Below are 97,430 nucleotides of genomic sequence, written 5' to 3'. Positions count from 1 at the left end.
CGCAGCAGTTAAAGTTGTTTTACCATGGTCAACGTGACCAATTGTACCCACGTTTACGTGTGGTTTATTACGTTCAAACTTAGCCTTAGCCATTTTGATTTTCCTCGTTTACGTCGACGCCAGTTTAGAGAAAAACAACCCTGAAAAACCTTCTTAATCGACATTCGCCTAAAAAACTAGACACCTAATACTTGAAAAGCAGACTATAATAGCCTGCTTCTTTAAAATGTTGTGGAAATTCCACTAAGCTGTATATCTGGAGCTCTTATCGAGATTTGAACTCGAGACCTCTCCCTTACCAAGGGAGTGCTCTACCACTGAGCTATAAGAGCGACATCTTCGATATGGAGCGGGAGACGAGGATCGAACTCGCGACATGCAGCTTGGAAGGCTGCCACTCTACCAACTGAGTTACTCCCGCATGTTGGTACTGACCACTTCTATCGAAGTTAAATGGTGGTGAGAGAAGGATTCGAACCTTCGAAACTTTCGTAGCAGAGTTACAGTCTGCCCCCTTTGGCCGCTCGGGAATCTCACCACATCACACTTACACAGTGCTGTTCTTCTACTTAATACTACCACACTTTTAAGATGGTGCCGGCACACGGATTCGAACTGTGGACCTACTGATTACAAGTCAGTTGCTCTACCAACTGAGCTATGCCGGCGCTTTCCAAGTGTTTCGTACGTTTCGTATCGGAACGGTGTGCAGTTTAGCAAAACTCTGAATCGATGCAAGTGCTTTTTTTAAAAAAACTGCTAAAAACTCATAAAATCAATCCGTTTGACGATAATTCAACCGCTTTGATCACTGCGCGAGCTTTTATTTGGGTTTCATTCCACTCAGATTCAGGATTTGAGTCCGCAACTAGCCCCGCTCCCGCTTGCACATAGACCTTTTGATCGCGAATAACGCAAGTACGAATCGCAATCGACATGTCCATTTCACCATGCCAGCCTAAATATCCAACAGCGCCACCAAATACACCCCGCTTAACAGGCTCAACCTCATCAATAATTTCCATAGCCCGAATTTTTGGTGCACCTGAAAGCGTTCCCGCAGGGAATGTTGCTTTAAACACATCTAAAGCATCTACATCATCTCGTACTTCACCCTGTACATTCGAAACAATATGCATCACATGGGAATAACGCTCGATCACCATCCGATCAGTCACTTGCACTTTACCGATTTTAGATACACGTCCGACATCGTTACGCCCCAGATCAATCAGCATTAGATGTTCAGCAATCTCTTTTTCATCTGCCAATAAATCTTGCTCCAAGGCAAGATCTTCTTCCTTGGTTTTACCACGTGGCCGCGTTCCTGCCAAAGGACGTACCGTTGCAATGCCATTTTCTAAACGAGATAAAATTTCTGGTGATGAGCCCACAATATGAAAGGGCTTTTGGTCTGTCAGGGTTTGCCCTTGCACCAAGAATAAATAGGGCGATGGATTTAAATGGCGAAGCGCACGATACACTTGCAGCGCTTCACCATCAAAATCAGAGACCATACGTTGTCCAGGCACTACCTGCATCACATCACCCGCACGGATATATTCTTTGACCTTTTCAACCGTCTCAAGAAATTTTGCTTTGCCTGTGATCGATTCAAAATGTGGTGCTGTATGCGGCTTCGCTTGTAAGCTAACAGGTGTCGCCAACAATTGCTCTAACTGATCCAGCTTTTGCTGAGCTTGAGCATAGGCATTCGGCTGATTCGCATCGGCATGATGAATGAGAAATAAGGTATCTTTTAAATTATCAAACACAATCACGGTTTGTGAGAGCATCAACCACAGGTCGGGTAGCGTGACAGGATCTGCAGCAGGCACATTTTTCAGTTTTGGTTCAATATAACGCACGGCGTCATAGCCTAAATAGCCCACCAATCCCCCAGTGAAGCTAGGTAAATCAGGCAATTCGACTTGAGTCGGGACTTTAAACTGACTTTGAAACTCTCGGATATAGTCAAAGGGATCAGCACAATCCTGCTGAATCACGGTACCATCCGCCTGTTGTATGGTGAGTACCCCTGCATTGCAGGAAAAAACGGTGGACTCACCCAAACCAATCATTGAATAGCGTGCCCAGTTCTCGCCACCTTCAACAGACTCAAATAGATAGGCTTGCTTGTATTGTTTAAAACGAGCAAAAACAGAAAGTGGGGTTTCAGTATCGGCCAAACGCTGGCGATAAACAGGAATGGTGTTATAGCCTGCTGCTTTTAATTGCTCAAATTGTACTAAGGTCGTCATGAATCTTCTCTATGGTTTTTAATTTCTGTGCGTTTTTTCTTTAGTGCTGTCTCAAGCCCGCCATCGAAAAACCATAATCATCTTCATGCTTGTCTCCTTACTAAATCTTCTTCTATCAATTCTGCCAAACTATCGACCACTTGCTGTGGCTGACAGTCGTAAATACTTTCTCCATGATTATAGCCATAGCTGACCACAATACAATCAATACCTGCACGTCTAGCTGCTTCAACATCATTACTTGAATCACCAATCATCAAGGTTGCCGCAGTCGTGGTATTCTGCGCCTGCACACAGTGCAGCAACGGCAAAGGATGTGGTTTTCGTTCAGGCAAACGATCACCCCCAATCACCATTTTAAAATATGGACTTAAAGCCAAGAGATCAAGAATACCTTGTGCCAGCTGTTCAGGCTTATTGGTCACACATGCCATGCTAATATTATGGGTTTGACAATAATCTAAAAATGGTAAAACCCCCTCATACACTTGAGTATTTACACAGAGCTCCTGCGCATAAACATCAACAAATGTACTGAGGAGTTGCTCTTGCTGCTGAGCATCTACTTCCCCAAACAAATGTTCTAGCACAGCCTCACACAGTTTGGCTGCACCTTTTCCCACCCAGACCCGAACTTGCGCCTCGGTTACCTTCGCCAAACCCAATTTTTCTAAACTCAGGTTCATCGCTCGATATAAATCAGCAGCGGAATCGACCAGTGTCCCATCCAGATCAAATAAGACTAAACTACGGTTGTGTAACTGAGCAACGGACATATATTTCGACTCAAGAAATGAAAAAGGCATACCCACGTGGGCATGCCTTGATTGTAAAAGCTTCGCCCGATTATTTAAAGAACAGCCAAGCAATCACCGCCAGAATGATCAATACAATAATAGAAATGAGGCCAACCGAAGCATTCTTCTGTTGCTCTTTTTCCGCAGTAACACGCGAAATAGGTTCTTCAATTGCAACAGGTTGCGGCTCTGGTGCTGCCTGTACATTGATTCCTTCAGGAATCGGTGCTGGCTTTGGTATCGCCACTTGCTGTGGCATTCCATCACGTGTGATCGGCGTCTCAACTGCACGTTCAGCAATACTTGGCATACCTTGATCTGTAGAATTTGACGCTACAGGTTCAATCTCGATTTCTGGCAATTCAGCTTCAGATAGCGCTGGCGCAAGCACTGAAAAGACAAAACTGGCAAACTGCAAGATATCGCCATCGTGCAATTCTGTTTCCTGCTCAACACGCGCATCATTAATAAATGTACCGTTCGATGAATTCAGGTCTTGCACCCAAAGCTGCTGATCTTTTAACAATAACGCCGCGTGACGACGTGAAATATCTGCTGACTGCAACAAAATATCGGCATCTTGATGTCTTCCCACCAACATGTCACGTTCGATACTCAGTTCTTGCCCCGTAAATTCACCTGTAATGGCTTGTAATTTCCAAGTCATAGATGCATATCCTTATAGAATTTCTTGCAATCATAGCATTGTGACATAAGCGCTTCTGTGCATCTACTGTGAAGACGCTGGTCGAATCGTGGTGGTGGTTACCGTGTTTTTACTACGCTCTGTTTCTTTCACAGGAAGTTGTACCGTTTTTTGTTGTACTTGAGGCGCTTCAACTGCAACAGGTGTAGTCACCACAACCGTTTTATTCGCTTGGGTTGCTGTGGGTACTTTTTGATACGGTGAATTTGTCGCCACTGCTTGTCGATTATAAATATCCTCAACATTCTCAGGTAGTTTGGCAAAGTTACCATTTTTGTCCATTGAAAGTTGCAAACTATAGAGCTGATTATAACGCTGTTGAGAAATACGGCGTACATCATCAGCATCCCCTACAATTGTGGGATGTATGAAAACTAAAAGATTACGTTTTACATTACTTTTTGTATTTGAACTAAATAGACGACCTAAATAAGGGATATCACCCAACAATGGAAGGCTCTGGCGAGACAGTTCCGTATCATCTGAAATCAAGCCACCTAAAACGACCGTTTGTCCATGATCAGCCAAAACTGAGGTTTTAATCGCACGTTTACTGGTCACCAAATCCGCGGCTTGACCTTTATTGCTTTGGACATTCGAAACTTCTTGTTCAACCTCTAAACGTACAGACCCACCCTCACCAATATGTGGAATTACTTTTAAGGTCACCCCAACATCTTTACGCTCAACCGTAGTATAAGGATTTACCGTACTATTTCCGGTCGTTGCTACTGAACCCGTGACAAAAGGTACGTTTTGGCCAACAACAATATAGGCCTCTTCGTTATCCATGGTTACAATTGACGGAGATGACAATAAATTGGACTTGGTATTGGTTTTTAAAGCTTGAATCAAAGCACCATACGCACGTCGCGGATTACTGAAGTCACCAACAGCAAAACTTGCTCCACTGCCAGTGCCTCCATTTGTACTCCCAAGCACACCCGCCGCGCCTGCTGACCCACCAGTTAAATAACCTGCCGCAATTTTAGACAGACTTGCGCCTACATTACTAAAACTAAGCAAGCCAATGCCACTAGTGAGATCACCTAAAGCCCACTGAACGCCAAGTTGATCGGCATCATCACCTGTCACCTCCATAATCGCAGCTTCGATTAATACCTGCTGACGGCGAGTATCTAATTGCTGAATTGCCGCATCTATTTCTCGCATCAACTGTGGATCAGCTTTTACGACCAAGGCATTTTGCGCAGGATCAGCAATAATACTGACTCCACCTTGATTAAAACTGGTAATACTTGAATTTTGGCTATTGTTGGAATTGCTGTTTAAATTAATCGAAGGAGTAGAAACAGACGACGACGATGATCCTGTTGTCGAGCTTGAGTTTTGATTATTCGAGATCAGATTACTCATCGAATTAGATCGGTTATTACTATTCGATGTTGACGATGACGTAGAGGCCGATTGTCCTGTTACTAAGCCTTGTAAAATCTCAGCTAAGTTTTTTGCGCTCGCATATTTCAAACGATAGACTTTAAGACCACCCAAACGATCTGCTGATGGTACATCCAGCATTTCAATCATTTGACGCAAACGTTTACGTGAATCTGGGTCACCCTTGATTAAAATCCGATTGGTTCGATTATCGGCAATGATACGCACCCGTGAACCGATAAAATCTTTTGAAGCACCAGTTGCACTCATGGTCTCCAACAAACCAATCACTTCTTCAGCCTGGCTCGACTGCAAGCTAATTGCTTCAATGTCATTTTGACCCGTGCCATCTAAATTACGCACGATATTTTCAAGCTGATAAATATTGGTTGCACGATCAGAAACGATTAAAGCATTGGTCCCCGCAACCGCTGCCAAATGCGCAAATTGCGGCATTAACGGACGTAGGGCTGGAATCAAGTCATTCGGATTGGTATTTTGCAGCCAAATCACTCGCGTTACGATTTGATCACCACCCGCACGGCTACGTGCATCGTAAGGAATCCCAGAGTTCTTCGCATTACTGTCAGGGACAAGTTTAACCGTGTTTCCTGAAGGGAGCGCCACCACACCATTGACATTGAGTACGCCTAGAAATAGGTCATACACCTCGTCCTTATTCAGAGGCTTATTGGAAATAACCGTCACATTACCACGCACACGAGGATCAACCGCAAAGTTCTTCCCAGTAATATCTGCAACTTCATTAATAAATGCGGTTAAGTCTGCATCACGTAGATTGATCTTCCATGTTTGTGCTTGCACATGAGTACTCACTGACGCAATCAAAGGTGCGGCGGCAAGTAATGCCCAAAGTGGTCGTTGATGATTTAAAAAAGCCATAACCTGCACTTATTCCTAACTGATGTGTGACGTGTGATCACTAAAAACTTTGTTGTATGGTCATCACTTGATCACCACGTTTTATTTCTATTTTGGCATGCCCTTCACGACGTACTTGCTCTAATAATTGTACTTCGTTGAGCCCCTGCCCGACGGTTTGACCATTGATCGATAGAATACGGTCACCCGAACGTAAACCCAAGGTATTTTTTAAATTCGATGGGGTCTTGTCTGATATTTCATAACCATCCGCACCGCCACCATTGACTCCCATATTTTTTAGATATTGCTCGCGATTATCCTGCATTTGCTGGATCGCTTGACCTAAAGCCGATTGTGGTGAGTTCTGAGTTGGTGCAGCCGCTGCTGGCGGTACATTGTTGCTGTTGTTAAGCACAGGATCAATTGGCTGATATAGACCTTTGTCCAAACCCTTAAATTTAACTTCTCGGGTTGCACCATTGCCCTGTTTTAAAACCACATGATCCCAATAGACTTCAGCCAATTGATATGACGTTGATCCCACAGTTTCACCAACACGATATCGTTCAGCACTATCATTCAACTTAATTACAGCCGATGATAAATAATTGGGCTGTCCCAACAACACACCTTGCAACTCCAGATTGACATTATCATCAGCCGAAGTTGCTGCTGGTTCGTTGAATAATGCAAAAGAACTGATATTGGGAACTTGGGCTTGCTGCGAGCCCAACTCCACTCGGTCAAACTGCATCGGTTGTGGTGGCGCAACCACCCACCAGAACAGTGAAGCCAATTTCCAACATAACCACAAAATCAGGAGTACTAAAACCAGACCACTGAGCTTATCCAGTTTTTGCCAACGCAATTGTTGCATTTTTTCAGTGATTGCTTTCATTAGAAACCACCTTGCAACAAGGGTTGCCGCGAACTGATCACATAGGTGTCTAAGCCAGCTTTACCTTCATAAGAGGGAATGTTTAACAACATCCGCTGGGTGAGTTGTACATCCAGCATCAGACTTGCATCTAAGCTCAGATTCGCCATTTTCTGGCTACGTTGATCACGGACATCTATTTGTAATTGCCCGTTTTCATCTTTAAGTCCAGCCACTAAAGACGGCATATTCATACGATCTTGTCGCTGACCAAAAGTATAGGCCAACGCACCACCACCCCAATTCAATTGTCCTTCTACCGCGCTAAAGCCTTTTTCTTTTTGGTAATTCAATTGTACGTCTTTCAGTTGGATTGAGTTTTCAGGCCACTGCCAGTTGGCAAAATATTTTAATGTTTCAGGCGAGATTTTCCCTTGCAGGTCTTTAATCATGATTTTCTTACTTAGACCGTAAGCAAAAACCCCATTGAACTGGGTATTACCACTATGAATATCCAGATCTGCACCAACGCGCAGTAATAGCAAATCCAGAGGGCGAGTTTTCCAATGCACTGAACCGCGCAATTGACCACGTTGCCAGTCTGCTTGCCCCTGCCAAATGTTACCGCTGACATTATGTAATATTTGATTATCTTTTGAAAATTTCGCAATTAACCATGTTGCTGGAATTTGTAAAATAATAAAAATTAAAAATGCAAAAATGGCGAATACCCACCATCTCCATTGCTTGGTTTTTTTCTTCATTCCACCCTTACCAACATGCAAATATCATCCTTTTTGAGACAATCGCCCCCTGAATGACATTATGCATACTTTTTCAACATCGCCAATTCTCTGATATAAAAAAACCAAGCTTTTTAAGCCTGGCTTTTAATAAAGGATAAAGTCATCGTATGACAAAACGATGACTTTAAAACTTGCTTAGATTAAGAAATCTTCAAGTTTTGCACCTTTTTCTAACTGAGCAACTAACCAACGTGGTTGCTTACCACGACCAGTCCAAGTTTCTTCAGCATTGCTCTTGTTACGGTAGCGTGGCTCTACTGCTTTACGCGTAGTTTTCTTACGCTTTTGCTCACCCACTTCCAATAACTCTTCAACGCTATAACCAATCGCATCTGCAATCGCGATAATTTGATTATACGCATCTTCAACTGCTTGATCTTTTTTACTTGCAATCAAAGCTTCTGCTTCTGCTTGTAAACGCTTTAAATCTTCTACAGATAAATCACTAATATCTGGTTTCATTAGAACCACTCCAACTTATATAGGGGAAATATATCACTCAAAAATAAAATGAATTTTTAATTCGATTCAATATTAATTTATAAATGATTAATTAATCAATATAAGAATAACGCACTTAATCGTATATTTACCCCCAAATGGCAATTTATTTACAATAAAGCAAAAAAAGTAGACCTGTTATATAAAAACATATTCTATAAAAGCGAGACCACGGATCCGAAGCAATCCGATTTATATTAAATTACTCTTAATTTTATCTAAAAAATTTTAATTTTCTTTTCAGGGTTTAGGTTCAAATACCTTATCTCTTACAAATGAAAGCTTTGAACCTTATTATATGAAATGATGATATAATCAAACAAAAATAGACATAATCGTCTTTATAATCATTCACATTATATTAAAGCATGACCTACGCTATGTTCTAACTGAATTATGTGCTGTCTAATCTCATCAGGAATATTTAATTTCTTTGATGTGTTCTTATCCACACAAACCATGACCGCCTCAGCTGTTGCCACGATTTGCTGTTGTGTTTCACTCCACAATACATAATGCATACGAAAAGCACTATTTCTTAACTCCTCAATCCGCGCACCAATATGCAGCACATCGGGATAGAATACAGGACTCAAGTATTTACACTGGCTTGATGCAACGACCGTCAATATCTCCTGATCAAAGATATTCAGCGTCATTAAATAAGCGATGCGTGCACTCTCGATATAACGATAATACTGAACATTATTTACATGACCAAACGCATCCATATCCCCCCAAGCAACGGTTTGCTGAAGCACAACAGGATAGACAGACAATTCTTTCATGTTTTCACTCATATCTTAAAATTAAGAAAATTTACATCATTTTCAAATATTAAATTTAACTGCCTGATTAAATCTGGATTATCACCCAAAGTTGATTTAATCCTTAAATAACTCATTAAAATATTATCTGGATATAAAGTTAATAATTGCTCTGCTTCTGCTTGTCGCTGTGTTGCCACATAAATATGCCATTTTGCAAAGCTTAACATCGGCACACTGGTGTAACGCTGTTCAAGCTGCATAATGCGCTGCTCAACATAGGCATAATCTGGAATCTGCTTCAATAATTGTTGTTGGAACCAAAGATAAAACACTTCTGGATCAAATTGATCTTGTAATAAATGTAAGGCTAGATCTTCATGCTGTACACTCATTTCTGGCATACGTGCCAATAGTTTCAACCAGAGCACTTTACTACTGTACGGACGAGTTTGAATTTCATCCAGTAAAAACAGATAGCGTTGCTGTAGTGCCGCCAGATCATCGACAGATGCCTGATCAAATCGAATCAATAATTGTTGCAACCATAGATCACGGTGTTCAGCATCAAGCAAACCATATTGGGTTGTTTGCAAAAACAACCATGGCTCCTGCAAGGCAAGTTTACCCCAAAGCGCAGTAATCCGTTGCTGATAAGCCGTCTCAATTTCAATCAACCAAGGTGAAAGCTGATGTTGGGCCAAAAACTCTAAATGGGTGAGTGCTTTTTGTGTTTCCTGCTGCTCAAGATAAATATCAATGCGTTGCAATTCAGCCAGTTCAAATGCCATCGGTGCAGATTTCTCTAAACTCTGCAATGCAGTCTCATAATCACCATTTTTATAATCAAATTGCGCATCAATAATATGATTGAGCAACCCTGACTGGGTATAAACACGCTCAATAAACACTTGTTGATCTTTTGCAGCTTCCAATAACCAAACAATCCCGAGTTGCTCATAAGGATGTAGATCTTTAAAATGCAGAATCGTTTCTTTTTTGCGTTGCTCTCGGGCGAAATAACGCTTACCAAATAGCCAAGCAAATTGTGCCAGCAAACTGATGACGATAAACAGCGCAATCAGCCCCCAAACTCCACTCTGAAACTGCCAATCACGCCAATAAATATACACATAACCATTCCCATAGCCATAACTCAAGATGGCAAACAGGGCGAACAACACCAAACTTGCAAGCAGATAAATCCACAATAAATGTTTCATAATGCCTTATCCCAACAAACCCAGTGTGGTTAATTTCGGAGTGGGTACCGCAGGTAGGTTTAAAATTTTCTCTAAACGTTGCTTCATTTGCTGGCTATTCTGATCAGGTAATTCAGCCAATAACTGCATCACTTCCAAGCTTGATTTTCGATATTCAGCCAACTGTCCTTGTTGCAAGGCTTGCGAAGCCAGTAATAAACGTAATTGAGCTTCTTTCAAAGTAATATTACGACTCATCAAATCGGGCGAATTACGCTGTACCTTTTCCAACTTAAACCAATGCCACCAAGCGCCACTGTCACTTTTTGTCATGCTTATTTTGGGATTTTTGATTTCTTGCTGAATCTTCTGATCCAGCTGCTGCAACAAATTGTCGAGTTGCTGCTGTTGCTGCGTTTGACTGAGGACGTATTGTTGAATGCTTTGTTTGTCCTGTTCAATGGCTTTCATCAGACTATGCTGCAACGCTGGTGAAACCGCATACTGAGCAATATGTTGCTGAGCTTGATTTAGTTGATCTAATGCATAAATAAACTGCTGTTGATCCAAAGCAAACTGAACCAATTGCATTTGTTGTTTAACCAAAATAACCGGGGCGATCCCTGTCATCGTGGTCGGTATTGCAACATTATCTGTAGGCTCGATCACACTGCTATTTTGCAACTGGCGTTGCACTGCAACAAATTGATCATTCAATAGAGCATAGCGTTGCTCGGTTTGATCGAGCTGCTGTTGTAACTGGGGTAGCGTTTGAGAATATTGCGCAACATCGTAACTGAGTTTAGCCAACCACAATAAACTCAATCCTAATATTAGATAACCAATTTTTCTCATACATGTCCTTTCCAGTCACTCATGCGATGAATGATCTCTGATGCGGATAAATTTTCAAGCTGAATAATGTTAAATCCTTTCGCCGTTTGCGATTGGGCCGTTTCTACAAGCTGAACCAAACGTGAGCCCAAAACCAGATAAACCCACGCAGCTGTACACGGAGATTGTTTGCAGAATTGCTGCCAATAATTCCAACTCGCTTCACTACTGATCAACACTGCAACAGGCTGATTTAAACTTATTTTTTTTACAATTTCAGGAAATGCAATCACACTCTGCTTAGGGCATTGACGATGATAGAGCACAAAATTCAGGATCTCGACACCGTGTTGCTGCAATTGCTGCATCATAAACTGTCGACCCCCTAAGCCTCGCCAAAATGCGATTTTCTTTAGATCTTTGTGTTGTTTTAAAATCGGTAATTGCAGCATTCCTTCCGAAGTTTCCACCTCAGGCACCCAACTGTCTATGCTGTATTTTGCTAAAGCGTGTGCTGTAGTCTGTCCCACAGCAATCCATTGAATATGCTGCAGCTGATCAAGTTGCAAACCTGCTTGCTGTAAATAACGCATCCCAACATCAACAGCGGTTGGACTCACCACCACAATTGCTTGAACCTGTTTCAATTCTAAATAAAGTTGTTGCAGAACATAAGAAAAAGGTTCTGCAACCAACTCAAGCAAAGGTAGTGCTTCGACCTGATAACCCACTTCATTTAATGCTTGCGTTAAAGCAGCGGCGCGGTCATCAGGTCGTGTATTGATAAACAGCATTAATACAACGCTTTGAGCAATTCACCCGCACCTTGCGCTAGCAAGCGCTGAGCAAGCTGTTCTCCCAATTGCTCAGCATCGACTGTTGCACCGACTAATTGCTCTTGCAACAAAGTCTTGCCATCTACACTGCCAACACGGCCTTCAATCTGGACTTGACCATCCTTTAAAGTCGCATAACCTGCAATCGGCACTTGGCAGCCCCCTTCCAGATAAGCATTGAACGCACGTTCTGCACGGACACAAATCGAAGTTTCTTCGTGTTGCAGTGGCCGAATCAATTTTAATAATTCGACATCATCGCTACGGCACTCTAGACCAAGTGCACCTTGACCCACCGCAGGCAAGCTCAATACGGGCGCCAAACAATGGCGAATACGATCAGCCAAACCTAAACGTTTTAGGCCTGCGCTGGCTAAAATAATGGCATCATACAAACCATCATCCAACTTGGATAAACGCGTCCCGACATTACCGCGTAAATCAATAATCTCTAAATCTGGACGTTGCTGTAAAATCTGGCATTTACGGCGCAAGCTCGATGTACCCACTTTGGCACCTTGCGGTAACTCGTCAAAATGGGAGTAGTGATTTGAAACAAAAGCATCCAAAGGATCTTCACGCTCGCAAATGACTGCCAAACTCAAACCTTCAGGCAAATGCATGGGTACATCTTTCATCGAGTGTACCGCCAAATCAGCACGCCCATCCAACAGTGCTGCTTCCAACTCTTTTACAAATAAACCTTTACCACCAATTTTTGCCAGAGGGGTATCCAGAATCTTGTCGCCTTGCGTTACGAACTTAAGTAATTCAACCGTTAAATCTGGATAAAGCGCATTTAAACGAGAACGAATATGTTCCGCCTGCCAGAGTGCAAGCGGGCTTTGTCGAGTCGCAATTTTTAAGGTTTTCATAAATTCAAGTGAGGTATTGATCAAAGCAATTGTTCCAAACTTAACTTGCTCACCTGAAATTGCAAGTAAAAAATCACAAAGTGATCAATCATTCAGCCGAAAAGTTTGGTTTTATAATTGATGCATACATTCTCTTAAACTCGGCAAGTGTCGGCGACTGACCGACAAACGCTCATCCAACTCACGTAACCGCACCTGATATTGTCCCGCAGTCACCAACTCTAAGCCTTCAAGATAGTCGAGCGAGACCAGTGCATTACGATGAATGCGGATAAAGCGATCGGCAAATTCCAGTTCCAGATCTTTAAGTGTTTCATCAATCAGTACACTGCCATTTTTATGGCGAACAGTGACATATTTCTGATCTGCTAAAAAATAATAAACATTTTCCAAGGGAATCAGTTCCACTCCGCGATAAGTTTTCGCAGCAATTTGATGGCGTTGTGCTTTGGTATCGTACATATCGTCTTGTTGTTGTAAACCCGTCATTTGTGCTTGTGTGAGTTGAGTTAAATGGTTAAATACCTGCTGTAAATCTTGTTGTGCAACAGGTTTAAGTAAATATCCTTGTGCTTGAAATTTAAATGCTTCCAATGCATGTTGATCATATGCCGTGCAAAAAATAATCGCAGGACGTGGATTAAGCTGGCTGAGTTGTTCAGCACATTCCAAACCATTCATCCCTGGCATTTGAATATCTAATAAAACGACATCGGGTGAGTCGTTTTCTATATGATTTAACACATCCTGACCATGATGCGCTGTCGCAATGACTTCGTGTCCCATCTGGGTCACTAAACGTGCCAAACGCTCTACTGCGAGAGGCTCATCATCAGCAATCAGAACTCTCATCCTCTCCTCCTTGTCACCGTTAACTTCATCCATATTTTTTATGGTTAACTTGACTTATTATTTTACTCGATAGTGGTAGCTCACCACGGTCGTATATAACGACGTTCCCCCATAAATCTGAAACTTAACCGTTTGCCCATAATAAGCTTTCAAGCGCTGCTTCACATTGTCTATCGCAATACCATTTCCCTGTCTCGATTTTATTGTATCGTGAGAATAAGGGTTAGTAATGACTATACTGACTTGATTTTGCAATATTTCAACCAATACACTAATGGTTGAAGGTTGTAAAATTTTTTCCACCCCATGAAAAATACTATTCTCCAGCAAAGGTTGCAACGTCAATAACGGAATCGTCACTCGTTTTAATTCAATCGGTGTTGCCTGTATATTCCATTCTACATTCAAACGCGCGCCTAAACGCATCTTTTCAATACTTAAATAATGCTGACATAATTCAATTTCTTCGGCCAGACTCACCAGTTTCAGCTCTTGAAAGCTGGCTCTGAATAAGCGTGACAGATTAATCAACATATTTTCAGCTTTTTCAGGGTCAATCGCAATTAAACTCACCACGCTATTCATACTATTAAATAAAAAATGTGGGTGAATCCGTGCCTGCATCGCCTGAATCCGCGCATTGAGTTCACTATACTGCTGGTTCATCCATTGCTCACGCATATATAAATAACGTAAGCAGAACGCCCCCAGCAAAACGCCGTAGCCTAAATGCAAACTAGTCCCATGAAATAAAATCTCATCCGAAAATGAACCCGAACGTGCAGCCCAGAATTGAAGCAGATTGATCACACAAGTCGTCAACAGCACAATCAGCTGTAACAACACAAAGCCCATTATCAAGGCAATTTTCTGACTAAACTTAGCAAAAAAATCCTTAAAATAATCAACAACTGTCGCGAACGATAAAATTACCCAATTAATAAAAACCATATATTGCAGTACACGAAAGCTCTCCAAGGCTTGCCATGACCGTGCTTCAGCCAATGCCAGCACCATCGCTAAGACATTACTTGCAACAATTAATTCCAATAAGTATTGCCATTGACCAATTTTCGTAAAAAAATAGGAGCCTGATGGATTCCCCTGACGAGTTTGCGATAACTTCTTACGTCGAGTTTCGGCAACTGCGTTTGGATTTGCTATACTCTTTTTTATTTTGCTGAGCCGCCATGACCACATCTTCTCAATCCTCTTCTTCAGCCAACCCGAATCAAACCTCTGGAATGTGGGGCGGTCGCTTCTCTGAAGCAACTGATGCTTTTGTTGCAGAATTTACCGCATCTGTGCAATTTGACCAACGTTTTTATAAACAAGATATTGCAGGTTCAATTGCACATGCCACTATGCTTGCCAAAGTAGGAGTCTTAACTGAAGCTGAACGCGATGACATTATCCAAGGCTTGAGCACCATTAAAGCTGAAATTGAGGCAGGCAACTTTGAATGGCGCATTGATTTAGAAGACGTACATATGAACATTGAGTCTCGTTTGACTCAACGAATCGGCATTACCGGAAAAAAATTACATACGGGCCGTAGCCGTAATGACCAAGTTGCAACCGATATCCGCTTATATTTACGTGATGAGATTGATGACATCTTAGGCCTATTACTGCGTTTACAGAAAGGCTTACTGGGTTTGGCAAGCAACAATACCAACACCATTATGCCAGGTTTCACCCATCTACAAACCGCTCAGCCTGTGACCTTTGGTCATCATTTATTAGCTTGGTTTGAAATGTTAGTGCGTGATACTGAACGTTTACAAGACTGCCGTAAACGTGTCAATCGTATGCCGCTCGGCTCAGCAGCTTTGGCAGGTACAACCTACCCGATTGATCGTGCTTATACTGCAGAACTTCTCGGTTTCGAAGCCGTTTCAGAAAACTCGTTAGATGCGGTATCTGACCGTGACTTTGCCATTGAATTTAATGCAGCCGCATCTTTGATCATGATGCATTTATCACGCATGTCTGAAGAACTCATTTTATGGACCTCAGCGCAGTTTAAGTTTGTGAATATTCCAGACCGCTTCTGTACAGGTTCTTCAATCATGCCACAGAAGAAAAATCCAGATGTACCAGAACTGGTGCGTGGTAAATCAGGTCGTGTCTTTGGCGACTTAATTAGCTTATTGACCTTAATGAAAGGTCAGCCATTGGCCTACAATAAAGACAACCAAGAAGACAAAGAACCTTTGTTTGATGCGATTGATACCGTTCGTGGTTCACTCATGGCTTTCGCAGACATGGTTCCAGCCCTTGTACCCAATATTGAGATTATGCGTGAAGCCGCTTTACGTGGTTTCTCCACTGCAACCGATCTTGCCGACTACCTGGTCAAAAAAGGCGTTGCTTTCCGCGATGCCCATGAAATTGTTGGTAAAGCCGTGGCTTTAGGTGTTGCAGAAGAAAAAGATTTATCTGAACTGACACTAGAACAGCTGCAACAGTTCTCTGATTTGATCGAAGCCGATGTATTTGACAAGGCCCTCACTTTAGAAGCGTCTGTCAATGCACGTGATCATATTGGTGGCACCTCACCAAAACAGGTCGAAGCTGCGATTGCACGTGCACACACTCGCCTAGAACAGTTATACGCTTAAGGATTGATGATGACTAGACAAGTACTTTGCCGTAAATACAAACAAGAGCTTGAAGGTTTGGACTTTGCGCCATTCCCTGGTCCGAAAGGCCAAGAGTTCTTTGAAACAATTTCAAAACAGGCATGGCAGGAATGGTTAAAACACCAAACCACGCTGATTAACGAAAAACGCTTGAATGTATTTGAGCCTGAGGCGAAAAAGTTTCTTGAAGAACAACGTGAGAAGTTCTTCAATAACGATGAAAGCGTAGAAAAAGCAGAAGGTTGGACTGAACAAAAATAAGTCGCTTGGTCAAACCCTACCGTAAAAAGAGAGCTGAAAAACAGCTCTCTTTTTACGTGATATTTACATAAGTAATAAAGCCTTACAGAGTATACACAGTTGTCTACATGACACCTTTCACCCTACCCCGTATAGTTAAATCCAGAAGGACAAAGAGATACGTTGATATCTCACGTAACGCATGAAATTTCTCTCCCAGACTTTTCCCCCGAAGTCTGGGATTTTTTTATGCCAAGATTTTACACATAAAAAAACCGCCTATTCAAAGCGGCTTTTAGTTATGTGATTTTTACATGATTATTTTTGATGCACTTGTTGTTCAATTTCTTCAATACTGGTATGACGTACATCCGTCCCTTTCGCCATATAAATCACTTGTTCTGAGATATTACGTGCATGGTCACCAATACGCTCCAATGAACGCAATACCCACATCACATTAATCACGCGTGAGATATGACGCGGATCTTCAATCATATAGGTCATTAAGGTACGTGTAGCCGACTGATATTCACGGTCAATATCCACATCTGCCATCACGACTTTAAGCGCTTGCTCGATATCTAAACGGGCAAATGCATCTAAAGCATCATGAATCATGACACGCACTTGGTTACCAATATGACGGGTTTCCATATAACCGCGTGGCGACTCACCCTCTTCACATAAGGTTTGTGCAATACGAGCAATTTTTGCAGCCTCATCACCAATACGCTCTAAGTCAGTATTGGCCTTACTCATTGCAATCACCATACGCAAATCAATCGCAGCAGGATGACGACGCGCGAGAATCAAGGTTAAACCTTCATCGATATCGCGTTCAAATTGGTTGACCGCATTGTCTTTAAACTGCACATCAATCGCTAAGTTAGCATCTGTGTCTAATAAAGCATGAATTGCGTTGGCAACTTGTTGCTCCACTAATCCACCCATGGTCATAAACTTGGTATGCACATCTTGCAAGTCTTCATTAAATTGTGAAGAAATATGATGACTTAACACAGGATTGCTTGGGCTCACAGTATGCCTCCACTAGACACATGGAAAAATGATTGGTGATTAAAACATAGAAATGATGAAAGTTTTATGACAGCCTATCCGTTGATTTCATCTTTATAGCATGCGCTTTATAATCCTACCGCCACAACAATCACCAACAAAGAATTTTATTATGCGTTTTTTTACTCTTTGCCTGATGAGCAGTGTCTTATTACTCGGCTGCCAAAAACCGCCACAACCGACCAATACAGATAAACAGACCCAGCAACAAACGAATAAAACAACCACCACTCAACAGAATTGCACCAACTTAAATCAGGCAATGCAAAATATTGATGAGCGCAGCAGTATTGAAGCATTAAACCAAGTCAATGCTCAACTCAAACAGTGCATTTCTCAGGTCAAAAATACTCAACAATTACAATGGCTGCAAAACTCAAGCAATATGTATTTGCGTTTTATGCAAGGACATCAAAGCAAGAAAGGCTATGATCAATTTCTGAATCTTGAAGAATATCTATATCGCTTAATGGATCAAGATCCCTCATGGCAATCGATCCAACAAATCAAAAATTTTCAGGCCAAACCTGAACTATTTAAGAAGCTTTCACCTCGAGATCAGTATTTATTGCAACATCAAGGACAAGCGTATATCGAGCTACAAGACCAAGGTGAAGGTATCATTGACTACCGTCGCCAACCTCAATATATTTTGGACGTTTTTGCACCATCATTACCTATTGATCAAAAAATCTTTGTACAACGAATGGCAAAAGATAATCAGGACTTATTCTACATTGATGCGGCAATTAACGCTTCATGGGCAGAGTTGATTGAACGGGCTTTATTTTGGGAAAAATATCTACAGCAATATCCTCAAAGCTATTTTGCTAAAGACGCTCAACGCCTATTGGATGAATACTCATTTCTAATTTTCTTTGGTTCAGACAACACACCAGCACCAGTCCCTTATACCGGACTGGCATCAGATCAAGAGACAGACAAAGAAGCCTTACAACAGATCCAACACTTAGCCAAACAAAAGCATAGTCATTTGGCCGAAGTGGCACAAAAATACTTAGCCTTCACAACCACGCCTTTAGAGCAGCGCCAGCAAAAGTTTGCTCTCACTACTGCAAATACGGTCACAGACAACCCTGAAAGTAATTCGAGTGAACAATTGCACGAGTTATTACCACTAAAATCACCGTTTGAAAATACCGATTATCGAGACTGCCATCAGGATGCAATTTGTATTCAATACAACATCAATTAAACAAGCATTTTTTTTAAAATCTGTTAGTCTAAACGCCTAGCTTGACGGAGCGCAGTTAACAAACTGCTGAGATTGTCTTAATCATTCAATTTAAAGACAAGTACCGTTGAACCTGATCAGGTTAAAACCTGCGTAGGAATCAAGCCCAGCAAAAACTTAGCCTTTATTTATCATAGAGATAAATCCGCCATTGTTTTTGGTCGTGCTTGATTCGTTAATGCCATACATAAGGATCATGCCATGAACCAATTAACGAATCTTTCCCCTGCCGATATTTCTGCTCAACATGAGCAAGACGCTAAAGATTTAACCCGTATTTTACCTGCTTCACGCAAGGTTTATGTTGAAGGTTCTCGCCCCGATATCCAAGTGCCTTTCCGTGAAATCAGCTTGACTGAAACCCCAACAGGCTTAGGTGGCGAACACAACCCACCCGTCATGGTCTATGACACTTCAGGCGTATATACCGATCCGAATATACAGATTGATTTAAACAAGGGGTTACCTTCCGTGCGTCAAGCATGGATTGAAGAGCGCCAAGATACCGATGTGCTGTCAGGTCTCAGTTCTGAGTTCGGACAAGCCCGTTTAAAAGATATTCGTACTGCTGAAATCCGCTTTGCGCATATTCAAAACCCTCGCCGTGCGCAAGCAGATAAAAATGTTACGCAAATGCATTATGCCAAACAGGGCATCATTACCCCTGAAATGGAATATATTGCCATCCGCGAAAATCAACGTCAGCTTGAACATGTTGATATGCGCCAGCATCCAGGTCAAAACTTTGGTGCACAAAATCTAAGAGAAATTACGCCTGAGTTTGTACGTCAAGAAGTTGCCGCAGGCCGTGCCATTATTCCTGCCAACATTAACCATCCTGAATGTGAGCCGATGATCATTGGGCGCAATTTCTTGGTCAAGATTAATGCCAATATTGGGAACTCAGCACTCGGTTCATCGATTGATGAAGAAGTCGCCAAAATGACTTGGGCCACCCGTTGGGGAGCGGACACCATCATGGACTTATCCACGGGTAAAAATATCCATGAAACCCGTGAATGGATCATCCGCAACTCACCTGTGCCGATCGGAACAGTTCCGATCTATCAAGCACTGGAAAAAGTCGATGGTGTGGCAGAAGACCTCACTTGGGAAATTTTTAAAGACACCTTGATTGAACAAGCCGAACAAGGTGTTGACTACTTTACTATTCATGCAGGCGTATTACTGCGTTATGTACCAATGACGGCAAACCGCTTAACGGGCATCGTCTCTCGCGGTGGTTCGATCATGGCACAATGGTGTTTAGCTCATCATGAGGAAAACTTCCTATATACGCATTTTGATGAAATCTGCGAAATCATGAAAGCCTATGACGTATCCTTCAGTTTGGGCGATGGCTTACGTCCAGGTTGTGTGCAAGATGCCAACGATGAAGCACAGTTTAGTGAACTAAAAACCCTAGGCGAGCTCACCCATCGTGCGTGGGAACATGATGTACAGGTGATGATTGAAGGTCCTGGTCATGTGCCAATGCATATGATTAAAGAAAATATGGATCTACAACTTGAAGTCTGTAAAGAAGCGCCATTCTACACCCTTGGGCCACTGACCACCGATATCGCTCCAGGTTATGATCATATTACTTCTGCAATTGGTGCAGCGATGATTGGTTGGTATGGGACGGCTATGCTGTGTTATGTCACGCCAAAAGAGCATCTAGGCTTACCCAATAAGAAAGATGTAAAAGACGGAATCATCACCTACAAAATTGCAGCGCATGCAGCAGACTTGGCCAAAGGCCACCCAGGTGCACAAGTGCGTGACAATGCTTTATCTAAAGCACGTTTTGAATTCCGTTGGGATGATCAATTCAATTTAAGCTTAGACCCTGATACAGCACGCAGTATGCATGATGAAACCCTTCCAAAAGAAGCGCATAAATCAGCACACTTCTGTTCAATGTGTGGACCTAAGTTCTGTTCCATGAAAATCACTCAGAATGTGCGATATTATGCGCAAAATCAACACAATGCCAAGCAGTCAAATGATACCGAAACAGAAGTTGAAGCAGGTCTCAATGCAATGAAAACCGCTTATCAGGAACATGGTCAAAAATTGTACCACAAGGTGTGAATCGACTAAAAAAAGATTTTCCTGCGAATCATTCTCGGTTAGGATGAGATATGTACAATCTCATCCTGATTGAAGATGACTATTCTTGACCACGCCAGCTACTCAGCAACCGACGTTACGATAGAATCTCGAGAGCCTTTATTTCGGGGGTTCATTCAAGTTGAGAAAGTGAGCTTAAAACATCGATTATTTGATCGAGAAGATTACTCACCCTTAATTCAGCGTGAATTGGTTCATCGTCCAGAAGCCGCTGGCGTTCTACTTTATAATGACCAACAACAACGCTTTGCACTGATTGAACAATTTCGTATCGGTGCATTAAGTGATCCAGTTTCACCATGGCAACTCGAAGTGATTGCTGGTGTACTTGATGGAGATGAATCTCCTGAAAGCTGTATCCGCCGTGAGAGTCTCGAAGAATCAGGCTGTGAGATCACGGAATTAAAACATTTATTTAGCTTCTACCCTTCTGCTGGCGCATGTTCTGAATTTTTTCATTTATATGTTGCAGAAGTTGATTTGCCAAAGGATGGGGGTATTTTTGGAATGCCAGATGAAGGTGAAAATATTCAGCTTCATCTATTTGATTATTCCGCATTAGAAGCATTATTAAATAACGGGCGGTTGAGAAACGCACCTGTAATCATGGCATTACAGTGGCTGTCTCAACATATACAACAAAGATAAAAATCTGAAGGGGCTAAAGACGGTGACTTTCCAAGTCTCATCATTATCGCAACAAGATTTTGTGATGATACAGATTACCGATACACATTTGCTCGAGTATCCACATTTAGAATTTGTCGGGATGCAACCTGAGCAAAGTTTTCATGCTGTAATCGACTTGATGCGCCAGCAACATCCTCATATTGACCTTATTGTACACACGGGTGATTTAGCACAATCGCCAACACCTTTGACGTATCAACGCTATGTACAATATATGCAAACTTTGGGAATCCCCTTTTTTCATACCCCAGGCAATCATGACGATGTTACGCATTTTCCATTCCACGAGGCAGATCAAACCCAACCCACTGTAATTGAGTTGGGGCAATGGAGTATTATCCTGCTGAATAGCGCGCAGCCAAAGCGGATTGATGGCAATATTGCTGAAGTGCAATTGCAACAACTCACCCAGTTGCTGACACAACACCACGATCGCCATGTGATTATTGCCTGCCATCATCACCCTTTTGCCATGCAATCGGCTTGGATTGATCAGCACAAGCTGAAGAATTCATCTGATTTGCTCGAAACGATTCAACCCTTCTCCAATGTCAAAGCGATCGTCTGTGGTCATGTACATCAGGATTCGATCAATACATGGCAAGGCGTTGAGTTCTTATCAACCCCCTCAACCTGTATTCAATTCAAGCCGAGAAGTGATAAGTTTGCATTGGATGAAGAGCATCCAGGCTACCGTTTGATTCGTCTCAAAGCCAATGGAGAAATAGAAACACAGGTCTATCGTTTGTCCACTTCACAACGAATGAATAGTTCAGAAGTATTGGGCTATGATTAGGGACTGCTGACATTTCACAGATGCTTGTGGCAGAGGATATTTTTTTAGGCGGTACAAGGCAGGTTTTGTGAAACTTAGTCATTCTCAGTAAACAAAACCTAACATCGTAGCGGCAAAAAATCTCTCTGCCCCGCAGGGTTATGGCTAAAACATCCCTAAACTGCGTTATGAAACTTGACAAAGGAATCGCCATTGTCTGTATTTCATGCCTTGTTTATGTTGTTTTAGCCTATAACACAATGCATGGCTGAAATAGCAGCAGTTCCTAAAACTTTTGATTACAAATTACATTGGGGATTTCTCACAAAATCTGGACGGGAATGACTACCATCTTGCTCAAAAACTCTATATGATGTCGACCCTTGATGGGAAAAACCATCTCAGGTTTCTATAAAAACACTTGCATATCACCATATTTTTTGCGTATAGATAGTACGTGTAAGATGAGGAATGCCCTATATGGCGAATGACAACCAAAATCAAGTCTTGGATGAACCGACAGAAGTGATTGATGATCTGAAATCGGCGAAACGTGTACGTAAAACCAAACCGAAGGCTTCAGAAGGTGGTACAACTGCTAGTCTGTTTGGAATTGCGCCTTATCAGCCGAAGAAAAATGAAGAATACATGTCAGAAGGACAACTTGAGCATTTCCGCCAAATTTTAAATGCATGGAAAGCGGAGTTAATGTCTGAAGTTGATCGTACCCTAAATACGATGCAAGACGAATCAAGTGCACTTCCTGACGTCAATGACCGCGCGACGCAAGAAGAAGAGTTTGCTATTGAGCTACGCACACGTGACCGTGAACGCAAGCTCATTCGTAAAATCGAACAGTCGATTGAAGCCATTCAAAACGAAGACTATGGTTTCTGTGAAACTTGTGGTATCGAGATTGGCTTACGTCGTTTAGAAGCTCGCCCAACTGCGACTTTATGTATCGATTGCAAAACTTTGGCTGAAATCAAAGAAAAGCAAAACAACGGTTAATTTTTGACAACCGTGTTGAGCCATGAAGCGAAGCAAGGCGATGCTTTGCTTAATCGCTGCTCATATGTGGGTCGGTTTGCGCCATCGCCAACCGGCCCCTTGCATTTTGGGTCTCTGCTCACCGCAGTGGCCAGTTATTGCGATGCCAAGGCCAATCAAGGCCAATGGTTGGTTCGGATTGAAGATACCGATATCCCGCGTATTTTCCCCAATAGCGAAGTACATATTCTCTCTTGCATTGATGCCTTTCAATTTGAACCCGATGCAGAGATTATTTTTCAAAAAGATCGTTTCGATATCTATGAACAGGTGCTTGAGCAACTCAGGCAATGCAATGCAATTTATGCCTGCCAATGTACCCGTAAAATGTTGGGTTCCAATCATATCTATGTAGGAACCTGCCGTGATTTAAATCTGGATTTTGCCGATCAAGCGATACGCCTAAAAGTCGCAGATCAACAGATTTGTTTCAAAGATCGCTTGCAAGGTTTGCAATGTTCTAATTTACAGCAAGATCTGGGTGATTTCGTCTTGAAACGTCGTGATGGCATTATTAGCTATCAATTGGCCGTGGTCGTAGATGATTATCTGCAAGGGATCAGCCATGTGGTTCGCGGTGCAGACTTACTCGATAATACTGCTCGACAAATCTGGTTAGGTTCTTTGCTGGATTATCCCAGCTTAAGCTATATGCACCTTCCGCTTGCCATGAACGATCAAGGGCAAAAACTGTCTAAACAGAATCTGGCACACGCATTGGATATCACTCAAGCCTCCAAACTGTTACAGCAAGCCATCTTGGCTTTAGGTCAAGCGACGGTTGAACTGGATCAACCTCGTATTATGCTGCAACAAGCGGTACAACAATGGGATGTCAACTTAATCCCAACGGGGCTTCATCTCAGTGGGACTTATTTATAAGCAATAAAAAGCCCTGTACATCGTCAGGGCTTATTTCGTCTCAATTCAGTTAGAAATTAGACTCTTCTTTCACTGGATTCAACTCTTGGGTTGACGCATCAATTTTTAGAATCAAGCTAATCATCGCCGCACACATCATCAGTGATGTACCGCCATAACTAATAAACGGTAAGGTCAAACCTTTGGTTGGCATTAATCCCATATTCATGCCTGCATTGACCAGAATCTGCATCAAGAAGATGATACTAATCCCGTAGGCCAAATAACCTGCACGTAAGTAATTATGTTGCAAGGCACGATGACCAATACGGATACAACATGCCAGCATGGTAAACGACAGCATCATCACAATCGACACGCCGAAGAAACCAAATTCTTCACCTAGTACAGCCAGCATAAAGTCAGTATGTGCTTCTGGCAGATAAGAAAGCTTCTGTACGCTGTGACCTAAGCCCGTACCAAACCACTCACCACGACCAAAGGCCATCAAAGCGTTGGAAAGCTGATAACCAACCCCCAATGGATCTGCCCAAGGATTGGTAAACGAGATCAAACGCTGAAAACGGAATGGCTCGAAGATGATCAGCGCACTGACACCCGCAAAGATCGCACCGAGCATGATTAAGAACTGCGTTGCAGGTGCGCCAGCTAAAAAGAATACTCCAACCATCATTAAGACAATAACGACAGTTGCCCCCAAGTCAGGCTCGGCAACAATAAAACCGACAGTTAAGGCCATCACACCACTTAAACGCAATAAACCTTTCCAGTGTGTTCGGACTTCTTTAGCACGGCGTACCACATAGTCAGCGGTGAAAATCGCCATGACAATCTTAGCAATCTCGGTTGGCTGCAAGGTAAAGCCACCGACCTTAATCCAGCGATGGGCACCATTCACTTCGGAACCGACCACCAACACGGCTAACAACAGCACGATGGTAATCAACCATAAAGGAAAGGCATTTTTAAACCATAAGTTTAATGACACCCGATAAGTCAGAAACGCCACCACCGCAGCCACAACAATCGAAATACCATGACGAATCAAGAAATAAAATGGACTTTCGTGAATATATTCCGCATAGGGCATCGAGGCTGATGCCACCATCACCGAACCGAAACACAGTAATGCAATCACACAAAAGATTAGAATATTTCGTGCCGTCATTTCTGCAGGCAACTTTGGCAAACGATTGAGCAATTGCGAAATCTTTTGCACCGTATTTTGGGCTAAATCCGCCATAGTTCTATTCCTAGTTGTTCTCGTCATTCAAGGCATTTACACATGCCACGAATTGCTGTCCACGATCATTGTAGCTTTTAAACATATCAAAGCTTGCACAGGCGGGTGAAAGTAAGACCACATCTTCAGCTTGCGTGTTTTTCTGTGCCAATCGCACGGCTGCTTGTAAACTCTGTGCATGTTGGATCACACTGCTGCCCTGAATTGCTTGTTCGATGACTGCTGCATCTTCACCAATCAAAATCACCGATTTCACATATTTTTGAATTGCATCACGGAGGGGTTTGAAATCTTGCCCTTTGCCTTGACCACCTAGGATCAAAGCCAGCTTACCGTTGTTGACTTCAATAGCAGCCCCCAAGCCATCAATCGCGGCAAGGGTTGCACCGACATTGGTGCCTTTAGAATCATTGTAATAGCGCACACCGTCAATTGTGTCGACATACTCGCAACGATGCTCCAAGCCTTTAAAATGCTTTAAGGTTTCTAGCATAGATGCCATTGGTAAACCAATCGCCTCACCCAATGCCAAACACGCCAAAGCATTGGCAACGTTATGCATCCCTTGAATATACATCTCAGTGGTTTTAAGCAGACGCTCACGGCCACGTGCTAACCACATGCTGCCATCAGCATCACGCAGCACACCAAATTGATTTAAATCTGGTGCATTCAAACCAAAGCTTTGTATCGGTGTGACATCAGGAACCAAAGGACGGCTCAGATTGTCATCACGGTTATACACCACTTTTTTCACGCCTTGGAAAATACGGTGTTTGGCTTTGTGATAGCCCAGCATATCGCCATGGCGATCAAGGTGATCTTCACTCATATTGAGTACCACGGCCACTTCTGCATTCAGATGTGACGTAGTTTCAAGTTGAAAGCTGGATAACTCTAAAATAATCAGTTCTGGTTTATCTTTAAGTAAATCCAGCGCAGGACGCCCAAGATTGCCTCCAACAGCAACCTTCTTGCCCGCATCTTGTGCCATTAGGCCAATCAAAGTCGTGACTGTACTTTTTGCATTGGAGCCTGTAATCGCAACAATAGGAGCTTCTGTAGCACGGCGCAGTAATTGGATATCACCAACGACAGGAATGCCTTTTTCAATCGCTTGCTGAATTTCTGGAAGTTGCGGTGCAAGCCCTGGACTGAGAATAATTTCTTCTGCCTGTAATAACAGTTCCGTATCCAACATGCCAAAACTGGTCCGCACGGCTGAAGGGATTTGATCATGGCCCGGTGGGGTGAGTCGTGAGTCTGTAACTGCAACTTGGTAGCCCTGTTCATGTAGAAAGTTGACTGCTGATACCCCCGAAATACCCAAGCCAGCCACAACTTTCAATCCACCGCGCTGTATTAACATTTTTGCCCCATTTTTTGCAGATTACAGAATGGCAAAAATGTTAGCACTTTACTGTTTTAAATGCTTTTTCAGTTTTGGTTTTATTCAATCTTTTTTGTGTCAGTGCGTAAAAGCTTCAACAGGCATAGCACAACTGATCAGCAACAAAATCAAGCTCACAACCAAGCTACAGATTTAAATACATAGTGCTTGATTTTAAGTTCAATCAATTCGGGGCTCAACCACAGATAAATCAAGATTAAACATGAGATAAGCCAAGAGAGGGTTTGTTTATAAATATTCAGACCTTTAAACAAAGCAGAGAGATAAAGCAGTGTCATTACCAGCATAAAACCCAATAAAATCAATTTATGTTTTAAGCTGAATGATCTCTTCTAGTTCATCTTAATTTGATTCATTTTTTCTTTTCAAAAAAATTGCCCATTCTAAGATGGGCAATTTTAAGATTGCGACTAACGCCATTTCACTGTTTGAATGGGGTCTGCTTTTTTGTTCTCCTTTTCATCAGTCGAACAACCACAGCCACCGCCACAACCCACAGCCATTTTAGGTTTTAACCATGTCGCCAAACGCTGCCAGCCTAAACGCTGACAAGAGTTCGACAAACTCAGAAATGCTGAATTTGCTGTTTGAGGGAACACCTTTTTGAATACGACAACAGCACTCCACAGTACCAATACAGCAACAATCAAGTACTCAAACATAACCGTCTCTCCAATGATTGCCTCCCTTTTCAAAGGGAGACTAGGTGGAATTTCTTAACCCCAAATGCTTGATGCAATTTGATAAGTCAAGAAAGACATTAAATACGCCAAACCGAATAAATATGCCGTCATCACCGCCACATGTTTCCATGAGCCTGTTTCGCGACGTACGGTTGCTAAGGTTGCCAAACAATGCGGCGCGTAGATAAACCATACCAATAATGATAAACCTGTTGCCAATGACCAACCCGTCCCATCAGCACTAATCAAATGCGACAAGCCTTGTGCAATCGCATCATCATCTGCACCCGATAAGGCATAGACCGTACCCAATGCAGCAACCACAACTTCACGCGCCGCCATTGCAGGAATAAGTGCAACCACGATCTGCCAGTTAAAACCAACAGGTGCAAAAATCGGTTGCAGCAAATGCCCTAACATTCCAGCAAAACTGTAGTCGATGTCTGGTAAAGTCGCCCCTTCTGGTGCTTGCGGGAAGGTACACAAGAACCAAAGTAAAATCGACAGGGCGAAGATAATCCCACCGACTCGTTTTAAGAAGATTTTGCCGCGATCGAGTAAGCCTATGCCAACACTTCTTAAATCAGGAATACGGTAACTTGGCAGCTCCAGTAATAATGCATGTTGTGATTTATCTTTTTGCAGAAACTTCATCACAATCGAAACACAGAGTGCGCTGACAATGCCTGACATGTACAAACCAAATAGCACTAAACCTTGTAAGTTGAAAATACCCCATACCGTTTGACTTGGAATAAAGGCCGCAATCAATAAAGCATAGACGGGTAAACGCGCAGAACAGGTCATCAATGGCGCAACCATAATCGTGGTAAAACGATCACGTGGGTCACTGATACTACGCGTCGCCATGATTCCAGGCACTGCACATGCAAAGCTCGACAGCAAAGGAATAAAGGCACGTCCACTCAGACCTGCTTTAAACATGAGCTTATCCAGCAAGAAAGCTGCACGCGGTAAATAACCTGATTCTTCTAAGACCAGAATAAAGAAGAATAAAATCAAAATTTGCGGCAAGAACACCACCACACTACCTGCACCCGCGATGATGCCATCTACGACCAAGCTATGCAGCAAAGGCTGCGAGATATACTCACCGAGCTTCTCACCAAACCATGCAAAGAAGGTTTCAATCCCATCCATAAATGGCGCAGCCCAAGCAAATACTGCTTGGAAGACAATAAACATCATGATTGCAAGGCTTAGCAAACCAAGCACTGGATGTAAGAAAATCTTATCCAGAAAATCAGTACGTTTATCTTCCTGATCAACAAAGTTCACTACATCTTTAAAAATCACTTCAATTTTCTGGTGATGATCCCCTTTCAAGCCACTCAGTTCCGTTTGTGGAATTGAGTACTTGTCTTGATCAAGTGCATGCAGTAGGTTTTCGATACCTGAATTCCGTACCGCAACCGTTTCAACCACAGGGACACCCAAACGCTCAGAAAGCTTTTGCGTGTTGATCTGAATACCACGACGACGTGCCTCATCCATCATGTTCAACACGACAAGGATTGGACGACCCAACTCAATAATTTCCAACACCAAACCAAGATGTAGCTTTAAGTTAGTTGCATCGACCACACACAAGAAGGCATCTTGTTGCCCTTCTTCCGCAATTTTACCTTGGCAAACATCACGAGTAATTTCTTCGTCTGGGCTGGTTGCCTGTAGACTATAGGTTCCTGGCAAGTCCAAGACACGAACCGCTTTTCCAGAAGGAAGCTGAAAATGCCCAACTTTACGTTCAACCGTCACACCCGCATAGTTGGCAACTTTTTGACGTGTACCTGTTAAATGGTTAAATAAAGATGTCTTACCGCAGTTTGGATTTCCCACAAGGGCAACACGTAACGCATCACTCATGCAGGTGCTCCTTCAAGTTGAATTTCAATTTTATCCGCTTCCGCTTTTCGTAACGCAAAACGCGTAAAACCGAGCTGGATTAGAATCGGATCTCCACCAAAGATGCCTTTGGTAATCACCTGTACTTGTGTCCCTGGCACAAAGCCTAAACTTTCTAAACGAACTGCAACTAAATCTGGCTGTTCTGTCTCATCGACCACGCGATTTACTTTCGTAATCATCGCTGTTTGCTTGACTTTTAATGCTGACAATCGCACCGCTTCTAACCCTTAACCCTTTTTTACTAGTATACAAGCAAATGAGAATAATTACCAAAACCAATCTCAGTGGCATTTGCTTCTGTGACAGATCGACAACAATTCATTTTTCTTTTACAGTGCAATTCAACCAAAAATAAATCAGGGCAGCGTTTTCCCTAAAATACCCGCCCCTCTTTCACTGAGAAATATCTTCAACGCCTTATGCTAAATAAAAAGCCTCGTATTCCCGCTGCGGTTAACATTCCCGAACATTTGAGTTTTTTACAGGGTTTTCGGGATTATCTGGTGGCTCAAACCGTAAGCCCACACACTCGCAACGCCTATTTATCTGACCTGATTCAATGTGCTGAATTACATCAGACAGCAGCCTTACCACACTGGTCCAGTGACGATATTGCGGATGTCTTGATTGCACTGACTAAAGCCGGGAAAAGCCCGCGTTCGATTGCCCGTTGCCTGTCTGCATTAAGACAATTTTATAAGTTTTTAAGAGAACAAAAGTTACGGGACGATAATCCTGTTGCCACTCACCATTCCCCCAAAATTGGACGAGCCTTACCCAAAGACTTATCTGAACAAGATGTAGAGGCCTTAATCAATGCGCCTGACATCAATACAGCATTAGGTCTCCGTGATCGTGCCATGTTCGAGGTGCTGTATGCCTGTGGCCTGCGTGTTTCAGAGTTACTGAATTTACGTTTAGAACTGATCAATTTAAAACAGGGCTTTGTGCGAATCACAGGTAAAGGCAATAAAGAGCGTCTGGTACCCCTAGGGCAATTTGCCTGTGACTGGATTGAAAAATATTTAATTGAATCACGCCCACAACTGTATAAAAGCAGCACGGATTATCTGTTTCTGACTCAACATGGTGGCATCATGAGTCGACAGAATTTTTGGTATGCGATTAAACGCTATGCATTGCAAGCCAATATTCAAGCTGAACTCTCCCCCCATACCTTACGTCATGCTTTTGCGACCCATCTACTCAATCACGGCGCAGACTTACGCGTGGTACAGATGCTGCTTGGACACAGTGACCTTTCCACCACGCAAATTTACACCCATGTCGCGCAACATCGTATGCAGGAATTGCATGGCAAATACCATCCACGCGGCTAAATCCACCTTTTATCTAGGATTCAACCAAAACTTGATGCTGTTCACAGAGCCTATGCAAGATTTAACGAAGTGATTCATTTTTTTTGTTATGCTAGGCCCCTTATACAAATGAATTCGTACAAAAAAGGTTCTATATGTTGTTTACTCGGTCTCAGCTTGTAATTGCTTGTACATTAGCATCAACATTATTAGTCAGTGCTTGCTCAAAAGAAAACTCTGCACAAAAACAAGATGCGCTCACAGCAAGTGCACCTGCGACAGGTGAAGCATCAACTTTAAATGAACGCAATGCGCAACAGCGTTTAGTCTCGACCTTAGAGAAAAATTTCAAAACAGCCAATATCAACGCCAAAATTCTTGCGGTGAAGAAAACCGAAGTGCCTAATCTCTATTGGGTAAGTCTGGAAGGCATGGGATCTGTCTATGCCACCGCTGATGGCCAATACATTATTCAAGGCGATGTGGTGCGTTTAGGCGACAAGCAATTACATAATGTCAGTGATGCCTTACAAGCCACTGAAAATAAAAAACATTTAGCGGCACTAAAAACCGAAGATTTGATTGTTTATCCTGCTCAAGGCGGCAAAGCCAAGCATGTAATCTATGTATTCACCGATTCAAGCTGCCCCTATTGCCATAAACTGCATGAACATCTTGCTGAAATTAATGCCAAAGGCATTGAAGTCCGTTATATCGCATGGCCACGTGGCGAACAATTCATGCCAACCATGCAAGCGATTTGGTGTAGTGAAGACCGTAAAGCTGCCTTCGACCAAGCTGCCAAAGGCTTACCCGTTTCGGCTGCTGAATGTAAGAACCCTGTTCGTGACCAGTATCAACTCGGTTTAAATATGGGCGTGAATGGTACACCAGCGATTTATAACGTCGATGGCGAATATTTAGGTGGCTATATGACGCCTGAAGAAATCGTACAACGCTTAAACAAATAAGTTCAAACTACAATACAAATCAGCAAAGACTCGGGCGACAGATTAAAGATGATCTTAGCCCTAGTGTCTGCGCATTTTTTTAGCTATGATCAAGCTTCATTAAAATGATTGAATATAATGGAGTGTAACGTGAAACCAGTTCGTCTGGCGATACTCGGTCTTGGTACTGTAGGTGGTGGAGCCCTTAAATTACTACAAGAAAATGCTGCGGAAATTAAACGCCGTACCGGTCGAGAAATTCAAATTACACACGTAGGCACACGCCGTCCACGTCCAGATTTACAACTCGAAGGCATTAAACAAAGCGATGACTTGATGGAAATCGTACGTCAACCTGATGTTGATGTTGTGGTGGAAGTCATGGGCGGTATTCACCCAGCCTATGAAGTCATCATGGAAGCCATTAAGCATGGCAAACAGGTTGTGACTGCAAACAAAGCTTTACTGGCTGAACATGGCAATGAACTGTTTAAAGCAGCAGAAGACAATGCTGTTCAGATTGCCTATGAAGCAGCTGTTGCGGGTGGTATCCCAATCATTAAAGTGATCCGTGAGGGTCTCGCAGCGAACCATATCGAATGGCTTGCAGGCATCATTAATGGTACAGGCAACTTCATTCTGACTGAAATGCGTGAAAAAGGCCGTGCCTTTGAAGACGTTTTAAAAGAAGCGCAAGAACTTGGTTACGCTGAAGCTGATCCAACTTTTGATGTTGAAGGCATTGATGCTGCACATAAGTTGACGATTTTGGCCTCATGTGCTTTTGGTATTCCATTGCAATTTAATAAGGTCTATACCGAAGGCATCAGCAAAATCACCGCCCAAGATGTGAAATATGCAGAAGAACTTGGTTTCCGTATCAAGCACTTAGGTATCGCACGTCGCGCAGATAAAGGCATTGAATTACGTGTACATCCAACTTTAATTCCTGCTGAAGAATTGATTGCTAACGTGAATGGCGTGAAGAATGCAGTCTTGGTACAGGCCAATGCAGTTGGTCCTACTTTGTATTACGGTGCTGGCGCAGGTGCAGGCCCAACCGCTTCTGCCGTGGTTGCTGACGTAATTGATATCGTGCGTGATATTTCGTATACCGAAGATGGCGCAGGAACAATTCCTCAGCTTGCCTTTGAAGCGTTGACCAATGTGCCAATCTTAAGCCGTGAAGAAATGACCACAGGTTATTACATCCGCTTAAATGCTGAAGACCAGACTGGCGTATTGGCTGATGTCACTACGATTCTTAGCCGTGCAGGCATTAGTATTGATGCCATCATGCAGCAATCACGCTTAAAAGACTTGATTCCTATCGTGATTTTAACGGATCCGATCGTTGAATCAAAAATGGATGAAGCGCTTGCGCAAATTCAAGCATTACCTGCAATTCGTGGCGAAATCGTAAGAATTCGTTTAGAATCGCTCGATAGTTAATCAGGTTGAGGGAAAATGACTTCCCTCACCCCGCTCTACCTCATATTGGAACACCATCATGTCGAATGCCAATCGTTATACTGGTCTTGTAGATCGTTATCGTGACCGTTTACCTGTGTCTGCAACTACACGTGCAATTTCTTTAGGTGAAGGTAATACTCCACTGATTAAACTTGAGAACATTCCACGTCTTATTGGCAAAAACGTCGAAATCTATGTGAAATACGAAGGTCTGAACCCAACAGGTTCATTTAAAGACCGTGGTATGACCATGGCGGTGACCAAAGCTGTTGAAGAAGGCTCTAAAGCAATTATCTGTGCCTCTACAGGGAATACTTCGGCAGCCGCAGCGGCTTATGCAGCACGTGCAGGCATTAAAGCATTCGTCTTGATCCCAGAAGGCAAAATTGCCATGGGTAAAATGGCGCAAGCGATGATGTATGGTGCGATTACCATGCAAATCCGCGGTAACTTCGATGATGGTATGCGTTTAGTCAAAGAAGTTGCAGATCAAGCACCAGTAACGATTGTAAACTCAATCAACCCTTACCGTTTGCAAGGTCAAAAAACCATTGCTTATGAAATCGTAGAAGCATTGGGTCGTGCTCCTGATTATCACTGCTTACCTGTCGGTAATGCCGGTAACATCACCGCACACTGGATGGGTTATACCGAAGCAGTTGCCAACCAACCTGCAGATCAGTTTGAGCAAGTGATTTATGATGCTGCAACAGATCAATTCACAGGCCCTAAACCTGAAGGTCTACCAACTATGGTGGGTTATCAAGCATCTGGTGCTGCGCCATTCTTACGTGGTGCGCCAGTAGAGAACCCAGAAACAGTTGCAACAGCGATTCGTATCGGTAATCCACAAAGTTGGAACCATGCTAAAGCAGTGGTACGTGATTCTAAAGGTTGGTTCGATGAACTGACTGATGCTGAGATTTTAGAAGCGCAACGTTTGCTTTCAATGTATGAAGGTGTGTTTGTTGAGCCTGCTTCAGCAGCATCTATTGGTGGTGCGATCCGTGACCTGAAAGCCGGTAAAATTGCTGAAGGCTCTGTGATTGTATGTACGGTTACAGGCAATGGCTTAAAAGATCCTGACACTGCAATCAAACAATGTGCTGATGCCGTAATGTTGTCAATTGATGCGACTATGGATCAAGTGAAAGATTCGATTCTTTCAAATATGTAAGCAGAGATACTGAAATAAAAAACCAGTTGCCTGCAACTGGTTTTTTATTGTGTTAAAGAAAAGAGACTTTCTTTTTGTAGATATAAAAAAACTCTTCATAAAGAAGAGCATTTTTATATTTCGAATGATTAAACGCGTTTTGGCAAAGTGCTTAACCAGCTTAATAAATTGGTGGCATCGCTATTACGTGCTTGCGAACTTGGTGCGCCTAATAGCACGACAACCGCTGGGCGTGAATTCACAGTCGTATGCATCACCACACAACGGCCTGCTTCATTGATATAACCTGTTTTCGACAAGTTAATATTCCAGCCGCCATTACGCACCAGTGCGTTGGTATTGTTCGATTTAAGAACACGGTAACCTAAATTGAAATCATAGGTTGGCGTCGTTGAAAATTGACGAATCAACCCATATTGCGACGCCGTACTGACCAGAATACCCAAATCACGTGCTGATGAGACATTATGCGGATCTAAACCAGTAGATTCAGCATAACGTGTAGATGTCATACCCAATTGCCTCGCTTTGGCATTCATCGCAGCAATAAAGGCAGATCGGCCACCTGGGTAAGTGCGCGCTAAAGCTGCGGCAGCAGGATTCTCAGATTTCATCAAAGCAAACAAAAGTGCTTCTGCACGATTCATTCGATCGCCAGCACGTAAGGTTGAACTTGAGTTCTTGCCGCCTGCACCTGCGAAATCAATCGATTCCAGCGTAATTTCTTCTGACATGTTTAAACGTGCATCAGCAGTCACTACAGCAGTCATCAATTTGGTAATCGAAGCAATCGGGACAGACATATTACTGTTTTTACTGTACAGCACCTCGCCTGTCTGTGCATCCATCACCAAAGCAGCGCGTGCATTGACTGAAGGCTGACTGCTATACCCGAAGGTATCGCGAATCTGTGTCGACGATTGTGGCGCCGTTGAAGATGTAATTGGTGCTGAACTGCCATTACGCAATGTTGTGGTAACAGAAGTTGAACCTTGTGGACTAATTTCTAGCGGATCATCATCTTCCATGAACTGACTTGCATCACTTGCAGACCAATTCATTGAAGCTGAACCGCTCACACGCGAAGAAGCTGGATTGTTATTCACAACCAGTTCAGCAAAACTTGTTGAGCTCCACGCCAACAAGATAGACATGCTTAAAACATGCATGATAGATTTTTTAGAATTTTTCACGACACAATACTCAACTCAGGACGCTGCACATTTGCGCTTAATACCATTATGCCTTACATTTGAACAAATCAGGTAAAGCTTTTATAGACACAATTGTGTACAACTATTCGCTAAAAACGAAGAATAGGATTGCTAATTTTGTCGTTTCATTGCAAGCTAATTTTGCTTTATGTAACAAAAAACCAGTTTTTTTGAAAAAAGGAGGTCTTCTTGATCACTGTTCTCGTTGTTGATGATCATGAACTCGTGCGCACAGGGATTTGTCGTATGTTGGAAGACCACCCCGATGTAGAAGTCATTGGACAAGCTGAATCGGGTGAAGAAGCGATTGCTTTGGTCCGACAAAAACACCCACAAGTGGTGTTATTAGATGTGAATATGCCAGGCATTGGCGGCGTAGAAACCACTCGCCGCTTATTACAAAGTGTGCCTGAGACTAAGGTGATTGCAGTGAGCGGCCTTGCTGAAGAACCTTATCCATCACTGTTATTAAAAGCAGGCGCCAAAGGTTATATTACTAAAGGTGCACCGATTGCAGAAATGGTTCGTGCCATTAACAAAGTCATGCAAGGCGGAAAATACTTTAGCGCAGATATTGCCGAGCAACTGGCCAGCTCCTATCTTTCAGATACGCAGCAATCGCCGTTTGATGCCTTGTCAGAGCGAGAGATGCAAGTGGCCATGATGGTGGTCAACTGTATTAGCGCCCAAGAAATCGCAGACAAATTGTTTGTTAGCGTGAAGACGGTCAACACCTATCGTTATCGTATTTTTGAAAAGCTGGCAATTGATAGTGATGTCAAATTGACCCATCTTGCGATTCGCTATGGACTCATTAAACCTTAAAATAACAGTAAGCGCCTATGTTAGGGAAAATTGCGTCGTCTGTTTCACAGACGGTCTATCGGCTTGGGGTGTGGTATAGCGGCTATCGACTGATCATCTCGATTAGTCTGCTATTAATTTATTTACTGACTGCTGAGCAACTTTCAAGTAACTATATTTACCCCTTTCTGTATTTTTATACACTGGTGTGCTATATCACCTTTAATATTTTCCAGCTTGCTTTGCTGCAGCTTGTTCCAATACAAATCTCCAAGCAGCTGATTTTTATCTTTATTATTGATGTTATTTGTCTCAGTTTAATCACCTTCGCAGCAGGTGGTCCAAATCTGCAACTCAGCTTACTGTATGTCATTATTATTTTCTCCTCAGCGATTTTATTAAATGCACATCTTTCGCTGATCATTACTTTATTTGCAGTCATCATGGTGGTTTACCAACGCTTTTTAGGTGACTTCTTTGATGCCAATAATTTAACCCATCTTGGCAATAGCATTTTTCTGGCCTTTCTGTTTTTCGTGGTGCATGCGATTGGTCGTATTGCGGTGCAGCGTTTTAAGATTCTAGAAACCTTAACCTTTCATCAATCCATTGAAATTCATCAACTACAAAATATTAACCGTTATATTCTCGAACAAATTGAGGATGGCTATTTGGTGCTAGATGAAAGCAATCATATTGTTTTAACCAATCCAGCTGCCAATACTTTGTTAGGCATTCATTTGGCTGTTTCTTTGGAAAAAACGCCACTGATTAAGTTACAGCCAGATCTATTTGAACTGATTCAATTCAGTAATCTTGAAGATGGCGAAGAATTCAGTTTTGAATCTCAACAAAGCCCTTACACGATCAATGTTCGGGTCAAACATTTGATTGTACCAGAACAAGCGTTGGTCTTATTGATTTTAAAAGATGCCCAGAAGCTAACCCAACAAGTTCAGCAACTGAAGCTCGCAGCGTTGGGACAACTTTCAGCCAGCATTGCCCATGAAATTCGCAACCCCTTAGCTGCGATTGTACAAGCCAATGAGTTAATAAAAGACAGCGATGCACATCAATTGAATATGTTGTCACGCATGATCAACAAGCAGGCCAAACGCATTGACAGCATCGTTGAAGATACTTTAGCTATGGCAAGAAATAAGCCAACAGACCCACAAATCATTGAACTAAATCCTTTCTTTGAAAGCCTTCTGAATGAAGACCTTTCCGATGCGAAACAACGTATTCAGCTGAATCAGACCGAACAGCTCAATATCCTGTTTGATGAAAAACAACTCCGCCAAGTGCTGATTAACTTAATTAGAAATGCACTGCGACATAATGCGACCGATGCGCCCTTTATTGAAGTGAATATACAGCTCAAAGATGGACGAACCTGCATTGATGTTATCGATTTTGGGACGGGTGTCTCAAAACGAGATATTTCTCAGCTGTTCAAACCATTTTTTAGTACCGAAATTAAAGGAACTGGTTTAGGATTGTATCTGTCTCATACCTTTTGTGAGGCAAATCATGCAAAGCTCACCTATATAGAGCGACAACAAGGAGCATGCTTCAGGATTGAATGCTCAAAAATTCATTGATTAGATTAGGTTTCTCGGGGAAATGGCAACAAAACAACCACTCGTCTTATTGGTAGACGACGAAGAAGATTTATGTCTTTTAATGCAGATGACGCTGGCGCGTATGGGCATCAAGACACATCTCGCCTATCGGGTCGAACAGGCAAAAAAGTTCTTTACTGAGTTCCAGTACGATGCTTGCTTAACGGATTTAAATCTTCCAGATGGTAATGGTTTGGATCTGGTTAAACATGTAACACAGAACTATCCCAATACACCGATTGCGGTACTGACCGCCTATGGCAATATGGATATTGCCATAGCAGCCTTAAAGGCAGGCGCATTTGACTTTGTCAGTAAGCCTGTCAACCAGATGCATCTGGATCAATTGATTCAGAAAGCATTGAACCGTCCACAGCCTGAACAAGAGGCTGCCGAAACAGCATTAGAGAATAAGCTGTTAATTGGACGTTCTGCACCGATCCAACAGCTCCGCATCGCGTTAAAGAAAATTGCACGTTCCCAAGCTCCCGTCTTTATTACGGGTGAATCAGGAACAGGTAAAGAAGTCGTTGCGAATCTGGTACATCGCTTGAGTAACCGTAGCGAAGGCCCATTTATTGCCATCAACTGTGGTGCGATTCCAACTGAATTGATGGAAAGTGAGTTGTTCGGACACAAAAAAGGCAGCTTTACCGGCGCAACTCAGGACAAGCAAGGCTTAATTCTGTCTGCACACGGCGGCAGTTTGTTTTTGGATGAAATTGCCGAACTGCCTTTAAATATGCAGGTCAAATTGCTACGGGCAGTACAGGAAAAGAAAATTCGTCCAGTGGGTTCAGATCAAGAAATTGATGTGGATTTCCGTGTGATTAGTGCCAGTCACCAAGACTTGGAACTATTGGTCCAGCAGGGACGATTCCGTCAAGATTTGTTCTTCCGCATTCACGTGATGGATATCGTACTACCACCTTTACGTGAGCGTGGTCAGGATATTTTGTTATTGGCCAATCACTTTATTCAAAAGATTAGCCAAGAGTGGGATCTACCAGCGAAATCCCTATCTTCACGTGCAGAGCAATTCTTATTGCAGCAATATTTCCCAGGTAATGTGCGGGAATTACGCAATATTATTGAGCGGGCAATTACCCTAAGTGATGATAACAATATCGATTTAGCACATTTGCAGACCGCTCCGTTGCGTAGTTCTCTGGCAAATCCAACGCCTTCTTTTTCAAATACTACATCAGAAGAAGTCGAACCCGTACAACACTCGGCAAGTCCAAGCATGAGTTCAAAGAAACTTCCACCTGAAGGTTTAGAGCGTTATTTAGAGAATATCGAAAAAGAGATTCTTCTGAATGCGCTGAATCTCACCCATTGGAATCGAACTTTAGCCGCGAAGAAATTAGGCATGACCTTCCGCTCTTTGCGCTATCGTTTGAAGAAATTTGGTTTAGATACCGAAGACGATGAATAATGCTTAAAAATAAAGCCCCTCAATCGAGGGGTTTTATTTTTTAATAACGACTTTTTAACACCAGATCGGTGACGTGCTCCAAGTAAGTGTCTTCTTTCATCTCTGCCGTTAAAGGTGAAATTTGATTGGGTTGAATCCCCTGACCTTCAATCATATTGCCATTGGGGGTGTAGTAATGCGAAACTGTCATTTGTAGTGCGGCACCACTCGGTAAAGGGAACAACTTCTGTACCACACCTTTACCATAACTGGTTTCGCCCACCACCCAAGCACGTTTGTGCTCTTTCATTGCTGCGGTAAAAACCTCAGCTGCAGAAGCAGAACGTCGATTGATCAAAATCCCTAATTTCATATTTTGAAATTCATTCGACGGCAGCGCCTGAAATTGTTGATCGCCTTCTGAACGACTTTTGGTGGTGACAATAATGCCTTGATTTAAAAATAAATCAGCTGCTTCAACCGAAGCCGAGAGTAAGCCACCTGGGTTATTGCGCAGATCAAACACCACCGCTTTCAGCTTAGTAGAACTATATTCTTCAATTAAACGTTTAATTTCATTGGCGGTATCTTGTTGAAAAACACGTATTTTCAGCACCAGCACCTGATTATGTAACAGAACAGGTTCAATATCGGTTTCGACTTTTTTATTTCGAACCAGAATCACGGTACTGCTATTATTTTCTGGCTGGATCTGTACCGTACTGCCAATTGAACCGTAGAGTAAGCCTTGCACTTGATCTTGGTTCAGACTTTTCAGTTCCTGATTATCAACTTTGAGAATCACCTGACCATTGCGCAGGCCCAACTTACTTGAGTCCGAACCTGCCTTTAAATCTTGAATCTGCCAAGACTTGGCATGCGCATCATAATTTAAATTGAAATCGACAGAAGCAAGATCTCCTTCTGTATATTGAATCAGCTGGCGATATTCTTCTGCCGATAAATAACGGGAATAACGGTCTAAGCCACTGACCAAGCCTTTAATCGATTGTTGAAACAGCGCATCATCCGATTTTTTATCGACATAGTTATCTTTGACAATGCCATAGATCTGTACAAATTGCTGAATCGATTCGATTGGGACTTCTGCACTCTGACTTGGTGCATCCTCAGTCCATCCTGAATTATGCGTCACAGGCGCAGCAGAGAGATTCATTCCCCAACACATCAACAAACTTGCACAGATCGCTCGGTAAATGTTGTTGTGTTGGGTCATTGCTTCACCTTATTTTAAAGTAATTAGATTCTTGCCTTGCATGTCAGCAGGTACGGGAAGGTTCATTAAATGCAGGAGTGTTGGTGCAACATCTGCCAATACCCCACCGTCAGCAATTGTGGCTTGTGTTGGGCCAACATAAATAAATGGCACCAATTCAGTGGTATGTTGGGTATGTACCTGACCGCTGTCATAGTCTTGCATTTGCTCTACATTACCATGATCCGCTGTAATTAACATATGACCTTTGTTTGCCATGACCGCATCATAGACACGACCCAGACAAATATCGACCGTTTCAACGGCTTTTACCGCAGCATCAAACACACCCGTATGGCCGACCATGTCACCATTGGCATAGTTCACCACCAACAAGTCAAACTCACCTGAATTGATGGCATTCACCAACTCATCCGTGACTTCATAGGCACTCATTTCTGGTTTTAAATCATAGGTAGCAACATTCGGCGATGGGATCAGAATACGTTTTTCGCCTTCATATTCATCTTCACGACCACCACTAAAGAAGAACGTCACGTGCGCATACTTCTCAGTTTCGGCAATACGCAATTGGGTCTTACCCAAACTTGACAGATATTCACCAATCGAGTTTTTCAATCCTTCTGGCATATAGGCAACAGGCGCATCAATACTGGCTTGATAACGGGTCAACATGACAAACTTAGATAAGTTTGGAACGACTTTGCGCGTGAATCCAGTAAAATCTTTTTCAACAAAGGCACGGGTAATTTCACGCGCACGATCGGCACGGAAGTTCATGAAGACAATACTGTCGCCATCTTGTACTTTGGCAATTTCACCAATACGCGTTGCTTTGACAAACTCATCATTTTCTCCTGCAGCATAGGCAAGTTCTAAACCTTCAACGGCTGAGTTCGCAACACGTAGCGCTTCCCCTTCGGTCATAAGGCGATAGGCTTGCTCAACGCGATCCCAACGATTGTCACGATCCATGGCAAAGTAACGCCCAATCATCGACACAATACGACCTTGATTTGGATATTGTGCGAATAAGGCATCCAGTTTTTCTAAAGAAGGTTGAGCACTGCGTGGTGGGGTATCACGACCATCGAGGAAGGCATGTAAATACACGGTTGCACCACGTTTTAGCGCTAGCTCACACATCGCCACAATATGGTCTTCATGCGAGTGCACGCCACCTTCTGACAATAAGCCCATCACATGCACAGCGCCGTTTACTGCTTTGGCTTTTTCCACCGCATCGACTAGCACTTCATGCTCAAAAAAAGCACCCGTACGGATATCTTTGGTAATACGGGTAAAATCCTGATACAGCACGCGACCCGCACCAAGATTCATATGACCCACTTCAGAGTTGCCCATTTGACCATCAGGTAGGCCCACATCTTCGCCTGAACCAGAGATTAAACTATTTGGATGCTTGGCCTTCATCGCAGTGAGGTTTGGCGTTTTTGCCGCTAAAAAAGCATTGTCTTCAACTGCTTCACGATGCCCCACTCCATCCATAATTACCAGAACGTGAGGAATTTTGCCAACGTTTGCATCCGTCATAATGGACTCTCTGTTTGTCATTTGATCGGTCTATTTTACCGAAATTTAATCGAATTCTCTATGACCTAGCTGATGGCTTTCATCAATCCTGAGCATAGAGCCGCTCCATCAAGATTAGCGTGCTCGATAGAGCAGATAGCTACCAATCATAAAGATCAGCACCACAGGTAATAGTACAAACCATGCAGGTGAAGGTGCATACACTAAGCTTGCATAGCCCAAGAAGTCTTGCAAATAGAAGAAACCTAAGCCTGTAAACAATGCGATGACCAAACGGAAGCCCATCGACTGTTGGCGGAGCGGACCAAAAATAAAGGAACAGGCAATCAACACCAACGTAATTAAAGAAAATGGTGCTGTGACTTTTTGCCAGAAGGCTAACTCATAAGTCTTTGGTACCTGACTATATTCTTCCATATAACGCATAAAGCTAATCAATTGACTCGGTGATAGATCCTCAGGATCCAGCGTCACCATATGCACATATTTTGGCTGTAAGGCGAGGCCCAACGATTGCTGTGCATGATCGGTCTTAATGGCATTGCCTTGTGCCAGTAAATCGACTTGATGCGATTGTGAGAGTTGCCACTCACCATCTTTGACGAATTGCCCTTTTTCAGCCGTCACAAAGGACTGCAAGCGATAGTCTTGATCAAAATCAATGGTTTGGATATTGCGTAACTGCCCTTGTGAATTGGCGTAGTCAATGTAGATAAAGCGCTGCCCTTCACGCGACCAATAGCCTTTGACTTCACCTAAAGATGCGACACTGCGTTGCTTTTTGATACTTTGCGCTTGCTCATTGGTATATGGAATCACCCATTCACTCAATACAAAAGACAACACAATCAGCAATAATGCTGAACGCATCACCCAACCGACAATCCGCCACAGACTGATGCCAACCGAACGCATGACAATCAGCTCACTATTTGAAGCCAATGCACCCAATCCGAGTACTGAACCAATCAAAGCAGCGACAGGTAAAATTTCATATAAATAACGCGGTGCGCCCCACATCACAAAAAGAAACGCTTGCCACGCATTATAGTTTGGCTTGAGTGAACCCAACTCACCCAAATAGGTAAATAGAACTTGCAGGAAAGATAACACCAGCGTTGTTCCGAGCATGGCTAGAACCGTGGTTTTTGTCACATGTTTGGCGACTATTCGACGTGCTAACATCACAACCCCACTCGCTGAATACTTTTCTTAATTTTTGGTGCCAATTTTTGTTTACGTGCAAAAATTGCAGCAGCAATGGCATAGACCAACAACACGGCGGGATAAGCCCAAAGATCCAATTCGTCTTTACTGATTCGGGTTTTAATGGCAATCATTAATACAATTAAGCTGGCAAAGATAAAAATCGCAGGAATCAGGCGGTAATAACGCCCCTGACGGGGACTCACCTCTGACAGCGCGACTGCAAGCATCAAACCGACAATAATAATAAAGGGACCAAAGATCCGCCATCCCAACTCACTACGAACCACGGAATCATCGCGTTTCTGCCATAGTTTGGACATCGACAAGGCCGCCACATCATCACTTTCAAATTTCACATCTTTATCATTTTCCAAGCGCAATCGATAAGATTGAAATTCCGCTTGGGTATAGCGCGGCTGATTCGGATAAATCTCGTAACGGCGTCCAAGTACCAAGTCCACCACATTGGCCGTATCATTGGCAACTTCAACGCGGGTGGCTTCTTTGGCCAGAATCATGACATCAGGTTTATCATCCTCAGTCGCTTTTTGATAGAAGAAAATATCTTTTAAATTCTTTCGGTCTTCGGACAGCGAACCCGCATAAATGGTATACGGCCCCGAAGAAATAAACTCCTTCGGACGAACCAAATCAAAGCCAGTACGAACTGCTTGCGTGCTGGTCAGCTTTTCAAACTCACGTAAGCCCCACGGCCCCATCCACACCATTAAACCAGTTTGAACCACCAAATAGATCACCGTCATCGGTAACAACAGACGTGCCAATTGGTTACGACTTACACCACTGCCATTTAACACCGCCATTTCATGGTCAACATAGAGACGGCCAAACACCAGCATCAAGGCAATAAAAAAACCCAATGGAAGGATCAAGGTTAAAAATTCAGGCAAGCGATAACCGATGATGCTAAACAAAATCCCAGCATCTAAGCGACCTTGAGCTGCAACGCCAAAATACTTGATTAGACGACCACCCATCATAATCAAGGTCAATAAACCAATGACCACGAGAGATGTCGAAACCACTTGTTTGACGAGATAACGCCGAATAATCAAAGTAATACTTCCAAAAAGACCAATTGAAGGTAACGCTAGTTTACCCGAATGTTAAAAATATAAAACCTATCGCTTGTTGCGGATTGCAACCTCATATCCGAAAGTGTTTAATGGACTTATCTTTCTTTTTCGCTCACTAGGTTCTATACAAACAATGAAATTTACACTTCAAAACGCATTCCCCGCTCAGGCGTCTAGCGAATCTTTGTGGATTTTGGTTGATTCAGAACAATTACAACAGAACTTAAATACTTATCAAATCAATCATCTAGAAGAAACACTCAAGGCAACCCAATTCAAAGCTGGGTTTAACGAAAATTTAGCCCTGATTGCAAATATTGCCGTTCAAGCCAATGCCCAACTACTCGGACTTGGAAAAAGTGCCGAGTTGAAAGCGACAAAATTAGCAAAACTCGCACAAAGCATTATCAAATCATCACAAAATAAATTTAAACAAATTAGTGTCGATCTTTCGGCACTCCCGACAGATTTACACTCCTTATTCGTACTCAGTCTGACCCAAGCGGCTTATGGCTATGACGAGTTTAAATCGAAAAAGAATGAATTTTCGCTGGACACCATTCACCTGATTGCCAATCAAACAAACTTGGATGATGCGCAATTAAATCTGCTACAAGCCGTACAATCAGGTCAAAACTATGCCCGTGATTTGGGTAACCGTCCAGGCAATATCTGTTTCCCTGAATATTTGGCTGATCAAGCACTTGCCCTCGCTGCACAATATCCAGACTTATTAAAAGTGACCGTTCTTGATGAACAGCAAATGGCAGATTTGGGCATGTATGCTTTCCTTGCCGTCAGCAAGGGCTCAGAGCGTCCAGGTCGTATTGTCACACTGGAATACAATGCCCAAATTGAGCAAGCTCCTGTGGTACTTGTTGGTAAAGGCGTGACCTTTGATACTGGCGGTATTTCATTAAAACCAGGCTTAGGCATGGATGAAATGAAATTTGATATGTGTGGTGCAGCCTCAGTATTGGGCACTATGCAAGCGCTTTGTGAAGCTCGTCTTCCAATTCATGTGGTGGGAGCGATTGCAGCAGCTGAAAATATGCCTTCAGGACATGCCACTCGCCCAGGTGATATTGTTACCAGCATGAGCGGCCAAACCATTGAGATTTTGAATACCGATGCCGAAGGTCGTTTGGTACTGTGTGACACCCTGACCTACATTAAACGCTTTAACCCTGCATTGGTAATTGATATTGCAACTTTAACTGGGGCCTGTGTGGTTGCCTTAGGCAAAGTGGTGAGCGGTTTATTCACACCCGACGATGAACTGGCGCAAGAATTGCAACACGCAGGCGAACAGTCACTTGATCGTGTATGGCGTATGCCTGTAATGGAAGAGTATCAAGAATTACTCGACTCGCCTTTTGCTGATATTGCCAATATTGGCGGTCCATACGGTGGTGCGATTACAGCCGCGTGTTTCCTAGAACGTTTTACCCGTGATTATCGTTGGGCACACCTTGATGTTGCAGGAACAGCGTGGTTATCTGGCACAGCCAAAGGTGCAACGGGTCGTCCAGTGCCCTTATTAATGCAATTTTTAGCCAATCGTGTTGCAACGAAAAACTAAAACATGGCGCAAATCAGCTTTTATTTATTTGAAAACAGTACTGAACGGCAAGTCGAAAGTGCTTGCCGTTTATGTCGGAAAATTCTGAATCAACATCCTCATATCTGGTGGTATTGTGCAGATTCAGACTTGCAAACTGAACTGGACGAGATGCTTTGGAAATTTGATCCAGTCAGTTTTATCCCACATGGAATCGATCAAGTGACGAGTCCAGTCTGTATTTCGGCAGAACTCCCCCCATCCAATGATTGGATCGTGTTTAATTTTAACAATCATGCACTTGAACAGACTCAAGATTTTCGCCACATTATCGAGATTATTGAAAATAATGAAGCTGCGAAACAAATCGGGCGGGAAAAATTTAAAATGTATCGTCGTTTAGGCATTGAACCTCGAACATTTAAATTATAAATCAGCAACCAAGAACATCATTTGAGGAGTGTCTTGTGGCATTAAATGTAGGTCAGGACTTTAAAAAACGTTGGTTAAATGCACCTGAGGCTGTCCGTCAGACCTATCAGGACGATTTAGCACGTATCTGCGATCTGCTGTTACCACAAACCCCAATTCAAACATGGACCCAACATGAAGAGAATGCCCAGCAGCGTTCTCAACAACGGATAGATCAAGCTTATGCAGACCTCAAAGCAGAGCTGATTGAACAAGCGCGGATTCGTAAACAACTGGCTTTGGAAAAGGCCTTAGAGGAGAAGCGTGCAGCAGAAGCCGCCTATGCAGCGCAACTGCAAGCCGATGAAGCCCGTCAATTCCAACAACAGACCGAAAATCTACTGGCACTACGGGGTCATATTGATCAGGAGATTGCTCAACAGACTGAGCGTTATCAAACCAATCCAGAACAGCCAAGTGTGGATTATGCACGAGGCCAAACTGTGGTGATTGATGATCAGCAGATTCTATCGGAGCTGGAAAGTGTGCGTGTCCGATTGGAACTCGAAGCTGAAGGTTTAATTGAGCAAGCGGTAACCGTGTTTAGAGCCAAATTGCACGCCCTCGCGCAAGATGAAATTGACTATATCTTGAAAAACAGTGAATTTTCAGACGAGAAATAATAAAAAAGCCCAGTTTTAACTGGGCTTTTTTATGCTTGCTGTTTTATTTTAAAAAACCATTTTCAGCTAAAAAAGCCATACTGATATTGGATTCGTTTTTTTGCTCTGCGGCCTTATCACCTAACAGTAAACGCTCGATATAACGCGCCAGTACATCTACTTCCAAATTGACTTTGCTGCCGACTTGCCACGTGCCGATATTGGTACGTTCTGCAGTATGCGGAATTAAATTCAAGCTTAAAATATTGCCACGCAAATGGTTAATGGTCAGACTAATTCCATCGACCGTGACTGAGCCTTTTTCAGCTAAATATTTGGCTAACTCAACAGGAGCTGTCACTTCAAAGTAGAGTGAACGGGCATCATGACGCACTAAGCTAATTTCACCTAAGCCATCGACATGGCCACTGACAATATGTCCACCAAAACGTGTGGTGGGTAGCATCGCTTTTTCGACATTGACCGCTTGGCCGACTTTCCACTGACCCAGTGTCGTTCGGTTTAAACTCTCCCGCGAAACATCAGCCGCATACCAGTTCTCGCCCCATTCAATCACAGTCAGGCAGATCCCATTGGTGGCAATCGAATCACCCAAATGCACATCAGACATATCCAAATCAGTTTGAATACGCAAACGAACGTCGCCACCTACACTTTGTAGGCTCTCAACCTTACCTAAACTTTCAATAATGCCTGTAAACATGGGAGTTTCAACCTATCTTTATGCCGTATAGCGCACTGTAAAGAAGATACCTTAAAGCAAAGAACTGGAGATAACAAGGCATGTACAGTGCAAACGCAGGCAAATAAAAAGGGCCATCTACCGATCGCCCTTTTTAAGATTCATCTGGTCTTTATTGCATTTCAGACACTTGTTTTTCAGCCGTCGCTTTGACTTCGACTTTTTGATTCAGCAAGAAATGGCTAAAGAACAGTTTATAGCCAAGTACGCCCAAGCAAGCGCCAACGATCGGTGCAATAATCGGAACAATGAAATACGGGATATCACGACCACCTGTAAATGCAACAGGCCCCCAACCCGAGAAATAAGCCACAATCTTTGGACCAAAATCACGTGCAGGGTTCATGGCAAAGCCCGTTAATGGGCCAAAAGAAGCACCAATCACGGCCACTAACAAGCCCACCAAGATCGGTGCCAAAGCGCCACGGGGCAAGCCATTGCTATCATCACCAATCGCCATAATCAACCAGAGTAGCAACATGGTGATAAACATTTCCACCATAAAAGCCTGCCCAATCGAGAGCAAATGATGTGGATAGGTCGAGAAAATTCCTGCCAGTTCCAGACTTTCGACACTACCACGTACCATGTGATGAGTCTGTTCATAATCCACAAATAAATTGCTATATAACCCGTATACCAGCAATGCACCTGTTGCTGCGCCAGCCACTTGAGCAATGATATAGAACGGGACTTTACGCTTATCAAAGCCAGCAAAAAGTGCCAATGCGATAGTCACCGCAGGATTAAGATGTGCCCCTGAAATACCTGCTGATAAATAGACCGCCAATGCAACAGCCAAACCCCAGACAATGCTGATTTCCCACAAGCCTAAACTCGCCCCTGCAAGTTTAAGTGCAGCCACCACACCAATACCAAATGATAAAAAAATTGCGGTAGCAAAAAATTCAGCTACGCATTGCCCCAATAAGGTGGGTTCCGAGCGACTCATAACAACCTCTCTTGGTCATCGCTGCAAATAGGCAAGACCCTAAATTAAGCTCGGCAAACTATAGTTATTTTTAAAACCGGTCAATATTTTTTGGTAATTTTTTGAACGATTGATAAAAATAATATCAACTTAAAATAAGAGGATTAAGACAGTAAAAAACCTTAACAAAAACAATATAAGATATTGTTAAAAATAATGATTTAAAAATTATCACACAAAAATTTATCAAGCAAATGAGATGCTACAGCATAGCTAAAAGTGTCAAAATTTGCTGTATTTTTATTATAAAAACAAATAGTTATCCTAAAAACCGATTCCCACCATCTATTTATCCGATACAAGGCGAAAACTGGATACAAAAACGCCACCTTGTTCTGCAAAGTGGCGTTTGATTTAGCTTACCAGAGGGCCAGTTGGGTACTGTTGCCGGTAGTATCGACGCCGCCCAATTCGGCAAAGTGATATAACTGCCCAAGTAACTGTCGTAATGGCGGACCAGACTTGGCATGAGTATCGGTAATCACGATGAACTCAAGCACTCGTGCGCGATCTGATTGACGCTGTTTACTCACCCGATAACGCGGAACATCTTGAGTCAATAAAGTCACTTTGCCACGCTTTAAATTGGCGGTCAGCAAGTCTTTCGGCTCAATATTTCCATCGGTTGAATAACTGGTCAAAATATAGCGCGCATTAATGGTTTCTAATAACTTCTCATAGGCTTCTTTGGCATATTTTGACGAGTTATAAGGACTTGGTCGCTCTTTACGCCATGCCCGATCAATCCCGCTCTTAAAGCCTTTGGTATCAGGTGAAGGTAAATCCACCTGATCCCATAGGGTCAGTGCATTGAGTACATGATAATTACTGCTATACGCATGTTGGTTATACGGCGGGTCTAGGTAGGCCACATCGACCTCAAAACCGCTCATTTGATTGGCGAGATGCTGTGCATCCACACACCACATTTCAGCAGCAGGACGTTTAGGATCACCAATCTCACAGAAGCGACTCGGTGTCAGCCACAATAACGACTCAATCCGCTCTAAAGCCGTTTGGGTACGCCCACCCCATCCTTGATGAAAGCTTTTAAATACGCCACTGGTATTGCTGACAAAGCTTGCGGAATACAGCAGTGGCGCCAATAACGCACTCATTTCCACATCATTGATGGCGCCTTGTGCTTGCCATGTTGCTATCTGCTGACGGATTGCATCAATACGCATGCCGTTGCGGCGTTTGAAGAATAAACGGTCACGGGCAGGATCATAAACATCATCATTACGCGGACATAGGTTGTGCGTAACCCAGCCTTTCACTTCAGGCAAACGGTTCAGGTAATCAATGGCCTTTTGATAGCCACCCAATTCTTTAAAAGCAGGTGCATCGACACAAGCCAAAATGGCGTGGTTGAGTGCATGGCTATACGGTTCCCAGTCATTGGCAATCACACGATAACCATTCTGACGTGCCAAACGCGAGACGACACCACTCCCAGCAAAGAAATCCGCGAAAATCGGTGGATTCTTTTTTTTGCTGTTCAGTGTGCCTGTAATCTCAAGTGCTTCTAAAATCAGATGAAGCAGTCGACGCTTATTGCCCAGATAAGGCACTAACTGATGAAAAAGATATTCATCAGTCGTACGTGCGGCATGACGACGTTTGTGATAAACCGATGGTTCTGGATTCATATCATCTCTTGGATAGGGAGCAATCTTAGGCGAATGTCTTGCCCAAGTTGGGTTACATCGACCAACTCGAAACGCAGTTGCTCTGCCATTTGGCTAAATTCAGCATTGAACATCGCACGGGCAGATTGGCCGAGTACAGTAGGTGCAACATAACTAATCATTTCATCAACCAAACCTTGTTGTAAAAAGGCGGTCGATAAGGTTGCACCAGCCTCAACCAATACATCATAAATTTGGTACTGTTGAGTTAGGGTCTGCAATAATTGATTTAAAGCTTGCGGTGGCAATTGTATCACGCCTATATCTGCAAGTTCTTGACGAAATGGTGTCATCACCATGACAGTTTCGGGATTTTGTAAAATCTTGGCGCTCAACGGCAGTCGTCCTTGGCGGTCCAGCACAATACGCTTAGGTTGAACCACCGTGCTCAGTTCAATTCCATCTAATGCACGTACGTTCAATTCACAATCATCGGCTAAAACCGTTTGAATTCCCGTAATGACTGCGCCTGAGATGGCACGCCAGTGCTGCACATCTTGGCGTGCTGCTGTGCCGGTAATCCATTTTGACTCACCTGATGCCATCGCGGTACGGCCATCCAAGCTAGAGGCAATTTTTAAACGCACATAAGGCAGGCCCGTTGACATGGCTTTTAAAAAGCCCATGTTGAGCGTTTTTGCTGTTTCAGCACAAACACCCGTTTCAACCTCTATACCTGCAGCTTGTAAAATCTGGACGCCTTTACCTGCCACCAAAGGATTTGGATCTGAACAAGCCACCACCACTTTCTTCACTTGAGCTTTGACCAATGCCTCGGCACAAGGGGGTGTTCGACCATAATGCGCACATGGTTCCAAGGTTACATACGCAGTTGCACCCTGAGCATTGTCTCCCGCTTGACGTAAAGCAAAGACTTCGGCATGCGGTTGGCCTGCTTTAGGGTGGTAGCCCTCGCCAATCAATTGTCCATCTTTGACGAGGACACAACCGACATTCGGATTCGGCTTGGTCGAATACTGCCCTCGTCGAGCCAAGGCTATCGCCTGTTGCATCCAGTACTGTTGTTCAGATAAGTGATCTTGGGTAAGTTCAGACATGGTTTCTCTAATTTAAGCTTCGTTTTCACGTTGTTGCATTTGTTCAATCTGGTGACGAAATGCTTCTACGTCTTGGAAATCTTGATAGACCGAGGCAAACCGAACATAGGCAACATGATCCAAGGCAAATAAAGCCTGCATCACGATTTCACCAATGGTTCTGGACTTGACATCACGTTCGCCCAATCGGCGAATCTGCGATTGAATATCACTGAGTACAGTTTCAATTTGTTCTTGCGTAACTGGGCGTTTTTGCAAGGCATGCATCAGAGAACGGCGCAATTTTGCCTCATCAAACGGCTCATTTTTACCGTCAGATTTAATCACTCGTGGCATCACCACATCATAACTTTCAAAGGTGGTAAAACGCTCTCCACAAATGACACACTCACGACGACGACGAATCTGACAGCCTTCGGCAGCCAAACGCGAGTCTATGACTTTACTATCAGCGGCGTTACAAAATGGACAATGCATAGTGGCGTGATTATTTACTCTCTTTGCTTAAGTGTAGCAAAGTTTCTGCAATTGCAGAACCAGTCGTCTAAAGCCATAAAAAAACAGCCCGATGGGGCTGTTTTCTAAATCGCATGTTGTGCCAATTATTCGATACGTTCGCCATGTTGGCTTAGGTCAAGACCCATACGCTCATCATCAGCGCTAACACGGATACCAATTACCAAATCAATTACTTTCAGGATAATGAAGGTCACAATTGCGCTATACGCGATTGTCGCTAACACACCTTCAATTTGTACCCACAATTGTCCAGCAAAAGTCGGATCTAACGTAACATTCGCTGCTTTGATGATTTCATCGCTATAGAAGATCCCTGTTAGAATCGCACCAACAATACCACCGACTGCGTGTAAACCAAATGCATCCAAGGCATCATCCGCTTTAAGCAGGCGTTTCAGTGCAGTAATCCCCCAGAAACAGACCACACCACCGATCAGGCCCATGATTAAGGCACCGCCAACACCAACGAAACCAGCTGCAGGTGTGATTACAACCAAACCAGCGACTGCACCTGAAGCACCACCAAGTACCGATGCCTTACCACGAATTAGACGTTCTACAATCAACCAAGAGAATGCAGCAGCGGCAGCAGCAACTTGAGTCACTAAGATGGCCATACTTGCACGTGCACCCGCACCTAAAGCACTACCACCGTTAAAGCCGAACCAACCCACCCAAATCAAGCTCGCACCGATCACAGTTAAAGTCAGGTTATGCGGTGCCATCGATTCACGACCAAGACCAGTACGTTTGCCTAACATATAAGCGGCAACCAAACCTGCAACACCTGCGTTGATATGCACAACGGTACCACCAGCAAAGTCTAATGCGCCCTTTTTGAATAACCAACCATCAGCCGCCCAAACCCAGTGAGTAATTGGTGCATACACCAAGATCACCCAAACTGCGATAAATGCCATGAACGCTGAATATTTCATACGATCAGCAATCGAACCACTAATGATCGCAACAGTAATGATGGCAAAGGTCATTTGGAAAACAACAAATAAACTTTCAGGAATTGTGCCGCTCAAGGCATCAAATGCAACCCCATTCAGCAGCGCTTTGCTCAAGTCGCCGACATAAGCGCCTGTACCAGAGAAAGCCAATGAGTAACCGACAATCACCCAAATTAAACTAACCAAGATGGCCGCAGAAAGGCTGAACATCATGGTGCTGAGGACGTTTTTCTTACGAACCATACCCCCATAGAACAGCGCTAAACCAGGAATAGTCATCAACAGAACCAGTGCTGTTGAAACAAGAACCCAAGCTGTATCGCCGGTATCGACTGTCGCAGTAGCGGCTGGAGCAGCCTCTTCAGCAGCAGGTGCTTCAACGGCAACAACTTCCGTTGTCGCAGCACCTGTATCTGCAACTACAGCTACAGTTTGTTCAGTTGCCGGGGTTGATGCAGCATCTTCTGCCCAAACCACCGCTGAACCACCTAAGAGTGCGCCAGATAGACTGAGCGCCATAAGCATTTTTTTCATTCGTGTCCCCCAACCTTATTTTGTGAGCTATATCTCTTATTTCTAACTCAGCAAAGTTTGTGCCAATTTAGACAGCATCTGGCCCAGTTTCACCCGTACGAATACGGATCACTTGCTCTAAATTCGTGACAAAGATTTTTCCATCACCAATTTTGCCTGTGCTTGCGACACGAGTAATCGATTCAATGACGGCATCAACCATTTCATCACTAATTGCAATCTCAATCTTCACTTTCGGTAAGAAATCAACCACATACTCTGCACCACGATACAGTTCTGTATGCCCTTTTTGACGTCCGAAACCTTTGACTTCGGTTACGGTAATCCCTTGAACACCAATTTCAGAGAGTGCTTCACGCACATCATCCAATTTGAATGGTTTTACAATTGCAGTTACAAGCTTCATGTTTGTTTTCCTTCGGCTTATTTTCACCAGTAAGGTTTTATGTTCAATTTTCATGCCAATATTTAAAGGTTGGGGGTTTTTAAATATTGAGCACAAGCTTTCTTTATAACCTATTTAGCCTGCAAGATGTAGATAGTGCATCGAAAATAAGTTTCATTTCGCGATATTGAATGAAATCAGAGAGTCACTCATCCTTCTGTCCCGAACTGTGCTAGAGGATTGCTTGCAGCAGTGATACACTGGGCAGCAAATATACATAACCTATTGAGCACTTTATGATTGAGACTCTTTTACAGGCAATTTTGCAGCAAGTTGATCAACCTAAAAAAGATTTAGAAAAAAACTTACGTGCCTTATTGAATGAAAGTATCGAAAAACTAGACCTTGTCTCTAAACAAGAACTCGACCGTCAAAGAATTGCACTGAATACAGCCAATCAGCGCCTCTCTGAACTGCAACAGCAAATGAAAATTTTAGAAGAAATCGTTCAGAACAAAAAATAAGCACCAATTCGGTGCAATCAGCACCGAAAAATGATTAAAAATAAAGCACCACAATGGAACAATAATAAGATGTCTTTTGCCAAGATTTATACACGAGGCTTATTGGGGCTACATGCCCCGCAAATCGAAGTTGAAGTCCACATCAGTTCAGGTTTGCCTTCACTCACAATTGTCGGTTTACCCGAAGCGGCAGTCCGCGAAAGTAAAGATCGTGTCCGTTCAGCCATCATTAATAGCGGTTTTCAGTTTCCAACCAAGCGCTTAACCATTAATTTAGCGCCTGCGGATTTACCTAAAGATGGTTCCAGACTCGACTTACCGATTGCACTCGGTATTCTGATTGCATCAGGTCAATTAGCCGAAAATAGCACCGAAGGTTTTGAATTTATTGGTGAACTGGCACTGGATGGACACTTGCGTCCCATTTCAGGAGCCTTAACCATTGCGATGGCCTGCCAACAGGCACAACATCACTTATTACTGCCAACTGCAAATTTGGATGAAGCCAATCAACTGCCAGAATTTGAAGTCTATGCTGCCGATCATCTACAAGCAGTTTGTGCACATTTTTCGGGCAATTCCCAGATTCAAGCTGCACCACAAAGAACAACTGCAGCCGCCTCCTCTTATCAATTTGATCTTGCCGATGTAAAAGGACAGCTCCGCCCGCGGCGTGCTTTGGAAATTGCTGCCGCAGGCGGACACTCTTTATTATTTAAAGGGCCACCGGGGACTGGAAAGACCCTGTTAGCTTCACGACTGCCCTCTATTTTGCCTCCGCTCAATGCACGTGAGAATCTTGAAGTCGCCAGTATCTACTCAGTTGCCAACGCACCGCATACTTTTGGACAGCGACCTTTCCGCGCCCCGCACCATACTGCCTCCGCAATCGCTTTGGTGGGTGGTGGTTCTCAACCCAAACCTGGCGAAATCACCTTAGCGCATTTAGGGGTGCTATTTTTGGATGAATTACCCGAATTTGATCGCAAGGTGCTTGAGGTACTGCGCCAACCACTGGAATCCAAAGAAATCGTGATTTCACGTGCGGCACGACAGATGACTTTTCCTGCAAATTTTCAATTTATTGCAGCGATGAATCCCTGCCCATGTGGTTATGCCTTTAATCAGGATAGCCGTTGCCAATGTTCGCCAGACAGCATTCAACGTTATCAAAACCGAATTTCAGGACCTTTATTAGACCGTATTGATTTGCACATTGATGTACCACCCTTACAGGCACAAGAATTACAGGATCGAAGCCCAACCGAAAACTCCGACACAGTTCGACAACGTGTCATCCATGCATATGAAAAACAGATCCAAAGACAAGATTGTTTAAATCAGGCGCTCTCTCCCAAATTATTGGAACAGCATGCCTTATTAGATGACAGCTCGACCAAAATTATTGAAATGGCACAACAGCGGCTCAACCTTTCTGCTCGTGCCTATCATCGGGTATTAAGAGTGGCTCGAACCATTGCAGATTTAGCTGAAAGTGAACTCATCAGTAGCAGTCATATCACTGAAGCCTTGTCCTATCGCAGTCAGCAAAGCTAAAAAGCGACCTTGAGGTCGCTTTTTTATGGCTCAGGCCCAGTTAGAAAGCATAACCTAAAGCTAACACCACTTTATTCTTTTGTTTGGTTTCATCACGAGTATAGCCGCCAAAAATATAATCCAGACTCCACGTTGCGCCAGTATTGCCCAATGGGTGCGATAAACCTAGCGTTGCATGACGGAAGGCAAAATCGGTTTTGGTCACATCGCCAGCTTTGGCTTGGTAAGCCAGATATTCATCGTCGTCGCCATAATAATAGGCTGCAACTTGCGCTTTAGCAGTAAAGCCCCCTGCCAGTTTTGGCGCATAGGTCGCCAAGAAATAGGTATCGCCCTTATTTCCGAAGGTGACGTTATTTAATAAAGTCTGTGCGGTAATACTAAAATCTTTATAGCTCAAACCCAAGATAGTTTCATAACCTGTCGATTCCCAACCTGGATAATAGTAATAAATCGTTCCCCCAATTTGATAGCCAAGATCTTCGGTAATTTTGCCTTTATAGCCCGCGTAAAAATCGTTTTCGAAGGATTTTTTCTCTTCCTTCACATCAGTGGGCGAAGTATTAAAATCAGCATAGGCGGCGGTTAAAGTTGAAAACCAATAACCCAAATAAAATCCACTGTCATGACTATAATCCAGTCCACCTTGAACTGCGGGTGTATCACTTTCTGGTGAGTTGGTCATCCCACGTAAATTGTAGCTTGATACCACATTGACATTCCCCGTCACAGTGCCTGGAAAAGGGAGTTTGCTCTCCTCAGCCAAACTTAATGTTGATGCTGTGGTCAGCATTCCCAGTACCGCAGCCTTACATGCAAATTTCATCATATTGGTCTCCCCCTATATTTTAGATACTCAATTGATTTCTAAGCTTTAAATTGCATCACCAGCTATTTAGCAAATGCTGTGCCAAGCTCAAACAATAAATAAATAGCAATAAAATCAATGAATAAGAAAATACAAAGTGAAGCTTTGAGTTTATAACGACATTTGAACTGTAAATCTTGCAACCAAAATGGGCTATTGATGCTCGACATAGCGCACAAAAAGCACTGTTTTAGCCGAGCAAAGAACTTTCATGCATTCAAACCTTTATTATCAATCTGCATAAAAAAACAACAAAACTAAGCAAGCGATGTTTTAATCATTCGGTTAGATTCTGATTTAAAACACTGAATAAAGTACATACAACAACATCATTTTTTTCCTCAGACTGGCTGATTTTTATGATTGATCAAACCGCCCTATTTATTTTAGGACTCTTTGCCTTCTGTGGAGGTCTGATCGATGCCGCAGTAGGTGGTGGCGGTTTAGTCCAAATTCCGGCGCTGTTACATGCCTTGCCTCAACACAATATCGCAACCGTTTTTGGCACCAATAAATTAGCAGTTTGGGCTGGAACCACCGCCTCATTTTTTAGATATGTACATAAAATTAATTTTGTCTGGAAGCTGCTGATTCCCACCATGCTTGCAGCATTTATATGTGCATTTGCGGGTGCAATGACAACGGCCCATGTTCCAAAGCAGCTCATGAGCTATGTGGTTTTCTGTTTACTCATTCTGATGGCCATTTATACTTTTTTAAAGAAAGACTTAGGAGCGCGCAGTAGCTATGTGAAATGCGGGCATAAAGAAATCTCTCTGGGCATCTTTTTTGGCGGGTTGATTGGATTCTATGATGGTGTTTTTGGGCCAGGTAGCGGTAGCTTCCTGCTTTTTCTGTTTGTAAAGGTTTTCGGCTTTGATTTTCTCAATGCCTCGGCATCGGCCAAAATCGTGAATATTGGCACCTTTAGTTCAGCACTCTTATTTTTTATTCCCACAGGTCATGTGCTCTGGCAAATCGGTTTAATCGTTGCCTTGTGCAATGTGCTGGGTTCCTTCGCGGGTGTTTTTCTGGCATTGCGTTATGGTAGCCAATTTATCCGATGGTTTTTTCTGATCCTGCTCGTTTTTCTCATTTTAAGAATGGGATTCTCTCTCTTTTAAATCGGTCATAAAGTACAGAACCAGAACGAGTCAATCACCAAACGTATAAAATAAAAAAGCCAGCATGGTGGCTGGCCTTTTATGACGCTTTAACAAACCGAAACTTAGAAAGCTTTGGTTAAGGTAAATACTGCGCCAGTCTCTGTACCACGTTTATACGGTTGGAAATCTGCATCAATATTAGTGCCGACCGCAGCAAGCTCAGCGGTTAAACCCGATACTGATTTGACGCTATAAGTCACACCAACTTTCCAATCAACATAGTTGTCATCTTCACCATCTGTATCGCTAAAGTCGTAGTTATCCACTTTGGTATAACCTACACTCGCAACACCACCAAATCCTGTATCTGCAAAAGGAATATTATAAGTCGCGTTGACATACCAACCATTCTCATCCAAACCAGCAAAATCATTGGTATAGTTCAAACTCCCCAATAGACTATCACCAGATGCCAAGACATTTTTAAAGCCTAATTTTGCATAGAGCTCTAACCAGTTAGAATCTGATGAACTTGGATAACCGTAGTACCATAAACCTACATCTAAAGTTGGTTTACTGGCAAAAGGAAGTTCAGTTGCATAACCGACATAAGGGTCAAGCTCTAAATGAGTTGGGTTATCCGCACTGAAATGTACATTTGAAGCCCATACGCCCGCATATAAACCAGATGAATGTGTCAATGCAAAACCACCTTGCACTGCAGGATCACCCTCAGTTTGAGTAATACCACGATAACGATAATCTGTCGTTAACGCAGCGGTTCCAGAAAAGCTAAGGCCGTATTGAGATAATGTATTTGTTTCTTCCGCCATAGCAAAAGTCGAAGTCACTGCACAAATACTCAACGCGATCGCTTTACATGCAAATTTCATCATATTGATCTCCCCCATGATGGATATTCGACTGATTTATGTTTTAAATTGCATCGCAAAGTAATTAGCAATTGCTGTGCCAACTTTAGAAAAAGTACGTCAAATCTCGATTCCGTTCCATAAAAGTGCCGATACAACAATATCAATGCCTCCGAATTGCGCTTTGTCAGGAAATCTTTTTATTTTTTGAGCGATTTCAAGGCAACAGAAATTTTAAGCATATTTTTTGCACAAAAAAGAGGCATGTTCATAAAAACAAAATCATTCGAAATGCTTAAAAGATCGGCGTTATGCCGTAAAAAGCAGCAATGTTCTATAAAGGTGCATGAACAAAAAACTTAAATCAGCCTGAAGCGCTGTAACTATTGGATTGGTCAGTCACTGTCATTCGTCGGGATGTCATTTTTTGCAAATCGACTCGATTGTTTTTTAAACAAAGGAAAAATAACTCTTTCAATAAAAAGAAAAAATACAGCAATAAATCACATATTTTCATAAAAATAAATCAAAAAATAAACAGTTTAGTTTGCAACCAAAATAAAACAAATTAATCATTAAAAACATATATTTAAATTTATTTTGGTGACTTTTTAAACGAGAAACAAATCATAAAATTATATAAGTATTTTATTTAATAATAATTAAATTATTTTAATAAAAATCTATCTTTTTTACGCATAACTTATACAATTGGTCAAAATTTCGGTCTTATCCCAAATTTAATTTTTTTAATGAGGCGAGCTATGCCAAAGGCAAATAAACTTACTTTAGCGGTTTTGATTAATGCCGCGTTAATTACCTCAACATATGCAAGCGAACAAAGCGAAGCAAAAGGACTTGTTGAAGATGCCAAAGGGGATATTTTATTCCGTACTGGTTATTTAAATCGTGACAAAAAGAATGGTGTCGAAGACACAAGCTCATATGCTCAGACGGCAATGGTGAAACTGGAAACTGGTTTTACTCAAGGTTTAGTTGGCTTTGGTGCAGGTGTTATCGGTGATGGCTCTTTTAAATTAGGCTCAAACAACAACTCTGGCAACGGTATGATTCCGAAGCATCCAGACGGCTCAGCTTATGATCACTGGGCACGTGGTGGCGGTTTTGTAAAAGCACGTATTTCTAATACAACCGTGACCTACGGTACTCAAGTTTTAGACATCCCTGTCTTAGCCAGCAATACCACACGTTTGGTTCCTGAATACTTTGAAGGTGTTTTGGCAACTAGCCGTGAAATTGATGGTTTAGAGTTAACTGCGGGTAAATTCACCAAAGACCAATACTCAGATCAGATCAATACCGATGGCCGTCGTCTAGATCGTGCTGTGGTTTGGGGCGCAAAATACAAATTTGATGACAACTTAAATGCCGCTTACTTTGGCTTAGACAGCAAAGATAAGTTGGATCGTCATTATATCAATGTGAACTATAAGCAGCCATTAGATAAAAACAGTGGTTTGACTTATGACTTAAGCGCATATCACACCAAGTGGGATGAAAAAGGCAGTACGTATTCAAGTACAACTGATGATTTGTCTAATCGTAAAAATACCATTTGGGCGCTTTCTACAACGTATAACACAGGTCCGCACAGCGTGATGTTGGCTTACCAACAAAACAATGGCAATACCGGTTATGACTATGGTGAGAATGCTGATGGTGCACAAAGTATCTATTTGCCAAACTCTTACCTGTCTGACTTCATTGGTAACAGTGAAAAATCTGCACAGCTTCAATATAACGTCGATTTTGGTAGCTATGGCGTTCCAGGTTTAAGCTGGACCACTGCGTATGTTTACGGTTGGGACATCAAAGTTAAGAACTTGACTGACAATGCCAAAGAACGTGAATTCTTTAACCAAGTGAAATACACCGTTCAATCTGGTTTTGCTAAAGACGCAAGCTTACGTTTACGTCATTCTTACTACCGTGCAAGCGATGAATATCAAACAAATGCCTACATTGGTGACACCAACGAATGGCGTATCTGGCTTGATATTCCTGTGAAATTATTCTAATTCACAGTTGATCAAGCAATAAAAAAACTCCATTCGAATGAATGGAGTTTTTTTATGATCAGCTACTAAATGAATAGGAACTGATCACACCGACTAAAATTACTTTTTAGCCGCTTCAATCGCTTTAAGTACTTCTGCTTTCGCAACATCCGCACCTTCCCAGCCACTGATTTTTACCCATTTACCAGGCTCTAAATCTTTGTAGTGAGCAAAGAAATGCTCAACTTGGCTGATCAATAACGGTGGAAGATCCGTATATTCTTGAACATCTTTATACAGTGGAGATAATTTTTCGTGTGGAACAGCGATAAGTTTCGCATCAATACCACCATCATCTTCCATTTTCAATTTACCGACTGGGCGGCAACGAATCACAGAACCAGCAGCAACAGGGTGTGGAGTTACAACAAGTACGTCTAATGGGTCACCATCTTCAGACAATGTATTTGGTACATAACCGTAGTTTGCTGGGTAGAACATTGCTGTACCCATGAAACGGTCTACAAATAACGCATCTGAATCTTTATCGATTTCATATTTGATTGGTGCTGCATTTGCAGGAATTTCAATGATGACATAGATGTCGTTTGGTGCGTCTTTACCCGCAGGAATATTGCTATAGCTCATATCAACACTCGTTTAATATTGTGAAGTCAGATGTAAATCGGACAGATTATAACGTGAATACAATGAAAATGATGCTAGATATATATACAGCTGGAGAATTTTATAGCCAGTAGTATTAGGTCATTTTGATGGTAATCACGAACAGTAAAATTGGACAAAGCAGAGAGAAAAACCAGATGATGGAACGTAATGTCGCAAGATTGGCTAAATAACAGAGCCCATAAATCACACGAAATACAATATAGGCCCAGCCGAGGGTCAGAATAAAGCGTTCTGGTACCACCATATATTCAGCCATCAGGATTGCAGCGATAAACAAAGGCAGGCTTTCAAAACTGTTTTGCTGTACTGCATTGGCACGTGCCGACAAGCCCGTGGTTTTGGCTAAAAACTCACGCGGATTTTGATTATCTTTTGCTTGAAAACCACCTTTTGATTTCGCAATCAAGGTAAACACATACGGCAACAAACATGCGACTATAATCATCAATATAATGCCGCTAATACCTTGCATGCTGAGATCCATCATTTGAAGTTCTTCTGATCATGCTATCATAATCTATAATTTATTGAACTTTCATTTATGCTTGTTCTACAAGCGTTTCTTTTACACCGCGTTTTTGTGTAAAAGTTGTGTTTTTTCATACAGTTTTAAGGTCAAACTATGCAACAGCAAGATCAAAAAGAAATGTTTGATGTTTTGGCACAGCAACGACAACATCAGCTTTTGGTTGATCGTGTCTTGAAAGTCGTGCTCCCAATCATGGCATTTTTACTCAGTGTGATTTGTGCCAATCTGAATTGGCAGTCAACTCTGGGGACATTTGTGATTCTAACAGTGGCCTTTTATGCTGTTGGTATTTATCGCTTAACACTCTGGCACTGGCTCGCAGTGATTGTGCTATATGCTGTTGCCGATAATTATTTTAGCTTTAATGGCATTGACCCAACCCGTTTACGCTTTCAATTGGCAACTATGGTGGTATTTGTCGGCATTGTTGGAATCGGACGTCCTTATATCGACCGTTGGTTAATGAAATCAAATAATAGTACTAAATAAATCCAAATAAAAAAGCGCCGCAATTGCGGCGCTTTTCCAGTACCTCCCTTTTTTAAAGGGAGGCTAGGTGGGATTCTTAAGCGGGTTTACGTAAATCTTTACGTAAGATTTTACCTACGTTAGATTTCGGTAATTCTTCCATAAACTCAACATAACGTGGGCACTTGTAGCCTGTTAGGTTTTGTTTTGCATAAGCAATAATTTCTTCAGTGGTTAAAGATGGATCTTTTTTCACAATGAATAATTTTGGCACTTCACCTGATTTTTCATCTGGAACGCCAATTGCAGCCACTTCCAATACTTTTGGATGTTTCGCAATCACTTCTTCAATTTCACTTGGGTAAACGTTAAAACCAGACACCAAGATCATGTCTTTCTTACGGTCAACAATCTTCACATAACCACGTGAATCCATCACACCGATATCACCCGTACGGAAGTAATTGTCAGCCGTCATCACTTTCGCAGTTTCATCTGGACGATTCCAATAACCCTTCATCACTTGTGGGCCACGGATCGAGATTTCACCTTGTTCACCCAGTGCAACTTCGTTACCGTCATCATCCAAAATCGCAACTTCAGTTAATGGCAATGGGATACCAATCGTGCCACTGAATTCAGTTGTTGCAGGTGGATTCGCTGTTGCAACAGGCGAAGTCTCAGATAAACCATAACCTTCGATAATGGTTGTACCTGTGATCTTTTTCCATGCTGCTGCAGTCGATGGCAATACTGCCATACCACCGCCCATTGCCATCTTCAGATTGCTATGGTCAAGCTGTTTGAATTCTTCGTTATTCACCAAAGCATTAAACAAGGTGTTTACCGCTGGGAAGAAAGAAGGTTGATATTTACGTAACTCGCCAACCACTGCTGGTAAATCGCGTGGATTCGGGATCAAGATATTGGCTTGACCTTTGTACATACCGTAAAGCGCACACACCATGAATGCAAAGATGTGATACAGCGGTAATGCACAAACGATGCGATCACCTTTAGCACTATCAGAAGCACCAAACTTACTTGAGAAAATCGCTTCACACTGCAGTAAGTTCGCGACAAGGTTACGATGCGTCAGTTCAGCACCTTTAGAAACACCTGTGGTACCACCCGTATATTGGAGTACTGCAGTATCACTTAAAGTTAAGCTTGGACGTTTATAATTGCTTGGATTGGCTTTATTTAATGCAGCATTAAATTTGGTATGGCCTGGGATATTCCATGCAGGAATTTGCTTACGTACTTTACGTAAAACGAAGTTGACCAGTGTCCCTTTTAAGGTACCCAACATATCACCCACAGAAGCCACCACAACATGCTTCACAGGTGTTTTACCAATAATGCTTTGATAAACGCTGGCAAAGTTTTCAATGATCACCAACGCTTCAGCACCAGAGTCATTCAATTGATGCTCAAGCTCACGCGCTGTATACAGTGGGTTCACGTTTACAAGTACCAAACCTGCACGGAACACACCTAAAGCCACCACTGGATATTGGAAAACGTTCGGCATCATCACCGCAACACGCGTTCCTTTTGCTAAACCTAAGCTTTGTAAATAAGCAGCGAATTTACGGCTAGCGACTTCTAATTCATTAAATGTTAAAACTTTATCCATGAAGATAAAGGCATCGCGTGAACCAAATTTTTGGAAATTGCGTTCAAAAATATCAACAAGTGAGGTGTTTTCAGCAGGCAGTTCAACTGTTTCTGGAATTCCTGTCTTTTGGTATTCAGCAAACCAAATCTTTTCCATAATGCCATTATCTCCGAGTGGTAATCCTTAAAAATGTAACAACGTTACGTCCATGACAAAACATTTTTTTTAACTTTTTGAATTGCCCTGTCAATCTATTCAAACAATATGAATACATTGCCATATATAACGTATTTGTATCACAGAATACTAGCCTTATCTCTGAATGAAGAGTCTATTTGCTTTTTGATATCCACGTGGTAAAAGTTGCCCCTTTGTTGCTCTTTTTCCTAGATATTTTTGAAGATCGTCCCCTTTCAGTTTTAGATGCTGTTGTCCTGCAGCGACTTGGATTATTTCATCTAAACTCAGGGTTGTCATGGATAAAATTTGCTCTTTTTCATCAAGTTGTATCAACTTGTTACCTTTACCTTTATTCAGAACAGGAAGTTCTGCTAAATCAATAATCAGTAAACGCCCTGATGAACTGAGGATCGCAACATGGCTTGCTTGCTGGATCGGAAGCAGTGGTAAAGCTGTTCCCTTATCTGCAACCGTCAAGAATGCCTTACCGGCTTTGGCATTGGTATCCAATTGTGCAGCTTGGGTTTTAAAGCCATAACCTTTAGAACTGACCGCAAGTAATTCATTATTATCGTCATCAATAAAGACTTGGATAAATGAAACCCCACTGGCTGGAGACAGTTTAGAACTAAGCGGCTCACCTAAACCACGCGCTGACGGTAAGCTGCTAATTGGCAAGGCATAACTACGCCCAGTTTCATCCAAGAAGTACACGCGTTGATTGGTTTTACCGACTGCATGACTTAAATACTGGTCGCCAGCTCGGAAGTTAAGATTAGCAGCATCCACTTCCGCACCTTTAGCTGCACGGACCCAACCTGCTTCCGACAACACCACGGTCACCGCTTCGGCTGGCATTAAATCTTGTTCTTTAATCTGTACCGCATCTGCACGGACCACGATTGGTGAACGGCGATCATCACCAAATTTTTTCGCATCTTCTTTTAATTCACCGATAATCAAATTTTTCAATGATTCTGGATTTGCCAATTGCTCACGAATAATGGCAGCTTTGGCTTCCAGTTCTTCTTGCTCACGGCGAATTTCCATTTCTTCAAGTTTGGCTAAATGGCGAAGCTTGAGTTCTAAAATGGCTTCAGCTTGAATTTCATCAATACCAAAATGCTGCATCAATACAGGTTTTGGCTGGTCTTCTTCACGAATAATACGAATCACAGTATCAATATCTAGGTAGGCAATTAAAAGACCTGCCAAGATATGTAAACGCTTTTCAATTTTGGTTAAATGGTATTGCAAACGACGCGTTACCGTTTGCTTACGAATCTCAATCCACTCTAACAAGATGCGGCGAATCGATTTCACCTGTGGACGACCATCCGCCCCAATCATGTTCAGGTTGACTCGATAACTGGATTCTAAATCCGTGGTTGCAAATAAGTGACTCATCACCGTTTCTGCATCGACACGGTTAGAACGCAGTACAATCACCAAACGGGTTGGGTTGCGATGATCAGATTCATCTCGAATATCTGCCACCAGTGGCAACTTCTTGGCAATCATTTGATCGGCAATTTGAGTCACAACTTTAGAACCTGAAACCTGATACGGCAATTCGCTAATCACGATTTCATTTTTCTCGACCGTATACACTGCTCGAACACGATAACTACCACGACCTGTGGTTTGAATTTTCAGTAATTCTTCAGGCGGCGTAATAATCTCGGCTTTGGTCGGTAAATCTGGTGCAGGAATATATTCTGCTAATTTTTCATCTGTGGTTTCAGGATTGCGAATCAGTGCAATCGTACCCTTCACCACTTCACGCAAGTTATGTGGCGGGATATCGGTTGCCATCCCCACCGCAATCCCCGTGGTACCATTCAATAAAATATTGGGAATACGTGCAGGTAAGGTGATTGGCTCTTTCATCGAACCATCAAAGTTATCCTGCCATTCGCTGGTACCCTGTCCGAGTTCGCTCAGTAATAACTCACTATAAGCCGAAAGTTTAGCTTCGGTATAACGCATGGCCGCAAATGATTTTGGGTCATCAGGTGAACCCCAGTTGCCCTGACCTTCCACCAATGGGTAACGATAGCTAAATGGCTGTGCCATCAATACCATCGCTTCATAACAGGCTGAGTCACCATGTGGATGGTATTTACCGAGTACGTCACCAACGGTACGTGCCGACTTTTTCGGTTTACCGGTCGACTTTAAACCCAGCTCGCTCATCGCATAGACAATACGGCGCTGTACAGGTTTTAAGCCATCACTGATATGGGGCAATGCACGATCCATAATCACGTACATGGCATAGTTCAAGTAAGCCTGCTCAGTGAATTCGGCTACGGAACGGTTTTCTGTTGCATGATGTGCAAGGCTGGTCATTTCAGCGAGTCATCCAAAATCATTTATTATCGTCAATGTTTTGTATGCTATGTGGATGCAGGCGTTGTGACAAGCCCTTGTTGTTGTTTAAACGTCAAATGGTGTCTTGTTAAGCTTAATGCAGCATATTTAATAGAATTTCTGATGCTGGAAACCAGCCATTTTTCTCCGCCTTTTTTAACCACTCTCGAGCGACTTCTTCATCTTTCTCAACATAAAGCCCCTTTAAATAAAAAAGACCCAAGCTAAACTGAGATGCTGCAATTTCGTGATTGGCTGCGGCAGAATAAAACTCAAAGGCTATTTTTAAATTTTTTGCAACGCCAGTACCATTTTCATATTTATCAGCAAGATTATTAATCGCAGGCGGAAACTGCTGCTGTACGGCTTTCTCATAATATTTTAATGCAAGATCAATATCCAAATGTTCATCTTCATTCGAACCCGAATAGTAAACACCTAACAGATATAACGCCGCAGAATTACCTTGCTCAGCAAGTACCTCAAGCTCTTCAGTATAAATCATGTCATTTTCATTATAGATGGGTTGTGCCATCCAAGTTGAAGCCCAATTATATTCAGCAACAAGTGATTGATTATAGGTAGCAGCAATCCATAACCAATTTCTACCCAACAAGAGATTTTGAACGGCTCCATTGCGCCCTAGACAATAATTAAGTCCTGTTTTTATTTGCTCACTTACATCTAACTCCATTACTTCGGGAGCCATTTCTTGCACAGATAAAAGATTCATTTTTAATTTAATAATCGTATAAAAGTGATCATATTTAAGCTCAATAATTCTAAGTAGGCATTAAAGCTGCAAAAAACTAAATTGCAGGCATGCTTTCCAATCAATGCTCATCGGTGGAGGAAGCAGATTCTGCATCATCTTCTTTATAGATAAATTTCGGCATTTCCAGACCAAAATAAATCGCAATCAAACGAAGCGTAAAGCCAAAGACCAAGGTGAAAATCACAGTAAGATCGTGTGGCAAGCCAACTTCCAAACAGACCCAATAACAAATCACGGCGACAAAGGAAATACTGGCATACAACTCACGGCGGAACACCAACGGTACGTCATTACACAAGATATCACGCAGAATACCGCCCGACACCCCAGTGAGCACCCCTGCTACCGCAGACACCACAAAACCATGTCCCATCGACAAAGCAATCTGACAACCAATAATGGTAAAGCCGATTAAGCCCAAGGCATCTAGAACCAAGAAGATATTGCGCAGATGGCGCATCCATTTAGCAATAATAATGGTGACGAAGGCTGCAATACAGGTCAGCACCAAATATTCAGGATGTTTGACCCAGGTTAAAGGATAATGTCCGAGTAGCACATCACGTACCGAGCCACCGCCCAATGCCGTGACACAGGCAATCAGTACCACACCAAACCAGTCCATACTGCGTCGACCTGCGGACAATGCGCCCGTCATCGCTTCCGCAGTAATGGCAATAATATAAATCACGGTGAGTAACATCTGCCTACATCCCTAAATCAGGCGTAAAAGTGTGCGCTATTCTAAGACAAACTTAGATGAATTGTGCACAACATTGCTTAAATTTTTTCCCCGAGCCACAAATGCAGGGTTGTTTCATGGTGATTTGCATGCCCAGAGTCGGGTCAAGGAAATACCACTGCTGTTGATGTAATACAAAATGTGAAATTTCATGATGAATATGGGCTTGCGTACCATCATGATAATGTGCCTTGAACTCAACCAGCGCATGGGTTTTGTCTAGCTTGGGCTGATGCTGCACCACGTCCAGTTTGAGCCATTGATTCGATTGGCTCCAGTCGGCAATCGCAGCTCGATCTAAAGCGCTTTGTTGCCCTAAAGCTGTCGTTTGCAAAATATAGTCGATCTGCTGCAAGGCAAAGGCACTATAACGTGAACGCATTAATTGCTCGGCAGTTTGAGCAAACTGCTGTTTTAAATGTAAAGGCTGACAGCACGCAGCATATTGCCCCTGTCCGCAAGGACAGTATTGTGACAATGTCATTTGCAACTCTCAAATAAAATAGCCCCGAACCAAACCAGTGTTAAACAAAGGTCAAACTCAGGGCTGTTCGGGAACGACTAAATTATTTCTCTACCGTTTTTTCTTTCGCAAGAATGCGCACTTTTTCAATTTTGTGCCCATCCATGGTGACCACTTCAAAGCGATAGCCATCGACTTCAATCATGTCACCATTTTCAGGTAAGCGACCTAAATGGAATAAGATATAACCTGATAACGTTGAGTACTCTTCGCTTTCATCGACCAAATCTTTGCCCAATAACAAAGACACATGACGAATATCGGTTGAACCTTCCAGCAACATCGAACCATCATCTAGACTCTCCGCAGTTGCTTCCAATTCGTCTTCATCTGGGAATTCACCTGCAATCGCTTCTAGCATATCAATCGGCGTGGCAATCCCCTCAATCGAACCATATTCGTTCAATACGATTGCCATTTGCAACGGTGCTTGGCGTAATTGTTCCATCACCATCAACACTTGCGCATTTTCATGCACAATCACGGGTTCACGTAGGTGCTTGGTAAAATCAATCGCACCTGTTTCGATGTATTCATTCAACACTTTATGGGTTAACACAATCCCTTCGATATTGTCCAACTCACCACGGGCAATGATCAAACGTGAATGGGTCATCGCCATTAAACGTTCTTTTAACTCGGCAGGATCATCATCCAAGTCTAACCACTCTAACTCTGGGCGTGGTGTCATCACCGACTTGACTGGACGCTCAGATAGGCCCAATACCCCTTGAACCAAGACACTGTGGTAAACCCCATTGTCTTCATCAAAAACTTCTTTGGCATAGGCCTGTGTTGCTAACACATCTTCAGCTTCCTTGTTCTGACTTTCATTACCATTGCTCTTATTACCAAGCATACGCAATACAGCGGAAGCGGTGCGATAACGCAGATCAGTCGTAGTGACCAATTTCTCTTGGTTACGGCGCATGGTTTGGTTAACCATTTCCACCAACACCGAGAAACCAATCGCAGCGTATAAATAACCTTTTGGAATATGGAAACCAAAGCCTTCGACCACCAATGAGAAACCAATCATCATCAGGAAGCCAAGACACAGAATCACCACGGTTGGATGCTTATTGACGAAATCCATCAATGGACGTGAAGCTAGCAACATGATACCAATCGCAATCGTAACCGCGATCATCATCACCGAAAGCTCTTTTACCATTCCCACTGCAGTGATCACACTGTCGAGCGAGAATACCGCATCAAGAACCACGATCTGTACCACCACCATCCAGAACACGGCATGCACTGGATTTTCTTCTTTATGTGCTTGCTTTCCTTCGATGCGTTCATGCAGTTCCATGGTGCCTTTAAATAATAAGAACACACCACCAAACAGTAGAATCAAGTCACGTCCAGAAAATGGATGATCAAAAATATGGAACAGCGGTGTGGTTAATGTCACCACCCATGCGATCGAAGCAAGTAAGATCAAACGCATTAACAGGGCGAGAATCAGACCAATTTTACGCGCAGCATTACGTTGTTCTGGTGGTAATTTCTCTGCCAAAATTGCAATAAAAACAAGGTTATCAATACCTAGTACAATTTCAAGCACCACCAATGTGGCTAAACCAACCCATGCAGCTGGATCTGACATCCATTCCAGAATCATTGAGGTGACTCCTCTGCAAAATCAGCAATATTGTTATGAAGTTGAGATTTTAAAAGGTCGGCACAAACAGCCAAAACATTTTTTTTAGGAAATAAGAACAATACGGAGCGACAACAACCACTACTCATAGAGGGACAAAGATTAATAAAAGGATTTTCAGTATAGGCAAGATTTCAGTGAAATTCATCTTTTTTTATGTTGAGGATGTTTTCAAATTCTTTCCAGGCATGCTAAAAGCCCATTGTATGTAAAATGTGCATAAAACTGTCACAAACCTGATTTAGCCTAGACAAGCACAGTGAAAATGATAAGGTGAAAATAAACGAATGAATAGTGTATTAAGAATGACAGAGAAAAAAAGCATTAACCCGACTCCCATCACCACTCAATCTCTGATTGCCCTCTATTGCGGTTCACGTACAGGTAACAAGCCAATTTACCGAGATAAAGCCATTGAACTTGCCCAGCATATTGCCAACCAAGGTTTTGGTATTGTCTATGGCGGCGCGAGTATTGGTCTGATGGGACAAGTGGCAGATACCGTACTGGAACATAGTGGTGAGGTGGTGGGTGTTATTCCAGAATTTATGCTGGACTATGAAATTGCCCACCATAAACTGACCGAACTCCATATCGTCAACAGCATGCATGAACGTAAGGCACTGATGGCTGAACGTGCCAGTGCCTTTATTGCCTTACCAGGTGGCTTAGGAACTTTTGAAGAGATTCTGGAAATTGCCACATGGGGCCAGCTCAATCAGCACCAGAAACCGATGATCATCTATAACGTCAATCGTTTTTATGATGCCTTGATTGCACAGCTTGATCATGCGGTAGAAGAAGGCTTTTTACCGCCACAGCATCGCGCCAAAGTGATTATTTGCGAAACACTGGAACAGATTTCAAGTGTGATTAAAAACTTAAACACACCCAGCCATATCGAAGTCTAAAACATCCCCATAAAAAAGCGGATCAAGGAGATCCGCTTTTTTATATTGAGAACTTATTTTACATTCACCTGATACACCGCAGTTGAACCACTGACTTCATTCCCTACCACCAATAAAGGCTTGCCATTCGGTGAGTCTTTTGCAGCAATAAAGATCAAGCCTTCAGGTCCTAAATCACCCTGTTTTGCCGCATCGGTTTCAACAAAATTACGCGTGCTAAAATATTCAATAAACTTCGGTTTATTCGGTGCGCTAATGTCATACACCATCACTCCACTCATTCGTTCCAAACCGATAAAAGCAAAGGTTTTCTTACCAATCGTACCGATAGCAATACCCTCAGGCTCAGGGCCTTTATTATCACTACGGTCATCAAAGGCCACAGCTTCGTGGTCACTATTAAAATAGTTCGGGAACAGTTCAGCCGTTTTCTTTTCAAACTCGCTGCCAGAGTCCCAAACTAACTGACCTTGCGTATTCCAGATACTAAATGAACGCGCGCCATAAGCATAAAGCTTGTCATAAGTCAGCAAGCCATTGGCATCCAGTTTGGCTGAACCATCGGCATTGGTTTGATAACCCATGTTCCACGCAATATTGAGACGACCCAGCGCAGCATCATCACGACATGCACCCGCAGCTGTCGCAGTGGCACCACAATACGCAAATGTTACTGGATTGAGTTTTGCCCCTTTCACCCCTGCTGCTAATTGTTGTAAATGCGCTGGATAATCACCATCTTTATTAAAGCCTTTGCTGTTAAACAAATGCTTCATGCGAATATTTTCAACAAAGCCTTTACTGGTATCGCCCGCATAATAGGCTTTGGAATCCTTCAACCATTCACGGCTATCGCCTTCATTGGCAGTGACCAGATAGGTTTGACCATTGGCTTGATAATTGGCAATCGAATCAGGTTGATACATACCCGCTAAGCCAGCCCAAGTCTTGATATCAATCTTTTTGTCTTTATCACTAACATCCAGTTCATTGCCAATTTGCCCATGGTCTTTATAGCCCAATGGGTAAATATCCGTCACTTTCTGCTGTGCGATATCAATCCGAGCAATCGCATTATTTTCTTGAAGCGTCACCCAAGCCGTTTTGCTGTCTGCAGAAATGGTTATATATTCAGGCTCTAAATCCTGAGCCACACTCGCTTTTGGCCCAAAAATACGTACCCCTTTGGCGATTAAATCTGCCTTTTGCGTATTCCATGCCTTAAAGTCCGCTACGCTGGCTTTCGGTTGTTGAATATTGCTGATATCAATAATGCTGACTGAACCTTCAGGATCAACCGAGTAGTCATCATTTGGCTCGCCTTCATTGGCCACTAAAACGGTTTTGCCATCGGGACTAAAACTCAACATATCAGGTAGTGAACCCACCGCAACCTTGCTAATAAAACTTAAATCTTTGGCATTAAAAAATACCACGATGCCCGCATCAGTTTTGTTTTCGGCTTGAACGGCGATTGCAACAATGCCATTTTTCACTGCAACACTGTTCACTTCCGAATTGGCTAAATAAGTACGGGCAGACAGTTCTGCAACATGGACAGGTTTTTCAGGTTTAGAGGCATCTAAAACATCAACCAAACCTTTCTGGGCATTGACCACAAAGAGACGTTTGCTTGCAGCATCATAAGCGGGAATTTCAGCAGCACTTTTGGCAAAGACATTGGTTTCATAACGTCCTAATAAACTTAACTTAATCGTTTCAGGCGTTGTTTCAACTACTTCTGCTGGCGTGTTTGCGTTGTTATTGTCGTTGTCATCATTACACGCCACTAACCCCACCGACAGTAACGCTGTCAATAATACTGAAATCTTAAATTTCATGATCAAATTCCATACAATTTATTCTGTATGGCTAATCTAGTCGTTGGTGATGCAAATTCGATGACACTTTAATGTCAGTTTCATGACCACTCTTTGACAATTTTAGGCTTTATTTCACGCACAGTTGCATTAAACTAAAACTGCCTTTTTATCCATCATGGCTCATGACAACGACAACACATCAAGCGGTACAGCCTGAATTCCGAATGTTGGTACTCTTGGTCTCGATTGGCTTTTTTATGCAAGCCTTGGACACCACCATCGTCAACACGGCAATTCCTGCCATGGCAGTACAACTCAATGAAAATCCCCTGCAAATGCATGGCGTCATTGTGGCCTACGTGCTATCAGTTGCGGCCTGTATTCCGCTCAGTGGCTGGTTAGCCGATCGTTTTGGCATCCGTAATATTTATCTGAGTTCTATGGTGATTTTCAGCTTGGCCTCGCTGGGCTGTGGCTTGTCACAAAACCTAGAACAATTATTATTTTTCCGCGTCATTCAAGGTGTTGGTGGTGCCTTGCTAATGCCCGTGGGGCGCTTGGCACTGTTAAAACTGATTCCACGCTCCCAATTCCTGTCTGCGATGAGCCTGATGAGTCTTGCAGGCTTGATTGGCCCGTTAATGGGGCCGACTTTAGGGGGGTGGCTGGTCGAAGTGACCACTTGGCACTGGATCTTTTTAATTAATATTCCGATGGGAATCTTGGGAATGATCATGACCTTCAAAGTCATGCCCAACCAGAAAGAACCAAGTGTCAAATCCTTCGATTTAAGTGGCTTTATCCTGTTAATGGTCGCCATGGTAGGCTTGTCTCTCGGGATTGAAAATATAGCCGCATCGCAATATTCCCGCTGGATCAGCGTGGTTTTATTGATTTCGGGACTGTTGGCAGCTGGCGCTTATGCCTACCATGCGCATACGCATCAAAACGCCCTGTTTCATGGTCGCTTATTTCGCTACAAAATCTTTTCCATCGGCGTACTGGGCAATTTCTTTGCCCGCCTCGGTAGTAATGCCATTCCCTTCATTCTACCGCTGATGCTACAAGTCGCCTTTGGCTTTGAACCTTTCTATACCGGTTTAATGATGATTCCAATGGTACTGGGTTCATTATTTTCCAAGCCCATCGTCCGTCCACTGATCCAACGAGTCGGTTATCGTCGTTTTCTACTCACCAATACGGTTTTGGTTGGTTTATGCATCGCCAGTTTTTCACTGATGACCGTCGCTACACCTTTATGGTTGAAAGTTCTGCATCTGTTTATCTTTGGTACGCTCAATTCACTGCAATTCGTGGGCATGAATACCCTGACCCTGAAAGACTTAGCACAACAGGATGCCAGTAGTGGCAATAGCTTCTTGTCGATGATTATGATGCTTTCAATGAGTATCGGGGTCGCTTTGGCAGGAACGTTAATTAATCTATTTGGGCAACAGTTTTCCAGTGCCTCGATTAGCACCGCCTTCCACGCCACTTTGATTACGCTTGGCTGTATTAATGTCATTACCGCCTTGGTGTTCTGGCAAATCCCCAAAGAAACCACAGATTAAATTTACGGACCTAAAGTTCGTCGTCCAATAAACAGAATAAGGAAAAATAAAATGATCGTTCCACAGCATTGGGCAGAAGCTAAAACAAAAACCAAGATTGCAGGGCGACAATACACCATTAAACGCTTTGGTTGGTCAGATCAAAGCCTTGAAGCAGCGCAATCGCATGCCGAGCAACGTGTTGCCGAGGCAATTGAAAGGATCAAGGCTGGTGAAAATATTCGAAGAATCGACCATAAAGTTCCCTACAATGGTGCCGAAGGCGTACCAATCAGAGAACAGATTATTGCTCAGCATGACGATGTCATTATCACGCGAAATTCCTACGGCGCATTATGCTTAAATACCCCAGATGTGTTATTTGCAGATATCGATTTCGAATACGCACCTCGATTTAGACTGTATCTATTGGCTTTTTTATTGTTAATACTGGTCACGAGTATTGGGGCTGCTTACTTAGGTTCATGGATGATCTTGGGAGTCGGAGTGATTGTTTCCCTCATCTTGACAGGGCTGGTTGGCAAAGGCCTGTTTTATGTACAAAGCAAGTTATTTGGAACACCAGAACAGCGTGCATTTGCATCAATTCAAAATTTCTCTCAACAGCACCCCGCATGGCATTTACGCGTTTATCTCACGCCAAAAGGTTATCGTGTTTTGGCAATGCATCAAACCTTTGAACCTAAAAGTGATGAAGCTCAATTATTATTCAATGCCATTCATGCGGATCCTAACTACATCCGAATGTGTAAGAATCAAAATTGTTTCCGAGCCAGAATTAGCCCAAAACCTTGGCGAATTGGTGTGAATCGCTTAACACTCGGCGTCTGGCCAGTGAGTGAAGCACGTTTAGCGATCCGTGAAAACTGGATTCGAGACTATCAGAAACAAGCCGAGAACTATGCATCATGCAAATTTGTGGCACAATTAGGCAGTCAGGTCACCCACATGAAGGCGAAGCGAGTACAATCTCTACATGACCAATACTGTAAATCTGACACTCGCTTAGACATCGCATAATACAAATGATATGGCAAAAAAATCTGCAAAATTTCCGTCGACACAACATTATCCGACTTATGCCAGTATCGGTTTAGCGGTCATGCTGGGTGTGGTCAGCTACTTTGGCTTGTTCTATCAGCAGAAAGCCTCGGCACATGATTATTCCATTCGCGGCTTTGATGTGTCCCATCATCAAGGCGAGATTAACTGGAAAAAAATCTCGCCAATGCAATATCAATTCGTTTATTTAAAAGCCACGGAAGGGGGCGATTTTAAAGATCGTAACTTTCAGCAAAACTGGCTCAAAGCACGTGAACGTGGCCTACATGTCGGTGCTTATCATTTTTATCGGCTGTGTCGTGATGGGGCAATCCAAGCCGAAAATTTTATTGCCACTGTTCCAAAAAAAGCCGATGCCCTGCCCCCTGTGATTGATTTGGAATATGACAGTAACTGCATCAACACCTATACCAAAGAGCAGCTCATCAAAGAAATTCAGGTCATGCATGACCAACTGCAACAGCATTATGGCAAACAACCGATTTTTTATATTTCCAAAAGCTTTTACCATATTGTGCTAATGGGGAACTTTAACAACACTCCGTTATGGGTCAGAGACTATGAGGGCAAGCCTGAACTCAAAGATGGTCGACAATGGCTGTTTTGGCAGCATAGCAGCCAAGGAAAAATCGACGGCGTTCCCAAAGCCGTGGATTTAAATGTCTATGCCGAATCCCCAAAACAATGGCGGATGTTTCTGAAAGCACAAGGCATTGAAGATGCCAAATGATCTACGCAAAATCATCCATATCGACATGGATGCCTTTTATGCCTCAGTCGAGCTCAAAGATCGCCCAGAGCTAAAAGATTTACCTGTGGTAATTTCCTCTCATCATCCAAGAGCGGTCATTGCTGCAGCGTCTTACCCTGCCCGCGTCTTTGGACTCCGTTCTGCCATGTCGATGGGACAAGCCAAAAAACTCTGTCCACAGGTCATCGTGATCGAACCTAATTTTGAAAAATACCGCGAAGTTTCAGCGCAAATTCATCAGATTTTTCAGCAATATACCCCCTTGATTGAACCGCTGTCTTTAGATGAAGCCTATCTGGACGTGACTGAGAACTTAAAGCATATCGCCAGTGCCACCGAAGTCGCAGCACAGATCCGTGCTGATATTTTTGCAGTCACTGGACTGACTGCCTCAGCGGGCGTGGCACCAAATAAATTCTTGGCAAAAATTGCCTCGGATTGGAACAAGCCCAATGGTTTATTTGTGATTAAACCGAATCAGGTGCTGCGTTTTATCCAAGATTTGGCTCTGAATAAAATTCCTGGGGTGGGCAAAGTCACTCAAGAACGCTTGCAGCAACTGAATTTACATACCTTGGGTGATCTGCAAAAAATCGACGAAAATGTGCTGATTCATCATTTTGGCAAGTACGGTAAACAGCTGTATTTATATGCGCAAGGCATTGATCATCGACCAGTCCAAGCAGAACGGGAACGCCAACAGATTTCCAAGGAAATTACCTTTGATGAGGATTACACTCTTGTCCAATGCAGCCATGCATGGCAACCCTTGACCGAGCAAGTCTGGCGCAGCCTAAATAAAAAACAACTGACCGCTCGCGGTGTGACCGTCAAACTCAAACTTAAAAACTTCCAAGTACTACAACACAGTAAAAGTTTTAAACAAGCACTGCAATCACAACAAGACTTGGGGCAAGTGGTACTGCAACTGCTGGATGAAATGTATATTGACCCAGAATTCCAATTTCGCCTGGTTGGTGTCGGGGTATATCAGTTACAAGCTTTGGAAGAAGAATCACAACTATCTTTGTGGTAACGCTGTTTTTTTACACAAAAGCACAATCCTGACTGAAATTTATGTTTGCTTTTTATTCAGTTTTCAGTACTCTAAGCAACGCAGTAACATTATCCTTGTTATTTGCTTTGCTAAAGAAAACCTCACTTTTAGCATCTGCTCCTGTGGTTGGCGTGACGATCAAATCCGAAGATTACAGGGCACTTCAGGTCTTCTTTCGCTATCCTCTTGTTCCTATAAAAAATTCTATATCCCCACTACACATCATCATAACTTCAGTTAAACTCAGCAGATAAAACTAGAAAATTCTGTATGTACATGCCTTATGAAGCAAAAACAAATACTTTGTGTTGAAGATGAAGCCGCCATCGTCCTGCCCCTGCGTTACGCACTTGAGCGTGAAGGCTGGTCCGTCAGTTGGGCCAATACAGGGACACAAGCATTACAATTACTGACGCAACAATCCTTTGATTTTATTATTTTAGATGTCGGACTTCCTGACCTAAATGGCTTTGAAGTTTGCAAACAGCTGCGTCAAAAAGATCAAACACCTTTACTGTTTTTAACAGCCCGTGATGATGAAATTGATCGAGTGGTGGGTCTCGAAATTGGTGCAGATGATTATTGCAGTAAACCCTTTAGCGCACGTGAAATTGTGGCCAGAATCAAAGCCATTTGGCGCAGAATGGAGGTTCAGGCACAGCCAGCTACGGTGCCAACTGCCGTGCCTGCAATGGAGATTATATTGCAATCAGCTACATGGTCATGTAACCCTCAATCCTTGCAGATTCATTATCATGGACAACCACTACAACTGACTCGTTATGAATACCGCCTCTTATTTTTACTGATTCAGCACCCAGAACAAGTCTTTAGTCGCCAGCAACTGATGGATCATATTTGGGAACATCCAGAGCATAGTTTGGAACGTACTGTCGATACCCATATCAAAAGTTTAAGACAGAAACTCAAACAGGTTACCCCAAATGATGACCCGATTCGCACCCATCGTGGATTTGGCTATAGTCTGGGGCAAAGTTAATTACACACTGCAATCCTGCTTATTCATTTTGATTTGAGTTGCTTCAGTATTGTCTGAATAATAGTACTGCAGCTTGACTTGAGCTCCTTTTTCTAAAAGCTCTTTCATCTTAGAATCGGCGCAAACACCCTTTATAATATTTGGTACTGCATTGGTTTCGATCCAATTTGAGGATAGATCGTCTGCTGTAAAATGAATTAATCGATAAACAAAAGTCAGCTCTTTATCTTTCGCGATTACATTTTCTAGACTTGTTTCTCTATCTAATTTAATTGGTAGTTTCTTATTCATTATGTTTGCCCCTAAAGTTAGTTGCAAAGCTAAATCATCTTTAATCCCTTTTTCACAGAAATTCTTGGGTGCTTCAATAAAGTATTCCTCAGTAATATAAAGCTTATTATCAGGTTTTCTAGTGACGACCATATAATAATCTTTATCTGAGTAGCAATCTTTATTATTATATTTTGTCGCTGATATTTTTGCAGAGTTGGCATTTCTAATAATTTTCACATTACTAAAATTGGTTTGGTATGCTATATTTTTTAAAACATCGATATTTTCATTTACCAATTCCTTTAATTTCTTGCCAGACATACTTGTCGTTCGCTCAATTCCATCAGATGAGATCTGTTTAGAATGAATTTTTGCATCATCTGCATACATATCTAAACCTTCAGGATCAACAGCATTGGATAATTGTTCATATTTTTTCAAGAACATCATATATTCTTGATCAGGATTTATAGCATAACTCTTAGACACCACAAATAGACTTAAAATAATCATTATTCTTTTCAAAATAGTTCCCTTAATATTATGATTAATAAATTGATAATCATAATATTCAAATTCTATTTTTTCAATTTCTACTTACTATTTTTTTGTATTGTGATTAAACTAAATCAGAACAATTAAAATTCCATTTCTGATTATGTCGATCTTTGTCCGTATCTGGTTTTTCTTTAGCTTGGTGGTGGTTCTCAGTCTAGGCTTTATCGCCTATACCCTGACTCAGCAAGTCAAGCCCAATGTCCGACAAGTGGTTGAAGATACCCTCGCTGAAAATGCCAATATCATTGCCCAATTGATTGCAGAAGATGTCTATGAACATCAGGTTGATACGCCAGAATTTGATCAAAAAATTCAGGCAGCTTTATCTCGTCAACTGAATGCCACCATTTGGCAGCATCGCAAAGAACAGATTAACCAGCAACTGTACATTACCGATCCCAAGGGCATCGTGATTTATGATTCTGAAGGGCAAGCTGTTGGGCAAGACTATTCCAGATGGAATGATGTCTACTTAACACTGCGTGGTAAATACGGCGCACGCTCAACTGCAACCAATCCCTATGATCGCAACAGCAGCATCATGCATATTGCAGCGCCGATTATTTACCAACAGCAATTGCTCGGTGTGGTCAGTATTGGTAAACCCAATCAGTCGGTACAACCCTATATCGAACGTGCTGAGCAGCAACTGATTTATCAAGCCCTCTGGATTGCAGCACTCAGCCTGCTCTTGGCCAGTATGGTGGCCTATTGGCTCAGACATAGTATTGATCGGGTTCGACGCTATGCACAGGCGTTGGCACCAGTGAATCAAGCACCGTTCTTTTACTCCGCCAAAGAACTCAACCAAGTGACTCAGGCACTGAGTGAAATGCGGGAAAAATTGGAAGACCGTGGCTATGTGGAGAACTATGTCAATACATTGACCCATGAACTCAAAAGCCCGCTCACCGCCATTCAAGCCAGTGCTGAACTATTACAAGATGATATCCCTCTAGCTGATCAGCAACAGTTTGCCCATCATATCATCCAGCAAAGCCAGCGTTTGCAATCCTTGATTGAACGAATGTTGTTATTAACACGGCTCGAAAAAAATCAACATGTTTTAGAGTTTCAAAACTTAGACCTAAACGAGCTCATTCAACAATGTTTTCAGCAACAACATAGTGCTTTGCAGCTGAAACAGATCCAAACACGGCTTGATCTCCCCCAACACTGTGCAATCCACGCCGATCCATTTTGGCTGAAACAAGCGCTGAATAATCTCTTAGATAACGCCAGAGATTTCTGCCCACCACTGGGAAAAATCGCAGTTCAAGTTCAGCAAGACCCAACCCATCAAAGCATCACTTTGTTGTTTTTTAATGAGGGTGAAGCCATTCCTGAGTATGCCTTAAACCGTGTATTTGAGACTTATTTTTCTCTACCGCGTCCGCATAATCAGCAACGCAGTACCGGCATTGGGCTTAGTATCGTCAAACAGATTATTCAGCAGCACCACGGTCGGATTAGTATCCAGAATATTCAGGCAAATCGCCTCGACTTCTTAGCAACACATCAATCTGGTGTGCTCTTGACCCTCACACTTCACACAAACTTCACTTGAGCTTCAAAGCAAACGCATCTGAAGCGCATATGCCTTGTAGATACTGGTCAGATCATAATGACCATGGAATTTCACATGCGCCGCAATTTTATCAGTCTTAAAATCGGAGCCATTCTGTTCCTGATTCTAATCTTTTATATCGGTTTATTTTTTATTTCGGGCTTGGTCTCTGAACGTCAAAGCTACCAACAGCAAGTCCTTCATGACATCGCCAATGAACAAATTCGCCCACAACAAATCATCGCACCTTATTTAAAACTGCCCTACCAAGTGCAAACCACCTGCACCGATGAACAGAAAAAAAGTTATCCCTGTACACAAATCCTATTTGTCGCTATCGGGGCTGAAACGACCGACTGGAATGCACAATTTAAGGTTTCGGACAGCACTTATAAGCGCAATATCTATAAAGCCATTAGCTATCAAAATTCGATGTCTGGCAAAGGCCTATTTAAAGCGGTGAATAATGAAGAAAAACGTGATTATTTGTGGGAACAGGCTGAAATTATTTTTCCGATCCAAGATGCGCGTGGGCTGAATGCCAAACCAATCTTCAATATTGATGGTAAGCCCTATAAATTCGACTTTTCAGAACAAAGCCAAGGACAACGCGGTTTTGACCTGATGCATCTGACAGCGAAGCAGTACCCTGAACTGGTACAAAAATTCCAACAGGGTTTTAAGTTTGGCCTGCAGTTCGAGCTTGAAGGACTCAGTGAGTTCAGTTTTATTCCCACCAGTTATGAAATGACCTATCAAGCCACGGGCAACTGGGGCGATGTTAAATATGATGGGCAAAGCCTACCCTTTAAAAAAGCCAGTGAAAAACGCCAATTTCAGGCAAACTGGAAAAATATCGCACTGGGTAAACGTAATTTAGAAAATGTGTCGCTGTGCGAAAATAGCCAGTGCTTCTATCAGGTCTTAAATGCAGAAAATGCACCCGCAGAAGCCGCTTACGATAGCCGCACCCCATCCAATATTTCAGGCATTTCGACGCAATTCCTAGAGCCTGTCAATATCTATACCCAAACTGATCGTGCCATAAAATATGGCATCATGGTCATCATCATTACCTTTGGTTGCTTCTTCCTATTTGAAGTTTTAAAACAACTTAAAATCCATCCTGTGCAATATGCCTTGGTGGCGATGGCACAAGGCGTGTTCTTCGTGCTACTGCTTTCAATCAGTGAATATTATGCCTTTGCATTGGCTTATTTGGTTGCGGCCTGCGCCTGCGTCGGTCTGATTACGTGGTACTTATACTTCGTCGTGAAAGGGATTAAGCCTGCGCTGTTATTCGGGATTCTACTTGGTGTGCTCTACAGCATGATGTATCTATTACTACAATCCAGTGGCAAGACCTTCTTATTCGGTTCGATCCTGTCCTTTATTCTAATTGCCTGTGTCATGTTCATCACCCGTCATGTCAATTGGTACCAATCCGAACAACACAGCCAATAAAAAAATATAAGGGTGAAGTGTAATGTCTTCGCCCCTTTTCACTACATTGATCAGGAATAAAACCATGTACCAAACGACTTATTTAGCCTTAAAGCAACTTAAACAGCTATGCCCTTTACATAGCTCGATTGCAAGCTGTCTGAATCAATTGCGACAAGCCAAAATCCAGTTTTTAAATCTGGGAAATGTGATTATCTGCCCACAACAAGGCTGTATTTTATTTTTCCAGCAGCGCAACTTAATGGAAATAGAAAGTTTTTTAGCCTAATTTATAGAAAATTACATTGCTGTCGAATTGCATCAAGTACAATCGCTACTCTACTTTTTCGATTAGGGAATCACTATGTCTGTGCAACGCCTTCATGTCACATCACGTTATTGCGAAGTTGCCATTGCGGGAAATCTTGTTCATTTAGCAGGCCAGTTAGCGGACGATACCAGCGTTGATGTAACGGCACAGACACAGCAGACTCTAGACAATATTGACCGTTTATTGGCAGAAGCAGGCACCGATAAAACCCATATTTTATCGGTCATTATCTTTTTAAAAGACATTGAAAAAGATTATGCCGCCATGAATGCAGTCTGGGATGCATGGATTGCAGCAGGTCATCCACCAGCACGAACCTGTGTCGAATCTAAACTCTATACACCGGATGTACTGGTTGAAATGACTGTCACTGCAGTTCTGCCTTAATAGGATTTCACCGCGAAATCATTATATTTCATCATGCGATCCACTTTCGGCATCGACATTGAGCTTGTAGTAGAAGCCGTTGAAACAGTCGCTGGTTCAAACAGATCTGGCACTAAATCTTCTCTGAGTTCTTGTTCAGTTGGAATGCTGCTATAACGCAGGACACGGTAGCCTGCCAATTCAAGCAGGCTGTCTTGATAGTGCTTTTGATGCAAACGATTGACATAAGATTCATCTGCAATCTCAATGACTGCAAGCACTTGATGTTGTTGATCTAAAACCACAAAATCAGCGACCAAACCTTGATACTTACGACGCGTATGGGCAAATTTGGTGGTGAGTAAGGCATCAAAAGATACATGCGCCAAAACAGTATGGCGTGGTAATACAGCTTGTAAACGCATGAGCGTAATTTGTTCTGCGATATTGAGAATACCACGACGTTTGAGTGGACTATCCTGACGCCTATTTTGTTGTAGGCGACGCAGCGCAAGCGCTGTGATCAACAGCAGCCCAACTATTGTTATAAAATAATACATTTCTAACCAATCCCTTTAGATTTTTTATAATCATTTTGGCTTTAAGCCAATTTTTTTAATCAAGAACAGCGATAGCAAAATCATTTTGCAGTGCAAACTTAAGTTTTTTAATCGTGTTTTCCTAGACGACCTAAGTCGTAAAAGCCCTCTGCTCTTTATTTATAATCATTCGCTATTCAATATTCAAGTCGTTATTGTCAGTTTATGTTTCTACACCCCATAGTTTTGCGGTGAATTTGCGACCATTCGTCATTTACATAAAAACAAGGCATGGGAGATCCCATGCCTTGTGACGGATCTCGAATTAACGATGTCCTTTGGCTTTCGGTTTTGCTTTGCCTGAAAACGGTCTTTTCTCACCCGTTTCGCGAGGCGGTAAACCATTGTGTTGGGTCAATAGCTGTCCTTTTTGTGGACGCTGTTGACCTGACGATGAACGAGATTGCCCTTGACCACGTTTGGCAGAATCCCCTGCGACAGACGAGTTCTTTTTACGTGCCGATTTATATTCACCCTCAGCGGTACCCTGCGGCTGATAAGTCGGAATCAAATGCTGTTTTGAATTTCCGATTAAATCTACACGCCCCATCTCTTTCAAGGCTTCACGCAACAAAGGCCAGTTATTTGGATCATGGTAACGCAAGAATGCCTTGTGCAGACGGCGACGTTTTTCACCTTTCACAATATCGACATTTTCAGTATAGCGCGCCACTTTAGACAGTGGATTCTTACCTGAATAATACATGGTGGTCGCAGTGGCCATTGGCGATGGATAGAAGGTCTGTACCTGATCGGCACGGAAACCATTTTTCTTTAACCAGATCGCCAAGTTCATCATGTCATAATCAGTCGTGCCCGGATGCGCAGCAATAAAGTAAGGAATTAAATATTGTTCCTTCCCTGCTTCCTTACTGAAACGCTCAAACATTTGTTTAAAGCGATCATAAGTCCCGATCCCTGGTTTCATCATCTTCGATAATGGACCATTTTCGGTATGCTCAGGCGCAATTTTCAGGTAGCCACCCACATGGTGTTGTACCAATTCTTTGACATATTCAGGGTTCAATACTGCCAAGTCATAACGCAAACCCGAACCAATCAGAATCTTCTTCACCCCTTTGATTTCACGGGCTTTCCGATAAAGCTGAACCAAAGGTGCGTGGTCGGTATGTAAATTCTGACAAACACCTGGGTACACACACGATGGTTTACGACAGTTCTTTTCAATTTCAGGATCGTTACAGTGCAAACGATACATGTTGGCGGTAGGACCACCTAAGTCTGAAATAATTCCGGTGAAATTCGGTGCCGTGTCACGGATCTTTTCAATTTCACGTAAAATTGAATCTTCAGAACGGTTTTGAATAATACGGCCTTCATGTTCAGTGATCGAACAGAAAGTACAACCACCGAAACAGCCACGCATGATATTGACCGAGAATTTGATCATATCAAAGGCAGGGAAACGCGCATTCTCATAGGTCGGATGGGGCAAACGTGCATAAGGTAGATCAAACACATAATCCATTTCCTCCGTAGTCAAAGGAATTGGCGGTGGGTTGATCCATACATCACGTTCGCCATGACGCTGCACCAAGGCACGCGCATTACCTGGATTGGTTTCCAGATGCAAAATACGGTTAGCGTGCGCATATAACACATGATCATCAGCCACCTCTTCAAAAGAAGGCAAACGAATCACGGCCAATTCACGTGGCGGCAATTTATGTTTAATCGCTTTTGATGGCGCAGGCTTTAACTGCACAATTTGGGTATCAGGATCGAGCTGATCACCTTCACGAACGATTGGATTAGCAACCACTTCTTTTTGGAAATTTTGATACTGCGCTAATGAGTTGCCTTTTTCTTTTTCAACTTCACAGCCATCAATATCTTCAGTCATGACATAGGGGTTGATAATCGGATCAACACGTCCAATGGTATCAATGTCATTACTGGCAATTTCAACGAATTTCGCTTTCGATGCTTTATTGTGTTTATTAATAATAAATGCGGTACCACGAACATCCGTAATCTCGTGGATTTTCTCACCCTTGGCTAAACGATGCATCACGTCGATAATCGCACGCTCACCATTGCCATACATCAATAAATCAGCTTTTGAGTCCATCAAAATAGAACGGCGGACTTTGTCTGACCAATAGTCATAATGTGCAATACGACGCAAGCTGCCTTCAATCCCACCAAGCAAGACTGGCACATCTGGGAAAGCCTCACGACAACGTTGACAGTAAACCGTTGCTGCACGGTCTGGGCGTTTATTCGGTTCATTGTTTGGCGAATAGGCATCATCCGAACGAATTTTACGATCCGCCGTATAACGGTTGATCATTGAATCCATATTGCCTGCTGTCACACCCCATGCAATGGTTGGCTTACCCAGAACACGGAAGCTCTCGACATTGGTCCAGTCGGGCTGTGCAATAATCCCAACACGAAAACCTTGCGCCTCAAGTACACGTCCAATCACACCCGAGACAAAAGATGGATGGTCGATATAGGCATCACCACACACCAAAATAAAGTCACATGCATCCCAGCCGAGCAGATCCATTTCTTCTCGTGACATCGGCAAAAATGGTGCGGGTTCAAAACACGACGCCCAATATTTGTCGTAATCAAACAGCGCTTTTGGCGCGGTCTGCATGGTGTAGGCAGTAGACATGGCTTGCGAATCTCGGCTAGCAAATGGAGGAGAGACATCTATAGGGGTTGGCGGTATTTTAACCCCTAAAATGAAAGCCGATCATTTTAACATGAATTTCATTCATTTTTATAGATCAAAAAACAAACAGTGATATTTCCCCAAAAAGTATTTGTAACTGATTGAGGAAATAATGTCATAACATATTGATAATTATTATTCTTCGTTCAAAAAGCCTTCTTTGATTTCAGTAGGCAAATCTTGATGCCACCAAGTATAAATAGAAGCTTTAATTTCTTCATCTTCATCAGGATCGTTATATGGTTCGTCATCCTCACGAATGAGTTCATCACCATGAAATTTAAACCAAAACTCCCATGGATCATCATCACCACAACCCCACGCTTGCGCATGAATATCTGGCAATAAATATTTTAAAAACAATAGAATATTTTCAATATTTTCATCACCATTTGAGCCATGGGTAAAATCTAGTACAGCAAACCCATCAACATAGTGCAGTGTCTCTGGCCTAAGATCATGTTCAATCGAATCGATCAAATCAACCAGCTCTTGAGTAATCTCATCTGCTTGCGGATTAATGAGTAAAGCTGTCTGAATGAACTTTTCTTCATCTCCATGATGTGTTGTAAATAAAACTTCTAATTGCCTCATGATTGTTGAATCAGGATGTTTATAATAAACGCGACTATGTAATTCCATATTATTTTCCCCAATTTTAATATTATCTCGACACCCAAATAGGTGCTTATTTAAGTTACTAAATCTTCACAACTTTTATCAAGTTTAGGCGACTTTATTTGTCGTTTTATTTTAGTTTTTCGGCTTCATCGACAAAGATTTCAAGCGCAATGCTAAGAAAAGCCCAAGAGCTAAAACCACCGCCACCATAAGATTTATCCCCGTCCAGCCATAGTTCTCCCAGACCAATCCTCCACTACTGCCCAATAAGCTCGAGCCCATGTAATAGCAGAATAAATACAGAGAGGAAGCCACTGCACGATACTGCACTGCTTGGACCGAGACCCAACTACTTGCAGTCGAATGTGCTGCAAAAAATGAAAAAGTAAAAATGATGAGGCCCAGTAGGATGGTCCAAAGCGATGGAATCAAGGTAATCAATAAACCGATCATCATCATCACCAGTAACACAGGCAGTACTTTATCGCGCCCATACTTAAAGCCCCATTGTGCGGCTTTGGGTGAACTATAAATTCCCGCCAAATAGGCAATTGAAATCAAACCAATCCATGTTTGCGATAAATGAAATGGGGCTTCTAATAAGTGGTAACTGATATAGTTGAACACCGTCACCAGACAACCCATCAAAATAAAGCCTTGGGCAAATAAAATGCGTAGTTTCGGGTCTTTTAGATTTTGCTCAAATGCAGCTTTAAAACGTGAAAATCGGAACGGAAACGGTTTGAAATGCTGCGATTTAGGCAATAGTACATAGAATAAACAGGCAATCACCAAATTCAGAAAGCCAATAATATAGGTTGCCGATTGCCACGAAATAAAATCAACCAACACACCTGCAATCAGACGTCCCCCCATACCACCAATGGCTGTACCTGAGATATATAGCCCCATCGCAAAACCGATATCCTTCTGTGCAATCTCCTCTCCGATATAGGTCATTGCCACAGCGGCAACCCCACTGACCGCTAAGCCAATCAAAACACGGGTACCCAGAAAGATTTCCCAGATGGGAAAAGAAGCACTGATCAGTAATAAAATCGAGACCAGCAATAAGGCACATACCATAATGGGTTTACGCCCAAAACGATCTGAAATAAAACCCGTGAACAGCAAGCCAATCGCCAGTGCGATGGTGGAAAAGGATAAGGGGAAACTACTGTGGGTCGGGCTGACATGAAAGAAATGTGCAAAAATCGGCATCATTGGCTGTACACAGTACAGCGATGAAAACGACGCAAAACCTGCAAAGAACAATGACCATAAAATCGCAGTAAACGATTTTGAACCATACTCGATATGGGTTGGGCGCAGCACTGATTCAGACATGAGGACTCCTTATGCCCGACCAGTATACGCCCTCAGCCAAAATGCGGAATGATCATTTCGGCCATTTTTATCAAATGTTTAAAATAATGCTTTAGGCAAACGGATCTGAATGATCTCATTATCATCGGCGAGTTTGGCATTGCGTCCTGATGAACCAGGGAAATTATTATCATTCAATACCGTCAAAGTCGTGCCATTTTCGATAATCACATCTTCAATGGTTTCAAATGGGAAAGCAAACACCTTGTCTGTCCCTATATCCCCTTCCCGTGCTGTACCGTATAACTCATGAGGATTGGCAATCTTGATTAAATCGACCAAGTCTTCGCGTGCCACCACCTGCTTCGGTTCATTGAATTTGACCCGAATCAGTTTCTTATGCCCGCCAAGATTATTTTGGCTGACATCGCGCTCAATAATGATGCCTTCTTTATCATTAAACAGCTGGAAATCGCCAATATTGGTGGCTTTACTGTCCAGTACAAACCAATAATAAATTCCCGTATAAGCTTTTTTCTGCAGATCAAACTGAGAAATTAACAGCCTTCCTGTCGCATCATTGACGAGTGGCTTTTCCAGTAATGGATACAGGTATTTGCCATCAGGTGAAATCGCCATGCCTTCAAAACCACTACTGCGCCCAACTAAAGGTTCAACATAATTGATATTGGCTTTGTTTAACTGATTTTGTGGTGAACGTAATTCTTGAGCTGGATTAAATGGATTGGGCAAAGCAATCGGTGCATCGAGCAACACGCCCTCTGCAGAAAAATGCAATAAAAATGGGCCAAATTCATCACCAATCCAATAGGTACCATCTGGCGCACGCTGCATCGATTCAGGATCAAAGTCAGCCCCTGTCAATAAACGTTCTGGCGTATTGCCATTCACTATCTCAAAAGGAATTCGTTTATTCGGATCTCGTAATTGGATGAAGCTTTGTACTTGTACCTGTCCTGTGCCTTTGCTCTTGGTTTTAAAATCAGCTTTGATTTTATAAATGCGTAATAAGAAATCAGCTGAATTATCTTGTGTGCCAAAACCATTATCGGCCATGGCCATATAACTGCCATCCTGATTTTTTAAGGCAGCAGAAAAACCCTGTACAGGTTGTCCTTTAAAAGGTGGATAGATGCCATTGGCACCACTCACCGCTTTGCCTGAATCTGGCCCAGCGGCATAGGTTGCGACAGGAAGCTTGGCGAATGAAATCAGTGTTGGTTCGGTGACTTTTTCAAGCGTTGTATTGTGGTCTTGATTATTGTCATCATCATTACAGGCAGTTAAACCCAAAGCGCTACAACAGAAAAGCGCCAATACAGTTTTCTTGTTCATGGTTTTATACATTTGGTAAAAAATTAGGCAAATTAAAACAAGTTTTTATGACGCTTTTACTGCAATAACATGAAGTCTTTATGGCGAAAAGATGACAATGTAACGCAATGCATTTTTATCTATCACTGCACTGCCATCGCTTCGATCTTAATCAAGTTTGGTCGGCTGATATTCGCCCGTAATCGCTGCTTTTAAAAACTTTTGAAAGGTTGGACACTGCATATGATTCTCTGCTGGACACACGGCAGCATGTCTCAGTCCCTCGCTAATAAAGTGCAAACGTCGGGTCATCTGCTCTAGTTGCTCTGCTTTCTGATTGAGCATGGCTCGATCCAATTCAGGCTGACCATTTTCTCCAAACATATGTGCAATTTCAGTTAAGGAAAAACCTGCCGCCCGCCCCAAAGCAATTAATGCTAGTTGATCTAACACTTGTTTACCGTATTGTCGGCGTAAGCCATGACGACCAATCGATTTAATTAAGCCTTTTTCTTCGTAAAAGCGTAAGGTTGAGGTGCTCACATTGGCCCGTTTAGCCACTTCTCCAATATCCATAAATCCCCCTTGACTTCAAGTTGACTTGAACTTGCACACTCTCTTTATCGCGTTTTATACAAAAAAGATCAAGGTGAAAAAATGGGAACTGCGGAACTGTTATTTCAAATCCTGTGCTTAGGTATCGGTGCCACACTGATGATGGATATTTGGCTTTTTATCTTAAAAAAATTCAATCAGCCCATCTTAAATTTTACTCTGCTGGGGCGCTGGATGGGCTGGATGTTTCGGGGCAAGTTCATCCATGCATCGATTGCGCAAAGTCCTACTATTCGACATGAATATGCCTTGGGTTGGCTGGCACATTACAGTGTCGGTATCCTCTTTGCCTTCAGCTTTGTTCTGATGATAGGAGAAACATGGTTATTGCAACCACAGTTCACCTCTGCCTTTATTTTCGGGGTGATCACAGTGCTCATTCCATTTTTCATCATGCAACCGGCTATGGGGACAGGCATTGCCTCCGCTAAAACGGCACAACCTTTACGCAACTGTCTACGAAGTCTGATTAACCACGCTATTTTCGGCTGCGGTTTATATCTCAGCGCCCAATTGCTTGCATTGTTCCAATAAGGAGCCAAACCATGAAATCCATTGCCATTATTTATCATAGCCGTCAGGGCCATACCCAGTTTATTGCCCAACAAATTCAACTCGGTGCAGCTCAAGTTGAGCAGATTAAAATTGATTTATTCACCGCTGAGCAGTTAATGTCTCAACCCGAGCAACTCTGTCTCTATGATGGACTGATTTGGGGTTCACCAACCTATCTCGGTGGGGTTTCTGGCACATTCAAACAACTAATGGATAACACCGGACCTTTATGGAAGAAGCAGGCATTTAAAGGAAAATTAGCCGCAGGATTTACGGTTTCCTCACTGCCCGAAGGGGATAAACAATCCACTCTGATTTCACTTTTCACCTTTTCGATGCAACACGGTATGATATGGATCGGCAATCCTATTTTACCTGAGCAGCATCAAGGTGTTCCGTATACACAAGCCGCCAATCGTCTCGGGTCTTGGTCTGGACTAATGGCACACGCCGAACATGCCAGTGCTGCCGATGCTTTTGATGTTGGCGATATTAAAACCGCTCAGTTATTTGGACAAAATTTTGCATTCAGCTTAAATGCATATCAAGGAACATGATCAAGTGAAAGCAGCAAGTTTATTATTTCCACTCATTCTCTCCTGCATGATGTCTTTTTTAATCTCAGGCATCACCACATTGAAGGCAGTTGGCTTCATCGATCACTTCTTTTCGATGTGGATGTCAGCATGGATTGTGGCGTGGATGTTTGCCTTTCCTAGCGTATTGGTCTGTGCGCCAATTGCACAGAGGTTGGTCGGCTGGATTCTCAAGAAACGTTAATTTTCACTTTGTAAGTAAAAGCCTACAGTGACTGTGGTGATTGGCGAATATACCTGATGAGATCAATTTACTAACATATTAATCATAGAGAGACAGGATGTCTCATTCAGAACAACAAGACACACAGGACGTGGTCGTTGACAGGAGTTAACGGCAACAAACCAAATATGAAAAAGCCTCGACAGGATGTCGGGGCTTTTTTATGCAACAAAATATCTAAAACTAAACGATTTTCCCCTACAGATTGCATTGACTGCCACCGACTTGCTCCCTACCATCCGCATGTTTTATAAATGACGGTCGAATTGTTTCACGATGATAATTTACAAGAAATTTTCTTTTTCCCGCTTTCAAATCTCTTTTGCCAAATTAGGTGTCATTCTTTTCAGTACTCACCTCACCGTAGCTTGTACCAGTACCAAAGGACCGAGTATTAACCACTCGCAAAAACTTGCTTCAGGCATTCAAAGCGCTTTTTCAGTTTCTCCAACAACTGCAAATCGTGTTGCTCCCATCATTCTACAAACTGCTGAGCGCCATAATATCTCACCACATTTATTGGTTGCGCTGATCCGTCAAGAATCGAGCTATAGAACTCGTGCTCGGTCTTCAGCAGATGCGGTCGGTTTAACCCAAGTACGCCCAAAATTCTGGCAACCGTTCTGCCCTGGTGATTTATATGATGAACACGTCAACATCAATTGTGGTGCCTACATTTTAGCGAACTACTATCAATCCACAGGTGATTGGTCAAAAGCCCTCGGTTATTACAATGTTGGACCCACAGGTTATCGAAGAAGTCCTTATATGCGTCAGCAAGCTGAACGCTATGCCAACTCAGTTAAACGCCATGAACAAAGCTTAAAAGAAGCACTATAAACACTTGTTGTCAGTCAAAACCTACAGAAATTGTGGTGATTGGCGAATATCGAAGATGATATAACTCCCCTAATCTATAAATCATAAAGAGACAGGATGTTTCATTCAGAATAATAAGACACACAGGATGTGGTCGTTGACAGGAGTTGACGGCAATAAACCAAATATGAGAAAGCCTTGACAGGATGTCGGGGCTTTTTTATGACTCACTCAAGTCCCATTACCGTAAAATAACTCCTATTGACTCACCTAAACTGAGTGCATACCATCCTTATACTTCTGTTTGGTATCGGGTTCTGATTTTGCACATCACATCAACTTCTTCTGATCAACATACGACCTTCAAACCGTTTGCCTCAACCATTATAAAGATCAGTCTTGTTGTGCTTGCAATCAGTCTATCTGCCTGTAGCAGTTTAAGCGGATCCTTTGCCAATCGCTCAAATCAACTTTCCTCAGGCTTGCAAAACGCCTATTCGGTTTCCCCAACTACAGCCAATCGCTTATCGCCAATGATCATTCAAAGTGCCGAGCGTTATGATGTCTCTCCAACTTTACTTGCCGCCCTGATCCGCCAAGAATCGAATTACAACAGCTCCGCACGTTCACCAACAGGTGCAATCGGTTTAACCCAGATTATTTCCAGCCATTGGCGTCAGTCTTGCCCTGGTAATCTTTATGATGAGAGTGTCAATATTAACTGTGGTGCACATGTGCTCTCGACCTACTATCGATCTGCTGGCAGTTGGTCTAAAGCGGTGGCTTATTACAATGTCGGACCAACAGGCTACGAACGCAGTTTCTGGACACGTCATAAAGCCAAAAAATATGCACGTTCAGTCAAACGTCATGAAAAGACCTTAAAGAAAGCGCTTTAAAATCAATAAAAAACCATGCCTCAAGCATGGTTTTTTATTGGCTGAATAACGAAATTAAACTTCGTCAAACAAACCTTCAAATAAGACTGAAGATAAATAACGCTCACCACTATCTGGCAAGATCACCACAACAGTTTTGCCTGCATTTTCAGGACGTTCTGCAATTTGTGCTGCTGCTGCCAATGCCGCACCACTCGAAATACCGACCAAGATCCCTTCCTGAGTTGCACACTTTCTTGCCCACTCAATGGCATCTGTGCTATTCACGGGTAAAACTTCATCAACGAGATCTAGGTCCAAGTTTTTAGGAATAAAATTCGCACCAATTCCCTGAATTTTGTGTGGTGCAGGTGTAATGCTTTCACCGCGTTTAGCTTGCGTGATGATTGGTGATTCTGCAGGTTCAACCGCAACTGAATAAAGTGCCTTATTCTGAACTTGTTCAAAATAACGTGAAATCCCAGTAATCGTTCCACCCGTTCCCACGCCAGCAACCAAAATATCCACTTGACCATTGGTGGCCTGCCAAATTTCAGGGCCAGTGGTGTCTGTATGAATTTGTGGATTGGCAGGATTCTCAAACTGTTGAGGTAAGAAGTATTGTTCTGGATTTTCAGTGGCCAAACGAACAGCCTCATCAACTGCACCTTTCATACCTTTAGCAGGATCGGTCAGCACAAGATCTGCACCTAAAGCTTTTAGTACTTTTCGACGCTCTAAGCTCATACTGGCTGGCATGGTTAAGGTAATCGGATAACCTTTTGCTGCTGCAACGAATGCCAAAGCAATGCCTGTATTACCACTGGTTGGCTCAACAATCTGCATGCCTGCTTTCAGTACACCACGTTTTTCCGCATCTGCAATCAACGCTGCGCCAATACGACATTTCACGGAGAATGCTGGATTACGGCTTTCTACTTTTGCCAGTACCGTTGCACCTGTTTTGATGAGGCGATTGATCCGAACTAAAGGCGTGTTACCAATCGCTTCGGCATTATTTGAATACACTGCGATACCGAGGTTCGCAGGCGCTGGAAATTGTTGATCGGTTGCCATAGACATTTCCTTCAATCATTATTTATGATTAGTTTTTAAAAATATACCGACAATAACCTTACAGCGGAAACAGAAAAAAGTAAAATCATACAAGTTTTTCTCTTTGAGATCATTTATATCCATTACTCATCTCAAAAATCAACAATGTCCACATATATACCATCTTCATTAATATACTTTTCAAATATGGGTGAATATTTTTTTATTGCATTCCTATTTTCCTGAATAAAATAAAATTTAGACTCATTATTATTTTTAAATTTCACTATAATCTCATTATTACTACCATTGGAGAGCATATTATCCATAGAATACAACAATGGTTTTCCTCTATAGTCATGGCTATAAATAAGCAAACTCTTTATTTCACTACAGTCATAAACATTTTCATCAATCTTGATTTTACAAGTAGAAAAAACGATTGATCCACTACACCTCCCATGTAAATTCTGTATTTTTCCCTTTCGTCTAATTCCTCTGACCACATACCCAACAATAGCCAAAAGCACCAAAAAATTAAAAACATGAAGTAAATTGGAAGCATAGACTGACTTTATAGAAAACAAGATCCCTATAATTGTTAAACAACAAAAACCGAAAATCAGCAATACTTTATCTAATGTCATATTTTTTTCTTTATGTGGATAAAACACCTTTAAGTCAAAACACATAATTCACCTAAAATTTAGATCTCTGCGCTTAATTCTCATACCAAAAAATTAAAAACAACAATCCAACAACCAAAATAGCCATTGCTAGCCAAAAGATATTATTCACCCTCTTTTCTCTATTTAATCGATCCACATCCAGCATTAATGTCTCAGGATCAATACATAAAAGAAAGCTAAACAAAGAATCTATATGTGCCGAGGGATTCTTTTCCCTTAACTGCTGTAAAAAAACACTGAGCATGAATTCTTTATTTTTCAATGGATAGATTCTTAACATTGTGAAATCAGGTTCAAATAAATTGTATATTTTGACGTGATTACCCGTATTATTACAATTATAAAGAACAGAGAATATATAATTACCAGCCCTTGCGGGAATAATAGTTACATTGGTAACTTGATCAAATTCCAAGTATTCTTTGCTATTATCTAATAAGATAAATTCAATATAATCATCGTTTATTATGTAGTTTTTAACAGCCTTTTTTTGAGCTGCTCTGGGCTTAGAATAGAAAAATAGAATCAATAAAGGCGTGATAAAAGCGACTAAAAGCAACTTAATCCATTGATCTGCAATAAACTGATCCATATCCAGATGGCCTAGATCAATAATTTCATCTAAGAATACAAGTGCTAGAGATATGAAAATAAATAAGAGAAATAGCGCAAAAACCAACGTTAGATATTGAAAAATAGTCCTCCAAAAAGGAGCTACCTGACCATGAACAGGCAAATCATATTTAGAGCCATCTTTATTCGGAACGGTATCAATCATCTCAAACTGATTAAATTTATTGCTATTATTTGGATCGGTAGGTTTAACCTGATACTTTTTCCGCTTTTTAACTAATTTACGCATCTATACACAAATAAACTCTATTCTAAATATGCAAATGTTGCTTCATCATCATTACATATACAGCTCAAACTGCAAATATTTTTATCATTTTTAGTATTAATTCATGAACTCCATCGCCAGAAATCACTTACTCTCACTGAAGCGAAGAGTTTAGCCTATTTTTCCCTCTCATTTCTTTTTACACCACACAAAAAATCCCCCTTAACCATCAGGTGAAGGAATTTTGGTATTTTAATCCTAACGATGGCTTACACTCATATGGCAAGTATCACATTACCATCAGCGCTAAGAGGTTTCACTTCTGAGTTCGGGAAGGAATTAGGTGGTTTGCCCTTGTCCCCAGCAAATTATTATAGATACCTGCTTTGATCTTACCTCAGAGCAGTGCTCTTCATACCAAAGCCTTTTCCAGATGATGATTTATTTTTAAATAAACAAACTTTCATCAATGCTCATAAATCTTCCCAAGTAGCAATTAAGTCTTTTGCTGTAATAGACCAGACATTTTTCCCTACCCATTCAATATTATGGGTGAACATTTTCTCATTATGTCCATAACCACGCCATGGATCAAAAAATAAAAACTCATCGTAGCGCCACATAAAAGGATTTACTGAGATCTCTTTTTGATAAGGAATATTGAGTTCTAGCAAACCTTGATAAATCAATCTAAGTCGAAAAGGCTGTTCTTTATAATCTCTATGATCTTTTTTTATTAACGTGAGGATAAGACGAGCTGTTGCTTTTCCAAAATCAATGATCTCAATATCCTGTAACTCACAATAGTACGGAGCCGTTGAACCACTCCCACCCTGCCACTGCCCAGAAGCGATCAAGTCTAAGATGCTCGTTGGGAATTTATTTCGATTTTCCCTTAAATATTCGTTATAAGCTTCAAAAATATATTGAGAATTACCAATGTGATCTAACTGATCACTTAATTTATAAACCATATTTGCTCTTTTAGTGCTATTTGTTTTATATATGAGTGAAATATACCACCACTGTGCACAACATTTTTCCTATTTTCTTTTCTGCCCGCCATAAAAAACACCCCCTCAGCGTAAGCGGAGGGGGTGTTTAGTATTTAAAAGCTGG

Annotated in this window: 93 protein-coding genes, 4 tRNA genes, 1 pseudogene and 1 riboswitch; of the genes and pseudogenes, 38 read left to right on the top strand and 60 right to left on the bottom strand. The window is 42.4% G+C overall.

Annotation, left to right across the window (positions count from 1 at the left end):
* The 19 genes from NG55_RS20755 to NG55_RS19890 all read right to left on the bottom strand — a co-directional run.
* Positions 1-93, bottom strand: a 93-nt coding sequence (locus tag NG55_RS20755; RefSeq protein WP_017397055.1) for a GTP-binding protein, incomplete at its 3' end; no start/stop codon positions are given.
* A gap of 164 nt (positions 94-257) precedes the next feature.
* A tRNA-Thr gene (locus NG55_RS19975) sits at positions 258-332 on the bottom strand.
* A gap of 13 nt (positions 333-345) precedes the next feature.
* Positions 346-421 (bottom strand) — tRNA-Gly (locus tag NG55_RS19970).
* Between the two features lie 33 nt (positions 422-454).
* Positions 455-538, bottom strand: a tRNA-Tyr gene (locus tag NG55_RS19965).
* A 54-nt stretch (positions 539-592) separates the two neighbouring features.
* Positions 593-668 (bottom strand) — tRNA-Thr (locus NG55_RS19960).
* 99 nt (positions 669-767) lie between these two features.
* Positions 768-2,261 carry an anthranilate synthase component I gene (gene trpE, locus NG55_RS19955; RefSeq protein WP_065344220.1) on the bottom strand — a complete coding sequence of 498 codons (1,494 nt, stop codon included), beginning with the start codon at positions 2,259-2,261 and terminating at the stop codon, positions 768-770.
* 83 nt (positions 2,262-2,344) lie between these two features.
* Positions 2,345-3,037 carry a phosphoglycolate phosphatase gene (locus tag NG55_RS19950; protein ID WP_032860606.1) on the bottom strand — a complete coding sequence of 231 codons (693 nt, stop codon included), beginning with the start codon at positions 3,035-3,037 and terminating at the stop codon, positions 2,345-2,347.
* A gap of 70 nt (positions 3,038-3,107) precedes the next feature.
* Complete coding sequence (locus NG55_RS19945) at positions 3,108-3,725, bottom strand: FHA domain-containing protein (RefSeq protein WP_065344219.1); 618 nt, start codon at positions 3,723-3,725, stop codon at positions 3,108-3,110.
* Between the two features lie 63 nt (positions 3,726-3,788).
* Positions 3,789-6,065, bottom strand: coding sequence for a type II secretion system secretin GspD (gspD, locus tag NG55_RS19940; RefSeq protein ID WP_065344218.1), 2,277 nt, complete (start codon positions 6,063-6,065; stop codon positions 3,789-3,791).
* A 40-nt stretch (positions 6,066-6,105) separates the two neighbouring features.
* A complete protein-coding gene (locus NG55_RS19935) occupies positions 6,106-6,945 on the bottom strand; it encodes a type II secretion system protein N (protein WP_016540834.1) in 840 nt (279 codons plus the stop codon).
* Positions 6,945-7,688 (bottom strand): type II secretion system protein N, encoded by a 744-nt coding sequence (gene gspN / locus NG55_RS19930; protein ID WP_065344217.1) that lies wholly within the window; start codon positions 7,686-7,688, stop codon positions 6,945-6,947. The genes NG55_RS19935 and gspN overlap by 1 nt, the downstream gene beginning before the upstream one ends.
* Positions 7,689-7,865: 177 nt before the next feature.
* Positions 7,866-8,192 carry an H-NS histone family protein gene (locus NG55_RS19925; protein WP_016540832.1) on the bottom strand — a complete coding sequence of 109 codons (327 nt, stop codon included), beginning with the start codon at positions 8,190-8,192 and terminating at the stop codon, positions 7,866-7,868.
* A 395-nt stretch (positions 8,193-8,587) separates the two neighbouring features.
* Positions 8,588-9,019: an acyl-CoA thioesterase gene (locus tag NG55_RS19920; RefSeq protein WP_016540831.1), complete on the bottom strand. Its 432-nt coding sequence runs from the start codon at positions 9,017-9,019 to the stop codon at positions 8,588-8,590.
* Positions 9,020-9,027: 8 nt separating this feature from the next.
* A complete protein-coding gene (locus NG55_RS19915; protein ID WP_065344216.1) occupies positions 9,028-10,221 on the bottom strand; it encodes a hypothetical protein in 1,194 nt (397 codons plus the stop codon).
* Between the two features lie 6 nt (positions 10,222-10,227).
* Positions 10,228-11,055 (bottom strand): hypothetical protein, encoded by an 828-nt coding sequence (locus NG55_RS19910; protein WP_065344215.1) that lies wholly within the window; start codon positions 11,053-11,055, stop codon positions 10,228-10,230.
* Positions 11,052-11,828 carry a uroporphyrinogen-III synthase gene (locus tag NG55_RS19905; RefSeq protein WP_065344214.1) on the bottom strand — a complete coding sequence of 259 codons (777 nt, stop codon included), beginning with the start codon at positions 11,826-11,828 and terminating at the stop codon, positions 11,052-11,054. The genes NG55_RS19910 and NG55_RS19905 overlap by 4 nt, the downstream gene beginning before the upstream one ends.
* Positions 11,828-12,745 (bottom strand): hydroxymethylbilane synthase, encoded by a 918-nt coding sequence (hemC, locus tag NG55_RS19900; protein ID WP_065344213.1) that lies wholly within the window; start codon positions 12,743-12,745, stop codon positions 11,828-11,830. The genes NG55_RS19905 and hemC overlap by 1 nt, the downstream gene beginning before the upstream one ends.
* A gap of 111 nt (positions 12,746-12,856) precedes the next feature.
* Positions 12,857-13,597, bottom strand: coding sequence for a LytR/AlgR family response regulator transcription factor (locus NG55_RS19895; RefSeq protein ID WP_016540826.1), 741 nt, complete (start codon positions 13,595-13,597; stop codon positions 12,857-12,859).
* A gap of 57 nt (positions 13,598-13,654) precedes the next feature.
* On the bottom strand, positions 13,655-14,797 hold the full coding sequence (locus NG55_RS19890; protein ID WP_016540825.1) for a sensor histidine kinase: 1,143 nt from the start codon (positions 14,795-14,797) through the stop codon (positions 13,655-13,657).
* Here NG55_RS19890 and argH point away from each other — a divergent pair.
* Together argH and NG55_RS19880 are read left to right on the top strand one after the other, a co-directional pair.
* Complete coding sequence (argH, locus tag NG55_RS19885) at positions 14,788-16,221, top strand: argininosuccinate lyase (RefSeq protein WP_065344212.1); 1,434 nt, start codon at positions 14,788-14,790, stop codon at positions 16,219-16,221. The genes NG55_RS19890 and argH overlap by 10 nt on opposite strands.
* A 9-nt stretch (positions 16,222-16,230) precedes the next feature.
* Positions 16,231-16,503 (top strand): oxidative damage protection protein, encoded by a 273-nt coding sequence (locus NG55_RS19880; RefSeq protein ID WP_065344211.1) that lies wholly within the window; start codon positions 16,231-16,233, stop codon positions 16,501-16,503.
* 297 nt (positions 16,504-16,800) lie between these two features.
* Here the strand turns inward: NG55_RS19880 and phoU are convergent, their stop codons facing one another.
* Positions 16,801-17,523, bottom strand: a complete 723-nt coding sequence (gene phoU, locus NG55_RS19875) for a phosphate signaling complex protein PhoU (RefSeq protein ID WP_016540822.1) — start codon at positions 17,521-17,523, stop codon at positions 16,801-16,803.
* Between the two features lie 151 nt (positions 17,524-17,674).
* Here phoU and NG55_RS19870 point away from each other — a divergent pair, with 151 nt between their 5' ends.
* The 6 genes from NG55_RS19870 (at position 17,675) to gluQRS (ending at position 24,350) form a co-directional block, all read left to right on the top strand.
* A complete protein-coding gene (locus NG55_RS19870; protein ID WP_065344210.1) occupies positions 17,675-18,778 on the top strand; it encodes a hypothetical protein in 1,104 nt (367 codons plus the stop codon).
* A gap of 35 nt (positions 18,779-18,813) precedes the next feature.
* Positions 18,814-18,934, top strand: a riboswitch (TPP riboswitch).
* Between the two features lie 84 nt (positions 18,935-19,018).
* Positions 19,019-20,914 carry a phosphomethylpyrimidine synthase ThiC gene (gene thiC, locus NG55_RS19865; RefSeq protein ID WP_065344209.1) on the top strand — a complete coding sequence of 632 codons (1,896 nt, stop codon included), beginning with the start codon at positions 19,019-19,021 and terminating at the stop codon, positions 20,912-20,914.
* 75 nt (positions 20,915-20,989) lie between these two features.
* Positions 20,990-21,601, top strand: a complete 612-nt coding sequence (locus NG55_RS19860; RefSeq protein WP_016660503.1) for an NUDIX domain-containing protein — start codon at positions 20,990-20,992, stop codon at positions 21,599-21,601.
* Between the two features lie 22 nt (positions 21,602-21,623).
* Positions 21,624-22,439, top strand: coding sequence for a 3',5'-cyclic-AMP phosphodiesterase (cpdA, locus tag NG55_RS19855; protein WP_016540818.1), 816 nt, complete (start codon positions 21,624-21,626; stop codon positions 22,437-22,439).
* 459 nt (positions 22,440-22,898) lie between these two features.
* On the top strand, positions 22,899-23,429 hold the full coding sequence (gene dksA, locus NG55_RS19850; RefSeq protein WP_004656335.1) for an RNA polymerase-binding protein DksA: 531 nt from the start codon (positions 22,899-22,901) through the stop codon (positions 23,427-23,429).
* 12 nt (positions 23,430-23,441) lie between these two features.
* Complete coding sequence (gene gluQRS / locus NG55_RS19845) at positions 23,442-24,350, top strand: tRNA glutamyl-Q(34) synthetase GluQRS (RefSeq protein WP_065344208.1); 909 nt, start codon at positions 23,442-23,444, stop codon at positions 24,348-24,350.
* 49 nt (positions 24,351-24,399) lie between these two features.
* Here gluQRS and ftsW read toward each other — a convergent pair whose 3' ends face one another.
* The 6 genes and pseudogenes from ftsW to NG55_RS19815 all read right to left on the bottom strand — a co-directional run bounded on the left by ftsW (position 24,400) and on the right by NG55_RS19815 (position 29,831).
* A complete protein-coding gene (ftsW, locus tag NG55_RS19840; protein WP_004656339.1) occupies positions 24,400-25,593 on the bottom strand; it encodes a putative lipid II flippase FtsW in 1,194 nt (397 codons plus the stop codon).
* A gap of 10 nt (positions 25,594-25,603) precedes the next feature.
* Entirely contained in the window at positions 25,604-26,962 is a 1,359-nt protein-coding gene (gene murD / locus NG55_RS19835) for a UDP-N-acetylmuramoyl-L-alanine--D-glutamate ligase (protein WP_065344207.1), read from the bottom strand.
* 99 nt (positions 26,963-27,061) lie between these two features.
* A pseudogene (locus NG55_RS21340) lies at positions 27,062-27,309 on the bottom strand (hypothetical protein).
* Positions 27,310-27,414: 105 nt separating this feature from the next.
* Entirely contained in the window at positions 27,415-27,666 is a 252-nt protein-coding gene (locus NG55_RS19825) for a DUF6587 family protein (RefSeq protein WP_065344206.1), read from the bottom strand.
* 54 nt (positions 27,667-27,720) lie between these two features.
* On the bottom strand, positions 27,721-29,574 hold the full coding sequence (gene feoB / locus NG55_RS19820) for a ferrous iron transporter B (RefSeq protein WP_004656345.1): 1,854 nt from the start codon (positions 29,572-29,574) through the stop codon (positions 27,721-27,723).
* Positions 29,571-29,831, bottom strand: coding sequence for a FeoA family protein (locus NG55_RS19815; protein WP_004656347.1), 261 nt, complete (start codon positions 29,829-29,831; stop codon positions 29,571-29,573). The genes feoB and NG55_RS19815 overlap by 4 nt, the downstream gene beginning before the upstream one ends.
* A gap of 204 nt (positions 29,832-30,035) precedes the next feature.
* Between NG55_RS19815 and xerD the strand changes: the two genes are divergently transcribed.
* The 4 genes from xerD (at position 30,036) to thrC (ending at position 34,535) form a co-directional block, all read left to right on the top strand.
* A complete protein-coding gene (gene xerD, locus NG55_RS19810) occupies positions 30,036-30,956 on the top strand; it encodes a site-specific tyrosine recombinase XerD (RefSeq protein WP_016540810.1) in 921 nt (306 codons plus the stop codon).
* Positions 30,957-31,090: 134 nt separating this feature from the next.
* On the top strand, positions 31,091-31,906 hold the full coding sequence (locus NG55_RS19805) for a DsbC family protein (protein ID WP_016540809.1): 816 nt from the start codon (positions 31,091-31,093) through the stop codon (positions 31,904-31,906).
* Between the two features lie 129 nt (positions 31,907-32,035).
* Positions 32,036-33,337 carry a homoserine dehydrogenase gene (locus NG55_RS19800; RefSeq protein WP_004773963.1) on the top strand — a complete coding sequence of 434 codons (1,302 nt, stop codon included), beginning with the start codon at positions 32,036-32,038 and terminating at the stop codon, positions 33,335-33,337.
* Positions 33,338-33,395: 58 nt separating this feature from the next.
* Positions 33,396-34,535 (top strand): threonine synthase, encoded by a 1,140-nt coding sequence (gene thrC, locus NG55_RS19795; RefSeq protein ID WP_016540808.1) that lies wholly within the window; start codon positions 33,396-33,398, stop codon positions 34,533-34,535.
* A gap of 128 nt (positions 34,536-34,663) precedes the next feature.
* Here the strand turns inward: thrC and pbpG are convergent, their stop codons facing one another.
* Complete coding sequence (pbpG, locus tag NG55_RS19790) at positions 34,664-35,728, bottom strand: D-alanyl-D-alanine endopeptidase PBP7/8 (RefSeq protein WP_141669913.1); 1,065 nt, start codon at positions 35,726-35,728, stop codon at positions 34,664-34,666.
* A gap of 210 nt (positions 35,729-35,938) precedes the next feature.
* Between pbpG and gacA the strand changes: the two genes are divergently transcribed.
* Genes gacA through NG55_RS19775 form a run of 3 tightly spaced genes read left to right on the top strand, consistent with a single transcriptional unit; the run spans position 35,939 to position 39,616 of the window.
* Positions 35,939-36,574, top strand: coding sequence for a response regulator transcription factor GacA (gene gacA, locus NG55_RS19785; protein ID WP_004656359.1), 636 nt, complete (start codon positions 35,939-35,941; stop codon positions 36,572-36,574).
* A 17-nt stretch (positions 36,575-36,591) separates the two neighbouring features.
* Positions 36,592-38,157 carry a sensor histidine kinase gene (locus tag NG55_RS19780; RefSeq protein WP_016540806.1) on the top strand — a complete coding sequence of 522 codons (1,566 nt, stop codon included), beginning with the start codon at positions 36,592-36,594 and terminating at the stop codon, positions 38,155-38,157.
* A 22-nt stretch (positions 38,158-38,179) separates the two neighbouring features.
* The gene (locus NG55_RS19775; protein ID WP_065344205.1) at positions 38,180-39,616 is read left to right on the top strand and encodes a sigma-54-dependent transcriptional regulator; all 1,437 of its coding nucleotides are present in this window, start codon (positions 38,180-38,182) and stop codon (positions 39,614-39,616) included.
* Positions 39,617-39,656: 40 nt separating this feature from the next.
* Here the strand turns inward: NG55_RS19775 and NG55_RS19770 are convergent, their stop codons facing one another.
* The 4 genes from NG55_RS19770 to lptF all read right to left on the bottom strand — a co-directional run bounded on the left by NG55_RS19770 (position 39,657) and on the right by lptF (position 44,671).
* Positions 39,657-40,832, bottom strand: coding sequence for a S41 family peptidase (locus tag NG55_RS19770; protein ID WP_065344204.1), 1,176 nt, complete (start codon positions 40,830-40,832; stop codon positions 39,657-39,659).
* A 9-nt stretch (positions 40,833-40,841) separates the two neighbouring features.
* Positions 40,842-42,386 carry a 2,3-bisphosphoglycerate-independent phosphoglycerate mutase gene (gene gpmI, locus NG55_RS19765; protein WP_016660505.1) on the bottom strand — a complete coding sequence of 515 codons (1,545 nt, stop codon included), beginning with the start codon at positions 42,384-42,386 and terminating at the stop codon, positions 40,842-40,844.
* A 114-nt stretch (positions 42,387-42,500) separates the two neighbouring features.
* Positions 42,501-43,571 (bottom strand): LPS export ABC transporter permease LptG, encoded by a 1,071-nt coding sequence (gene lptG, locus NG55_RS19760; RefSeq protein WP_016540802.1) that lies wholly within the window; start codon positions 43,569-43,571, stop codon positions 42,501-42,503.
* A complete protein-coding gene (gene lptF, locus NG55_RS19755; protein WP_016540801.1) occupies positions 43,571-44,671 on the bottom strand; it encodes an LPS export ABC transporter permease LptF in 1,101 nt (366 codons plus the stop codon). Before lptF ends, lptG begins: the two co-directional genes overlap by 1 nt.
* A gap of 154 nt (positions 44,672-44,825) precedes the next feature.
* On the opposite strand from lptF, the gene NG55_RS19750 reads away from it, so the two are divergent.
* From NG55_RS19750 to blhA, 3 genes are read left to right on the top strand one after another with little or no spacing between them, the layout of a single operon-like run.
* A complete protein-coding gene (locus NG55_RS19750) occupies positions 44,826-46,274 on the top strand; it encodes a leucyl aminopeptidase (RefSeq protein ID WP_065344203.1) in 1,449 nt (482 codons plus the stop codon).
* A 3-nt stretch (positions 46,275-46,277) separates the two neighbouring features.
* Positions 46,278-46,685 carry a DNA polymerase III subunit chi gene (locus NG55_RS19745; protein ID WP_023270943.1) on the top strand — a complete coding sequence of 136 codons (408 nt, stop codon included), beginning with the start codon at positions 46,278-46,280 and terminating at the stop codon, positions 46,683-46,685.
* A gap of 35 nt (positions 46,686-46,720) precedes the next feature.
* Positions 46,721-47,347, top strand: a complete 627-nt coding sequence (gene blhA, locus NG55_RS19740; protein WP_065344202.1) for a cell division protein BlhA — start codon at positions 46,721-46,723, stop codon at positions 47,345-47,347.
* Between the two features lie 43 nt (positions 47,348-47,390).
* On the opposite strand, the gene NG55_RS19735 is transcribed toward blhA, so the two are convergent.
* From NG55_RS19735 to glnK, 7 genes are all read right to left on the bottom strand, one after another.
* Positions 47,391-48,050 carry a riboflavin synthase gene (locus NG55_RS19735; protein ID WP_023270944.1) on the bottom strand — a complete coding sequence of 220 codons (660 nt, stop codon included), beginning with the start codon at positions 48,048-48,050 and terminating at the stop codon, positions 47,391-47,393.
* Between the two features lie 151 nt (positions 48,051-48,201).
* The gene (locus tag NG55_RS19730) at positions 48,202-49,041 is read right to left on the bottom strand and encodes an MIP/aquaporin family protein (RefSeq protein WP_016540797.1); all 840 of its coding nucleotides are present in this window, start codon (positions 49,039-49,041) and stop codon (positions 48,202-48,204) included.
* Positions 49,042-49,439: 398 nt separating this feature from the next.
* On the bottom strand, positions 49,440-50,732 hold the full coding sequence (locus tag NG55_RS19725; protein WP_004656375.1) for a DNA adenine methylase: 1,293 nt from the start codon (positions 50,730-50,732) through the stop codon (positions 49,440-49,442).
* A complete protein-coding gene (gene ribD / locus NG55_RS19720; RefSeq protein WP_065344201.1) occupies positions 50,729-51,829 on the bottom strand; it encodes a bifunctional diaminohydroxyphosphoribosylaminopyrimidine deaminase/5-amino-6-(5-phosphoribosylamino)uracil reductase RibD in 1,101 nt (366 codons plus the stop codon). Before ribD ends, NG55_RS19725 begins: the two co-directional genes overlap by 4 nt.
* Before the next feature lie 12 nt (positions 51,830-51,841).
* The gene (nrdR, locus tag NG55_RS19715; protein ID WP_004656377.1) at positions 51,842-52,306 is read right to left on the bottom strand and encodes a transcriptional regulator NrdR; all 465 of its coding nucleotides are present in this window, start codon (positions 52,304-52,306) and stop codon (positions 51,842-51,844) included.
* A 125-nt stretch (positions 52,307-52,431) separates the two neighbouring features.
* Entirely contained in the window at positions 52,432-53,841 is a 1,410-nt protein-coding gene (locus NG55_RS19710; protein ID WP_065344200.1) for an ammonium transporter, read from the bottom strand.
* A gap of 67 nt (positions 53,842-53,908) precedes the next feature.
* Complete coding sequence (gene glnK / locus NG55_RS19705; protein ID WP_004656379.1) at positions 53,909-54,247, bottom strand: P-II family nitrogen regulator; 339 nt, start codon at positions 54,245-54,247, stop codon at positions 53,909-53,911.
* A gap of 275 nt (positions 54,248-54,522) precedes the next feature.
* On the opposite strand from glnK, the gene NG55_RS19700 reads away from it, so the two are divergent.
* Together NG55_RS19700 and NG55_RS19695 are read left to right on the top strand one after the other, a co-directional pair.
* Positions 54,523-54,750 carry an accessory factor UbiK family protein gene (locus tag NG55_RS19700; RefSeq protein WP_065344199.1) on the top strand — a complete coding sequence of 76 codons (228 nt, stop codon included), beginning with the start codon at positions 54,523-54,525 and terminating at the stop codon, positions 54,748-54,750.
* 69 nt (positions 54,751-54,819) lie between these two features.
* Positions 54,820-56,307, top strand: coding sequence for a YifB family Mg chelatase-like AAA ATPase (locus NG55_RS19695; protein ID WP_065344222.1), 1,488 nt, complete (start codon positions 54,820-54,822; stop codon positions 56,305-56,307).
* A gap of 40 nt (positions 56,308-56,347) precedes the next feature.
* Here the strand turns inward: NG55_RS19695 and NG55_RS19690 are convergent, their stop codons facing one another.
* Positions 56,348-57,136 (bottom strand): TorF family putative porin, encoded by a 789-nt coding sequence (locus NG55_RS19690; protein ID WP_016540792.1) that lies wholly within the window; start codon positions 57,134-57,136, stop codon positions 56,348-56,350.
* A gap of 398 nt (positions 57,137-57,534) precedes the next feature.
* Here NG55_RS19690 and NG55_RS19685 point away from each other — a divergent pair, with 398 nt between their 5' ends.
* Positions 57,535-58,299 (top strand): sulfite exporter TauE/SafE family protein, encoded by a 765-nt coding sequence (locus tag NG55_RS19685; protein ID WP_016540790.1) that lies wholly within the window; start codon positions 57,535-57,537, stop codon positions 58,297-58,299.
* Between the two features lie 104 nt (positions 58,300-58,403).
* On the opposite strand, the gene NG55_RS19680 is transcribed toward NG55_RS19685, so the two are convergent.
* The gene (locus NG55_RS19680; RefSeq protein WP_016540789.1) at positions 58,404-59,177 is read right to left on the bottom strand and encodes a TorF family putative porin; all 774 of its coding nucleotides are present in this window, start codon (positions 59,175-59,177) and stop codon (positions 58,404-58,406) included.
* A gap of 740 nt (positions 59,178-59,917) precedes the next feature.
* Here NG55_RS19680 and NG55_RS19675 point away from each other — a divergent pair.
* Entirely contained in the window at positions 59,918-61,192 is a 1,275-nt protein-coding gene (locus tag NG55_RS19675; protein ID WP_065344198.1) for an OprD family outer membrane porin, read from the top strand.
* 99 nt (positions 61,193-61,291) lie between these two features.
* Here NG55_RS19675 and ppa read toward each other — a convergent pair whose 3' ends face one another.
* Together ppa and NG55_RS19665 are read right to left on the bottom strand one after the other, a co-directional pair.
* Positions 61,292-61,819: an inorganic diphosphatase gene (gene ppa / locus NG55_RS19670; protein WP_004656389.1), complete on the bottom strand. Its 528-nt coding sequence runs from the start codon at positions 61,817-61,819 to the stop codon at positions 61,292-61,294.
* A 115-nt stretch (positions 61,820-61,934) separates the two neighbouring features.
* Positions 61,935-62,333: an MAPEG family protein gene (locus NG55_RS19665; protein WP_065344197.1), complete on the bottom strand. Its 399-nt coding sequence runs from the start codon at positions 62,331-62,333 to the stop codon at positions 61,935-61,937.
* Positions 62,334-62,483: 150 nt separating this feature from the next.
* Here NG55_RS19665 and NG55_RS19660 point away from each other — a divergent pair, with 150 nt between their 5' ends.
* Positions 62,484-62,879: a hypothetical protein gene (locus NG55_RS19660; protein ID WP_016540787.1), complete on the top strand. Its 396-nt coding sequence runs from the start codon at positions 62,484-62,486 to the stop codon at positions 62,877-62,879.
* Positions 62,880-62,955: 76 nt separating this feature from the next.
* Here the strand turns inward: NG55_RS19660 and NG55_RS19655 are convergent, their stop codons facing one another.
* The 6 genes from NG55_RS19655 to NG55_RS19630 form a co-directional block, all read right to left on the bottom strand.
* A complete protein-coding gene (locus tag NG55_RS19655; protein ID WP_016540786.1) occupies positions 62,956-64,635 on the bottom strand; it encodes a long-chain-fatty-acid--CoA ligase in 1,680 nt (559 codons plus the stop codon).
* Positions 64,636-64,791: 156 nt separating this feature from the next.
* On the bottom strand, positions 64,792-67,011 hold the full coding sequence (gene parC, locus NG55_RS19650) for a DNA topoisomerase IV subunit A (protein ID WP_016540785.1): 2,220 nt from the start codon (positions 67,009-67,011) through the stop codon (positions 64,792-64,794).
* 115 nt (positions 67,012-67,126) lie between these two features.
* Entirely contained in the window at positions 67,127-67,765 is a 639-nt protein-coding gene (locus NG55_RS19645; RefSeq protein ID WP_065344196.1) for a tetratricopeptide repeat protein, read from the bottom strand.
* A gap of 100 nt (positions 67,766-67,865) precedes the next feature.
* On the bottom strand, positions 67,866-68,510 hold the full coding sequence (locus tag NG55_RS19640; RefSeq protein WP_004802075.1) for a trimeric intracellular cation channel family protein: 645 nt from the start codon (positions 68,508-68,510) through the stop codon (positions 67,866-67,868).
* 52 nt (positions 68,511-68,562) lie between these two features.
* Positions 68,563-69,033, bottom strand: coding sequence for a YchJ family protein (locus NG55_RS19635; protein WP_065344195.1), 471 nt, complete (start codon positions 69,031-69,033; stop codon positions 68,563-68,565).
* Between the two features lie 82 nt (positions 69,034-69,115).
* The gene (locus tag NG55_RS19630) at positions 69,116-70,699 is read right to left on the bottom strand and encodes a TerC family protein (protein ID WP_065344194.1); all 1,584 of its coding nucleotides are present in this window, start codon (positions 70,697-70,699) and stop codon (positions 69,116-69,118) included.
* A 326-nt stretch (positions 70,700-71,025) separates the two neighbouring features.
* Between NG55_RS19630 and NG55_RS19625 the strand changes: the two genes are divergently transcribed.
* Entirely contained in the window at positions 71,026-71,649 is a 624-nt protein-coding gene (locus tag NG55_RS19625) for an LOG family protein (RefSeq protein ID WP_004656405.1), read from the top strand.
* Between the two features lie 53 nt (positions 71,650-71,702).
* Here NG55_RS19625 and NG55_RS19620 read toward each other — a convergent pair whose 3' ends face one another.
* The gene (locus tag NG55_RS19620; protein ID WP_065344193.1) at positions 71,703-73,490 is read right to left on the bottom strand and encodes a choice-of-anchor I family protein; all 1,788 of its coding nucleotides are present in this window, start codon (positions 73,488-73,490) and stop codon (positions 71,703-71,705) included.
* Between the two features lie 164 nt (positions 73,491-73,654).
* Here NG55_RS19620 and mdtD point away from each other — a divergent pair, with 164 nt between their 5' ends.
* From mdtD to creB, 5 genes are all read left to right on the top strand, one after another.
* A complete protein-coding gene (gene mdtD / locus NG55_RS19615) occupies positions 73,655-75,043 on the top strand; it encodes a multidrug transporter subunit MdtD (RefSeq protein WP_065344192.1) in 1,389 nt (462 codons plus the stop codon).
* Positions 75,044-75,094: 51 nt separating this feature from the next.
* Positions 75,095-76,063: a hypothetical protein gene (locus tag NG55_RS19610; protein WP_065344191.1), complete on the top strand. Its 969-nt coding sequence runs from the start codon at positions 75,095-75,097 to the stop codon at positions 76,061-76,063.
* A 10-nt stretch (positions 76,064-76,073) separates the two neighbouring features.
* Positions 76,074-76,835, top strand: coding sequence for a glycoside hydrolase family 25 protein (locus NG55_RS19605; protein ID WP_065344190.1), 762 nt, complete (start codon positions 76,074-76,076; stop codon positions 76,833-76,835).
* On the top strand, positions 76,825-77,892 hold the full coding sequence (dinB, locus tag NG55_RS19600; RefSeq protein WP_065344189.1) for a DNA polymerase IV: 1,068 nt from the start codon (positions 76,825-76,827) through the stop codon (positions 77,890-77,892). The genes NG55_RS19605 and dinB overlap by 11 nt, the downstream gene beginning before the upstream one ends.
* 304 nt (positions 77,893-78,196) lie before the next feature.
* Complete coding sequence (creB, locus tag NG55_RS19595) at positions 78,197-78,913, top strand: two-component system response regulator CreB (protein ID WP_065344188.1); 717 nt, start codon at positions 78,197-78,199, stop codon at positions 78,911-78,913.
* Here the strand turns inward: creB and NG55_RS19590 are convergent, their stop codons facing one another.
* On the bottom strand, positions 78,914-79,699 hold the full coding sequence (locus tag NG55_RS19590) for a hypothetical protein (protein WP_081409020.1): 786 nt from the start codon (positions 79,697-79,699) through the stop codon (positions 78,914-78,916).
* A gap of 145 nt (positions 79,700-79,844) precedes the next feature.
* On the opposite strand from NG55_RS19590, the gene creC reads away from it, so the two are divergent.
* The 4 genes from creC (at position 79,845) to NG55_RS19570 (ending at position 83,472) form a co-directional block, all read left to right on the top strand.
* Positions 79,845-81,311, top strand: a complete 1,467-nt coding sequence (creC, locus tag NG55_RS19585) for a two-component system sensor histidine kinase CreC (RefSeq protein WP_065344186.1) — start codon at positions 79,845-79,847, stop codon at positions 81,309-81,311.
* A 75-nt stretch (positions 81,312-81,386) separates the two neighbouring features.
* On the top strand, positions 81,387-82,775 hold the full coding sequence (gene creD / locus NG55_RS19580) for a cell envelope integrity protein CreD (RefSeq protein ID WP_065344185.1): 1,389 nt from the start codon (positions 81,387-81,389) through the stop codon (positions 82,773-82,775).
* Positions 82,776-82,839: 64 nt separating this feature from the next.
* On the top strand, positions 82,840-83,043 hold the full coding sequence (locus tag NG55_RS19575; RefSeq protein WP_016540771.1) for a hypothetical protein: 204 nt from the start codon (positions 82,840-82,842) through the stop codon (positions 83,041-83,043).
* A 75-nt stretch (positions 83,044-83,118) separates the two neighbouring features.
* Complete coding sequence (locus tag NG55_RS19570) at positions 83,119-83,472, top strand: RidA family protein (RefSeq protein WP_016540770.1); 354 nt, start codon at positions 83,119-83,121, stop codon at positions 83,470-83,472.
* On the opposite strand, the gene NG55_RS19565 is transcribed toward NG55_RS19570, so the two are convergent.
* The 6 genes from NG55_RS19565 to NG55_RS19540 form a co-directional block, all read right to left on the bottom strand.
* The gene (locus NG55_RS19565; protein WP_016540769.1) at positions 83,469-84,011 is read right to left on the bottom strand and encodes a DUF2726 domain-containing protein; all 543 of its coding nucleotides are present in this window, start codon (positions 84,009-84,011) and stop codon (positions 83,469-83,471) included. The two genes, NG55_RS19570 and NG55_RS19565, sit on opposite strands and share 4 nt — an antisense overlap.
* 304 nt (positions 84,012-84,315) lie before the next feature.
* Positions 84,316-86,697, bottom strand: a complete 2,382-nt coding sequence (locus NG55_RS19560) for a YgiQ family radical SAM protein (protein ID WP_016540768.1) — start codon at positions 86,695-86,697, stop codon at positions 84,316-84,318.
* A gap of 195 nt (positions 86,698-86,892) precedes the next feature.
* Positions 86,893-87,399, bottom strand: coding sequence for a hypothetical protein (locus tag NG55_RS19555; RefSeq protein WP_065344184.1), 507 nt, complete (start codon positions 87,397-87,399; stop codon positions 86,893-86,895).
* 111 nt (positions 87,400-87,510) lie between these two features.
* The gene (locus NG55_RS19550; protein ID WP_065344183.1) at positions 87,511-88,725 is read right to left on the bottom strand and encodes an MFS transporter; all 1,215 of its coding nucleotides are present in this window, start codon (positions 88,723-88,725) and stop codon (positions 87,511-87,513) included.
* A gap of 78 nt (positions 88,726-88,803) precedes the next feature.
* Positions 88,804-90,060, bottom strand: coding sequence for an esterase-like activity of phytase family protein (locus NG55_RS19545; RefSeq protein ID WP_171258013.1), 1,257 nt, complete (start codon positions 90,058-90,060; stop codon positions 88,804-88,806).
* Between the two features lie 147 nt (positions 90,061-90,207).
* Positions 90,208-90,615, bottom strand: coding sequence for a helix-turn-helix domain-containing protein (locus NG55_RS19540; RefSeq protein WP_065344181.1), 408 nt, complete (start codon positions 90,613-90,615; stop codon positions 90,208-90,210).
* 81 nt (positions 90,616-90,696) lie between these two features.
* Between NG55_RS19540 and NG55_RS19535 the strand changes: the two genes are divergently transcribed.
* The 5 genes from NG55_RS19535 (at position 90,697) to NG55_RS19515 (ending at position 93,746) form a co-directional block, all read left to right on the top strand.
* Positions 90,697-91,188 carry a DUF2938 domain-containing protein gene (locus NG55_RS19535; protein ID WP_065344180.1) on the top strand — a complete coding sequence of 164 codons (492 nt, stop codon included), beginning with the start codon at positions 90,697-90,699 and terminating at the stop codon, positions 91,186-91,188.
* Positions 91,189-91,199: 11 nt separating this feature from the next.
* Positions 91,200-91,766 carry a flavodoxin family protein gene (locus NG55_RS19530; RefSeq protein ID WP_065344179.1) on the top strand — a complete coding sequence of 189 codons (567 nt, stop codon included), beginning with the start codon at positions 91,200-91,202 and terminating at the stop codon, positions 91,764-91,766.
* Positions 91,767-91,770: 4 nt separating this feature from the next.
* On the top strand, positions 91,771-91,989 hold the full coding sequence (locus NG55_RS19525; RefSeq protein ID WP_016540761.1) for a DUF2798 domain-containing protein: 219 nt from the start codon (positions 91,771-91,773) through the stop codon (positions 91,987-91,989).
* 315 nt (positions 91,990-92,304) lie between these two features.
* Complete coding sequence (locus NG55_RS19520) at positions 92,305-92,868, top strand: lytic transglycosylase domain-containing protein (RefSeq protein WP_065344178.1); 564 nt, start codon at positions 92,305-92,307, stop codon at positions 92,866-92,868.
* Positions 92,869-93,230: 362 nt separating this feature from the next.
* Complete coding sequence (locus NG55_RS19515; RefSeq protein ID WP_141669914.1) at positions 93,231-93,746, top strand: lytic transglycosylase domain-containing protein; 516 nt, start codon at positions 93,231-93,233, stop codon at positions 93,744-93,746.
* A gap of 54 nt (positions 93,747-93,800) precedes the next feature.
* Here the strand turns inward: NG55_RS19515 and cysK are convergent, their stop codons facing one another.
* The 4 genes from cysK to NG55_RS19495 form a co-directional block, all read right to left on the bottom strand.
* Complete coding sequence (gene cysK, locus NG55_RS19510) at positions 93,801-94,802, bottom strand: cysteine synthase A (RefSeq protein ID WP_065344177.1); 1,002 nt, start codon at positions 94,800-94,802, stop codon at positions 93,801-93,803.
* 131 nt (positions 94,803-94,933) lie between these two features.
* Positions 94,934-95,428, bottom strand: a complete 495-nt coding sequence (locus NG55_RS19505; RefSeq protein WP_141669912.1) for a hypothetical protein — start codon at positions 95,426-95,428, stop codon at positions 94,934-94,936.
* A 73-nt stretch (positions 95,429-95,501) separates the two neighbouring features.
* Positions 95,502-96,332: a hypothetical protein gene (locus NG55_RS19500; RefSeq protein WP_065344175.1), complete on the bottom strand. Its 831-nt coding sequence runs from the start codon at positions 96,330-96,332 to the stop codon at positions 95,502-95,504.
* A 452-nt stretch (positions 96,333-96,784) separates the two neighbouring features.
* Positions 96,785-97,285, bottom strand: coding sequence for a hypothetical protein (locus NG55_RS19495; RefSeq protein ID WP_065344174.1), 501 nt, complete (start codon positions 97,283-97,285; stop codon positions 96,785-96,787).
* Between the last annotated feature and the right edge of the window lie 145 nt (positions 97,286-97,430).

Source organism: Acinetobacter gyllenbergii (genome assembly GCF_001682515.1).
GTDB classification, from domain to species: Bacteria; Pseudomonadota; Gammaproteobacteria; order Pseudomonadales; family Moraxellaceae; genus Acinetobacter; species Acinetobacter gyllenbergii.
The sequence above is the reverse complement of the archived record's forward strand: the minus strand, read 5'-3'. Positions and strand labels throughout refer to the sequence as shown.

Bases quoted from the DNA above. Each gene is read 5' to 3' on its own strand.
- creB (WP_065344188.1), top strand. From the start codon at position 78,197: ATGAAGCAAAAACAAATACTTTGTGTTGAAGATGAAGCCGCCATCGTC.
- creD (WP_065344185.1), top strand. From the start codon at position 81,387: ATGCGCCGCAATTTTATCAGTCTTAAAATCGGAGCCATTCTGTTCCTG.
- gspN (WP_065344217.1), bottom strand. From the start codon at position 7,688: ATGAAGAAAAAAACCAAGCAATGGAGATGGTGGGTATTCGCCATTTTT.
- murD (WP_065344207.1), bottom strand. From the start codon at position 26,962: ATGTTAATACAGCGCGGTGGATTGAAAGTTGTGGCTGGCTTGGGTATT.
- NG55_RS19520 (WP_065344178.1), top strand. From the start codon at position 92,305: ATGATAATTTACAAGAAATTTTCTTTTTCCCGCTTTCAAATCTCTTTT.
- NG55_RS19505 (WP_141669912.1), bottom strand. From the start codon at position 95,428: ATGACATTAGATAAAGTATTGCTGATTTTCGGTTTTTGTTGTTTAACA.
- mdtD (WP_065344192.1), top strand. From the start codon at position 73,655: ATGACAACGACAACACATCAAGCGGTACAGCCTGAATTCCGAATGTTG.
- NG55_RS19700 (WP_065344199.1), top strand. From the start codon at position 54,523: ATGATTGAGACTCTTTTACAGGCAATTTTGCAGCAAGTTGATCAACCT.
- dksA (WP_004656335.1), top strand. From the start codon at position 22,899: ATGGCGAATGACAACCAAAATCAAGTCTTGGATGAACCGACAGAAGTG.
- NG55_RS19685 (WP_016540790.1), top strand. From the start codon at position 57,535: ATGATTGATCAAACCGCCCTATTTATTTTAGGACTCTTTGCCTTCTGT.
- NG55_RS19540 (WP_065344181.1), bottom strand. From the start codon at position 90,615: ATGGATATTGGAGAAGTGGCTAAACGGGCCAATGTGAGCACCTCAACC.
- thiC (WP_065344209.1), top strand. From the start codon at position 19,019: ATGAACCAATTAACGAATCTTTCCCCTGCCGATATTTCTGCTCAACAT.
- NG55_RS19625 (WP_004656405.1), top strand. From the start codon at position 71,026: ATGAATAGTGTATTAAGAATGACAGAGAAAAAAAGCATTAACCCGACT.
- lptG (WP_016540802.1), bottom strand. From the start codon at position 43,571: ATGTTAGCACGTCGAATAGTCGCCAAACATGTGACAAAAACCACGGTT.
- NG55_RS19910 (WP_065344215.1), bottom strand. From the start codon at position 11,055: ATGAGAAAAATTGGTTATCTAATATTAGGATTGAGTTTATTGTGGTTG.
- gspD (WP_065344218.1), bottom strand. From the start codon at position 6,065: ATGGCTTTTTTAAATCATCAACGACCACTTTGGGCATTACTTGCCGCC.
- creC (WP_065344186.1), top strand. From the start codon at position 79,845: ATGTCGATCTTTGTCCGTATCTGGTTTTTCTTTAGCTTGGTGGTGGTT.
- NG55_RS19920 (WP_016540831.1), bottom strand. From the start codon at position 9,019: ATGAAAGAATTGTCTGTCTATCCTGTTGTGCTTCAGCAAACCGTTGCT.
- nrdR (WP_004656377.1), bottom strand. From the start codon at position 52,306: ATGCATTGTCCATTTTGTAACGCCGCTGATAGTAAAGTCATAGACTCG.
- dinB (WP_065344189.1), top strand. From the start codon at position 76,825: ATGCCAAATGATCTACGCAAAATCATCCATATCGACATGGATGCCTTT.
- NG55_RS19895 (WP_016540826.1), bottom strand. From the start codon at position 13,597: ATGAGAGTTCTGATTGCTGATGATGAGCCTCTCGCAGTAGAGCGTTTG.
- NG55_RS19690 (WP_016540792.1), bottom strand. From the start codon at position 57,136: ATGATGAAATTTGCATGTAAGGCTGCGGTACTGGGAATGCTGACCACA.
- NG55_RS19915 (WP_065344216.1), bottom strand. From the start codon at position 10,221: ATGAAACATTTATTGTGGATTTATCTGCTTGCAAGTTTGGTGTTGTTC.
- NG55_RS19500 (WP_065344175.1), bottom strand. From the start codon at position 96,332: ATGCGTAAATTAGTTAAAAAGCGGAAAAAGTATCAGGTTAAACCTACC.
- gpmI (WP_016660505.1), bottom strand. From the start codon at position 42,386: ATGACGGATGCAAACGTTGGCAAAATTCCTCACGTTCTGGTAATTATG.
- NG55_RS19890 (WP_016540825.1), bottom strand. From the start codon at position 14,797: ATGTGGTCATGGCGGCTCAGCAAAATAAAAAAGAGTATAGCAAATCCA.
- parC (WP_016540785.1), bottom strand. From the start codon at position 67,011: ATGACCAGCCTTGCACATCATGCAACAGAAAACCGTTCCGTAGCCGAA.
- NG55_RS19780 (WP_016540806.1), top strand. From the start codon at position 36,592: ATGTTAGGGAAAATTGCGTCGTCTGTTTCACAGACGGTCTATCGGCTT.
- NG55_RS19860 (WP_016660503.1), top strand. From the start codon at position 20,990: ATGACTATTCTTGACCACGCCAGCTACTCAGCAACCGACGTTACGATA.
- NG55_RS19655 (WP_016540786.1), bottom strand. From the start codon at position 64,635: ATGGAAAAGATTTGGTTTGCTGAATACCAAAAGACAGGAATTCCAGAA.
- NG55_RS19665 (WP_065344197.1), bottom strand. From the start codon at position 62,333: ATGCAAGGTATTAGCGGCATTATATTGATGATTATAGTCGCATGTTTG.
- feoB (WP_004656345.1), bottom strand. From the start codon at position 29,574: ATGAGTGATGCGTTACGTGTTGCCCTTGTGGGAAATCCAAACTGCGGT.
- trpE (WP_065344220.1), bottom strand. From the start codon at position 2,261: ATGACGACCTTAGTACAATTTGAGCAATTAAAAGCAGCAGGCTATAAC.
- argH (WP_065344212.1), top strand. From the start codon at position 14,788: ATGACCACATCTTCTCAATCCTCTTCTTCAGCCAACCCGAATCAAACC.
- NG55_RS19905 (WP_065344214.1), bottom strand. From the start codon at position 11,828: ATGCTGTTTATCAATACACGACCTGATGACCGCGCCGCTGCTTTAACG.
- NG55_RS19550 (WP_065344183.1), bottom strand. From the start codon at position 88,725: ATGTCTGAATCAGTGCTGCGCCCAACCCATATCGAGTATGGTTCAAAA.
- NG55_RS19880 (WP_065344211.1), top strand. From the start codon at position 16,231: ATGACTAGACAAGTACTTTGCCGTAAATACAAACAAGAGCTTGAAGGT.
- xerD (WP_016540810.1), top strand. From the start codon at position 30,036: ATGCTAAATAAAAAGCCTCGTATTCCCGCTGCGGTTAACATTCCCGAA.
- NG55_RS19950 (WP_032860606.1), bottom strand. From the start codon at position 3,037: ATGTCCGTTGCTCAGTTACACAACCGTAGTTTAGTCTTATTTGATCTG.
- NG55_RS19775 (WP_065344205.1), top strand. From the start codon at position 38,180: ATGGCAACAAAACAACCACTCGTCTTATTGGTAGACGACGAAGAAGAT.
- NG55_RS19575 (WP_016540771.1), top strand. From the start codon at position 82,840: ATGTACCAAACGACTTATTTAGCCTTAAAGCAACTTAAACAGCTATGC.
- NG55_RS19805 (WP_016540809.1), top strand. From the start codon at position 31,091: ATGTTGTTTACTCGGTCTCAGCTTGTAATTGCTTGTACATTAGCATCA.
- NG55_RS19935 (WP_016540834.1), bottom strand. From the start codon at position 6,945: ATGAAAGCAATCACTGAAAAAATGCAACAATTGCGTTGGCAAAAACTG.
- NG55_RS19560 (WP_016540768.1), bottom strand. From the start codon at position 86,697: ATGTCTACTGCCTACACCATGCAGACCGCGCCAAAAGCGCTGTTTGAT.
- NG55_RS19635 (WP_065344195.1), bottom strand. From the start codon at position 69,033: ATGACATTGTCACAATACTGTCCTTGCGGACAGGGGCAATATGCTGCG.
- NG55_RS19680 (WP_016540789.1), bottom strand. From the start codon at position 59,177: ATGATGAAATTTGCATGTAAAGCGATCGCGTTGAGTATTTGTGCAGTG.
- NG55_RS19745 (WP_023270943.1), top strand. From the start codon at position 46,278: ATGGCGCAAATCAGCTTTTATTTATTTGAAAACAGTACTGAACGGCAA.
- NG55_RS19925 (WP_016540832.1), bottom strand. From the start codon at position 8,192: ATGAAACCAGATATTAGTGATTTATCTGTAGAAGATTTAAAGCGTTTA.
- NG55_RS19610 (WP_065344191.1), top strand. From the start codon at position 75,095: ATGATCGTTCCACAGCATTGGGCAGAAGCTAAAACAAAAACCAAGATT.
- ribD (WP_065344201.1), bottom strand. From the start codon at position 51,829: ATGTCTGAACTTACCCAAGATCACTTATCTGAACAACAGTACTGGATG.
- ppa (WP_004656389.1), bottom strand. From the start codon at position 61,819: ATGAGCTATAGCAATATTCCTGCGGGTAAAGACGCACCAAACGACATC.
- NG55_RS19605 (WP_065344190.1), top strand. From the start codon at position 76,074: ATGGCAAAAAAATCTGCAAAATTTCCGTCGACACAACATTATCCGACT.
- thrC (WP_016540808.1), top strand. From the start codon at position 33,396: ATGTCGAATGCCAATCGTTATACTGGTCTTGTAGATCGTTATCGTGAC.
- NG55_RS19675 (WP_065344198.1), top strand. From the start codon at position 59,918: ATGCCAAAGGCAAATAAACTTACTTTAGCGGTTTTGATTAATGCCGCG.
- cysK (WP_065344177.1), bottom strand. From the start codon at position 94,802: ATGGCAACCGATCAACAATTTCCAGCGCCTGCGAACCTCGGTATCGCA.
- NG55_RS19710 (WP_065344200.1), bottom strand. From the start codon at position 53,841: ATGAAAAAAATGCTTATGGCGCTCAGTCTATCTGGCGCACTCTTAGGT.
- NG55_RS19555 (WP_065344184.1), bottom strand. From the start codon at position 87,399: ATGGAATTACATAGTCGCGTTTATTATAAACATCCTGATTCAACAATC.
- glnK (WP_004656379.1), bottom strand. From the start codon at position 54,247: ATGAAGCTTGTAACTGCAATTGTAAAACCATTCAAATTGGATGATGTG.
- NG55_RS19645 (WP_065344196.1), bottom strand. From the start codon at position 67,765: ATGAATCTTTTATCTGTGCAAGAAATGGCTCCCGAAGTAATGGAGTTA.
- NG55_RS19545 (WP_171258013.1), bottom strand. From the start codon at position 90,060: ATGAACAAGAAAACTGTATTGGCGCTTTTCTGTTGTAGCGCTTTGGGT.
- NG55_RS19495 (WP_065344174.1), bottom strand. From the start codon at position 97,285: ATGGTTTATAAATTAAGTGATCAGTTAGATCACATTGGTAATTCTCAA.
- NG55_RS19640 (WP_004802075.1), bottom strand. From the start codon at position 68,510: ATGTTACTCACCGTGATTTATATTATTGCCATTACTGCGGAAGCGATG.
- NG55_RS19730 (WP_016540797.1), bottom strand. From the start codon at position 49,041: ATGAGTCGCTCGGAACCCACCTTATTGGGGCAATGCGTAGCTGAATTT.
- NG55_RS19660 (WP_016540787.1), top strand. From the start codon at position 62,484: ATGCAACAGCAAGATCAAAAAGAAATGTTTGATGTTTTGGCACAGCAA.
- ftsW (WP_004656339.1), bottom strand. From the start codon at position 25,593: ATGGCGGATTTAGCCCAAAATACGGTGCAAAAGATTTCGCAATTGCTC.
- NG55_RS19565 (WP_016540769.1), bottom strand. From the start codon at position 84,011: ATGTATTATTTTATAACAATAGTTGGGCTGCTGTTGATCACAGCGCTT.
- NG55_RS19570 (WP_016540770.1), top strand. From the start codon at position 83,119: ATGTCTGTGCAACGCCTTCATGTCACATCACGTTATTGCGAAGTTGCC.
- NG55_RS19945 (WP_065344219.1), bottom strand. From the start codon at position 3,725: ATGACTTGGAAATTACAAGCCATTACAGGTGAATTTACGGGGCAAGAA.
- NG55_RS19725 (WP_004656375.1), bottom strand. From the start codon at position 50,732: ATGAATCCAGAACCATCGGTTTATCACAAACGTCGTCATGCCGCACGT.
- NG55_RS19530 (WP_065344179.1), top strand. From the start codon at position 91,200: ATGAAATCCATTGCCATTATTTATCATAGCCGTCAGGGCCATACCCAG.
- NG55_RS19620 (WP_065344193.1), bottom strand. From the start codon at position 73,490: ATGAAATTTAAGATTTCAGTATTATTGACAGCGTTACTGTCGGTGGGG.
- NG55_RS19590 (WP_081409020.1), bottom strand. From the start codon at position 79,699: ATGATTATTTTAAGTCTATTTGTGGTGTCTAAGAGTTATGCTATAAAT.
- NG55_RS19695 (WP_065344222.1), top strand. From the start codon at position 54,820: ATGTCTTTTGCCAAGATTTATACACGAGGCTTATTGGGGCTACATGCC.
- NG55_RS19630 (WP_065344194.1), bottom strand. From the start codon at position 70,699: ATGATTCTGGAATGGATGTCAGATCCAGCTGCATGGGTTGGTTTAGCC.
- NG55_RS19825 (WP_065344206.1), bottom strand. From the start codon at position 27,666: ATGTTTGAGTACTTGATTGTTGCTGTATTGGTACTGTGGAGTGCTGTT.
- hemC (WP_065344213.1), bottom strand. From the start codon at position 12,745: ATGAAAACCTTAAAAATTGCGACTCGACAAAGCCCGCTTGCACTCTGG.
- NG55_RS19535 (WP_065344180.1), top strand. From the start codon at position 90,697: ATGGGAACTGCGGAACTGTTATTTCAAATCCTGTGCTTAGGTATCGGT.
- NG55_RS19750 (WP_065344203.1), top strand. From the start codon at position 44,826: ATGAAATTTACACTTCAAAACGCATTCCCCGCTCAGGCGTCTAGCGAA.
- NG55_RS19735 (WP_023270944.1), bottom strand. From the start codon at position 48,050: ATGTTTACAGGCATTATTGAAAGTTTAGGTAAGGTTGAGAGCCTACAA.
- NG55_RS19870 (WP_065344210.1), top strand. From the start codon at position 17,675: ATGCGTTTTTTTACTCTTTGCCTGATGAGCAGTGTCTTATTACTCGGC.
- NG55_RS19770 (WP_065344204.1), bottom strand. From the start codon at position 40,832: ATGACCCAACACAACAACATTTACCGAGCGATCTGTGCAAGTTTGTTG.